The organism is Halomonas sp. KM007 (assembly GCF_050709225.1).
GTDB lineage: Bacteria > Pseudomonadota > Gammaproteobacteria > Pseudomonadales > Halomonadaceae > Vreelandella > Vreelandella hamiltonii.
In genome coordinates this window covers 2,459,147-2,572,330 of sequence record NZ_CP136131.1, presented here as the reverse complement: position 1 = coordinate 2,572,330, position 113,184 = coordinate 2,459,147, and the positions used below count along the sequence as shown (strand labels likewise).

Genomic DNA, 113,184 nt, shown 5'->3' with positions numbered 1-113,184 from the left:
TGTTCGCATCCTTGTGTAGCCGTTGGCTGGCTTGGCTGTAGTTATCCATACCTCTAACCCCTACCCTCCACCAGCCCCAGCTGACGGTTCACGTCATAGCGCGATTTAGCCGATTTAAAGTAGGCATTATGGCTGTATTTAAGCTGGCGGGTTTGCAGCAGTGCGGTTTCTTCTTCCACCGCCTGGGTGATCGCCTGATACGCCTGTTGGTAGGCGTCTGCGTAGGCAGACTGATCATCATCGGCGAGTTTATACACGGCATAAGCCAGCAGCTCATCAGCATAGAGCACCGCATCCCCCACCTGGGTAATATCGGCACGCTCTCGCGCTTCGATCACAAAGCGGTAGAGTCTATAGGCGGTCAGCAGTTGGGCGTAAACAGGCGAGTCTTTATCACCATTGAACAATGGGTGCAGCCTGTGGCTGGGCTCGATGCAAGCATCAAAAATATCTTCCAGCACTTTGGACTTGGCATTTTTCGCCACTTCCGGCTGCTCGTTAAAGGTCGCATACCAGTATTTGAGCACCACATCGCTGTGAACAGACGCCTGCATATTCAAGCTAAGGCTATTCTCGAAGGTATCACCGCGCTTGGTCAGGTAACCGATCCCCTGCATCTCGAACAGGGCACGAGCATAGGTGTTGAAGTCCCGGTTGCTCATCTTGTCGCGGAAGTTGATCGGTGACTGGGTATTGGTGGCATCGGTAATGCGGTTGACCAGCTCGGCTTCGTCCGTTTCATACAGACGAATCAACACATACACCCCTTCAAGGCGCTCAGGGGATTGCTGGTAGAGGTTGTAGATCACATGGGTGGTTTGCAGGCCATTGACGATGACGGGATTACGCGCCTCCACCGGGTAAAAACCGGCCTGCATCTCACGGGGGATTTTCACCTTCTCGGCAATAATGGTGATGCCGTTGTTCAAAAACGGGAAATACTCGGCGTAGTCGCTTTCCAGTGTGGCGCGGATGTTTTTGTTGGTTTTGTTGTAACGCAAAAATCCGCGAATATTATCGCTGAACGCATTATCAATACGCTTGTTGGTAGATTTTTCCAAGTCCAGCAACTTGCACAGCTCCAGTGCCGGCAAACGGAAATTCAGCGCCTTGATGTTCTGAATCTGAAAGGAGATCAGCGCCTGGGGGTCATGCTTAAGCGAAATATTCGATTTTTCCGCCATAAAGCTGAACCGCACCGGCTTGCGCTTTTTGTGCTCGGCCAGCAACGAATCAATGCGATCGTACAGATCCCCCGCGTCATGAATGCTCAGGTAATCGGTATCCTGCTGGTGGCGTTCAACCAAGGGTTGATTCTGCGGCGTAAACTCACCGGCGTAGACAAAATAAAGCCGCGTTTCCACCACCTTGCCGGACGACACCACAGCCTTGTACTGTTCCAGAACAGCCTGTACCCGATCATTCAGCGGCAAGCCTGTTGAGTTATCGTAGACAAAGAGGTTGCGGTAATCATTGACGAACTTGCTCAGCTCGTTGTCACCCAGATTTTTGGATGACTTCACCTGAAACACATGCAGCGTGCATTCATGCTCGTCTTCGTCCAGGTAGAGGCCATCCATGCCTGCATCATGGCTGCCAGAACCTTTCACCAGCGTCGAGGCACTGGCCAGCACTTCATCAAAGCTTAAATCCAGAAACGCAGCCAGCACCAACACCTCAAAGGCATGACCGGCAGACAGGCCATAGTGCTGCTGGATGCGTTCAATAAAGCCGTTGATGAAAAGCTGCTTGTTCATGAAAGCTTACCTTCGATTGGTCACTAGATTTATTCTGCCAGTGTACGGTAAAACGCCAGCAGCTTCTGTTCTTCTATGCCCCAGTTGTACTTTTCCTGCACAGCCTTTTGGCCGTTACGGCCCATCTGCTCAGCCTCTGCCGGATGGTTAACCAGATAATCAATTGCTTCGGCAATCGCTTTTGGTTCGAGGGGGTCAACGCACAGGCCGCATTGATTACCTTCGATGATTTGTTTCCAGAGGGGGAAGTTAGAGGCGATGACAGGTACTCCCGCACTCATATATTCAAACATCTTGTTTGGCTGGGCATCTACGTGGTTAGGAGACGGCAAAAATGTAACCAAGCCGCCTACGCAGCGTGAGAGTAAGTCACGAACATCCTCCCGCCCGACAAAACCCAATGCATCTACACGTTGCCAGCCTTTATCAGCATGTGCGGCCGCTTCAACCGCAGGCTCGTTAAACTTACCGGCCAACTGTAAACGCGCACCAGACTGCACCAGCCCCATCGCCTGTACCACTTGGGAAATACCACGAATTTGACCAATACCTCCAACATACCCCACCTGTGATTTCTTCTGCGACCAATCCACTTCACCGCTGGAAAGCTCGCCCAGGAGTGGGTAGTTGTTGATATCAACCGAACGCACCCCCATCGCAGTGAATTTGTCACGGATGTAAGGCGTAGCAGCAACCACCGCATCCAGCTTACGGCAGGCCATGCGCTCGTACACAGCAAAGGTTTTAGACAGCAGCCACTTGGCGGGCTTGTTCAGATAGGGTTTACCCAACAACTGCTTGGGGACATCCTCATGGGCATCAAAAATCACCACCTTGCCGTGCTTTTTGAGCTTCAAACCAATGGGAATCAACTCAGGGTCATGCAGATGGTAAATGTCCGCATCCAACGCCAGCGCTTTAGCCAACACCCGGCCAGGTGCATTACGGATACGATCCAAGCGGCCTTTGGATGCGCCTACATCATAGATGGATACGTTGTTTTTGGTTTCATCGCCCTTGCCATCTGCAACGACCAATGATACCGAGTAACCGTTGCTAGCGAGAGACGTGCATTCCTTGAGGAAAATGCGGGTGTCATAGCGGGGGTGGACGGAGGTTAAATGAACGATATTCAAAACGAAGAACCTTTCATGATCATTTTTCTTTCCCTATCAGCAATCACACATGCAATGTTCAAAATAACAATGATTGACATCAATTGATAACCAGAAAAAATATTATTAGTTGCCATAACTAAAATAGACATCAAGGAAAATGAAAATAGAGATACACCCCAATGCGTATTCATATTCTTTAAAGCCAATTTGATTAAATAAAACAAATAGGAGAAAAATAACACAACCCCAATGATACCATATCTCTGAATAATAAGAGAATATTCAGAATCAATGATTGTAGCAAAATTTGATTTTGCGGGACCCACGCCAAAAACTGGAGAGGTCAAGAATCTTTCATATGCTGTCAAGATATTCTCAATTCTAACATTAAGGCTATTGTTTCTTCCCTCTAGCGCATATTGAAACCCTAGATAAATATAAGACAAATCAAAGTAAAATACGAAAAAAAACACAACAACCAATGAAAATGATGCTAGGAGCCATTTTACCAGAAAAAAAAACCTATAGTAAAAGATATAATAAAACCCCACCCCGAACAATATTGAAACCAACGCCGTGCGGCTTTGGGTCATGAAGCACAGAGCAAAGAACACCAAGAAAAACAGGAAATAATAGCGACTTCCATTCACAGCGAATAATGAGAAAAAATATATGGCGAAGAAACAAGAGATGACAGCCCCTATGTTAGGGTCACTTCCAGTAAGAGTTATGCGATACCCTGAGATAACCGAGTCTATGTGAGAACTCTCTGAACCTAAATATAGATATGTTAGAAAATCGCTAATGCCAAACGTTTGAATTAAACCAACAAATAAAATCCAGCCTGCAGAAAGCACGATTAATAAATGCATCGTTCTTAGGACGCTAACGCCAAAAAAAGAGACAACGAGAAGATATGGAACAAATTGAAAATACTTAACAGACTCAACTAAATCTCTATAGTTAACGCTCGAATAGCCTATCGCCCAAGAATGGATAGATGAAAGGAAAACCATACACCCAAGGAGAAAAGGGAATATCATCGACTCATGCACACACGCCTTTTTTCTCAACGCAAAAAGTGCCAAAACCAATACTATTGGAGAGAAAATCGTCACGAGGTAAACAGAAACACCACCGAAAGATATAGATGGAAGAACAATTGAAGACAGTAACCCAAAAACCACGAGCACTCTAACAAAAAATTCAGTTTTCTTTTTCAGCGGACTTATTGCACCGTTGTTCATTGCATTTATCAAGACTAGCCTCTCAAGAATAAAAGTTAGCACTCCAAACTTATCAGACGTAATAGAAGTGCCTCTAAGTACCTAATCTAAAGTTTTCGCGTAATATCCATGCCAGTATTTCTGACACGGACAGAACCATCAGGGAAAACGCATGAAAAAACCTACACCGCGAGAATGTCCGCCAGATAGGTCTCATCCAGCGCGGCTTTCTTCTGCTTTCGCCGGATGCCGCCCTTGAAACGCCTCTCCCCTTTCAGGTAATTCAAGGCGATATGACGAACCCTGGCGAGGTTTTCGGCTGCCTGTCCGCGGTGGATTTTACAGGCATCCTCGCGAAGAGCGACGTCCAGGGACCAGTGGAGCTTGTTCTCGACAAACCAATGCTGGCGAGCCGCTTCGGCGAGCTTCTTGGCGCTCAGATCGGCGGAGCTAATGTAGTAGCGGATCATCGGGGCTTCTGGCACCTCGTCACCTTCCTGGCGGAAACTCATTACCACGCCCACCGTTTTCAGGCCTGCCCATTCATAGCTAAGCTCCTGAAATTCTTCAGTAACCTCGCTGACAATATGGTATCGGGTCTCTTGCCGGCCACGGCTCTTCTCGTCCGTGACGTACGCATCCCCTTCAAAGTTGACCACCTTGGCCATGGGAAACGCAGCCTCGAAGGCGTCAGCCAAGGCCGGCTGGTTGCCCTTCTACCGAGAGTAGGTAATCGGCGCCCTTCTGCAGGACCTGCGTGGCAATCTTCTTCTGGCAGCCCATGGCATCGATTGTTACCATGAGGTCATCCATGAGCAAAAGCCGTTAGATGACCACATTAGCTCCTACTGGTAAAGCACTACGAAGCCCGCCTTAGAGCGGTTTTTCATGCGTTTTCGCTGTCCGAAGGATGGGTCCACTTCATTCCAGCTGCGAATACAAGCTGAAATACGCCTCTGCCTCCTGTTCAGTAATTTCCACGCCTTTCTTCGCTTCCAGCAGCGAAATCGACAGCACAACGATCTTGGGAAGATACTGGCCCATCAGCGATGTCTTGAGTAAGAAGTGTTCTGCCTTCTTCGCCTCCTTATTTTCTCGCCTTTGGGCTAGGAAGCTTTTCTTCGGCCGGCTGAGATCTAGCTTGTAGATAGAGTTAACCATCAGGACTTCGAGATCTATCAAGAGCTGGTTGAATTCATCATCCAGCGCAGCACCGAGTATAAGCAACAGCTGACTGCTGAGCTCCTCCATCTCCTCGGGCGTCAAGACCATTCCTGCGGGAAGAGGCAGCCGGTTAAACATAACCAACGAAGCATTGATGGCTGCAAAATACGCTTGCATCAGCAACATTTGGTGGCGCACTTTCAGATCCAGCCACAGCTTATGCTTGGCAAACAGCTCTTCGAAGTCTTTGAAGAAAATTCGGTATTGCTCAATAGATGAAAAAATATCGGCATACTGAATGTGAGGGCTGTAGGGCAAGACCATGTCGTGATCTTCCATAACCTCTTTCATTACCGAGGCTGCTGGATGACGCATTTCCAGCTTTTGCGACGAATCTTCCATGAAGCGAAGAATCTCGTGCTGGGCATTGACCCGCTTTTCCGGGATAACACCTGCAACGCGGATACTTTCGTCTTTTCGCTTTAGATAAAAGGTCGTAACGAAAGCAATCAGCAAGCCAGCTATGAGCAAGGAAGCCAGATTGAAAACTGCCTGCCAGATGAAAACTGGGTAGCCGAGATAAAGATCAGACATCTATCAGAAACCAGCTTAAAGGGTGTCCCGCTTATCGTCGTAGAGCGGTTTTTCATGTGTTTTTCCTGCCAAGAAACCCAACCACCTCCAAAACCTCCCCCCGAAAAACCACCGCCCAGGCCGCCAACACAACCAACCAATACCCAACCATCCAGCCCTTCAAAACTTCACCCCAAAGCGTAAACACCACGGCGCCAGCCACAGAAACCAGTGTGAAGGCGTACAGCACAAGCCGGGGCATGGGCTTCCACAGGTAGATGGAGAATTCGGTTCTCAGGAAGAAAAACACCCAGAACGACACGCATGTACTCACCGCTGCGCCAGCGGCCCCAAAGATGGGGATTAACCACCAGTTGCCAACCAGGTTGACCGCGAATGCGGTAATGGCCGCTAGCATGGAGAAGGAGCTGCGCCGGGAGATGCCGATGCCTACTACGGTGGTCTCAGAGAGCGTATACAGCAAGGGGTAACCAATGCAGGACACCACAATCCACTGCACTGCCGCGTAGTTGGCGGGCAGGAAAAAGGTAACAATCCACGACAACAACCCGGCTAAGGCAAACCCGAGTACAACCAACGCCAGTATGTAACGGCTCACTTTGTGCACGTTCTCTAACCCGGTGCCTGCGCTGGCCCATTTGTAGACGGTGGGCGCCCAAACGGTTGAGAAAACGCTCTGCAGAATACTGGCGGCTGCGGCAAAGCTAACAGCCACCGAATAAACGCCCAGCTCTTCAAAGCTGGCGAGCGTCCGCAGAAATACCTTGTCTATGGCGGTGAGGCCCCAGAATGCCAGCCCGCCCAGAATCAATGGCAGCCCAAAACGGAGCATGCTTTTTAGCTGACTAAGATCCAGCTTGGTGCGAATGCCAGCCAGCCATTCCGCCCTGGTGTTCCAAGCGTATATTGCGCACACGAAGGTAATGGCTGCAGTATTCGCCAGCACAAGGTTGGTCAGGTCCTTATCCGCACCAACGGCAACATATCCCCCGATAATGGCCAGCAGTAGGAGCTTGGGAAGCAGCTGGCTCATCGAGAAGGCCAAGCCACGCTCGTTCATTCGCAGCACAAGCGATAAAAACCGGGAGATATAACTGACTACCAAAGCCACTGCCACCAAGACACTCAGGTGCCATGCGGGCACATCAAACAGCCAACCGGCGAGTTTTCCGCCAAGCGACAGCAGCACCAGAACGGTAACCACCAACAACACCAGCCCCGGGAGCATTGCGCGCTTAAGCAGTGCGGGTTTGTTGTCTGCCTCGTGAAACTCACGAACGTAAGACTGGTCCAGCCCCAGGCTAAATAGCAGAATACTGAAGCCAAGAGTGACTTGGAGCATCGCCATCCGGCCTACGTCTTCCTGGGAGAAGAACCAAGTTACTGTGGGGAGCGTCACCAGGCCAAGCAATGCTCCCGCAACTGGGCCTAGGGCAAACCCCGCAATTTTTCGGGGAGTCAAGTTACGTCTCCAAGCAAGCCGATTTTAGAGCATAACCGGACAAACATTATGATGGATCTCAATTTTTCTCATCGATAAGTGTAAACCAGTCATCAATTACACCATCCCAAGAGCTGGTCTTCCGTAATTCCCGACGGGTTTCTGATAATTCAGCACGCGCAGTCGCTTGCCATTGTGACAGCATATTAGCTTGAAGAGCCGAAACACATTCTGTTAAGTCAGCATAAGGTGTTATTGCAGTGCCAAACCCCGGCATGTTCTCATAGGGTAAATGCTTTCCTGCAAACACCAGATTCCCTGCATAGACAACTTCCTGAACAGTCCCGCTAAATGCATCTGACACGGAATGATTTATCAATACAGTTGTCGCCAACCGCATTATAGCAGAGGTCTCGGGGTCATGGAATTCGGAGAGCGGATGAAATGCCTCATAACCCAATTTCTGGTTAGCCCGTTGACAATCTTGCTCTACCGCCCCCCTGACTTCCGGCGAACCATATTGAACCGGCACGATAAATTGATAATGAGAAAGGAGATTAGTCTGCTCTTCGAAAAAGGAAATTAGGTCATGCTGACGCTGCCCACTTGAAGCGGAGTACCCTAAACAGACTAACGGCTTATCAGCCAAAAAACCCAACTGAGCTCTGGCTTCCTCGGCAGATTTAGTCCCGACCTTTTCCAATACATCAAAAACAGTGAGGCCGAAACGAATCACTCTTCTCTCTTTTCCAGCAACACTTGGAAAGTCTTTCAAGATAGCGTCAAGTACATTAGTGTTGGTGGCTGCAACGCAGTCTAAATACCGCATCCCCCTACCCAACAACCTGTCGAGTCGTTTCTGCCTCCGTAGTATGTCACTTCCATAGGCGAGCCCCACGACTCTCTTAAAATGACGTTTAAGTAGTGGCGAAATCCAACATAGATCCAATCCTAGAGAATGGATCACTGCTGTTTGCTCTCTATCTAGCTTCCGAATTGCTCTGCGAGTGAACCACGCTCGGTATAATACCCGCAGCGCCTTGGCAAGTTTACTCTTCCCTGTAATTCGGGAAAATGCTGCTTCGTAAGGGTCAATAAGTTGAACATCCACACCACGAACGCGCAATTCTTCCGCAGTTCGTACTACAAACACTGAGCTTGATGTCCCTAGAAAGACGACTTTCTTGTCAAATTCTTGACTCATAGGCTTACCGATGATTTCAGAGATAAAACCACATGCTCTACTGAAACAGCCGGCAAATATGGGTGCATTGGCAAACTTATCACTCTTTTCGCCATTTCATCGCCCACAGCTAGAAGCAAGTTTAAACCTCCCACAGCCGGCTGCTTATTCAACGGAATCGGATAATGTACCGCAGTAGGAACACCAAATTCTTTAAGACTATCCTTAACTGCCTCACGATTGTTAACCAGAATGGTATACTGCCCCCAGGCGGAGATGTTGTGCTCTTCCACAAAGGGCATGGTGTTTATACCAGCCTCACGCAACGCTCGAGTATAGCTTTCCGCTACCTTGTTACGTAGTTGGATTTCTTCATCCAATAACTCGAGTTTGGGCAACAGAATGGCCGCTTGAAGAGTATCCAGGCGGCTATTCACTCCTACCCGTATATGGTGATAGCGGCGGTCCTGACCATGACGGGCGATTTGCCGGATAATGACGGCCAGCTCATCGTCGTTGGTGAAGATGGCACCGCCATCGCCGTAACAGCCCAGCGGCTTGCTGGGGAAGAAGCTGGTGGTGGCGATGGTGCTCAGATTGCATGACTTGCGCCCCTTGTAGGTGGCGCCGAAGCTCTGGGCGGCGTCTTCGATCACCGGTATGCCGTACTTTTCGGCAATGGCGTTAATGGCATCCATATCCGCGCACTGGCCATAGAGCGATACCGGGATGATCGCCTTGGTCCGCGGGGTGATCGCCGCTTCGAGCAGCGTGGGATCGAGATTATAGGTGCGCGGGTCGATATCCACATAGACCGGCTTAGCGCCGAGCAGGGCCACCGTCTCGGCAGTGGCGATGTAGGTGAAGCCCGGAGTGATCACTTCATCGCCCGGGCCGATGCCTAGCGCCATCTGGGCGATCTGCAGGGCGTCGGTGCCGTTGGCGCAGGTGATGCAGTATTTGGCGCCGGTGTAGGCGGCGAGCTTCTCTTCTAGCTCGGCGACTTCCGGGCCGAGGATATATTTGCCATGGGCGAGAACACGCTGGATGCCGGCGTCGATCTTGTCCTTGATGCGGGCCTGCTGGGCGGCGAGGTCGATAAACGGCATCATGCGCTCACCCTCGTCAGCTGCTTGCCATCCAGCACGTAGCGATCGCCGGTATGCTGGCACACCGCCTCGCCCTGCCCCTCCAGCGGGAGCTCGAGCTGCTCGCCGTACTGGCTCATCCAGCCGATCTGCCGGGCCGGGACGCCTACCATCAACGCATAGGCCGGCACATCCTTGTTGATCACCGCGCCGGCGCCGACAAAGGCGTATTCACCGATGGTCACCCCACAAACGAGGGTGCAGTTGGCGCCCAGGGTGGCCCCCCTCTTCACCAGGGTGTCGCGGTACTCGCTCTTGCGCTCGATCTGCGAGCGGGGGTTGTAGACGTTGGTGAAGACCATGCTGGGTCCGCAGAACACCCCCTCTTCCAGGTGCACGTTGTCGTACACGGAGACGCTGTTCTGGATCTTGCAGTTATCGCCGATGGTGACCTTGTTTCCAATGAATACACCCTGGCCCATGGAGACGTTTTTACCGACTCGCGCACCGCTGCATACATGCACGAAGTGCCAGACGCGGGAGCCCTCTCCGATCTGGGCGCCCTCATCGACGATGGCGGAGTCATGGATCATCACGCTCGTATCACTCATGTCACACCAGCTTGTTGAGGAAGGGGTGGGCTTCGCCAGTATCAGGCGTTTGAGCTTGGGCTGAGCGGATCGTATTCACGGTTTCGACGCAGTGCCGGGCATCCTCGATGCCGTAGCCGCGCCCGGCGAGAATCTCCTGGTAGCTCACCGTATGCAGGTCGGTGAAGCCGCCGGAAAACTCGATCTCGTTACCATCCACGGTGATGGAGCGGTAAGTGGGTTGCTTGCCCTTTACATTTTTTGGCAGATCATTGGCATCTATGGAGAGAAACCATGGTACACGGGCTTTTTCATATTCCAGATACCCTGCTGCTTTATCGTTGCCCGTGTAGTGCAGCACGTTCTTCTGCAGCTTGCCGAAGATGAAGTGCAGCATGTCGAAGAAGTGCACGCCGATGTTGGTGGCCACGCCGAAGGACTTGCGCGGGTCGCCCTTCCAGCTCTCCATGTACCATTTGCCACGCGAGGTGATGTAGGTCAGCTCCACCTCGTGCTTGTCGCTGCGAGACTCCTGCTCCACCTTCCGCTTGAGATCGAGGATCGCCTGGTGATGGCGTAGCTGCAGGATGTTGTAAACCCGCTTGCCGGTCTCCCGTTCGATCAGCGCCAGCTCATCGAGTAGTTCGGGTGTCGGCACCAGGGGCTTCTCGCAGATCACGTCGCAACCCAGGCGCAGGCCGGCGGCGATATGGGCATGGTGCAGGTAGTTGGGTGAGCACACCGCGACATAGTCCAGGGCGGTCTCGGGGTTACGCTTGAGTTGCCAGGCGTGCTCCTGGAAGCGCTCGAACTCGGTGAAGAACTCGCTCTGGGGCGAGATGGAGTCGATGATGCCCACGGAGTCGTTGATGTCGTAGCCCACCGCCAGATGGTTGCCGGTTTCCTTGATGGCCTTCATGTGACGGGGAGCGATATAACCGGCGGCGCCGATCAGGGCAAAGTTCTTCATGCGGGACGTATCCTCAGGCCTTGATGATATGGGCGGCGGGGGCGCGGTAGGTACCACGACTATCGACGATCAGCTTGGCGTGTCGCTGGATCAGCTCGAAATCGAAACGGTCATGGTCGGTGGCCAGCACCACGGCATCGAAGCTCGCCAGGCTCTCGGCGCTGAGCTCGACGCTCGCCAGCTCGAAGTGATGCTCGCGCATCTTGGGGAAGATCGGCACATGGGGGTCGCTGTAGGCGACCTCGGCACCCTTGGCCTCGATCAGTTCCATGATCTCCACCGAGGGGGACTCACGCATGTCATCGACGTTCTTCTTGTAGGCGATACCCAGCACCAGCACGCGGCTGTTCTTGAGCGCCTTGCCGTGCTCGTTCAGGCCGTCCATCAGCTTGCCCACCACATACTCCGGCATGGCACGGTTAACTTCACCTGATAGTTCGATAAAGCGTGTATGCAGGCCATACTCCCGCGCCTTCCAGGTCAAGTAGAAGGGATCAATAGGAATGCAGTGACCACCCAGGCCCGGGCCGGGATAGTAAGGCGTGAAGCCAAATGGTTTAGTCGCCGCGGCATCGACCACTTCGAAGATGTCGATCCCCATTCGGTCGGCGACAACCTTCATTTCATTAACCAAGCCAATGTTCACTGCACGGTGAATATTTTCGAGGAGCTTGGTCATTTCAGCCGCTTTGGTAGAACTGACCGGTATGACCTGATCGATAGCTGAATTATAAAGGGCCATGCCAACGTCTAAGCATGCCTGAGTATGGCCACCGACAACTTTTGGAATCGTGCGTGTTTCAAAGTCAGGGTTGCCCGGATCTTCCCGCTCAGGTGAGTAGACAAGAAATATGCTCTCTCCAACGACTAGTCCATCTTCTTGCACGCGAGGCAGCAGCTCTTCTTCGGTGGTGCCAGGGTAGGTAGTACTTTCGAGCGAGACAACCTGCCCTTCACGTAGATAAGGCTTGAGTGCATCAACAGTGTTGATCACAAAGCTCATGTCAGGTTCACGATACTTATTGAGCGGCGTAGGCACACAAAGAATAATAGCATCGACTTCTGCAATACGCTGGAAATCGGAAGTAGCCTCAAACCCAGTCTGTACCGCTTGAGCCACCATATGAGATGAAATGTGTTCGATATAACTTTGTCCAGCATTGAGACGATCAACCTTCTCTTGGTCAATATCAATGCCCAACACACGAAACCCAATCGCGTTATAACGCAGCATTAAGGGTAGGCCAACATAACCTAGCCCGACAATACCAATCACGGCGTCCTTTTGCTGTAATTTCTCTATCAGCTTTACTTGAGTCGTTGCCATTAATCTATCCATTTTTCACACAAGGATTTATCAGCCTGCAAAGTTAATAAGAACTCAAGCTTTGCCCCTGACGAAGAACTATACGACGGAATCATAAAACCCAGCTATATTGAGCAAACTTAAACCATTTCATTTAACCTGAAGTAATACTCAAAACCGGGCAAAATTTAAATCATTAGCACACTTATGCCTGCAGTTTTGCAGATTTTAGCAATTCGCCCAACCCCCTGCAATTTTGCAGACCGGCGCTGTAATTTTACGAACCCACACACCAATAAATATACGTAGAATATCGATTTTAAATGACTATAGCGATAAACAGGGGTTATCAGTATTTTTTTCGCAGCACATCCTGGGAGTTTAAAAAGTACGCATTGCTCGTGAATAAATGCAGCGCTTAAAGGGCGCTTTCAAGGCACGCTACCGCCCGGAGGTAGTTCCGGGCGCATCCTCATGCCCAATGTGTATCGTTGTTTGTCAGTTTACTTTTAAGCTCCGCCCTATTCTGTGCGGAGCTGCTCCATATAGTTACGGTACTGCCAAATTATTCGCTTGCCGCTTTAACAATAAACAGCTGCACTACTCAGCGGCAGACTTATAGCTATACTGGTAGTAGCCGTATCCGTAGCTGCTGGCTGCCTTTTTCTCCATGGCGTTTAGAATAGTGCCTTTTACCACGACGCCGGTGTTTTCCAGGCGGCGGGCGGCTAGCTGTACTTCTTTAATGGTATTGCGCTCAAAACGTGTGAGTAGCAGCGTGGTGCCGCAGTGGTTGCCCACAATAGAGGGGTCCGTTACGGCCAGTACCGGCGGTGTGTCCACTATCACTAAATCGAACTGCTGCTCTACCTCGGCAAGCAGTTGGGCAAAGCGCTCACCCATTAACAATTCTGAAGGGTTAGGCGGTGCTAAACCACGGGATATATAGCTCAAGCCTTCTACTTCACTGGTGCGCAGCTGGCTTTGCCAGGTGCTACGGCCGGAAAGCACATCCGAAAGGCCGCCTTCGCTTTTGCCGCCAAAGGCGTAATGTAAGTGGCCTTTGCGCATATCCGCATCGATCACGAGCACTTTTTGACCTGCCTGGGCGCACACGGCGGCTAAGTTCACCGCAATAAAGCTTTTGCCAATGCCAGGGCTTGAACCGGTAATCATCAGGCTGCGGTTTTTGGCTTCTAGCATGGCGAAGTGCAGGCTGGTGCGCAGGCCTCGCAGCGCTTCAATGGAAAGGTCGGTGGGTTCTATATGGGCCAGTATGCCGGTGGCTACTTCGTGGCTGTGCTTATCGCCTTTGTTTTTCACTTTGCGCATCAGCTTTTGCTGCGCTTCCGAAAGCGGCACGGTGGCATACACCGGCAGGCCGGCTTGTTCTAGCTGCTCGGGGCTTTCAATACCCCGGCGCAGCAGGCCCATTAGCACTACGCCACCTACCGCTAGCATGCCGCCTAGCAGGGTGGCCACTACTACAATCAACGGCTTCTTCGGGGCAATGGCACTATCACCTACCAGGGCATTATCAATAATGCGTACGTTGCCCACAGTGCCAGCACGGGTCATCTGCAGCTCTTGTACTTTATTTAACACGCTGACGTAAATTGCCTGAGTGACCTCGACATTACGCGTTAGCCGCACAATTTCTTGCTGGGTTTCTGGCAGTTGGCTTACACGGTCGTTGAGCTGCTCTATATCATTTTGTATGCTTCGTTTTTGGCGCAACAGTGCCTGGTAGCTAGGGTGGCTAGCCGTAAAGCGCTGCGCTATTTCGGCTTCTTGAAACTCTAGCTCGTTTAAGCTTTGTTCTAGAGCAATGTAACGGTTGATAGCGGCCTGGGACTCACTGTTCAAATCTACGCTTTCTGCATTAACACGATACTCGTTAAGCAGATTCTCAGCGGTTCTTAACTGCTCACGCAATTCAGGCAACTGCTCTTCCAGAAACGCCAAGCTTTGCTCTGCTTCTGCAGATTGACGCTCTACGTTTTGTGTTAGGAACGTTTCTGTCACGGCATCTAGCGTTTCGCGAATTTCTTCTCGGTTTTGGCCCTGAAGTGTCAGGCGCAAAATACCGGTGCTGCTGTTGCCACCGCCTTGTTCACTAACGTTCAGGTTTGCTCTTAAGCGATTGATGGCGTCTGCGCGGGTTAGTTTAGTAAGCGAAAACTCAGCGCCGGGGCTAGCTGCCAACTCTGTTACGCTTACCTGCACGCTGTCATTCAAAAAGCTAGTAAGTTTACCTACTTGCCCATTACCGATTTGCTCGCCATCCAGCCATAGTGAGTATTCACCCGCTTCACTATTTTCCACCTTTAGGGTGAAAGGCGTGGCACGGAAGGCGTCGTCCACCTCAAAGCGCCCAACATTGATGGTTTCATTACCCCACACGCTGGCACGGCCTTCCATGAAGCTGGGACGCTCAATACCATGGCGTTGGATAAAGCCACCCACAAATGGCAACGTATTCGGCTCAACCAAGGTATCTAGCGCCAGACGCTCGACTACCTGCCCAAGCACCATCCGAGACTGCAAGATTTGTATTTCGGCAGAGGTCATGCTGTCGCCTTCTTGGCCGAGCATGCCTTCTAAACCTGCTAGTGGGTTAATAGTGGAACGTTTCTCCACCTGCACCAGCGCGTCGCCTTCATACACGGGCGTGGCCAGCAGGGCATACACCACGCCAAGCGCGGCAAATAGCGCGGTAATGCCTACAATCCACCACTTGTGGTCTAGCAGCAGGCCAAACAAGCGACCTAGATCGATCTCGTCGTCTTGTGGTGCTGGGCCGTGCGAGGGGGTTACGTCGCTCATGCTCTCTGTGTATCCACGTGTTAAAGGTAAAACAGGTGACTGCGCACCTAGCCCAGGCGGGTGGCCCAGGCGCGGGTGGCGGCATCCATTAGCTGATGTACGTGTGCAAAGGCTTCGGGGCTTTTTTGGTAGGGGTCGGGGATGTCTTTCCCTTGGCCGCTTTCTAGCCACTGGCCTAGCCGCATGGTTTTGCCGAGCGCCGTGGGAGAAAGCTCGGCCACGGCACGGCGCTGGCCGTCGCTCATTACCAAAATCAAGTCGGCGGCTTGCAGCATGGCGGTGGTGAGCTGCCGTGCCTGGTGGTGGCTTACCTCTAGCCCGGCTTCTTCCGCTAGCTGCCTGGCGGTGGGGTCTACGCCTTCGCCTACCCGTGCGCCTAACCCGGCGGATGAGAACTGCTTATGGGGCAGCCTGGCCCGCAACATGGCTTCCGCCACGGGGCTACGGCATATATTGCCAACGCACACGACTAATATGTTTTGGAACATGGCTATCCGTACCCATTTCCTGTTGGTAAGGCGATGATGACAGGCGCGCGGTTAGCGAGCATCCCGTGTGTCGTTAATGCTTTCTGCGGTGACGCCGGGCAGCTGTATCGAGGGCAGCAGCAGGCTAATCACGCGGTTCCAGCGGGCAATGGGTGCGGTGGTCACGTACACCACGTCGTTGGGCTGCATGGCGAAGCTGCTGCCCATGGCAAAGGCCGCCGCGTTGCGAATATCTAACTGATAAACGGTGGCTAGCCGCTGGCTTTCTGGGGCATTGCCGCGAATTACGAAAATACCGGAAGGCTCGGCGGTGCCTTCGTTAACCCCCCCGGCGCGGGCCAGCACGTCGGTGAGCGATAGCCGCTCGTTGCCCAAGCGTACGTTACCCGGAGTGCGCACCTGCCCCATCACGGCCACCGCCTGGTTGTCGGCATTCGGGATGTGCAACACATCACCATCTTGCAGCAGGCGGTTTTGGGTTTGGTCGCCTTCGCGCAGCAGGCTAAACAGCGAAAGGCGCTCTTCTACCCCGTTGCGGGTGAGGTAAACCTCGTGCCAGTTGGCGTCTTCGGTGGCACCACCAGCTTGGCTAACGGCGTCGGCTAGCGTCAGCGGCACGGTGGTCACTGGCACACTGCGCGGCTGAGCGACGGCACCGCTCACTAGCACTTTTTGCGAGCGGAAGGCAGCAATGTTGACATCTACCTGCGGTTCTTGAATCACTCCTGCCAGACGGCGCGTGAGAATTTCGCGCACTTCATCCAGGGTTTTGCCCTCTACTTCTACTTTGCCTGCAAAGGGGTAAAAAATCGTGCCGTCGTTACGAACCTGGTTGCCTGCATCTTCGGCACGGCGTTCACTACCCGCGGGGATGGTGAGCTCTGGGTGGTCGTAAACGATAATACTGAGTACGTCGCCTGGGCCAATGCGGTACTGCCATGCCTCCATGGCATCGCGCAGGGCGCTGGGCATCGGCGTGGCGCGTTCACCGGCGGTTGAGATAGAGGCGATCAACCCTGGGGTAATGGGTTGTACATCCACTAGCTCATCGATAGGCGCGGTTTGGGTGTTGGCTTCAAAGTGGCCGCCAGGCGCCAGCGCGCAGCCGGAAAGCATCAGCACACCTGCCAAAGCACAGGCGAAAGCGCTAAAACGTCCAAATCGCTGCCCCGCGGTAGGCCGTGGAACATTCAAAAAGAGATACATCCGCTTTACTCACCAAGAAAAAACGACAGCTTGTGTATAACGCTGGCTGACCAGGTTCCCATTATTGGTACTATTTTTTGCTCGGCAATCCTACCGAACTCTAGCGCACCAGGCTAGCAGTAGACTGCCTAAATTAAATTTTTACGGCTTTTGTAGGGTTTTATTTCGTTGCAACTACTTTACCACTTACGCAAATAGCCGACATCCGTGCCCTCCTGCAGATCACCGTTGGATGAATTTTTATTCGGCTGCCTATGCAGCCGGGGCGTGAGCACGCTACTATACCCATGGAAATGGTGTGGGTTTGCTAAGCGGTGCATAAGACTCTTTTCCTGGCAACACGCATCATGTTTGCCATGATGGTTAGCGGCTTGCACATTGCCCCGCATGGATGTCAGGCAATTTATTTGTCGGCGGCTGTGTGACGGGTACCATAATATTGGCCCTTATTATTAAAGGAGATAGGGTTATGAAAAAACCGATCGCTTTGTTTGCTATTGCAGGAATGCTGGTTTCTCCGTTGGCGCTGGCTCAGTCCGCTTCCGATGCAGCACCTACTACGCCTTCCCCCACCACCACTCCTCCGGCTAACGCCGCAGGCACTGCTGGCGGTACTGGTACCAGTACGGGTGCTGCAGGTGCAGGCGCTGGTGTAAGTGCACCTGGAGCTGCAGGTGCAGGTGCAGCGGGGGTAGGTGCTGGTGGCGCTGCTGCTGGTGGCTTAGCCGGTGCACTGGGTATTAGCACCACGGCGTTGGTCGTAGGCGGTACGGCTCTTGTTGCCGCAGGCGTGGCAGCAAACGCTGCCGACTCTTCGGGCTCTGGCGGCACTACCGGCACCACTGGCACAAACTGAGGCCTCATTTGAAACTTACTAACGGGCCGCTGCCCTGCCGTGCTTCAAATGTGCATAAAAGCCGCTTAACTGCGGCTTTTATGTGTACAGCCTTGCGCTGGCCACTGGTATTGGCGTGCCTGGCCGCCACTGCGGGCTGTAGCACGCTGAAAAACAGCCCTACCGGGCAGGCGTTAAGTGCGCTCATACCCGGCCATGGGGAAGCGACAGCCGCACAAGCTGAAGACACATCGTTTGCCTCTTTAGCGCTGGATACTTCGTCGGTGCGTGGCTTAGCGGTACTAGGGGCGCTTACCGGCGCGCAAACCCACTGGCCACTAGCCGCGGGCAACTTTTTTACGCTTTACCATGGTGGCCTTTATGCCATGAGCAGCCCTGAAGGCGATTTACTCGCTACCCGCTACGCGACTCCCAACGCCAACGCGGCAGAAAACACCATGATGCCTTGGCAGCAGCCAAGCCCGGCCACGTTTACCGTAGAACGCCACTGGATAACGCCTGAGGGTATCGCGATAGTGGATTATGCCGACGCCACCATGCAGTGCAGTGCCCCGGCCTTGCGGGCATTGGTGCTGGCTGAACTGCCGCTTGAGCAGTGCGACGTCAGGTACCGTTGGCACAGCGGTGCTACCACGCAAGCCCAATGGTGGCGTAGCCCTACCTCTTTTCGGCTATGGCAAGCCAGCGAGCAGGCATGGCCCGGTGGGCCAGACGTGGCCTGGCAGGTGGCTCGCCCTTGGTGGAATGAGTGACCATGATCTCTGTTTTTTCCCATGACCACGCGCCGTTCTTCACGCGTTTTGCCAGCATTGCACGCTCTGCCTTGGCCGGCGCCTTGCTGATAGTGTACGCAAGCCCTGCTCCTGCGGCGGCTACTGTGCCCCCTGCTCCTACGCTTGCCGATGCCTGGCTAGAAACACTGCCTACCCTGGCGGCGCCCGTTAATTGGAGCTACGCTTTCGGCCTTTTAAAGTCCGATACCGAACGCCTGACGCAATCACGCCACTATTTGATAGAAGAGCTGAATACTCTGGCCGTGAGCGCTCGCGTGGCGGGTAATGAGCGTAACGAGGCCACTTTGCGTGCCTGGCAAACAGCGTTAGCGCGTTTAGATGGCCAGCCCCTGCGTTCTCCTCAGCGGATGGATTTGTTGGCTTTCGGCGCTACCTTGCGCCAAGCGCCTCTACTTAGCAACGTGGCTTACTGGGGCGCTTGCGAGCCACCGGCCTGGATAGAAGTCTGGGGGCGCGAGGGCGTCATGCGCCCGCCATGGCAGCCTGGCAGCAGCCTGAAATCGTTAATGGCTCATCGCGCTTCTGGCACGTTTGAAGGTGTTGATGCAATACACGTGATAACCCCTCAGGGCCGCGTGTTGCGCCGAGGCGTGGCCGCATGGAATGCCCAACCCACCCCACTGGCACCGGGCAGCCGTGTGGTCATCGAGCTTCCTAATCGCCAAGGCTTGAGTGGGGCGCTGCCGTTTCCGGGCACGACCCATGAACTGGATATTGTGAATCAGCGGCTGCCGCATGTGTTGGCCGCACAACTCCCCGGCGAACAATGCAACCAATGGCAAGCCCCCTAATGTGCGCTTTACGTTTTTATTCTGCGGTTTCCTGGCGGGGTATCGCGCTATACGCGCTGACAGCTGCGCCTGTGTGTATGCCGTTGTCATCCATTGCTTTTGCTGGCGGCGAGCGTGGTGACCAACACGTTTATGGTCAAAGTGATTTTGGCGGCGTAGGCATCATGCAAACGCCTACGGCCCGTATGAACCCATTGGGCGATATGTCGGTGGGCTTTAACCGTACGGACCCTTACCGCCGCTATAGCGTGTTTTTTCAGCCTACTGAGTGGTTCGAGGGTGGCTTTCGTTACGTGGAAGTGGAAAACCGCCAAACGGAACTTTTCGACCGCAATCTGGATAAAGGCTTTGATGCCAAGCTACGCTTATTGGAAGAGACGCGCTATTGGCCGCAGCTGGCCGTGGGCGCACGGGATATTGGCGGTACTACGCTGTTTGGTGCCGAGTATTTGGTGGCCAGTAAGCGCTGGTATGATCTTGATTTTACCGCCGGTATTGGCTGGGGCTATTTAGGCGCCGCCAGCGATATTGATTCACCGCTTGGTTGGTTGGCCGACCGGTTTGACGAGCGTTCTGAAAGCAGCGGCGCTGGCGGTGGCGAGCTGAACACGGGCCAGTTTTTTGCTGGCCCCGCGGCGTTTTTTGGGGGCGTTGAGTACCAAACGCCATGGCAGCCCCTGGTATTGCAGTTGGAGTATGAAGGCAATAACTACACCAACGAGCCACAGCGCAATAATCAAACCCAGGACACCCGCCTAAACGTGGGCGCACGCTATGCGGTGAACGAAAACGTTGAGCTACGTACTGGCTGGCAGCGCGGCAACTCCTTGATGGCAGGCGTAACGCTCAACCTCAATTTGGCGGGCCTTAGCCAAGTCAAAAATGACCCAGCACCCGTGGAGCTAACGGCGGAAGCACAGCCTAATTGGCAGGCTACCAGCCAACTGCTCAATCAAAATGCAGGCGTTCAAGTGCAGCGCATAGAGCGCCAGGGTGATCGGCTGCATGTGGTGGCTGAGCCCGAGCAGTTCCGTTCGCTGGCACAAAGTGAGGGCCGCGCGGGACGTATTTTGCATGCCCAGGCAGCGCCTGAGATTACCAGTTTTCAGTTTGATTGGCAGGAGCGCGGCTTACCGCTTCGCTCTAGCGTTCACCAGCGCGAGCCGTTTGTGCAGGCGGCTGCTTCTGCTGATCAGGAGTATGCTCACCGTTACGGCATTTATGCCCACGCAACCCTGGGCCACGAGGCCGCTGAAACACTCTATCAAGCGCCCGAACAGCGTTTTGATTGGCAGTTAGGACCGCAGTTAGACCAGAACTTTGGTGGGCCAGATGGCTATCTATTCCGCCTGAAAGCGCTACTGAGCGCTGAGTATCAAACCGATCCTAACGGCTGGTTTTCAAGCAGCGTGGCCTTAACCCTACTGGATAACCTGGACAACTATGAGTATATCGCTGACTCTGACTTGCCCAGGGTGCGAACCTTTATCGGCGATTACTTGACGGAATCCGCGGTCGGCATTGAAAACCTGCAGTACACGCGCACCGCCAAGCTGAGCAATAACGTGTATGCCATGGGTTATGGTGGCTTGCTAGAGATGATGTACGCAGGCGCCGGAGGAGAAGTACTGTATCGCCCATTTGATGCCCCATGGGCATTCGGGGCAGATATTAACTGGGTTCGCCAGCGGGCGTTTGATCAACGGTTTGATCTACGTGACTACAGTACATGGACAGGCTACGTCAACGCGTATTGGGAAACCGGTATTGAAGATGTACTCGCCAAATTGAGCGTGGGCCGCTATCTCGCCAAGGATGTGGGCGCGACGCTGGACCTTTCACGGGAGTTTGCCTCTGGCGCGCGCATTGGTGCCTGGGGCACCTGGACCGATGCGGGCGATGCGTTTGGAGAAGGCAGTTTTGATAAAGGGCTCTACTTGACGATACCGCTGGATGCCTTTTTCTCTTTCTCAAGCCGCGATAGCACCATGCTACGCTGGCAACCCCTGACTCGAGATGGCGGTGCTCGTTTAGGGCGCAGGTACGAGCTATATGAATTAACCCAAGAGCGTCAAATGGGTCGCTACTGGGAGGAGTACCCCCAGATGTGGCGTTAGCGGGCCATGCCCACGCTCCAAGCCCTGGTTTACTCGTTTTTAACTTGCCTGGCAGCCGACATAGGGATATGCGGCTGCTTTTTTGTGCTCTCTTCGTCACCCATTCTGCTCGTACGATATTTCCTGGCCCCCTCTTCTATGACGCAACCCCTTTTATGTTATATTATCACATAACATAAAACCGTTTAGAGGTACTGGCAATGTCTGCGTTCGCTCCTTTACCCGTGACCGTGCTTTCCGGCTTTCTGGGCGCGGGGAAAACCACCGTGCTCAATCATATTCTCGCCAACCGCGAGGGTCGTCGCGTGGCGGTGATCGTCAACGACATGAGCGAGGTCAATATCGATGGTGCACTGGTACGCGGCGGCCCCGGCGAGCCGACGCTGGACAGTGATGTCGCGCTGAATCGTTCGGAAGAGCGGCTGGTCGAAATGAGCAACGGCTGCATCTGCTGCACGCTACGCGAAGATCTGCTGGTAGAGGTGAGCCAACTGGCTCGCGAGGGCAAGTTCGATTACCTGGTCATCGAGTCCACTGGCATCTCCGAGCCGCTGCCCGTGGCGGAAACCTTTACCTTCGAAGACGAAAGCGGCCAGAGTCTTTCCCAGGTCGCCAGACTGGACACGCTGGTCACCGTGGTCGATGGCGCTAATTTCCTGGCTCAGTACCAGGAAGCGCAGAGCCTGGCCGAGGCGGGAGAGAGCCTGGGCGAGGACGACGAGCGCAACGTCGCCGACCTGCTGGTGGACCAGATCGAGTTTTGCGATGTGCTGCTGATCAGCAAGACGGACTTGATCAGTGAGACCGAACTGGCGTCATTGAAAGCGATCCTGCGCTCGCTCAACCCAGAGGCCGAGCTGGTGCCCATCACCCAGGGCGGTGTCCCGCTGGACAAGGTGCTGGATACCGGCAAGTTCGATTTCGAGCGCGCCCAGCAGGCGCCCGGCTGGCTCAAGGAGATGCGCGGAGAGCACGTGCCGGAAACCGAAGAGTACGGCATTGGCAGCTTCGCCTACCACGCCCGCCGCCCCTTCCACCCGCAAAAATTTCACGACCTGCTGAATGCCGAGTGGTTCGGCAAGGGCCTGCTGCGCTCCAAAGGCTTTTTCTGGCTGGCCACTCGCCCCCGCTACGCGGGCCAGTGGAGCCAGGCAGGCGGCATTGCCCATCACGGCCCCGCCGGGGTGTTCTGGAAGGCCATCCCGGAAGCCAACTGGCCGGAAGACCCGGAATACCGCCAGTTCATCCTGGAGAAATGGCAAGAGCCGTTTGGCGACATGCGCCAGGAGCTGGTGTTCATTGGCCAGAACATGGATCAATCCCGCATGCGTGCTGCGCTGGATGAGTGCCTGCTGAGCGAAGCAGAGTTGCTGGAAGGCATGGAAGCGTGGAAGCAGCTCCCGGACCCCTTCCCTGCTTGGGAGTAACGCCCCTAAACATAAGGTTCATCGCATTCTGGCGTGAATCAATTGGCCACCCACAGGTGGGCTGGGGTGGCTACTCAAGCTACCCTGACTCCACTGGCCTCACTCCCGCCACTTTGCTGTTGTGGGAGGGGGCTTTAGCCCGCGATGATGGCGGCACCTGTGCTTGCTCAGGCAGTCGCCCAATGAATTGGCCTCCCACAAGCAGGCTGGGGTGGCTACTCTGGCAGTCGCCCAATGCATTGGCCTCCCACAGATTAGCGCAAACACACTTTTATGTCGCAATGACCGGATGCGCCAGCGCTTGCCAGGCGTCATAGGTGGTAAAGAAAACCTGACCAGTCAGTTCGTGATAAAACTCCGTATGCTTTAGGCGGTCCATCACCGGCCCTTTCACCTCGGCCAGGTGCAGTGTGGCTCCAGCGTCTTTCAGCCGCCCGTTGATGGCCTCCAGGCTCTCCAGCGCTGACGCATCGATGACATTCACCGCCTGGCAGGTGAGCACAATGTGCTTGAGCGACGGCGAGCGCGCGGCCAGCTCCATGACGGTATCTTCGAGATAGCGGGCGTTGGCAAAATAGAGGCTTTCATCGATGCGCAGCATGGCGACATGCTCGTCGGTTTCGACCTGATGGCGCTTCACGTTACGGAAATGCTCGGTGCCCGGCACCCGACCGACCACCGCGCTATGAGGTTGGCTGGTGCGGTAAAGATGTAACCCCAGCGACAGTACCACTCCGCTGATAATGCCCACTTCCACGCTGTGCAGCAGGGTCAGCAGCAAAGTAGCGACCATCGCCACACCATCGCTTCTGGAGTATTGCCAGGTCCGCTTTACCGCAGGCAAATCGATCAACGTCCCTACGGCCACGATAATCGTGGCGGCCAGCGTGGCGGTGGGTAAAAAGGCCAGCAAATCCGTCAGCAGCAGCGTCGCCAACACGATGCCCAACGCGGTAAAAGCCCCCGCCAGCGGCGTGGCTGCTCCGGCTTCAAAATTGACCACCGAGCGCGAAAAACCGCCCGAAACCGGTGAGCCGCCGCTGACGCCAGCACCAAGATTGGCCATGCCGAGCGCGATAAGCTCCTGGTTGGGGTCGATACGCTGACGGCGCTTGGCGGCCAGGGTCTGCGCCACGGATACCGACTCCACGAACCCCACTAAACTGATCAACAGCGCCGCCGGCAACAGCCCGAGCCAAAGCGATTGATCCAGGCTCGGCAGCGTAATGGCAGGCAGGCCACTGGGCACAAAGCCCACCACATCGACCCCGCGCTGCTCCAATTGTAAGCCCCAGGCCAACAGCGTGGTCACGATGACCGCCGAAATAGGCGCCGCCTTGACCATTAGCCCAGCCAAACTGGCCGGCACTCCTAACCCGGTCAGCCAGCCATTCAAGCGCTTGCGGCACACCCATAGATAGGCCCATACGCCCACGCCAATCAGCAGCGTGATCATATTCACCTGCTGCCACTGGCCCAATAGCGCTTGCAGCAGGTCCACCACGTTATGGCCGGTCGCCTCGATACCAAAAATGTGCTTCAACTGGCTGATGGCAATCAAGATTCCCGAAGCGGTCACAAACCCGGAAATCACCGGGTGGCTGAGAAAGTTGACTAAAAAGCCCAGCCGAAGCACGCCCATGGCGATAAGGATCAGCCCTGAGAGGGCCGCCAGCACCAGCGCCGCACCGATATATTCCGGGCTGCCCGGCGCGGCAAAGCTGCTCAGCGCCGAGGCCGTCATCAGTGCTGCCACCGCCACCGGCCCTACCGCCAAACTCGCGCTGGTGCCAAAGATGGCGTATAGCACCAGCGGCAGCATGCTGGCATAAAGCCCCATTTCCGGTGGCAGCCCTGCCAGCATGGCGTAGGCCAGCGCTTGCGGCACCAGCATCAGCGTGACGATCACCGCAGCGAGTAGATCCCGCGTGAGCACGCCCCGATGATAGGTTCGCAGCCAGCCGATTAACGGTATCCACCGGTCAATGATCATGATGCACTCTCATCACGGCTATGCGTTGAGACGGGTTCTTCACGCCGACAGCACACTCATCTTCGCCTGTTACTGGGCAATCGCATGTAGCGCATGGCGCTGATCTTCCAGATCGATCCCCGCCGCGTGAGCCGCCGCAAACAGTACTGCCAAATCGCACTGTTCGTGCTGACGCTTGGCGAAGGCCCACAGGTGCGTGGCCCGCTTGCCGGTGCGGCAAAACGCCAAGAGAGGGCGTGGCAGCTGTTGAAGCGCTTCAGCAAAGGCGCGGATGTCAGCTTCATTGTATTCGCCTGGCTTCACGGGGATATGCACCCAGGCAAGACCAAGCTGCCTGGCCTTTTCGCGGAAGCCAGCTTCGTCGGGAAAGTCCTCGCTTTCACCCTCGATGCGATGACACACCACCGCGTGAAAACCACGCGCTTTGACTTCTTCCAACTCATCCACCGCCAGCGCTGAGGTGATCTCGACGCCTGGCTCCAATGGCTTCGTTTGCATGCCCATACCTCCTGTTGAGTTCGGATAACATCAACCCCAGGCCGCACCTTCCAGAGCATCCAGCGGGATTTTTAGATAGCGCTTGCCGTTAGCTTCTGGCTCCGGCAAACGGCCACCGCGAGTGTTTACCTGCAGCGCGTGCAGAATCAGCTTGGGCATGGGCAGCTCGCTATCCCGCTGGTGGCGCAGTGCGATGTACTCCTCCTCGCTTTTGCCAACCAAGTGCGGGTTGTTGGCTCGCTGCTCATCGACGCTGCTCTGCCACTTTGGCTCACGGCCATCGGGCATGTAGTCGTGGCCGGTAAACAGCCGCGTATCGCCCGGCAGCGCAAGAATCTGCTGAATGGAGTGCCACAGCGATTGGGCACTGCCACCGGGGAAATCGGCACGCGCGGTGCCAAAATCAGGCTGGAACAGGGTGTCATGCACAAAGGCGGTGTCACCAATTACATAGGTAATAGAGGCCAGCGTATGACCAGGCGAGTGAAGCACGCGGGCGCTGAGTTCACCGATGGTAAACGTATCGCCTTCGACAAATAGCCTGTCCCACTGGCGACCATCGACGGCCATATCGGGCCAGTGATAAATCTCCTTCCACAGCGCCTGCACCTTGGTCACGTATTGGCCAATCGCCGTTGGTGCGCCCGTTTTCTCTTTCAGGTACTGGGCTGCGGAAAAGTGGTCCGCATGGGGGTGCGTATCCAAAATCCACACCACTGTCAGGCCTTGATCCTCTACATATTTCAGCAACGCATCCGCGCAGAAAGTCGCCGTTGCGCCGGACTTCTCGTCGAAATCCAGCACCGGATCAATAATCGCACACTGCCCGGTGGCGGGGTCGCTGACGATGTATTGAACGCTAAAGGTACGCGGGTCAAAAAAGCCCGCCACATGGGGGGATCCCGCACCGGTGCTTTGCGAAAGAGCAAAGGTCTTCATGCTTATCTCCAGATACTTGAACAAGTCTGCCATACGCCTGCGCGTCAACTGCTGTTATAAATATAGACAATTATGGAATATAAGCAATGGCAACTACAAAAACGCCGCCTCCCTGATAACAGGGGGCGGCGATCAGCAGACGCTCTAGTGGCGCAATCAGTAGGGCTAGAACGCCTTCTCCAATGCAAAGCGCGGCTGGGTATTCCCCTCTTTCGTCACGCTCTCCATGAACATCGCCAGCGGGCGCACCCAGAGGCCGTAGTCGCCGTAGAGGGCGCGGTAGACCACCAGCGGTTCTTCGCTTTCGCTGTGCTGGGCGGTGCCCATCACTTCGTAAAGGTTGCCTTTGTAGTGGCGGTAAATGCCAGGGGTCGGGGGGGGCATTCGCTTTCCTCTTCGGTTGTGTGTGTGGCGGCGGGCTGCTGCGCTTTTTTGGCCAGCCGCTCCAGCACTTTGGAGGCGGCCACGAAGCCAAAGGTGCCGGTGAGAAAGGTCGCCGCCCCAAAGCCGGAAGCGCAGTCCAACCGTGTGGCATCGCCGCTGCCGGGCTTTTGCAGGCACACTTCGCCGTCGGCGCCGGGGTAGATCAGCTGCTCGTCGGAGTAGATGCACTCCACCGAGAAGCGCCGCTTGGGGTTGCGGGAGAAGCCGTAGTCGCGGCGCAGCCGGGAGCGCACTTTGGAAAGCAGCGGGTCGTGCTCGGTACGGGTCAAATCCGCCACTTGAATGCGCGTGGGGTCGGTTTGCCCGCCTGCCGCACCGGTGACGGTAATCGGGATCTTGCGCCGCTTGCACCAGGCAATCAGCGCGGCCTTGGCGATGACGCTGTCGATGGCATCCACCACGTGGTCGGCGTCGTCGGGAATGCGTTCGGCCAGATTGGTGGGCGTGACGAAGGCGGTATCCGCGATGATTTCGATCTCGGGGGCAATCAGGCGGCAGCGCTGGGCCAAAACGTCTACTTTGGGCTGGCCAATCGTGCCATCCAGCGCGTGAAGCTGGCGGTTGACGTTGGAGACACATACGTCGTCCAGATCGATCAGCGTGAGCTTGCCGATGCCTGAGCGGGCTAGCGCCTCGACCGTCCAGCTGCCCACACCACCAACCCCGACCACCACCACGTGGGCACGGCGAAATGCCTGCGCCGCACGCTGGCCGTAAAGGCGCCGAATACCGCCAAAGCGGAAGTCATAATCGCTGGAAGAGGGCGTGGATTCATTCAATGACATGGGCTGACTCACAGGGCTTGCAGGACAGAAGGCTTGGCAATGGGCGGGGTTCGCACGCTATCCAGGGGTAAATGCCCCTGCCAGCCAAACTGCTCGAACAGGTGCTTCATGGTGTCGTCCACGGCACAGCCAAGCTGAATGCGCTTATCCAGCAGCGGGTGATCGAAGGCCAGGTAAGTCGCTGCCAGCAGCAGGCGTGGCGCTGCCAGCTGTTCGGCAAAAAAGCGGTTGTGGACACTCTTGCCGTGTTTGGCGTCGCCGATGATCGGGTAGCCGCGACGGGACAAGTGGCGGCGTATCTGGTGGCGTCGCCCGGTCAGGGGGCGTGCCTCCACCAGCGAGTAACGCGCCACCGGGTAGCGGTCTACCTGTACGGGTAGCTCGACGCTGTCCAAGCGGCGAATGTCGGTCATCGCGGGCATGGCGGGCATTTCCGCCTTGGGTCGGGTGCCGTCCTCCTCCCTGAGCGGGTAGTCCAGCCGCTCCTGCTCAGGTGCCTTGCCGCGCACCACGGCCAGGTAACGCTTCTCCACCTGGCGTTCGCTGAACGCTTCGGCCAGCAGCGCCGCCGCTTCCGACGAGAGCCCCAGCACCATGACCCCGGAGGTGGGGCGGTCCAGCCGATGCACGGGATATACCCGCTTGCCCAGCTGGTCGCGCAGGCGCTGGAGCAGAAATTCGGTTTCTCCCCGCGCCAGGGTGGAGCGGTGCACCAGCAGCCCGGAAGGCTTATGCACGGCAACGAGGTGCTCATCCTGATAGAGGATGTTGAGTGGCGGCATGGAACTCCCTACTAACGGCATGAAACGACGACCCGGATGGCAATATGCCCGGCGGGCTATTGTCGCGGCTACAGAGGTGAATGTCATCCGTTGCACAGACGAGAATGACTTTCATACCTAACCTGATATGTTATAAGATAACTCTTTTATTCCATCAGGAGTTTCTTATGAAGCGCGCCTTTGCTGCGGGAGTCACCCTCCTACTGGCTTTACCCGTAACGCCTGCTGCATGGGCGAACGAACAGCGCCTGGATATCGTCGCCCCGTGGGAAATCAAGGGGCCAGACCCGGCCATCTCGGGCTATGTATTTGGCCGCATGCGCGTGGCCGAGACCCTGGTGGACACCGACTCGAACGGGCAGCTTGCCCCAGGACTCGCCAGCGCCTGGGAGGTCTCCGAAGACGGCCTGACATGGCGTTTCACGCTGCGGGAGGGAGCCACCTTTCATGACGGCAGCGCCGTGACCGCCGAGGCAGCGCTCCACAGCCTGGAAGTCGCCCGTGCCAAACCGGGCATACTCGACAGCGCCCCGATTCAGCAGATGCGGGCCGACCAGGGTGCCGTGGTCATCGAGCTGGAAAGCCCCTTCTCGCCCCTGCCGGCCCTGTTGGCACACTCCACCGCGCTGATTCTTGCCGATGCGGCGTTTGCCGATAATGGCGACGTCGTGGCGATGATCGGTAGCGGTCCTTATCAGGTGGAGGCGCTCTCGCCCCCGCAGCGCATGACCGTCACGCGGTTCGAGGATTACTGGGGAGAGCCCGCCAACATTGCCAGCGCCAGCTACCTGGCCGTTAGCCGAGGCGAAACCCGCGCCCTGATGGCCGAAAGCGGTGACGCCGATATCGTGTACACCCTGGACCCCGCCAGCCAGGCACGCCTAGCGCGTAACGCACGGCTGGCGCTGCACGCCGAGCCGCTGCCACGCACCATCATGTTGAAACTGAATGCAGGCCATGCGCTGCTGGAAGATGCGCGCGCTCGTCAGGCGCTGAGCATGGCCATCGACCGGCAGGGCATTGCGGCGGGCCTGCTGCGCACCCCGGAAGCCGCGGCCGCCGAACTCTTCCCGGATAGCCTTGGCCCCTGGCACCTGGGGCTTGACCCTGCGGATGCCCAGGATATCGAGGCCGCCAAGGCGCTGCTGGCCGAACTGGGCTGGGAAGCAGGGCGTGATGGCATGCTGGAGCGCGATGGCCAGCCGTTTGCCTTGACCCTGCGCACCTATGCGGATCGCCCCGAGCTTCCGGTCGTGGCCACTGCCCTGCAGGATCAGTGGCGCGATATTGGTGTCGCGCTGGAAGTCGCCGTGGGTAACGCTAGCGAGATCCCTTCCGGCCACCACGACAACAGCCTGGAAGTCGGCCTGGTAGGCCGCAACTACGACCTGGTGCCCAACCCGCTGGGCTCGCTGCTGGACGATATCGGCAGTGACGCCAACTCGATGGGCGGCGACTGGGGCACCATGAACTGGCGTGACGAGGAGGTGGCTCAGTGGTTGGACGCGCTGCGTCAAGCCACCGACGAGCAGGCCCTCGATGACTTGGCACCGCTGGTCGCAGAGCGCCTTCACCAGCAGATGCCGCTGATTCCCGTGGCCTGGTATCAACAAACCGCAGCGGTCAACAGCGCCCTGGAAGGGTTCTCCATCGATCCGCTGGAGCGCAGTTACCGCATCGACCAAATGGGGTGGGCAGAGTGATATCACGCTGGAACCATGGGTTGGGCCGACTACTGTGGTCGCGGCTGTTGCAGGCAGGGCTGGTGGCCTGGCTGGTAGGCACGCTGACGTTCATCATTACCCGCACCCTGCCAGGCGATATGGCCTACCGCATTGCCGCCGGGCGCTATGGGCATGACATGGTGGATGGCGCCGCCGCCGAGGCCGTGCGTGCCGAGCTGGCGCTGGACCAGTCGGGCCTGGGCGCCTACCTGGGCTGGCTCTGGGATCTCGTCCAGTTCGATCTGGGCCGCTCGCTGGTGAGCGGGCGGCCCGTGCTGGAAGAGCTTTCCCACCAGTTGGGCCACTCCTTGAGCCTGGCCGTAGTGGCGGTGTTGCTCTCGCTGCTGATTGGGCCCCCGCTGGGGCTGGCGGCCGGGCGCCGCCCCGGCGGCCTGCTGGACCGCACCAGTGAAGTCGCCGCCAGCGTGTTGCGCGCGCTGCCCGCCTTTGCCGTCGGGCTGCTGCTGATCATGCTGTTTGCCGTCACCCTGGGCTGGCTGCCGGTGGCAGGCCACGGTGGGCCAATGCATACCGTGCTACCGGCCCTGACGCTGGCGCTGGGCCTGGCGGCGGTCTCCAGCCGCGTGGCTCGCAACGCCATGGCCGAGGTTTCCCAGTCGGCCTACTACGCCTTTTCTCACACCAAGGGCCTTGGGCCACGGCGCAGCTTCCTGCGCCACGGTCTGCGCAACGCATCGGTGCCCGTGGTGGCCTATCTGGGCGTCCAGTTCGTCTACCTGATCGAAGGTGTCGTGGTGGTCGAAACCCTGTTCGCCTGGCCCGGCATCGGCCACGCCCTGGTGCACGCCATCGTGGCCCGAGACGTGCCGATGATTCAAGGCACGGCGCTGGTCATGGGCCTGCTGTTCGTGCTGCTGAATACGGCGGTGGATATCGCCTGCCACCTACTCGACCCAAGGAGACGCCAAGCATGATGGGCACTACCTCGTCACGGCTACCTGCCTCCCGCCCCCTGCATGGCCATACGACACTGCTATCGGCGCGCCAATGGTGGGGCGCGGGCCTGCTGGCCCTGCTGCTCGCCTTTGCCTGGCTGGTGCCCTGGCTGGTCGACGCCGACCCCGCCCGCCAGCAGCTCAGCCGCATCCTGCAGGCACCCTCGCTGGCCGAGCCTTTCGGTACCGACCACCTTGGCCGCAGCATGCTGGCGCGTATGGCGGCCGCCATTCGGCTCTCATTGGGCATGGCACTGCTCAGCGTAGCCACCGCCGCCATTCCCGGCGTGCTGCTGGGCGTCGTGGCGGGCTGGCGGGGCGGCTGGACCGACCGCCTGCTGGGTAGCGTTGCCGATGCCTGCCTGGCGCTGCCGGGCCTGTTGCTGGTGCTGCTGCTGGCCGCCATCGCCCCCGGCAACTTCTGGACCCTCTACGTGGGGATCTCGCTGGTGCTGTGGATCGAGTATTTCCGGGTAGTACGAGCGCGCACCCAAGCGCTGGTCACCTCACCACAGATCGAAGCCAGCCGACTGCTGGGCTTTGGCCCGGTGATGCTGTTTCGTCGCCACTTATGGCCTGAGCTGGCGCCCCAGGTGTTCACGCTGGCCGCCTTCGGTGCCGCCAGCGCGATTCTCGCCATGGCCGCGCTGGGCTTTGTCAGCGTCGGCCTGCGGCCGCCCACGGCGGAACTGGGCTTGATGATGATCGAGCTGTTGCCCTACTACCACGAAGCCCCCTGGGCCATGGCACAGCCGATTCTCGTGCTGTTCGTGGTGGTCTTGAGCTTGAACCTGCTGGCAGGGAAGGACCCACGATGACCTCCATGACGCTCACCACTCAACTGCTGGATGTCAGTGATCTGGAGATCACTGGCGACGGCGTCACCATCGCCCCGATCAGCTTTCGTCTGGCCGCTGGCCAGCGTCTGACCCTGCTGGGGGAAACCGGTTCGGGCAAGAGCCTGATTGCCCAGGCCATCATGGGCACGCTACCGCCGGGTCTGGCGGCGCAAGGTTCGCTGGAAATTGCCGGTGTGACTTATCCTGCCAACGCCCCGCAAAGCCGGCAGGCGCTGTGGGGCCGCACTCTGGCGCTGCTGCCCCAGGAGCCCTGGAACGCGCTGGACCCCACCATGCGCGCCCTGCCACAAGTGGCAGAAACCCATCGTTTCGTCGCTGGCAAGACAGCAGCAGACGCCCAAGCCGCCGCCAAGGCCGAGTTGAGCCGCCTGGGTCTTGCCCATGCGCTGCATAAACTGCCGGGGGAGCTTTCCGGCGGCATGGCCCAGCGGGTGGCCTTCGCGGCCGCCAGCGCTGCGGGGGCTGCCATGGTGATTGCCGATGAGCCCACCAAAGGGCTGGATGCCCCGCGCCGGGATGACGTGGTCGAATTACTGGCCAGCACCCCCGAGCGTGGCGGCGCCCTGCTGACCATCACACACGATATCGAAGTCGCCCGGCGACTGGGGGGCGAAGTGATCATTCTGCGCAAGGGACAGGTGGTTGAACGCGGTCCTGCCGAAGTGCTGCTGAACCACCCGAATACCGAGTATGCCCAACGCCTGCTGGCCGCCGAACCCAGCCGCTGGCCCGATCCCCCCGCGTTTCGTGGCCACGCCGAGGCCCCCGTGGTCAGCGCCCAGGGGCTTGCCATGACGCGCGGCGGTCGTGAGCTCTTCTCCCAGCTGGAGGTCAGCCTGCGCCCCGGCGAAATCGTCGGCGTAGTGGGCCCCTCCGGCTGCGGCAAGAGCACGCTGGGCGATATTCTGCTGGGCGTCACGCGGCCCAACCAGGGGCGCGTCGACTACCATCAAAGTATTCCCGTACTGGGCCGCCAGAAGCTCTACCAGGACCCTCCGGCCGCCTTTTCGCCCCACTGGACACTGGCGCAGCTGCTGGCCGACCTGCAGCGGCGTCACCGCTTCGACCCGGCACGCGTGGCGCCGCTACTGCAGCGCCTGGGGCTCGACGACCACCTGCTGGCCCGTCGGCCGGGGGAGATTTCCGGCGGTGAACTGCAGCGCTTCGCGATGCTGCGCGTGCTGCTGCTCGAGCCACGCTTCCTGTTCGCCGACGAACCCACGTCCAGGCTCGACCCCGTCACTCAGCAGCACACCCTCAGCCTGCTCATCGAGCTGGCCCGGGAGCAGGGCTGCGCGGTGATGCTGGTCAGCCATGACCCGGCCTTGATCGAGAAAGTGTGTGACCGGCAGATGGCCCTGACGTTGGCGGGTTAGCCCTTCGCCAACTACCTTGATAAGGCACCCCTTGGCACGCCACGCTGTGCCAGGGCTTCCATGGACAAGGAAAGGAGCCATTACATGCGCTATTCATTACCGCTGACCGGTATCGCTGCGGCCCTGCTGTTGGCAGGCGCGGCACAGGCCAATGAAGCATTGGACGTCGAGATACACAAGGTGAGCGCTGAAGGTACCGAAGAGTCGATTGGTACCATCGCCATCGAGCATACCGATCACGGCGTGCTCTTCACGCCCTCCTTGAGTGACCTGGAGCCAGGCGTGTACGGCTTTCACATGCATGAAAATGCCAGCTGCGACCCGGCTGAAAACGAAGATGGTGAGATGACCGCAGCGCAAGCGGCTGGTGGCCACTACGACCCCGAAGAGACCGACACCCACCAGGGCCCCTATGGCGATGGCCACCTGGGTGATTTGCCGGTGCTGACCGTCAATGAGGACGGAGAAGCCACCCTGCCGGTGCTGGCACCGCGCCTGAGCATGGAAGACGTGCTGGGCCGCAGCCTGATCATTCATGAAGGCGGCGACACCTACGATGACGAACCTCACCTGGGCGGCGGCGGTGCTCGCATGGCGTGTGGCGTGATCAGCTCGTAACTCCACTAAAGTCGTCAACCACTAAAGTTGTAAGGCATGACCCGACAGGTCTCTGTACATTCCTTCCGGCTAAATAAGCGTGGCCCGTCAAGGGCTACGCACTCCCCCTGACCTGTTGAGTGCTTTAGATGATTACCTTCATTCTCTCGATACTACTGCTGATCGTGGGTTACTTTACCTACGGCAAGTTCGTCGAGCGCGTGTTTGTCGCTGATCGTAAGCGCCAGACTCCCGCTTTCAGCATGCGCGATAACATCGACTACGTGCCGATGAATACGACGCGCAACTCCTTGATTCAGCTGCTTAACATTGCGGGTGTAGGCCCCATTTTCGGCCCGATCCTGGGGGCGCTGTACGGCCCGGTGGCGTTCGTCTGGATCGTCATTGGCTGTATTTTCGCCGGTGCCGTCCACGACTACCTGACCGGCATGATCTCGATTCGTAACCACGGCGCGCACTTGCCCCAACTGGCAGGCAAGTTCCTGGGTAAAGCCATGAAGCACGTGGTCAATGGCTTTGCCATTTTGCTGCTGTTGCTGGTGGGTACGGTGTTCGTGACGTCGCCAGCCGCCCTGCTGGCCAACATGACCTCTTTCTCGGTCACGCTGATCATCCTGGTCATCTTTGCCTATTACCTGGTGGCCACGCTGCTGCCCATCGACAAGGTGATTGGCCGTATCTACCCCTACTTTGGAGCGCTGCTGCTGTTCAGCGCCGCCGGTATCGGCATCGGCCTGGTGGTCACTGGTGCGCCTATTCCCGAACTCTCTTTCCAGAACATGCACCCGGACAATGCGCCCATTTTCCCGCTGCTGTTTCTGACCATTTCCTGTGGTGCGCTTTCCGGCTTTCATGCCACCCAGACACCGATCATCTCGCGAACCACTGAAAACGAAACCAATGGCCGCAAGATCTTCTACGGCATGATGATTGCCGAAGGCGTGATTGCCATGATCTGGGCCGCCGCCGCCATGAGCCTGTTCTACGGCGACCAGACCCTGTCCGACGTGCTGGCGTCCGGTGGCCCGGCCGCCGTGGTCAGCGAAGTCTCTACCACCATGCTGGGCGCCGTCGGTGGCACGCTGGCGGTACTGGGTGTCATCGTGCTGCCCATCACGTCCGGTGACACCGCCTTCCGCAGTGCGCGCATGATCATTGCCGACTATCTGAAAGTGGGCCAGAAACCGCTCGCCAAGCGCATCATGATCGCGCTGCCGCTGTTCGTGGCCTCTTATGCGCTCACCCACATGGACTTCACGCTGCTGTGGCGCTACTTCTCCTGGGCCAACCAGACCACCGCCGTCATCGCCCTGTGGACTGCGACGATGTACCTGGTACTCTCACGCAAGCCCTACTTGATCACCTCCATTCCGGCGGTCTTCATGACCATGGCAACGTTCACCTACCTCGCCTACGCCCCCATTGGCTTCAACCTGCCGCTGCAGGTCAGCTACGTGGTTGCCGCGTGCGGTACGCTGGTGTGCATCGCGCTGTTCATGAAGCGGGTACGTCGCCTGAGCCGGACGACCTTCAGCGTCGATGAACCCGTTCTCGAGGCCCCTGCAAATCCGACTGGCCAACTGGCGCCTCAGGGCCAGTGACACGCCATCCATCCCGAAGCGCATAAAAAAACGGGCAGCCCCAAGGGGCTGCCCGTTTTGGTTGGCGGGGCGATGCAGTGCACGCCCGGCTTGGCGCGTTACTCTTCGTCGGTCGCCAGCGCCATGTGCTTTTGCAGGTAGTTCTGAATACCGACCTGCTCGATAAGCTTCAGCTGCGTTTCGATGTGGTCGATATGACCCTCTTCATCGGCCAGCAGATCGCGCAGCAGGTCACGGGTCACGTAATCCTTGACGCTTTCGCAGTAGGTGATGGCTTCGATGTAGTCGTTGCGGCCGTCGTGCTCGATCTTGAGATCGGCTTCCAGCATTTCCTTGACGTTCTCGCCGATGTGCAGCTTGCCGAGGTCTTGCAGGTTGGGGATGCCTTCCAGGAACAGGATGCGCTCGATCAGCTTGTCAGCGTGCTGCATCTCTTCGATGGACTCGTCGTACTCCCACTTGGCCAGGGTTTTCAACCCCCAATCCTTGTACATCTTGGCGTGCAGGAAGTACTGGTTGATGGCGACCAGTTCGTTGCCGAGTGCGATGTTGAGATGCTGAATGACCTTCGGATCACCTTTCATGCCGTCACCTTCTTTTAGCGTATAGTGCTGTTGATTACAGCTGCGTCAAACAAGGAGTATAGGCCATAAAAAGGCTTACTCCCAACGTTGTCGGGAGTATAGGCGGGTACACAAAAAATTCAAGGAAATCAGCTATTTGCTAAATATAAAACCAACAAGAGTGATTCGCGTCATACGGCGTAAGCGAGACTCATGTCGGCTTCGGCGCGGGCCGCCTGAACCGCTTCTCGGGTCAGCGACTTGGCATAGCAAGCGCATTTGCCACACTGCGTGCCGCAGCCGGTGGCTTCACGCACTTCTCGCCAGCTGCGCGCTCCGTCGCTCACTTGCTGGCGAATCTGATGGTCGGTTACTCCTTTGCACACGCATACGTACATGGCGGCACCTCATAAAGGACATGAGGTGAATGTAAATGATTCGCATACATCTTTTCAAGTAGAAAACACTACTCTTTAGTAGCGATTCTTCTTGAGGCTCTGCTAATGGATAGCTAACCGATTGACGAAAAGCTATTTTTCATCCTTTTCGTCGCTCGAATTTTTTCATTATTTTTTATCACTTCTTGGGCAACACCACGGTTTCCGTGCGCGATACGATGTCGGGCCAGCTTCTGCGCTGCCGGTCGAACAGCACCCACCAATAGCCCAGCCCCAAGGCTGCCAGCGACACCCAGGCCACCGCACAGCGAATCAGGCTCTGCTGCAAGGAGATGGCGTGCCCGTCCAGCGTTTGCACGCGAAGCCGCCAGGCCTGCATCCCCAGCGTCATGCCGCCACGTCGCCAGGCATAGACGAAAAACAGCGTCACGAAGAACACCAGCATCAGCCGTAAGCTCCAGATGTCCAGCGCCGTCGTGCCGATTTCATCCGCCGTCTGGCCCAGCACGAAACGAAAGAACGCCAGATGGGCAACGGTGGCCGCAATCCAGATGGCCAGCACCAGAAAACCGTCGTAAATCATGGCGCCCAGACGGCGTCCTAGCCCCGCAGGCCATACGCTGTCTAACTGGGTGAAGCGTCTTGTGTGGGTCACTCTTTCCATCCTCTTTTCAATGCGTATGCCCCGCTCAACCGTTGCGGCGCAGGAAGTAGATGCCCACCGCCGCACAGGCCAGGGTGGGCACCAGAACAGCCCAGACCGGCGAAAACCCGAACAGCGTGGAGGCTGGGGCCAGCAGGTCCTGTACGTACTTGAACAGCAGCCCGGTAACCACGCCATAGAAGACCCGCGTCCCCGCCGCCACGGTACGTAGCGGGCCAAACACGAAGGACGCCGCGATCAGCACCAGCGAGCCCATGGTGAGCGGCAGCAGCACTTTCTGCCAGAAGTAGAGCAGCGGCTGGTCCGCCTGTAGCCCCTGGCTCTTGAGGAATTGGGCATAGGCCCAGAGTTCGCTGGGTGCCTGGCTCTGGATATCGCGCAGCAAGCGTTCCAGCTGCGTCGGCGTCAGATCCGTGTCCCAGGCAGTCGTTTGCTGATAGTCCGATTCGGTCCGAGCATCGTATATCCGAGTCGTGGTGACCTCTTCCAGCACCCAGGCGCCCTCTTCCCAGTGCGCGCGCTGCGCATGGATCGCCTCCACCAGCCGCCGTTCGTCGAAGCGGTAACGGGTCAAATCCAGCACCACGTTGTCGGCACGGATGGCGCCAAAACGGTAAACGCTGTCGCCTTCGAACTGCCAGCCGCTACGACTGGTCAGCATCGCGCCTTCGCCCTGGCGCTGCTCCAGCCGCCAGGCTTCGGCGTACTGTTCGGTGCGCGGGGTCACGAACTCGGCCACCAGCAGCACCACGACGACGACCAGCAGCACCGGTTTCATGACGCCCCATACGATACGCGCCAGCGAGCGACCCGCTGCACGCATCACGGTCAGCTCGTTACTGGAGGCCATGCTGCCCAGGCCAATCAGCGCGCCGATCAGCACCGCCACCGGCGCATACTGATAGAACCGCCAGGGCAGGCGCATGATCAGGTATAACAGCACATCCAGAGCAGTGTAGTCGCCCTGGGTGTCGCTCAAGTCACCGATGTAGGCAATCGTGATATCCAGCCCCAGCAAGACACACTGCACGACGATAATGGCCGCCAGCACGTTGCGGGCGATATAGCGATCCAGGCGGTCAGCCCCCATCAACCCATTCAGCATTAGCGCATTCCTTTCCGTTGCGAGTGCCACAGCAGCAAACAGCCCAGCCCCAGGAACAGGCCATGCACCGGCCATACGCCGATAGCCGTAGGCAGCGAGCCACCGCCGATGGCATCCACCGCCGCCAGCAGCAGGCTCAGATACGCGACATACAGAAACACCGCAGGCAGCAGCTTGGCAAAGCGCCCCTGGCGCGGGTTCACCCGAGAGAGCGGCTGTGCCAGCAGGGCCAGCACGAAGACCATCAGCGGCAGGCCTACCCGCCACTGAAACTGCGCCTGGGCGCGGGGGCTTGCGTCGTTCCACAGCTCAAGGGTACTGGCATACTCAAGAGAATCCAGCTCCTGACGGTCTCGGCTCAAACCCAGCCGCAGGGTATAGCGCTCGAAGGTCAGACGTTCGGCATTCAGAAGGCCTGGGGTGACGCCGTAGCGCTCACCGTTTTCCAGCACCAGGAAGCGACTGCCTGTCTCGACGCTGGTTTCCTGGTAGCCCGACCCGGCCCGGGTCACGTAGCTGTGCGGCTGTTCGGCCCCCTGCCGCGCCTGTTCGTGCACCAGCACTTCCTGCATCTGTCGGCCATCGCTGCTGAAATCGGTGATGTACGCGGTACGCCCACCGCCAAAATCCTGAAAACGTCCGGGGGCCAGTACCGAGACGTCCAGGCGGCTACGCTGCTCTTCCAGCGTGGCTTCGGTTTGCAAGGCCCCGGCAGGCGTCAGCCACAGGCTGCACAGCCCCACCAGCACGGCCACCACGGAAGCGGGCAGCAGCGTCACCCGCAGCAGCCGGGTCGGGCTCATGCCACAGGCCACCATGACGGTGATTTCACTGTTCATGTAGAGCTGGCCATACGCCAGCAGAATGCCGAGGAAAAACGACAGCGGCAGAATCAGCTCCATGAACCCAGGCAGATGGAACACCATCAGGCTGCCCAGAATCGTCACGGGAAAATCGCCCTCGGCCGCATCCGAGAAATAGCGGATGAACCGGCTACCCATGATCACCAGCAGCAGAATGCCTGCCACCGCAGACATGGTCAGTAATACTTCACGAGTTAAGTACCGAAATAATATCAACGTACTCTCCGGCTAGCGGTGCAGGTTGCCATGCAATGCGCCCGTGGCTTGGGTACACTATTCATTGAACTGGATACACTGATCACACTGGTCGTAAATGACGGGGCATTATCCCGAATCACTCGTTGCTTGTCTTGTTGGAGACGTCATGGAATTTTCCGTTCAGACCGCAAACCCAGCCAAAGCCGAAACGGCTTGCCTCGTTCTGCCTGTCTACAAGGATAGCGACTTACTCCCCGCTGTCGCCAAACTCGACGATGCCAGCGAGCGGCTGATCGGCCAACTGCTGAGCCGCGGTGACTTCGACGCCGCCCTGGGCAATGTGCAGATGATTCCCTTTGCGCCGGGGCTGGGCGCCGAGCGCCTGCTGCTGGTCGGGCTGGGAGAGCGCGGCAAATGCCAGGAAGCCGCTTTCCTCAAGGCACTGGATGCAGCCATGACAGCGCTGGTCAAGCTACCCATCGATGAAGCCAGCGCCACCTTCACCGACGTGCCGCTGGAAGGCCGCGATGCCAGCTGGAAAGCGCGCAAGACCCTCGAAGCTGCCGAGCGTGCCCTCTACCGCTTCGATCACTTCAAGTTCGCGCCCGCCAAACCGCCCACCCTGGCCAAGCTTCACCTGATCGTGACGGACGCCGCCGAAGGCCTGCTGGCCAAACAAGGCGCCGCGCTGGGCTGCGCGATTGGGCAAGGCATCAACTTCACTCGCACCTTGGGCAACCTGCCCGGCAACGTCTGCACGCCCCGCTACCTGGCCGAACAGGCCGAAGCGCTGGGGCGCGATTCACAAGGTGCGCTGGCCGTCGACATCCTGGATGAGGAAGCGCTGGAAGCGCTGGGCGCTCACTCGCTACTTTCCGTGGGTCGCGGCAGCCGCGAACCCTCGCGCCTGATCGTGATGAAGTATCAAGGTGCCGAGGATGCCGACGAAGCGCCCCACGTGCTGATCGGCAAAGGCATTACCTTCGATACCGGCGGCATCTCGCTCAAGCCCGGCGAAGGCATGGACGAGATGAAGTTCGACATGGGCGGCGCCGCCAGCGTGTTCGGCACCGTCAAAGCCGTGCTGGCCATCAAGCCCAAACTCAATGCGGTGTTCATCGTCGCTGCGGCCGAGAACATGCCCGACGGCGCTGCCACCAAGCCGGGCGATATCATCAAGACCCTGAAGGGCTTGAGCGTCGAAGTGCTCAACACCGATGCCGAGGGCCGACTGGTGCTGTGCGATGCGCTCACCTACGCCGAGCGCTTCACGCCGGCCAGCGTCGTGGATATCGCCACGCTGACCGGTGCCTGCATCGTTGCCTTGGGCCATCACGCCACCGGCCTGCTGGCCAATGACGACGACCTGGCCCTCGACCTGCTGGACGCCGGTGAAACCGCCTGGGACCGCGCCTGGCACCTGCCGCTGTGGGACGAGTACCAGGAGCAGCTGGACTCCAACTTTGCCGACCTGGCCAACATTGGTGGCCGCCCAGCGGGCACCATCACGGCGGCCTGCTTCCTGTCGCGCTTCGCCGACCACTTCCCCTGGGCGCACCTGGACATCGCGGGCACAGCCTGGCACTCCGGCAAACAGAAAGGCGCCACGGGTCGCCCGGTGGGTCTGCTGACCCAATACCTGCTGGACCGTGAAGCCGACGCCCAAGTGGAAAACAGCGGCGACTGACGCCAAAACAGGCCAACAATGGTTGCCTTTCCGTAGCGCAACCGTTAAACCTGACAGCATAAGCGTGTGCCGGGGCTACCTCGGCACACGCGATACCCCATACAACGCTTTTACGCCCTTCGGGGCCTGGCTCTAGCGGAGAGAACACGCCGTGCCCACAGCTTCAGATGCTCAGTTCGACTCACGTTTTGAAACGCTGCCCTCCAACCAGCCGGTGGCCGATGCGATTCGTGACAATATTCTGCAAAACCCAGGGTTCGGTAAGCACTTCACCGACCACATGGCCCACGTGCGCTGGACCATCGATGCCGACTGGCACGGCCATCAGGTGCGCCCCTACGGCCCGCTGACCCTGGACCCTGCCGCCTCGGTGCTGCACTACGGCCAGGAAATCTTCGAAGGCATCAAGGCGTACCGTCACGCGGATGGCTCGGTGTGGACCTTCCGTCCCGAGAAGAACGCCGAGCGTTTCCGCCGCAGTGCTCGCCGCCTGGCCCTGCCGGAACTCTCCGATGAAGACTTCCTCGGCTCGCTGAAAGCGCTGCTGGCCCAGGATCACGTCTGGGTACCCACCCCCGCCAACGACGCCGACGAGTGCAGCCTCTACCTGCGTCCGTTCATGATCGCTTCGGAAGCGTTTCTGGGCGTGCGTCCGGCCCACGAAGTCGATTACTACGTGATTGCGTCGCCCGCGGCGGCCTACTTCAAAGGCGGCATCGAGCCGGTCTCCATCTGGCTCTCTTCCCACTACAAGCGCGCGGCCCCCGGCGGCACCGGCTTTGCCAAGTGTGGCGGCAACTACGCGGCCTCCCTGGCAGCTCAAAAAGAAGCGGCTGCCAATGGCTGTAGCCAGGTGGCGTTTCTGGATGCGGCCGAGAACAAGTGGATCGAAGAGCTGGGCGGCATGAACCTGTTCTTCGTTTACAAGGATGGCCGCATCGTCACACCGCGCCTGACCGACACCATTCTCGAAGGCGTGACCCGCAACTCTATCCTGACCCTGGCCAAGGATGCGGGCCTGACGCCCGAAGAGCGCGCCATCAGCATCGACGAATGGCGCGAAGGCGCGGCCTCCGGCGAGATCACCGAAGTCTTTGCCTGTGGCACCGCCGCCGTGATCACGCCAGTGGGGGAACTGGTGACCGAAAACGAGCGTATCCGCCTGCAGGGTGACGGCAACAACGAAATAGCCAAGCGCATCCGCAAGACGCTGCTCGACCTTCAGTATGGCCGCAGCGAAGACAAGTACGGCTGGCTGACCCGCCTGGTCTAATCACACCGGGCTTTGCCCCCCGGCCGCTGCTCGGCCGGGGGGAGCACCGCCAGACTGCTGGAGCCATCCGATGGCGCGTATCGATTTCTATATTCTTCCCGACACCACCCTCGACGCCCGCCTGCAGTTCGCCTGTAAACTGGCAGAGACCATCCATCGCAAAGGCTACCGCCTGCACCTGCACTGCGAAGACAAGGCGCTGGCCGAACAGGCCGACGACGCCCTGTGGCACTTTCGCGACGATGCCTACCTGCCCCATGCGCTGGAAGACAGCGAGCTGGCGGCCAGCGTGCCCATCACTCTGGGCTGGCAGCGGTTGCCGGTGCCCACGGAAGCGACCGCGCTACTTAATCTGCACCCTGAGATCCCCGAGGGTTTCGAGCACTACGCCCGAGTCGCGGAAATCATCAACCAGCACCAGCAGGTGCTGCTGGCCAAGCGCGCCTGCTGGCAGCGCTACAAGGCGCTGGGGCACGAGGTGGTGCCGCACAAGTTAGGCTGAGGGCCAGGCGCTCCGAGCAACTCCCCCCTGCCGTCCACCAAGCATCATTCAATAACAACAACTCCAAGGATGGGACACCCCATGCCGTCAACTGTACTGGCCCGCTGGCCGCTTGCCGTCATTGTCACTGCTCAGCTCTTTGGTACCTCGCTGTGGTTCAGCATCAACGGCGTTGGCCTGGCGCTGCAGGAAGCGGCGGGGCTCAGCGAGCGCGACCTGGGGCTGCTGACCATGGCCGTTCAAGCGGGCTTCATTACCGGCACGCTGGCCATCGCCACCACGGGCCTGGCGGACCGCGTACGGGCCAGCCAGCTGTTTGCCGTCTCGGCCGTGCTGGGCGCCGTGCTCAATGCCGCCTTCATTGGCGTGGTGGAGAGCCTCTCGCTGGCAGCCATGGCACGTTTCATGGTGGGGCTTTGCCTGGCAGGCATCTACCCGCTGGGCATGAAGCTGGTGGTCAGTTGGACACCCCGCCATGCAGGCTCGGCACTGGGGTGGCTGGTCGGCATGCTGACCCTCGGCATTGCCTCGCCGCACCTGCTGCGGGGCGTCACGCTGCATTTGCCCTGGCAGTGGCCGCTGCTGCTCTCCTCGGTGCTGGCGCTGCTGGCCGCGCTGCTGATTCTGCGGCTGGGCACAGGGCCCCACCTGCCTGCCAAGGCCTCGGCAGGCCGCCCTTGGGCAGGGCTTGCCGCCTTCAAACAGAAAGCTTTCCGCGCCGCCTCGCTGGGCTATTTTGGCCACTGCTGGGAACTCTACGCCCTGTGGGCGCTGGTCCCCTTGCTGGTGGCCAGAGAGCTGGAACGGCTCAGCGCCGCCGCCAGCCTTCAGCCGTGGCTCAGCTTTGCCGTGATCGCGCTGGGCCTGCCCGGGTGTGTGCTGGCAGGCCGCTGGAGCCGTCGCATAGGCAGCGCAAAGGTGGCCTTCGTAGCGCTGGCGGTATCCGGCACCCTATGCCTTCTATACCCGCTGCTGGCGGGCCTTTCCCCAGGGTTCCTGCTGGCCCTGCTGGCGCTCTGGGGCATCAGCGTGATTGCCGATTCGGCGCAGTTTTCGGCCCTGGCATCGGCCAGCGCGCCCCCCGAGCGGCTGGGTGCCGCCCTGGCCATGATGAATGCCATCGGCTTTGCACTGACCATCCCATCCATCGCGCTGGTAACGTCGCTATGGGAAAGCCAGGGGCCCTGGGTGACCTGGTGGCTGCTGCCCGGCCCCGTGGTTGGCCTGTTGACCATGCGGGGTTTAAGGACGCATTCTTGATCCGTCAATACACCCCTGACGCCCCCAGGCGAGTCGCGCTATACTTGTCGCCATTTTGCATCCTTGACCTATGAATTCGATACCTCGCCAGGCGGGGCGTCTCTGCTGTGAGTGACTCCATGGATAAGACCTACCAACCCGAACAGATCGAAACCCGCTGGTACGAGCGCTGGGAAGCCGACAATCGCTTCGCGCCATCGGGTCATGGCCAACCCTTCTCGATCATGATTCCGCCGCCCAACGTTACCGGCAGCCTGCACATGGGCCATGCGTTCCAGGACACCATCATGGATACCCTGACGCGCTGGAAACGAATGCAGGGCAACAACACCCTGTGGCAGGTAGGCACCGACCACGCGGGTATCGCCACGCAGATGCTGGTGGAGCGCAAGATTGCCGTAGAAGAAGGCAAGACCCGCCATGACCTGGGCCGGGATGCCTTCATCGACAAGGTGTGGGAGTGGAAGGAGGAGTCCGGCGGCCACATTACCCGCCAGCTGCGCCGCATGGGCGCCAGCGTTGACTGGAGCCGTGAGCGCTTCACCATGGACGATGGATTCTACAAGGCGGTTCAGGAAGTCTTCGTGCGCCTGCATGAAGAGGGCCTGATCTATCGCGGCAAGCGGCTGGTGAACTGGGACCCCACCCTGCACACCGCCATTTCCGACCTGGAAGTCGAAAACAAGGAGCAGCAGGGCAGCTTCTGGCACTTCCGCTACCCGCTGGCCGATGGCGTCAAAACCGACGACGGCAAGGATTACGTGGTGGTCGCCACTACCCGCCCGGAAACCCTGCTGGGCGACACCGGCGTAGCCGTGAACCCGGAAGACCCGCGCTATGCATCGCTGGTCGGCAAGTTCATCGAGCTGCCGCTGGTGGGCCGCCGCATTCCCATCGTGGCCGACGAGCACGCCGACATGGAGAAAGGCTCTGGCTGCGTGAAGATCACCCCGGCCCACGACTTCAACGACTACGAAGTCGGCAAGCGCCAGAACCACCTACTGATCAACGTCTTCACCAAGGATGCCACCATTCTGGAGCAGGCGGAAATCTTCGACCTGAAAGGTCAACCGCAGCCCGATGAAGACGCCAGCCTGCCGGCCAAGTACGCGGGCCTGGACCGTTTCGAGGCACGCAAGCAGATCGTTGCGGACATGGACGCGCTCGGCCTGCTGGAGCAAGTGGAAAGCGTCAATAACACGCTGCCCTACGGCGACCGCTCCGGCGATGTCATCGAGCCGCTGCTCACCGACCAGTGGTTCGTGGCGGTGGAAAGCCTGGCCAAGCCCGCCATCGCGGCGGTAGAGAATGGCGACATCCAATTCGTGCCCAAAAACTACGAAAACATGTATTTCGCCTGGATGCGCGACCTGCAGGACTGGTGTATCTCCCGCCAGCTGTGGTGGGGCCACCGCATTCCTGCCTGGTACGACGCCGACGGCAATGTGTACGTGGCTCGAACTGAAGAGGAAGCCCGCGAGAAGCATGGCCTCGGCGCTGACGTCGTACTGACCCAGGACGAAGACGTGCTGGACACCTGGTTCAGCTCGGGCCTGTGGACTTTCGCCACCCTGGGCTGGCCGGAAAAAACCCCGGAGCTGGACACCTTCCACCCCTCCAGCGTGCTGGTCACCGGTTTCGACATCATCTTCTTCTGGGTCGCCCGGATGATCATGATGACGCTGAAATTCACCGGCGAAGTCCCCTTCAAGACCGTCTACGTTCATGGCCTGGTGCGCGACGGCCAGGGCCAGAAGATGTCCAAGTCCAAGGGCAACGTGCTCGACCCCATCGACCTGATCGACGGCATCACCCTGGAGGCGCTGCTGGAAAAACGCACCGGCAACATGATGCAGCCCCAGAAAGCCAAGGCGATTGCCAAAGCCACCAAAGAGGAATTTAAAGACGGCATCGAGCCCCACGGCACCGATGCGCTGCGCTTTACCTTCCTTTCACAGGCCACTACCGGGCGCGATATCAAGTTCGACATGAACCGCCTGGATGGCTACCGCAACTTCTGCAACAAGCTGTGGAACGCCTCGCGCTACGTGCTGATGAACGCCGAAGGCGAAGACTGCGGCAACCAGGGTGAGGAAGTGGAGCTCTCGCTGGCTGACCGCTGGATCATTTCCCAACTGCAGAAAACCGAAGCGCAGGTCACCAAGGCGATGGACGAGTACCGCTTCGACCACGCCTCCCAGGCGCTTTACGAGTTCGTCTGGAACGAGTATTGCGATTGGTATCTCGAGCTTTCCAAGCCGGTGCTGTGGGAAGATGACGTACAGGGAAGTACCAATGCCGCGGGAGACAGGACGTCGGAAGCGGCAGCGCTAGTGAAGCGTAAGCGCGGCACGCGCCGCACCCTGGTGCGGGTGCTCGAAACCATCCTGCGCCTGGCCCACCCGATGATGCCTTACATCTCGGAAGAGATCTGGCAGCGGGTCGCCCCTCTGGCGGGCACCTATGTGGGCGAGGGCGCGTCCATCATGCACCAGGCCTGGCCAGAAGCCGACGAGAGCAAGATTGACGAGCAGGCCACCCGGGATATCGAGTGGCTGAAGGGCGTGATCATCGCGGTGCGCAACATCCGCGCCGAAATGAACATTGCCCCCGGCAAGCCGCTGGACGTGCTGCTGACCAAGGGCCAGCCGGAAGACGCCGAACGCCTGGACCAGAACCGTCGTTTCCTGGCCAAGCTGGCCAAACTGGAAAGCGTCACGTGGCTGGCCAACCCGGATGAAGCGCCGCTCTCGGCTACCCAGCTCGTCGGTGATATGGAAGTGCTGGTGCCCATGGCCGACCTGATCGACAAGGACGCCGAGCTTGCCCGCCTTGCCAAGGAGATCGACAAGCAGGACAAGCTGATTGGCGGCATCGAGAAGAAGCTGGGCAACGATGGCTTCATTGCCAAGGCCCCCGTGGCGGTGGTGGAAAAGGAGCGGGCAAAGCTCGCCGAATTCCAGGCCACTCGGCAGCTGCTGGAAGAGCAGCAGGCCAAGATTGCAGCCATGTAACGCCGCACCGCTGATGCACGACACGACGGCACCCCCAGGGGTGCCGTTTTGGTCAGCGCCCTGAATACGGGCGGCCCACGAGATTCGCACCGCCCATCGGTTTTTCAGGCCGCTGGGTATGGGAATGGAAAAAGCGGATCGATGCGCGCTTCATTGCCCGCTTCAATCCGCCTTTCACACATTAAAATCGCCCCTACCGCTGCTAGCCGTTGGCTTTGCGCCAGCCGCCCAGCACCCGGCTATCCGGGCCGAAGAACACCAGCCGATCATGGTCGATCAGGTAGCGGTAGGCGGTATCCAGCATGTCCGTGACCCGCTTGGCATCTTCCATGTTCGGGCAGGCCATGCGGGTGGATGCCAACTCGCTGAACTCGATGCGCTGACTCTCCCCCAGACTAACGGTGCCGGTAAACTGGTTGCAGCCATCCGAACCACTCACCTTGCCATCGCGCCCAATGCGGAAAAATGGCGTACTGGGCATCGACAAACGCTCATCGGTCCCCACCAGCAGCAGGTTCCAACGCTGCTCGACGACCGGCCCCGACAGATCACCACGGGGGGGCGCATCCACTCGCTCCTGCTGAGGTGAGCTACCACAGGCAGCCACCAGTAGCGCCAGACTCAACCCCATCAACGTATTACGATAGTGTGCTTTCACCTTGCGTGTGCTCCTGCTCATTCACCAGCTGCCGCTGTTTTCCATGGACGCCCAGGGCTCTTGAGGCGCCAGGGCATCGCCTTTTTGCAATAACTCGATGGAGATGCCATCCGGCGACTTCACGAACGCCATATGGCCGTCCCGAGGCGGGCGATTGATGGTGACACCATTGTCCTGGAGCTTCTGGCACAGGTCATAGATGTTCTCGACACGGTAAGCCAGGTGACCGAAATTGCGCCCGCCGGTGTACTCCTCGGGGTCCCAGTTGTAGGTCAGTTCCAGCTCGGGTGCCGTCAGGCGCGCTGAGCGCTCTTCATCGTCCGGCGCGGCCAGAAATACCAATGTAAAGCGCCCCTTCTCGTTCTCTTTACGGCGTACTTCCTTGAGGCCTAGCAGGTCGCAGTAGAAGTGCAGCGAGGCGTCCAGATCATGGACGCGCACCATGGTATGCAGAAATTGCATTGAGTCGTCTCTCTCTGGTCAAGTGCAGCGCCAGTGGGTCAGCGCTAACCCTTTGCTATGGTTGAAGATACTCGCTAAAGATAGCAGGCGGACGCGCATCACGGGTGAATCCGAGCACCGCGTAGTCGTCTACCCTGCCGGCTTCCATGCCCGGTGAACCATGCGGCATACCGGGTACGGCCAGGCCAGCAATGGCCGGGCGCTCCTCCAGCAGGCGCTGAATATCCGCCGCTGGCACGTGGCCCTCGATGACATAGCCCTCTACCAGCGCCGTATGACAGGACGCCAGCTCAGGGGTAACGCCATGCTCTATCTTGATGGCGCGCACCCCATCATGGCGGTGGTGGTCGACCTCGAAGCCAGCCTCTTCCAGGTGGCTTACCCAGTCGCTGCAACAGCCGCAGTGGGGGTCACTGTGTACCTCGATCACGGGAGCGGCCTGTGCAAACGACAACGATACCGCTAGCCCTGCTATCATCGACAGCGGCATTATTAGACACTTTTTCGACATTTCATCACCATCACTAAAGATCCATATAATACTAACACCATCACGCGATAGACGGGACGACCCCGGGAGGCATCAGTGGATTCGATTACACAGGCGGCGCTGGGTGCCGCTGGAGAGCAGCGAGCAGGTCAGCGCCCCTCGCGGGCTGGAGCTGGAAACCCTGGCGCGCCTGGCGTCACGGGCAGGCGGCGATATTTCGGCACTCTGCGCCACTGACTTCGTCGATCCTCAATGGCGAGCAGAGCCCTTCCTCTATCGCTGCTGAGCCCGCATGAAGGGAAGTTCAGAGTTGTGCTCAGGGCGCAATGCCCTGGCCACACCCCTTGTACTGCTCGCCGCCGATACTGACCGTGACACGGGCTGGGTACGGCTGGCCTTTCATGTCGTCAAAACAGGCCCCTGATTCGATCCTTACCCGGAAAAACGACTCGGCATCGGCGTTTTCGATCACCACACGACCCGCGGCGTTATCCATGACGCTGACCATATAAGGTAGCGTGGTCGTTTCACTGCCGTACTGCGTGGTCCAGGTCATGACCGGTGCGTCATGGGCCAGCTCGATACTCCAGCCGGGCTCGTTGCCTCGCGCCAGGAACATGACGCCCGGATGTGCCGCCCGGGTGGCCGCAGCGCGTGCCAACCCCTGCTGGCACTGCAACTGGCCACGCGGCGTCTCTACCTGGGCCTGCTCGCCACGGTTCCAGAAGCTGATCTCGCCATCCTGATAACGCGCACCACTGGCCACCACGGCCTGCGGCAAACGCCAGGCACCGTGCAGCGACCACAAGCGCAATTCGTCGCCATTCAAGGCGGTGACCAGATCCTGATGAGCAGGCTGGCAATGCCAGGCCTGGAACTGCTCCGCACTGCCGGGAAACAGTGCAGAAGGCAACAAGGGTGCGGTGCTATGCACCGTGGTGCGGGTGGGGGTTTCCGCCGCAGGTGGGGCACTGGCACAGCCTGCCAGCAGGGCCACCGAGGCCATGGCCAACAGCGGACGAAAGGTAATGGGCTTGGCAATCATGAGGCAGGTTCCCGTTATGACGGTTTGAAGGCGCTGAGATCGTGCGGGTCGAAAGACGTTACCTCTGCGGGCAAGCCGAGCGCTTCGCGCCGGACCTTGACCTGCATCTTTTCGGCCAGCCGTTCGGCATCGTCATCGGTGGTGCGGCCGTTCAGTTCGGCCAGTTGCGACATGCCCTGGTGATAAAAGGTCAGGATATCCAGCGCTAGGCGATTATCCTCTTCTACCCCACGACGCAGCGGCTGCAGATAGCTGCTGATGCGCGACAGGTGATGCTTGAGCTGCCAGACATAGCGCATCTCCACCATCCAGGGCCGCTCACGCAGGGCCGCAAACATGGCGCTGGTCGCCAGCAGACCCAGCAGCACCCCGAGGGCATTCAGCCAGAAGCTGCTGCCGAAAGTCGCGGTCAGCAGCATAGAGAACAGCAGGCCGAACACCACCAGCTGCCCTGCCATGATGATGCTGATGATGCGCGCCTTGCGCCGATAGGTATCTGGATCGTGGTGCTCAAGGGTAAAGGCCATGGCCAACCTCGTTATCGAAAGGAACCTCTTATGATACGGGGCTGACCAGGTCAGTCAACGCGCTCAGGCCAGCTGTTCGGCGGCGCTCTTCAGCAGCCGCTCGGTGGTCTCCCAACCCACGCAGGCATCGGTGACCGAGACGCCATAGCGCAGTTGGCCCGGGCTCAGCGGCTGCTTGCCTTCGAACAGATGGCTCTCCAGCATCAGCGCGACCAGGCGGGCCTCGCCTGCCTGGCGCTGCGCCAGCACCTCCCGCATGACCTCGCTTTGCCGACGATGATCCTTGCGAGCGTTGGCATGGCTGCAGTCCACCATCAGGCGCGGGTTCTGCCCCGCACGTTGCAGCGTGTCGATGGCCGCCTGCACGTGGTGGGCCTGGTAATTGGGCTCACCGTGCCCGCCGCGCAACACCACATGGGTGTGCGGGTTACCGGCGGTTTCCTGCATGATGGGGCGGCCCTGGCGGTCCATGGCAAACCGCTGATGGGCGTGCGCCGCAGCCTGCATGGCGTCGATGGCCACCTGCACATCACCACTGGTGGCGTTCTTGAAGCCTACCGCGGCGGTCAGATCACTGGCCAGCTCCCGGTGCAGCTGGGACTCCGTGGTCCGCGCGCCAATCGCCACCCAGCTCAGCAGGTCATCCAGGTAAGGCGCCAGCATGGGCTGCAACAGCTCGGTCGCCACCGGCAAGCCGCGCGAGGCCACCGCATGCATCAACTCCCGCGACAGGGCAATTCCATGAGGCATGTCGCCGCTGCCATCCAGGTGCGGGTCGTAGGCCAGCCCCTTCCAGCCCACCGTGGTACGCGGCTTCTCCACGTAGACACGCATGACCGGCAGGATATGCTGGCCAATGTCGTCGCTGAGCGCCGCCAGGCGGTCGGCATACTCCAGTGCGGCATCCGGGTCGTGAATGGAGCAAGGCCCGACCACCACCAGCAGGCGGTCATCCTGGCCATTCAAAATACGCTGCACTGCACGCTGCTGCTCGGCAACCTGTACGGCCAACGGGGCACTGATGGCAATGCGCTGGCGCAGCTCAGCGGGCAACGGCAAGGGTGTGGAGGACAAGGAGACGTGGTCGTCTGCCAGCGGGGCACGTTGGGGGGCAATAAGGGCATTCATGGCTCAACTCTCCGAGATCGTGGGACACAGCGCTAAACATCGCAATCCTTCCTTGCCACCCAGGCAAGCACGATCGGAGGTGGCAGCTTGCACCGACCGCGCGTCACTAAATCGCCAGCCATAGCCATAGCCGATATAACGGAAGGCCTGGGGGCTAACGATTGCGCGGTTGTGGTAAGACATGGTGCAGCTCCTGTGTTGCATTGAATGAAAACCCGTGGCCCGTTCAGGCCAGCCTGGCTGACCGCAGCGTAAAACGAAAAAAGCCTCGGGGGGTAACCCACCGAGGCTTTTTTGCATGCGGCAGGTCACCTGTGCGGTGTGCCTGCCGGCCCGACATCAGGCGTCGGCCAGCGGCACACCCTGGCTAAACCAATACGCTGCATAATAAACGGGCTGGAAAGACGCGACGCTCAGCGACGTATTCGCCCACGCGCTCGCCACCGTTTCCGGTTGGCGCTGGCGGCGGTCTGAACACGCAGCATGATGCATGGCGGCTTCCTCATGAAAAATCATAACGACGATACTGCTTAATCCTGCCTGCCAAAACGCCAAATGGCAACCCGCCATTCGAGGTTCTTCATGCAAGATTTTCCGTTCAAGGGGCTGGCCTGCCCGCCAGGCCAGCGGCAGCCTCAGTTACTGAAGGCCTGAATCCAGCCGATGGTGGCGGGCAGCGCACTCATGCTGACCAGCACGACGATGCCCAGCACGATAGGCAGCAGTCCGGATTCATCTTTGAAGTCTTCATCATGATGGGCCATACAGCCTCCTCGTCAAGGGTCTACAGGCGGCTCTTGCCGCTCTGCTCTATTGCTTACGTCGGTGGATCATTCTAGTGAGGGCGTGGAGCGTAGGCAAACACATCCGAGAACATACGCTCACTGCTCGCGCCCAGCCGCTCCAGCACATCGACACAGGCGTACACCATGCCCGGCGAGCCAGAGAGGTAAATATCACAGCCTTCCGGCGTGTCCAGCGTTTTTTCCAGCGCCTTCAGCAATTGGCTCTCCAGCACCAGGTCTATCCGCCCCTGGTGGTGGTGAATACGCTCGCCAGCAGCGAGAGGTTCGGTCAGCGGAAATTCGGTCACCGCATGAAACGACAGCTGCTCGGCCTGCTGAGCCCACTGGCATGCCAGATCTTCGGCATACAGGTCGCGGTGCTCGCGGTTTGCCCACCACAGCGATATCGGCCGCTGTGGCTGGTCACGCAGGGTCGCCTCAACGATGGCTTTCATCTGCGCGAACCCGGTTCCTGCGGCGATCAACAGCAGGGGGCGTTCACTCTGCCCATCCAGCACACAGACACCCTTGGGCAGGCGTACGGTCAGCTGGTTGGCCACCTGTAGCAACTGGCGTAAGCGGCGGGAGTTCTCGCGCTCGGGCCAGTGCTGGATCTGCAGCTCCAGGGTGCCGTCGCCGCGGTCGGCGCTGGCAATCGAGAAAGGCACCCAGGTATCGTCGTCCAGCTTGAGTTCCAGGTACTGGCCGGGCGCATGCTGCATTGCCTCTGCGCGTCCGGCAAGCGCCACCCTGAAGACATCGGGAGTGAGATCTTCAACGGCGGTCACCTGGCAGGTCAGCGTTTTACACGTTGACGTATTAACGCTCATGAAAGCCTCTTTTTGGCAAATCGTTCAGTCCCACGGCAGCACTAGCCGTGTCGCGGTGCAGGCAGGGGAATATCGATACCCAGCTCTTCCCAACGCTGGTCGACGCGGGTCTTGATGGCATCGTCCATCACGATGGGCGTTCCCCACTCTCGGTCGGTTTCCCCGGGCCACTTGTTGGTGGCGTCCAGACCCATCTTGGAGCCCAGCCCGGAAACCGGCGAGGCAAAGTCCAGGTAGTCGATGGGGGTGTTCTCGACCATCACCGTGTCCCGGGCCGGGTCCATGCGGGTGGTGATTGCCCACATGACGTCTTCCCAGTTACGAGCATCCACATCGTCGTCCAGCACGATCACGAATTTGGTGTACATGAACTGACGCAAAAAGCTCCACACCCCCATCATCACCCGCTTGGCATGGCCCGGATACTGCTTCTTCATGGTGACCACCGCCATGCGGTAGGAGCAGCCTTCCGGCGGCAGGTAGAAATCGACGATTTCGGGGAACTGCTTGCACAGGATCGGCACGAACACCTCGTTGAGCGCCACGCCAAGAATGGCGGGCTCATCGGGAGGACGCCCCGTGTACGTGGAGTGGTAGATCGCGTCGCGGCGCATGGTCATGCGCGTCACGGTAAACACCGGGAACCGGTCTACTTCGTTGTAGTAGCCGGTGTGGTCGCCGAAGGGGCCTTCCGGGGCCATGTCGTCGGGGTAGATGAACCCTTCCAGCATGATTTCAGCGGAGGCAGGCACGTCCAGCTCGGCATGGCCGCACTTGACCAGCTCGGTGCGCGACCCGCGCAGCAGTCCGGCAAACGCGTACTCCGAGAGCGAATCGGGCACCGGGGTGACCGCCCCCAGGATCGTGGCGGGGTCTGCCCCCAGGGCCACGGCCACGGGGAAGGGCTCGCCAGGATGCGCCTTCTGGAATTCCAGAAAGTCCAGCGCGCCCCCACGATGGGAGAGCCAACGCATGATCAGCCGGTTCTTGCCGATCTTTTGCTGGCGGTAGATCCCCAGGTTCTGACGTTTCTTGTGCGGCCCTTTGGTGATCACCAGCGGCCAGGTCACCAGCGGCGCTGCATCACCCGGCCAGCAGTGCTGAATGGGCAGGCGGTCCAGGTCTACGTCGTCACCTTCGTAGACCACTTCCTGGACCGGGGCGCGTTTGACGTTCTTCGGCCCCATGCTAAGCACCTGCTTGAAGATCGGCAGCTTCTCCCAGGCGTCCTTCAGCCCTTTGGGCGGGTCAGGCTCCTTCAGAAACGCCAGCAGTTTGCCGACTTCCCGCAGGGCTTCTACCGACTCCTGCCCCATGCCCAGCGCAACGCGCTTGGGCGTACCAAACAGGTTGCCCAACAGGGGCATGTCGTGACCTTTGACATTTTCGAACAGCAGTGCCGGGCCACCAGCACGCAGCGTACGGTCACAGATTTCGGTAATTTCAAGGTAGGGGTCAACTTCGGCGGTAATGCGCTTGAGCTCACCTTGAGCTTCCAGCGCTGCTATGAAATCGCGCAAGTTGTTGTACTTCAAGGTCCTCTCCTCAACCCGGATATCGGTCGCCGCGTAGCGGGTGGCGCCACAATGCAGCGCCTTAACGGCGCTTCATTGCCTCGAAGAATTCCAGATTCGTCTTGGTATCTTTCAGACGGTCGATCAGGAACTCGGTCGCGGCCGTATCTTCCATCGGGTTGAGCAGCTTGCGCAGAATCCACATGCGCTGCATTTCGTCTTCCGACGCCAGCAGGTCTTCGCGACGCGTGCCGCTGCGACGAATGTTGATGGCCGGGAAGACGCGCTTTTCGGCCAGCTTGCGGTCCAGGTGGGCTTCCATGTTGCCGGTGCCCTTGAACTCTTCGAAGATGACTTCGTCCATCTTGGAGCCGGTGTCGACCAGCGCCGTGGCGATGATCGTCAGGCTGCCGCCCTCTTCGATATTACGCGCCGCACCAAAGAACCGCTTGGGCTTCTCCAGCGCGTGGGCATCGACACCACCGGTCAGTACCTTGCCAGAGCTGGGCACCACGGTGTTGTAGGCCCGCGCCAGACGGGTGATGGAGTCGAGCAGAATCACCACGTCCTTCTTGTGCTCGACCAGCCGCTTGGCCTTCTCGATGACCATTTCGGCGACCTGAACGTGACGCGCAGGCGGCTCATCGAACGTCGAGGCCACGACTTCGCCACGCACGGTGCGCGACATCTCGGTGACTTCCTCCGGGCGCTCATCGATCAGCAGTACGATCAGATGACACTCGGGGTTGTTACGCGTGATGGAAGTGGCGATGTTCTGCAGCATCAGTGTCTTACCCGCCTTGGGGGGCGACACCAGCAAACCACGCTGCCCTTTGCCGATGGGCGCGGTCAGGTCGATGATACGTGCGGTGAGGTCTTCGGTGGAGCCGTTGCCGATCTCCATGCGCAGACGCTCGCTGGGAAACAGCGGCGTCAGGTTCTCGAAGAGAATCTTGTGCTTGGCGTTTTCCGGGCGGTCAAAGTTGATCTGACTCACCTTCAACAGGGCAAAGTAACGCTCACCCTCTTTCGGCGGACGGATCTTGCCGGAAATGGAGTCGCCCTTGCGCAGATTGAAACGACGAATCTGTGAAGGCGAGACGTAGATGTCGTCCGGTCCGGCGAGGTACGAGCTATCCGCGCTACGCAGGAAGCCAAAGCCGTCCTGAAGAATTTCCAGCACACCGTCGCCATAGATGTCCTCGCCACTTTTGGCGTGTTTCTTGAGGATGGCGAAAATGATGTCCTGCTTGCGCGAACGGGCGAGGTTGTCGATACCCATCTCGCGGGCAATATCGAGCAGCTCGGGAACGGTTTTTTGCTTGAGTTCAGTGAGATTCATCGGTGTGTTAGAAAATTGCTCATGAAAGCTGGGCGACGAGCGCCGAGAATAAGACAGGAGGCGAGGCCTAAGTCATTAGGGCAAAGCGCCGAGTGATGCGTTCAGACCCCATCCAGGCACACGCTCGATTGATAAGTATGGGCAGTCGCGTCGGCCATGATGCAACCATTAGCCGTAATTGGTGACCGCTGGGCGTGAGGGCAGGTTATCTGACGACTTGGACATCTGGCTGATGCCATCGGAATACGTCTTGCTCGGGGTGCCGAGTCAACACGCTTGTCTGGACGTACAAGCCAACTCGGATCAGGCCAGTTACCCGATGGTAGTCAAGCCCCGCGACAAACGCAAGCCTTTGGCAATTGACAATAGCCAGAGGGCACCGCAACCTTGGCATAGCCAACTTGAAGGATAGCTCATGCCCATGGACATTTCGCTCCCCACCGATGCGCCCATTAGCGAAGTAGACAGCGCTGCCCCTCAGCGCCTGGCCGCCATTGACCTGGGCTCCAACAGCTTTCACTTGCTGGTTGCCAACTACCAGAACGAGCGGCTGCAAGTCGTTGCCCGGCAGGGTGAGAAGGTGCAGCTTGCTGCAGGCCTGGATGCTAATGGCTACCTCAGCGAAGCCGCCATGCAGCGGGCGCTGGATTGCCTGAGCCGCTTTGCGCCCTTCCTGACCGACATAGAGAGCGCCAACCTGCGGGTGGTGGGCACCAACGCGCTGCGTGACGCCCACAACAGCCAGGACTTCATCGAACGCGCCGAAGCCCTGCTTGGCCACGCCATTGAAATCATTGCTGGGCGTGAAGAGGCCCGGCTGATCTACCTGGGCGCCGCCCATGCCCTGGCCGAGAACGGCCGCCGCCTGATCGTCGATATTGGCGGGGGCTCCACGGAGTTCATCATTGGTGAAGCCTTCGAGCCCAAGGCGCTGGAGAGCCTGCGCATGGGCTGCGTGACGTTCAGCCAGCGCTTTTTTGCCGATGGCGAGATTACCGAAAAACGCATGCGCCGTGCCGAACTGGCGGCACTCTCGGAGCTGGCCAATATCCAGCGGCCTTACCAGCGCCTGGGCTGGGATGACCCGGTGGGCTCCAGCGGCACGATCAAGGCTGCCGCCAGCGTTCTGTTCGCCTACGGCGATGCGCCCCAGGAAGGAGTGATTACCCGCAGCGGCCTGCAAAAGCTCAGAGAGCGGCTGGTAAGGTGCAAGCACCTGGACAAGGTCGAGCTGGATGGCCTGAAAGCAGACCGCGCCCGGGTATTCCCGGCGGGCATCGCCATTCTCAATGCCGTTTTCGAAGCCTTCGACCTGCACCAGATGCGCTTTGCCGATGGCGCGCTGCGGGAAGGCGTGCTGTACGACATGGCCGGGCGCAACAGTGCCGAAGACACTCGCTCACGCACCCTGGAGCTGCTCAAGCGCACCTACGACGTGGATACCCGGCAAGCCGAGAACGTGGCCGACACCGCTGGGCGGCTGTTCGAACGCCTTCAATCGCCCTGGGGATTGAGCAACGAACAGGGGCATTTTCTGAACTGGGCCAGCCATGTCCACGAGATCGGGCTCGCCATTTCCCATAGCCAGTTCCATCGTCACGGCGCTTACTTACTGGAGCATTCGGATCTGGCCGGGTTTTCACGCCCGGAACAGCGCCTGCTGGCCTTTCTGGTGCGCGCCCATCGACGCAAGTTTCCGCTCAAGGAGTGGCAGGCACTGCCCGCATCCCAACAGCCCACGGCGGGCAAGCTGGCTCGCCTGCTGCGTCTGGCGGTGCTGCTCAATCACTCTCGGCCCGAAAGCCCTCCGGCACTGCCACACATCGTGGTCGATGACAGCGGTGAAGGTTTGGTGATCACGCTCCCCCAGAGCGATGAGCCTACCCTGCTGAGCACCGACCTGGAGCAGGAGCAGGGGCATATTGCGGAGGCGGGTTTCGTGCTGACGCTCGTCAGCTAGTCAGCACACCGCACCGTCACCCCCGCCGCCTGCCAGAATACTCTGGCAGGCGGCTGCAAGATGGCCAGGCAGCACTCTCCTTCCATCACCAGCAGCAGCCGCTGACGCTCCCAGGGGGGGATCGACTGCTCCTGCAACCAGCGCTTCAGGTCACGACGGCCACGCCCCGGCAGCACCAGCGCTTCTCCGCCCTGACGCCCACGCAGCACGAATGAGGCGCTAGCCGCATCTTGTGCTCCCGTTGCCACCTCGAGCGCCAGCGTGCCCAGCGGCGTCGCCAGGCCTGCCCGGCCATCCCACACCGCCTGCCAGCCATCCAGCGGTGCCTGCGGAGCCATCACGTAAAGCCCGCCCCGCCATACCCGCGCTTCTGCCCCGGGCCATATGATGTGCACACGCGCCTGAGCGGCCGCACTCAACTGGTCCAGCAGGCTGGCCAACCGCGCCTGTGGCGGCGTCGGCAACCCGTATTGCTGGCACAGCGTCCGCACCAGCAGCCGTTGGCGAGGGAGTGGCAACGCGGCCAGGGCATGGGCGTCGATACACCCGGGCGACAGCGCCAAATCGGCCAGCTCCTCGGCGGCATAGCTGGCCAGTAGCCCATCGGCCTCTCCCGCCCAGGCAGCACTGCGGGCCAACGCCCGGGCGGCCCCGGGCCAACGCTGGCCGAGCACGGGCAGCACGGCGTGGCGCAGGTAGTTGCGATCGTAGCAGGTATCCTGATTGGTGGGGTCTTCGCACCACGCCAGCCCCTCGTGCCGGGCAGCCTCGCGCAGTTGGTCTCGCCGAACGCTCAGCCACGGGCGCAGCAGTACACGCCCCTGCCACTCACGGCGCCAAGGCATGCCAGCCAACCCACGAATACCGCTTCCGCGCAGCGCTGCCAACAGCCAGGTCTCTGCCTGATCATCCTGATGCTGCCCCAGCCATAGCGTGTCGCCGGGAGCGAGGTACTCGAGAAAGGCCTGATAGCGCGCCCGCCGGGCAGCGCCTTCGATACCCTCCCCCTGCAGTTCGACGCTGACCCGCGCCACGCTGAGCGGGACGCCGAGCCGCTGGCAAAGCGCTGCACAGTGGGCTTCGAAGTCGGCGGCGGCAGGCTGCAAACCATGGTGAACGTGCAGCGCACGCAGGCTGCGGCCACGCCGTTGACAGGCCCTTGCGGCCAGGGTCAGCAGCAGCGAGGAGTCCAGCCCGCCCGAGAGCGCCACCCAAACGCAACGCCCCGGCGGGGTCTCCGCCAGGGCGTCGTCGAGCAGCGCAAGCAGTGCGTCAGGCGGCAGGGGCGCCATAGCTCATCAGGCGTGCGTAGCGGCGCTCCAGCAGCGCCTCATGATCCAGCGCCTGGAGCCGATCGAGGCTTGCCGTCAGCGCTTCCTTGACCCGCTCTGCGGTAGTTACGGGATGACGGTGGGCGCCGCCCAGCGGCTCCTTGATCAGCGAGTCCACGAACCCCAGCTCCTTGAGGCGCTCGGCCGTGATACCCATGGCCTGAGCCGCGTCGGAGGCTTTCTCGGCACTCTTCCACAAAATGGAGGCGCAGCCTTCCGGAGAGATGACCGAGTAGGTGGAGTACTGCAGCATGTGCAGCTCGTCACATACGCCAATCGCCAGGGCACCACCGGAGCCACCCTCCCCGACCACCGTAGAGATGATCGGCGTTTTCAACCGCGACATGACGGCCAGGTTATAGGCGATGGCTTCCGACTGGCCACGCTCTTCGGCATCGATGCCGGGGTAGGCGCCGGGGGTGTCGATGAAGGTGAGAATGGGCATCTTGAAGCGCTCGGCCATCTCCATCAAACGACACGCCTTGCGGTAGCCTTCCGGACGCGGCATGCCGAAGTTGCGGCGCACTTTCTCTTTGACGTCGCGGCCCTTCTGATGGCCAATGACCATGACCGGCGCATCGTTCAGACGAGCAACGCCACCGACCAGCGCTGCGTCATCGGCGAAGTTGCGATCACCGTGCAGCTCGTCGAAGTCGGTAAAGATGTACCCCAGGTAATCCAGCGTATAGGGGCGCTGCGGGTGCCGCGATAGCTGGGAAACCTGCCAGGGGGTCAAGTCCTTGAAGATCGACTCCGTCAGCTTGCGGCTTTTCTCTTCCAGCCGGGCAATCTCGTCAGAGAGGTTCACCTGGCTGTCGGAGCTGACCAGACGCAGCTCTTCGATCTTTGCCTGGAGCTCGGCAACGGGCTGTTCAAAATCAAGATAATTTGGATTCATCGGCTCTGCCTGTAAGCTGCCTGTCATAAAAAGGCATTGTCAAAACGCATCTCGGTTGGGGCCATTATCGCACCCTGACCCCGCCACGCAAGGGCTCAGCGATAGCGTAGCTGAACCCCCACCTGGCCCTGAACGTCACGCAGGGCCAGCAGCAGGTCGTCGCTGGGGGCCACTTTCCACTCATCGGCCAGCTCCAGCCACCCTACGGCGTCCGGATGGCGATACTGCAGCCTCACCGGCAGGCCTTCGCTATCCCGGTAAGGCGCAAGGCTGTCGCGCAGGCTATCCACCAGGCGGCCATTGATCTGCCCTGCATCCAGCGCCAGTTCCACGGCCTGGCCATAGCGCACCCGGGCGGTGACCATCGGGGTGACGTCCTTGCCGCGCAGGCGCAGCCCGCCCGAGAAATCATCGCTGGAGACTTCTCCCTCGACGATGATGACCTGATCCGACTCGATCTGACCGCGCAACTGGTCGAACAGCTCACCGAACAGCGACGCTTCGATACGCCCGGTGCGGTCGTCCAGCGTGATGAAGGCCATGGTGTCGCCACGCTTGGACTTCATGGTACGCATGGCCACCACCAGCCCTGCCACCCGCTGGGGCTCGCGGGACGGCTTGAGGTCGCTGATGCGCGTAGAGACGAAGCGCTTGAGCTCGCGCTCGTACTCATCGATAGGGTGGCCGGTAAGGTAAAGCCCCAGGGTGTCTTTTTCACCCGAGAGACGCTCGCGGTCGGTCCACTCTCGGGCATGGCGGTACTCGGCGTACACATCCCCGGCCTCTTCTTCGGCAGCAAACGCATCCCCGAACATGTCCAGCATGCCCAGGTTCTGGTTGGCATGGTTCTGGGCGGCGGCCTTGAGGGCGTCTTCCATGGCGGCAGCCAGCACGGCACGGTTGGGGCCCAGGGTATCCAGCGCCCCGGAGCGAATCAGCGCCTCGAGGGTGCGCTTGTTCATGCGCTTGGGGTCGATGCGGCGGCAGAAATCGAACAGGTCCTTGAAAGGCCCTTCGGCATTGCGCGCCTCGACGATGGCGCCAATCGGGCCTTCGCCCACACCCCGGATGGCCCCCAGGCCGTACACTACGCGGCCTTCGGTATCCACGGTGAACTTGTAGCCACCCACGTTGACATCCGGGGGTGTCACGGTGAGCTTCAGATGGCGGCACTCTTCGATCAGCGGTACCACCTTGTCCAGGTTGTCCATCTCGGTGGACATGACCGCCGCCATGAACGGGCCTGGGTAGTGGGCCTTCAGCCATGCGGTTTGGTAAGAAACCAGCGCGTAGGCCGCCGAGTGCGACTTGTTGAAGCCATAACCGGCGAATTTCTCCACCAGGTCGAAGATGTTGCCCGCCAGGTCCTTGTCGATGCCGTTGGCGGCGCAGCCCTCCATGAAACCGGAGCGCTGCTTGGCCATCTCTTCGGGCTTTTTCTTGCCCATGGCCCGGCGCAGCATGTCTGCCTGGCCCAGGGTGTAGCCCGCCATCACCTGGGCAATCTGCATGACCTGTTCCTGGTACAGGATGATGCCGTAGGTCGGCGTCAGTACCGGTTTCAACAGCTCATGCTGGTAATCCGGGTGTGGATAAGAGACTTCCGCCCGGCCATGCTTACGGTTGATGAAGTCATCCACCATACCCGACTGCAGCGGGCCCGGGCGGAACAGCGCCACCAGCGCGATCATGTCGTCCAGGGAGTCGGGCAGCAGCCGCTTGATCAGCTCCTTCATGCCGCGGGATTCGAGCTGGAACACCGCCGTGGTCTCTGCCCGCTTGAGCATTTCGAAGGTCTTGCTGTCGTCCAGCGGGATGGCATCGATATTGAGCGGGCCCTGGCCTGCGGCATCGCGTACCTTGTCCACCATCTCCAGCGCCCAGTCGATGATGGTGAGGGTCCGCAGCCCCAGGAAGTCGAACTTCACCAGCCCGGCGTCTTCGATGTCGTTCTTGTCGAACTGAACCACCAGCCCGGCGCCATCCTCGTCACACAGCAACGGCGAAAAATCGGTCAGCTTGGTGGGTGCGATGACCACGCCCCCCGCGTGCTTTCCGGTGCCCCGGGTGGTGCCCTCCAGCTTCAGGGCCATTTCCCAGATCTCTTCCGCCTCTTCGTCGTTGTCGATGAACTCCTTGAGGGCGGGCTCCTGCTCGATGGCCTTGGCCAGCGTCATGCCCACTTCGAACGGGATCAGCTTGGAGAGCTTGTCACCCAGCGAGTACGGCTTGCCCTGGGCACGGGCCACGTCACGCACCACGGCCTTGGCGGCCATGGTGCCGAAGGTGACGATCTGGGAGACCGCGTTGCGGCCATAGCGGTCGGCAACGTACTCGATGACCCGGTCGCGCTTCTCCATGCAGAAGTCGACATCGAAGTCGGGCATCGAAACACGCTCGGGGTTGAGGAAGCGCTCGAACAGCAGGTCGTAGCCAATCGGGTCCAGGTCGGTGATCTTCTGGGCGTAGGCCACCAGCGAGCCCGCACCGGAGCCCCGCCCAGGGCCAACGGGCACGCCGTTGTCCTTGGCCCACTGGATGAAGTCCATGACGATCAGGAAGTAGCCCGGAAACCCCATCTGGATGATGACGTTGAGCTCGAACTCCAGGCGGTCACGGTAGCGCTGCTCGATCTCACGGAAGGCGTCGCCGTCGCGGGGGTACTCCTCTGCGGGAAACAGAAAGTCGAGCCGCTCGGTCAGGCCGTCATGGGAGACCTTGCGGAAGAACTCATCCTGGGTCATGCCTTCGGGGATGCCGAATTCCGGCAGGAAGATCTCGCCCAGGCGCACATCCACGCTGCAGCGCTCGGCAATCATCACGCTGTTTTCCAGCGCTTCCGGAATGTCGGCAAACAGGGCCGCCATCTCTTCCGGGCTTTTCAGGTACTGCTCTTCGGTATAGCGGCGCTCGCGGCGCGGATCGTCCAGCGCCTTGCCTTCCCCGATGGCGACACGGGTTTCATGGGCCCAGTAATCGTCGCGGGCCAGAAAGCGTACGTCGTTGGTGGCCACCACCGGCGTGTTGGTCTCGATGGCCAGCTTGACGCTGGCGTGCACGCAGGCTTCCTCCAGCGGCCGCCCTGTGCGCACCAGCTCCAGGTAGAAACGGTCGGGAAAGGCCTGCTGCCACTCCTCCAGCAGTTGGCGCGCTTCACGCTCGTGTTCCGACAGCAAATGACGGCCAATGTCGCCATCGCGGCCGCCGGACAGCGCAATCAGTCCGTCGCTCTGAGCCAGTACCCACTGCTTGTCGAGAATCGCCCGCCCCTGGCGCTGCCCGTGGGTCCACCCCTTGGAGATCAGCTCAGTGAGGTTGCGATAGCCGTCCTGGTTCATGGCCAGCAGCGTAATGCGGTACGGGTGCGCTTCATCGTGCGGATTGGCCAGCCACAGGTCGCTGCCGATGATGGGCTTGAGCCCCGCCCCTTGCGCCGCCTTGTAGAACTTCACCAGGCCAAACAGGTTGGTCTCGTCCGTCAGCGCCAGCGCGGGCATCCCCCGTTCAGCGGTGGTACTGACCAGCGGCTTGAGCTTGACCAGACCATCGACCAGGGAGTATTCACTGTGCAAACGAAGATGAACGAACGGAACCGTCATGAGACTCTCAGCATAAAACGCTACATAAAATAAATAGAACGGCTACAGCAGCGCTAACTGGCGCTGTACCGGCGCGAAGCTTTTGCGGTGCTCTGCCAGCGGCCCGTGGGCTTCCAGCGCTGCCAGGTGCTCTTTAGTGGGGTAGCCCTTGTGCCGCGCAAACCCGTATTCAGGATAGCGTAAATCCAGCGCGGCCATCTGTGCGTCCCTGGCCACCTTGGCCAGAATCGAGGCGGCGGCAATCGCAGGGTGGCGCGCATCGCCTTTGACGACGGCCTGGCCCGGCAAGGCGTGCCCCGGTAGCCGGTTGCCATCCACCAGCAGGTATTCGGCGGCGGGCATCAGGGCATCGATGGCGCGCCGCATGGCCAGGTGCGTGGCATGATAGATGTTGAGCGTGTCGATTTCGGCGGCGCTGGCCTCGGCCAACGCAAAGGCCAATGCCCGCTCCCGTATCTGCACGTCCAGCTGCTCCCGCTTGCGGGCCGTCAGCTTTTTCGAATCGGTCAACCCTTCGATGGGCGCCTGGGGGTCGAGTATCACCGCCGCCGCCACCACGCTGCCGATCAGCGGGCCACGCCCCACTTCATCCACACCGGCCAGGTAGGGGCCGGTGTAGGCCACTACCAGCGGGGGATAATCACGGGAATCAATGGCCATCCGTGACGGCCTCCAGCGGCTGCCCCGCCGCCAGCGCCGCCACGGCCTGGGCAGCACGCTGGCTGGCATTGCGCTGTAGCGCGGCGTGCATGGCGGCAAAGCGCTCTTCCAGCGCCTGACGGGTGGAAGCATCCTCCAGCAGCTCGCCCACCTGCAGGGCAATGGCCTCCGGCGAGGCGGCGTGCTGAATCAGCTCGGGAACCACACTCTCCTGGGCGATCAAGTTGGGCAACGAGATCCAGGCCGTCTTGACCAGCCGCTGGGCAAGCCAATGGGTTGCGGGCGCCATCTTGTAGGCCACCACCATGGCCCGATGGCACAGCATCGCTTCGAGAGCGGCCGTACCTGAGGTGAGGAGCACGGCATCGCTGGCCACCATGGCCTCTCTTGCCTGGCCGTCCAGCAGCGTTACCGACGGATGCAGCGCGGGGTAGCCGGACAGCAGCTCGGCAAGCTCCCGATGCCGCAGGGCTGTCGCTGCAGGGATCACGACCTGCAGGCCAGGGTGGCGCTGGCAAAGCAGCGTGACCGCCGCCAGGAAGGTCGCTCCCATGAAGCGGATTTCATTGCCACGGGAGCCCGGCAGCAGCGCCAATACCGGCCCGTCGAGCTTTAAGCCCAATGCTTCACGGGCCGCCTGACGGTCGTTGACCAAGGGCAGCTCATCCGCCAGGGGGTGGCCCACGAACGCCACCGGCACGCGATGCTGACGGTAGAAGTCGGCCTCGAAGGGCAGCAGCGTCAGCATGCCATCCACCGCCTTGGCAATATTCTTGACCCGCCCCTGGCGCCAGGCCCATACCGAAGGGCTGACGTAATGGGCCGTGGTCACGCCCGCTTTCCGCAGCTGTTTCTCCAGCCCCGTGTTGAAATCGGGCGCATCGATGCCAATCATGATGTCCGGCTGCCAGGCCAGCGCGTCTTCACGCAGGGTACGGCGTACGCGGATCAGCTCGGGAAGGTGCTTGAGCACCTCGACCAGCCCCATCACCGATAGCGTTTCCAGTGGAAAGCGGCTTTTCAGGCCCTGCGCTTCCATGCGTGGCCCGCCCATCCCGCGAAACTCCACGTCAGGAAACCGGGCGCGTAGCTCACGCATGAGCCCCGCGCCCAGAATATCGCCAGAGAGTTCGCCTGCCACAAGGTATACGCGTTGCAGTGTCATGGAGACAAGACAGCCAGTTGAGGTGTATTAGCGCACGATACCGCGCGTGGAGCGCTCGATGGAGTCGGCAAACTGCACGACTTCCGGCAGGTCGAAGCGGCTGCGCATATCGCTGACGGCTTGTTCGACGGTCAGCCCTTGGCGGTAGACCAGCTTGTAAGCAGTGGTCAGGGCGGCAATCGCCTCGCGGCTGAAGCCACGGCGCTTGAGGCCGACCAGATTCAGGCCACGCGCTTCGGCAGGGTTGCCGTTGATCATGACGAACGCCGGAGTATCCTTGGTGATGATCGAGCCACCGCCCGCCATGGCATGGTCCCCAAAGTGGCAGAACTGATGCACCGCCGAGAGCCCGCCCAGGATGGCATGGTTGCCCAGCGTCACGTGCCCTGCCAGGGTGACCTGGTTGGCCAGAATGCAGTCGTTGCCGATCACGCAGTCATGGCCAACGTGCACGTATGCCATGAACAGATTGCGCGACCCGATGGTGGTTTCGCTGCGATCCTGCACCGTACCACGGTGCAGCGTCACCCCTTCGCGGATCACGTTATCGTCGCCCATGACCAGCCGCGTCGGCTCACCGGCGTACTTCTTGTCCTGGCAATCTTCTCCCACCGAGGCAAACTGGAAAATACGCGTGCGCTCGCCGAGCACGGTAGGCCCCTTGATCACCACGTGGGGGCCGATGACGGAACCGGCGCCGATGGTGACATCGGGCCCAATCACGCTAAAAGGGCCGACCTCGACGTCATCGGCCAGTCGTGCCGTGGGGTCGACCAGTGCAGTAGGATGTATCAAGCCACCTTCCTCTCGGCACAAATGATTTCTGCTTCACACGCCAGCTCGCCGTCCACCGTGGCGCGACAGGCAAATTTCCAGATGCCGCGCTTGCCACGAATGACGTTGGCTTCCAGCGTCAGCTTGTCACCCGGCATGACCGGGCGCTTGAAACGTACGTTATCGCTACCGACCAGATAGTAGACGTAGCCATCTGCCGGGAGCTTGTTGACCGTCTTGAAGCCCAGAATGCCACACACTTGCGCCAGTGCTTCGACGACCAGCACGCCCGGCATGATGGGGTGATGCGGAAAATGACCATTGAAGAATGGCTCATTGATGCTTACGTTCTTGTACGCCACGATGGCTTCGCCCACGGTCAGTTCCGTGACTCGATCCACCAGCAGGAAGGGATAGCGGTGGGGCAAGTATTCGCGAATTTCGTTGATATCCATAACCATCGTAACGACCTCTAAATAGACATAGCGCCTGAACCCTGTCAGGCAGGTGCCAGCACTCCTGCTGGCCAAAAGGCAGAGGATTATAACTTGCTGTTATCAAGCCTCAAGCCACTCGTCCTTGAATTCCTTGTTTGCTTCACGATTCTCGCTGGCTTTTTTCCAATCGCGCCAATCGTTTGGCAATATCATCCAGCTGTTTGAAGCGCACTGCGTTCTTGCGCCATTGAGTGTTGCTCATGGCGCCCGTGCCGGAGGAGTAGACACCTGGCTCATGAATCGAGTTGGTGACCAGACTCATGCCCGTTACCTGCACCCCGTCGCACAGGGTCAGGTGACCCGACAGGCCAACGCCGCCACCCAGCATGCAGTGCTTGCCCACTTTGGTGGAGCCCGCAATGCCTACACAGCCCGCCAGGGCGCTGTGGTCGCCAATCGTGACGTTATGGGCGATCTGCACCTGGCTGTCGATCTTGACGTCATTGCCAATGACCGTATCACCCAACGCACCACGATCAATACTCGAACAGCTGCCGACCTCGACATCATCGCCAAGGATCACGCCGCCCAACTGAGCGATCTTGTGCCAACCGGCACCATCATGAGCGAAGCCGAAACCATCGCCACCGATCACACAGCCGCTTTGCAGAATGGCGCGCTTCCCGACGATGACACCGTGGCACACCGTCACGTTGGCGTGCAGCCGAGTATCGTCGCCCAATCGGCTGTCGGCACCCACCACGCTGCCTGCGCCAATCACCACGCGATCCCCCAGCACCACGCCAGACTCGATCACCGCATTGGCCTGAATCGAGATACCCTCGCCCAGGGTGGCATCTTCCGCCACGATGGCACTCGGGTGGATACCCGGGACATCACGCGCAGGCAACGGGTCAAACAGCTGCGACAGTTTGGCATAGCCAAGATAGGGGTTGCTCATCTCCAGCCGCGGCACGGGGCAATTCTTGCCGTGCTCTGGATGCAGCAGAACGGCGGCTGCACGCGTGGTGGCCAGGTCTTTGAGATACGCACGATTGGCAAGAAACGCCACCTGATCGGGCGCGGCTTCCTTGAGGGTGGCCAGGCCACGAATTGGCTGGTCGGCGTCGCCCTCGAAATCAACGTCCAAGTGACGTGCGATATCGGCTAGGGTGAGGTGTTGAGAAGCGTGCGTCATGGGAGCCCAGGAAAGCAGCGGTGCGGCCAACGAGCGCCGCACCCACGGTCATGAATTAGTTCAGCGAATCAAAAATCTGCGTGACCTCGTTGGTCACGTTGGGAAGGTCCGTCGAAGAGTGCAGCACTCCCTGCGGCTCTACCAGAACGTCGATGTTGTGACGCTCCAGCACCTGCTCGACGGCACGCTCGAGCTTCGACTCGGCGCTTTCGAGGAACTGCTGCTCGGAGGTTTGCTGCGCCTGCATCACTTCACGACGAAGCTGCTCGAAACGGCTGCCCTTCTGCTGCAGCTCGGCAATCAGCGCATCGCGCTCGGATTGCGACATGGTCTCGCCCTGCTGCAAGCGAGTTTGCAGCTGCTGCAGCTCGTTACCCAGCGACTGAGCTTCGCGCTGCTGGCCACCAATCTGGCTTTCCAACTGGCTCAGCGAGGATTGTGCCGACTGAGTGTTCATCAGCGCTGCGCGCCAATCCAGTACAGCGACTTCAGCCGCGTAGGCGGGTAGCGTCATGGCCCCGAAAAGGCACACAGCGGCGGTCAGTTTACGCATTATCATGACACTCCTTGAATTAGAACGTTTGGCCAAGCGAGAACTGGAAGAACTGCGTATCATCGCCACTTTCATCGTTTAACGGCTCTGCGATGCTGAAGGTCAAGGGACCCACGGGCGTCAGCCAGGAAAGGCCAATACCCACACTGTAGCGTAAATCGCCCAGATCCACGCCGGAACTGCAACGCTGGCGGCCCGCGTCTTCTTCCAGCACGTCATAGCAGGAGCTCAGGAAGGTATTACCGGCGTCCAGGAACAGCGAAGGCTGTACCGAGCGCTGGTTCTCGACGAACGGCATCGGGAAGAGGACTTCTGCGCTGCCTTGAACCAGCACGTTACCCCCGAGGGTACGGTCACGTGCACCCTCGCGGGCGGGCGTGGTGCGCTGCCCCAGAGTATTGGACGTGAAGCCACGCACCGAGCCCAGGCCCCCAGCATAGAAGTTCTCGTAGAAGGGGTAAGGGTCGTTGCTGGCCAGGGTATCGGCATAGCCCAGGTTACCGCTGAACTTGAATGCCCAGGTCTCATCGTCATTGATCGGGAAGAGCTGCTGCGCGCGGGCCTGAACCTTGTAGTACTCCGCATCGCTGCCCGGCACGCCGGTTTCCAGCGAGAGACGCTGGTAATTACCTGCCGTCGGCATGATACCGCGGTTCAGGTTGTTGCGGGTCCAGCTGGCGGTCAGCTTCAGGCTCTGAGCGTTGTCACCCTCATCTTCTACGTAACGGCGAATTTCAGAGGCCGTATCGAAGTAGGTCTTGACGGTGATGTCTTCGATGCTCGCCCCGAAGTTGAGCCGCGACAGCTCACTGATGGGATAACCGAAGTTGATGCCCGCGCCGTAGGCGTCGGTGGAGAACGTGGAAATATCGGAGTCGGCGTAGTCCGTCTCGCGATAGAAAACGTTATAGCCCCGTGAAATACCGTCCAGGGTCCAGTACGGGTCGGTAAAGGCAAAGTTCACGCTGGTGAACGTGTCACTGCGCTGAGCACCAACGTTGACACGATTACCAGTACCCAGGAAGTTGTTCTGGGCCAGGCCGACGCCGTAGATCACCCCGGCGCTCTGCGAGAAACCGACGCTGGCCGAGACCGAACCAGACGGCTGCTCTTCGACGTTGTAGGTCACGTCCAGCAGATCAGGCTGCCCTGGCACGGGCTGAGTGTCGACTTCCACCTGGCTGAAGAAGCCAAGACGCTCCAGACGCTGGCGCGACTGGGTGATGGATTCCGTGGAGGCAGGCGCGCCCTCCAACTGAATCATTTCACGGCGCAACACTTCATCCTGCGTGGTGGTGTTACCAAAGAATTCGATACGACGCACGTAAGTACGCTGGCCTGGGTCGACGGCAATCACCAGATCGACCGTTTCACCGTCACCGGCCACTTCAGGGATACCGCGCACCTCGGCAAAGGCAAAGCCTTCGGCCCCCAGGCGCTGACGCAGGGCTTCCGTAGAGGCGTTGACGTCGCCACGGGAGAAAATTTCGCCACTGCTGACCTGCAGCAGGTTGCGCGCTTCGCTTTCGCTGATTTGCAGGTCTCCGGCAAACCGAATGTTGCCGACCCGATACTGGGTGCCTTCGTCGATGTTCAGCGTCACGAAGATCTCGGACTTTTCAGGTCCAATCGAGACTTGCGTGGAGGTCACGTCGAAGTTGACATAGCCACGGTCGAGGTAGAAAGAGCGCAGGCGCTCGATGTCCCCCGAGAGCGCTTCCCGGGAGTACTCGTCCCGCGAGAACCAGCCAAAGAAACGTCCTGGGCGGTCGTTCAGCTCGAAGACGCTACGCAGCGTGTCGTCATCGAAGTCACGGTTGCCCACGATATTGATCTGGCGAATCTTGGCCACTTCACCTTCGTTGATATCGATGTTGACCTGAACTCGGCCTTCATCGATTTCATCCACGGCGACATTGATGCTGGCACTGTAGCGGCCCTGCGCCTGGTACACCCCTTCCAGCTCACGCTCGATGTCGTCCAGGGTAGAGAGCTGCAGCACTTGCCCTTCGGAAAGGCCGGACTGGCGCAGGCCATTACGCAGGTCGTCATCGGAAATCTGACGGTTGCCGGTAATGTTCAGGCGAGCAATGGTGGGACGCTCGACGACCTGGATGACCAGAACATCGCCTTCGCGGGCCAGCGAGACGTCCTCGAACAGGCCGGTGGCGAAAAGGTCACGCGCGGCGGCGGCCAGCTGCTGCTCATCGACGCGGTCATTGGCACTGACAGGAAACGCATTAAAGACCGAGGCGGCGGATACCCGCTGTAGCCCTTCCACACGAATGTCCGAAACATCAAAGGATTGTGCCTGGGCGCCGCTGGCGCCCGCCAGCAAGAGTGCCGCCATTCCAAGGGTCTTGATTTTCATGCAGTCAGTTCGCTCGCGTTGGTCTGCCTGTCGTTGAGACAGGCACCATATACATTTGTGCAGGCAGATGACAAGCCATCCACGCGCTACACGCGTTATTACCACAGGCGCATCAAGTCGAAATAGAGCGCCATCAGCATCAGGGTGCCTACCATGGCCAGCCCTATGCGAAGACCTATTGCTTGTGTCTGCTCGGATACCGGTCGCCCGCGCAGCACCTCGACAAAATAGTAAAGCAAATGACCACCGTCGAGCACGGGGATAGGCAGCAAATTTAGCACACCCAGGCTGATCGACAGATACGCCAGAAAGCTGACGAAGGCTTCGGTGCCCGCACGCGCCGAATCTCCGGAGATTTGCGCGATGGTGATGGGCCCCGACAGGTTGGAGGGCGAAATCAGCCCCACCAGCATCTTACGAATGGCATCTACCGTGAGCACGACCATGTCACCGGTACGTGACAACGCTTGGCCCAATGCCTCGATAGGCCCATAGCGAATGTCGCGCAGCAGCTCGTCAGGCCAGTTGACCGGCTCGGCACCTGCCCCAATGTACCCAACCTCGACGCCACTCTCCAGCGTATTGCGACCTGGGGTCATGGTGAGCGTGCCGGATTCACCGTTGCGCTGGTAATCCACGCGAAGGGCTTCGCCTGCGCTGTCACGGATGATCTCGACGAACTGCATCCAGTCGCGGACCGGCTCACCGTTCAACGACGTAATACGATCTCCCGGCTGGAGGCCAGCCTCGGCCGCGGCCTGCCCTTCCAGCACCTGCCCAAGCACGGCTGGGACATCAGGCCGCCACGGCACGAAGCCCAGCGTTTCCAGCGGTTGTGGCGGGTCTTGGCGAACCATGTAGCGGCTGATCGGCAGTTGATACGCACGCGAGGCACTGCTGCCTTCCGGACGCGCTTCGATCTCCAGCTCGCCATTGAAGCCGATCATCGACACCAGCTTCAAATTGATCTCTTCCCAGGAGCGCATGGCATCGCCCTGGATGGCGGTGATTTCACTGCCCTGAGGCAAGCCGGCCTCGGCCGCTGGCGAGTTGGGCGTGACCGGCCCGACAATCGGCGCCACCGTGGTGGTACCGGCCACGAACAGTGCCCAATAAGCCACGATGGCCAGCAGGAAATTGGCGATGGGGCCCGCCGCCACGATGGCGATACGCTGCCAGACAGTCTTGCGATTGAACGCCTGGTCCAGCTGATCTTCAGGGACCGGCGCTTCGCGCTCGTCGAGCATTTTCACGTAGCCACCCAAAGGAATGGCGGCCACCGCAAACTCGGTGCCATGGCGATCAATTGTTGACCACAGCGGCTTGCCAAACCCTACGGAGAAGCGCAACACCTTGACGCCGCAGCGGCGTGCAACCCAAAAGTGACCAAACTCGTGAAAGGTCACCAGCAGCCCCAGCACCACGATGACGGCTAAGATATTCTGTATCAGGCCCACTTTTTGCTCCTTTGCACGACACGCTGCTCAACAATAGCTGAGGCTAAGCGGTTAACTGGCGTATGGTGTGCGCGGCTTGCTCTCGAGCCCAGCGGTCCGCAGCAAGCACGCGTTCAAGTGAATCCGCCTGACCGGGATACGGCAGGGCCATCACCTTCGCGACAACATCCGGAATCGCACCAAACGCGATGTTCCCCGCTAAAAATGCCTCAACAGCAACTTCATTAGCAGCGTTAAGCACCGCCGGAGCGGCCCCACCTGCCTGCATCGCCTCTCGGGCTAGGCGCAGGCAGGGAAAGCGTGTTTCATCCGGGGCTTCAAAATCGAGCCGCGCAACTTGGAACAGATCTAGCGTTTCCACGCCGGCATCAATGCGCTCTGGCCAAGCAAGCCCATAGGCAATCGGTGTGCGCATATCGGGATTACCCAACTGAGCAATCACGGAGCCGTCGTTATAGGCTGCCATAGAGTGGATAACGCTTTGCGGGTGAACAACGACCTGAATCTGCTCGGGTGTGGCATCAAACAGCCAGCACGCTTCGATTAATTCGAGTCCTTTATTCATCAGCGTGGCGCTATCTACGGAGATTTTACGCCCCATGGACCAGTTAGGATGAGCGCAGGCCTGCTCTGGTGTTACGTTAGCAATATCGGCAGCCGACCAGCCGCGAAACGGCCCGCCCGATGCGGTTAGAAGCAGCTGACGCACGCCGTGTTTGGCTAATCCGCCTCGATGCTCGCTGGGTAGACACTGGTAGATGGCATTATGTTCAGAATCGATCGGCAACAGCGTCGCCCCGGAGCGTGCCACGGCATCCATAAACAGCGCCCCGCTCATCACCAGGGCCTCCTTATTGGCCAATAGCACGCGCTTACCGGCTTCGGCTGCCGCCAGCGACGGCAACAGGCCTGCCGCCCCGACGATCGCCGCCATCACGGTGTCGACCTCAGGCGCTTGGGCGACCTCGCATAGCGCATCCTCCCCCGCCAGCGCCACAGTGTTGGAGCCTGCTTGGCGGAGCGCTTGCTGCAACCATTGGGCATCGGCGACGTCATCCAACACGGCAAACCGGGGAGAGTGCGCTTTACACTGGTCAAGCAGCGCCTCTTTTGAGGTATGCGCCGTTAGGGCATAGACGCGGTAACGCTCCGGATGGCGCGCGATGACATCCAAGGTGCTTTTACCGATGGAGCCGGTGGCACCGAGCACAGTGACCAACTGAACCGAGACGTGACTCATAGCGCGCTCACCTGAAGTGACAGTACCTGCAGATACAACAGCGCAAAGATGGGGATGGCTGCGGTGAGACTATCGATACGGTCCAGCACACCACCATGACCCGGCAGCAGCTGGCTGGAGTCTTTAATATTACGGTAGCGTTTCAACATACTTTCAAACAGGTCGCCAAGCACTGAAGTCAGTGTCACCACTGCGGTAATCACGATCAGCGCCACGCCCCCCATCACTCCAAGGGGCTGCCAAAGGGCAAACAGCAGGGCTAGCAGCATCGTGGCAGCAAGCCCTCCATACACGCCCTCCCAGGACTTGCCTGGACTAACCCGCGGGGCTAATTTGCGCTTACCCCAGCGGCGACCAGCAAAGTAGGCGCCAATGTCTGCCGTCCATACCAGCAGCATCACAAACAGAAGCCACACCGCCCCGCTATCACGCAGCACGTTAAAACCTACCCAGCACGGCAGCAGTACCCAAACGCCCATGAGTAGACGGCGTGAAGTGGCTTGCCACTGCTGACTGCTTTCCGGGTAGTGCGTTACCCAGTAGAGGTTCAGCAACCAGCCAGCTGCGGCCAGCCACAACGGCCAAACTGCAACGGCAGCGCCGCTTAGCCACAGCAGAGCCATAAGCACCGCCATACCGGCCACCAGCGCCAGGCGCGTGCGCGAGACGATAACGCCCGCCAAGTTGGTCCATTCCCAGGTACCTAATAGCACGATCAGTGCTGTAAACAGCGCAAAGGCACCTCCCTGTAATCCAAACAGACCAATTAGCGTGACAGGAGCTAACCAGGCAGCGGTGATGATTCGCTGTTTAAGCACCTTGCGCCTCTATTTGTTCGTCGGTCATGCCAAAACGGCGACGTCGTAAGCAGAAATCATCGAGCGCTTTGTCGAAGGCCGCCCCATCAAAATCTGGCCATAACAGGGGCGAAAAGTGCAGCTCGGCATAGGCCAGCTGCCATAACATAAAGTTCGAGAGCCGCTGCTCGCCGCTGGTACGGATACACAGATCCACCGGCGGTACCTGGTCGGTGTTCATGGCCGCATCCAAGCGCGCTTCGTCGATGGCCTCGGGCGCCAGCTCTCCGGCAGCCACCTGCTCGGCGAGCTGGCGGGCGGCGCGGGCGATGTCCCACTGGCCGCCGTAGTTCGCGGCAATCACCAGATGCATGCCCGTGTTCTCGGCGGTCAGCGCTTCGGCGCGCTGAATATGCTTTTGAATCGCGTGGGAAAAGCCACGCTGTTCGCCAATAATCGACAGACGGATATTGCGCTCATTAAGTTTTTTGACTTCGCGTTTAAGCGCCATCAAAAACAGCTCCATCAGCGCTTTCACCTCAGCGGCAGGACGTTTCCAGTTTTCACTGGAGAACGCAAACAGGCTGAGGGTTCCAACGCCCCGCTCGGCGGCACGCTCGATGACGGCACGCACGGCTTCGACGCCCGCTCGGTGGCCGCGCACTCCCGACAGCCCCCGTGCCCGCGCCCAGCGGTTGTTACCATCCATAATAACAGCGACATGGGACGGCAGCGCTTCCTCGGATAGAGAAAGCGTCGTGCCACCCGGCTGCTGTGGGGGAAGCTGGGGGGAGGTCATGGGGTCTCGCACCAAAGATCAATCATATTAAAGCCAAGCAATGGCCCACGGGCAGCCAGGCTGCCCGTAGTGAAGTGAACGCAGTCCGCGATGTCGACGACATCGTTATACCTGCATGAGATCCTGCTCTTTTGCTGCCAACGCCTTGTCGATCTCGGCGATGTACTTGTCGGTCAGCTTCTGGATCTCGTCTTCGCCCTGGCGCTGATCGTCCTCGGTAATCTCTTTATCCTTAAGCAAGGATTTGAAATCACCGTTCGCATCGCGACGCACGTTACGCACCGCCACACGGGCCGTCTCGGCCTCGCCACGCGCCTGCTTGATATAGCCCTTGCGCGTTTCTTCGGTGAGCATCGGCATGGGCACGCGAATCACGGTACCCGCACTGGAGGGGTTGAGCCCCAGGTCAGAGGTCATGATCGCTTTTTCGATCTTCGGCACCATACCCTGCTCCCAAGGAGCAACGGCCAAGGTGCGCGCGTCTTCAACGCTGACCGAGGCCACCTGATTCAACGGCACTTGGCCACCGTAGTACTCAACGGTCACGGCATCCAGGATGCTGGGATGCGCACGCCCGGTACGAATCTTGTTAAAGTTGACGTGCAGCGCCTCGACGCTCTTCTTCATGCGAGATTCTGCATCTTTCTTGATGTCGTTGATCACGTTGTTACCCTCTGTCTATCAGCGTGCCTTCCTTGCCCCCTACTACCAGATTCAGCAGGGCACCAGGCTTGTTCATATCGAATACCCGCACCGGCATATCATGGTCACGTACCAGGCAGATTGCGGTCAAATCCATCACGCCCAGCTTCTGCTCCAGAGCATCGTCGTAGGAGAGCTGGTCGTATTTTACGGCGTCGGGGTACTTCACCGGGTCCTTATTGTACACGCCGTCCACCTTGGTGGCTTTGATGACGACGTCCACGTCCACTTCGATACCGCGTAAGCAGGCGGCCGAGTCCGTGGTAAAGAAAGGGTTGCCGGTGCCTGCAGAAAACAGCACCACGTCACCGGAAGTCAGGTAGCGAATGGCAGTACGGCGGTCATAGTGTTCCACCACACCGCTCATGGGAATCGCCGACATCACCCGTGAACGAATATTCGAGCGCTCCAGCGCATCGCGCATGGCCAGGGCATTCATCACGGTGGCCAGCATTCCCATGTGGTCACCCGTCACTCGGTCCATGCCCGCTTCGTTCAACGCAGCGCCACGGAACAAGTTACCACCTCCAATCACGATGCCCACCTGTACACCGATCCCGACCAGCTGGCCGATTTCCAGTGCCATTCGGTCCAGCACTTTGGGGTCGATACCAAAATCGTGCTCTCCCATCAGTGCTTCGCCCGACAGCTTCAGCAAAATACGCTTGTATTTCGATTTCGACTTGTCGAGTTTCGTGGCAGCGGGGGCAGACTCTTGAATCTCACGTGACATGGCATCTCTCCTGAGGCAGACCTGGACACAGGTGGGCGAGACAGCACCTGTATTTCACAGGGGCCGGATACACGAAGGCGTGCGCTCGCGCGCACGCCATCATCTTACAGAAACATTCGACCTTAGCGACGGCCAGCCTGTTCCATAACTTCTTTGGCAAAGTCGACTTCTTCTTTCTCGATGCCTTCGCCCACTTCGAAACGAGTAAAGCTGACCACTTCACCGCCAGCCGCCTTGACGAATTCGGCAACGGTCTGGTTCGGGTCTTTGACGAAGGGCTGCTCGGTCAGGCTGTTCTCGGCCAGATACTTCTTCAGACGGCCTTCGACCATCTTCTCGGCGATCTGCTCGGGCTTGCCTGCCATGTCCGGCTGCGCCAGAATGATGGCTTTTTCTTTGTCCAGCTCTTCCTGGGGCATGTCGGCCGGATGAGCCACGGCTGGGTTGATGGCAGCAACGTGCATGGCAACGTCCTTGGCAACCTCGGCATTGCCGCCTTTCAGCACGGTCAATACGCCAATACGGCCACCGTGAACGTACTCGCCAACCAGGCCAGCGTCCACTGCGTCTACCACGACGGCACGACGCACGCCGATGTTCTCGCCGATTTTCTGAACCAGCTGCTCACGCGCAGACTCCAGGTCGCCCGCCATCACGGCAGCCACGTCTTCGCTCTTGGCAGCGAAGAACGCATCAGCGATCTTGTTGGAGAAAGCGATGAAGTTGTCGTCGCGGGCAACGAAATCGGTTTCAGAGTTGATTTCGACCATGACGCCGTAGCTGCCGTCTTCGGCAACACGCGTTACCACGGCGCCTTCTGCAGCGGTACGACCCGCCTTCTTAGCGGCTTTTAGGCCAGAGCTTTTACGCAGGTTTTCGATCGCCACGTCAATGTCGCCGCCGGCTTCGGTGAGTGCTTTTTTGCACTCCATCATGCCAAGACCGGTACGTTCGCGCAGTTCCTTAACCTGAGAGGCGCTGATAGCTGCCATGAGATTTCACCTCGGAAATGGTTCTAACTGAGAGTTAAACGCGCTACAGAGTATACGCACGATAGATGACCGTTGCGTATCACGGTGCAGAGCGCTTGCCGGCACCTGGTGCTCGGCGTGATCGGCCCGCCTGGGCGTGCCCAAAGCGGGAAAAAGGGGGCATAAGGCCCCCTCTTGACGATGCGGCTCAACTGCCCGCCGCACCCACTGCCAGCGTTACTCGGCAGCAGCGTCAGCGTCGGCAGAAGCGGCTTCTTCCGTCACTTCGACAAACTCTTCGGGACGACCTTCTTTCGCACGGGTGCACGCGTCAGCAATCGCCTTCACGTAGATCTGGATCGCGCGGATGGAGTCATCGTTACCCGGGATCACGTAATCAACGCCATCCGGGTTAGAGTTGGTATCTACCACGCCAATGACCGGGATACCCAGCTTGTTGGCTTCGTTGATCGCGATGCGCTCGTGGTCAACGTCGATAACGAACAGTGCGTCCGGCAGGCCGCCCATGTTCTTGATACCACCGATAGAACGTTCGAGCTTCTCTTGCTCACGCGTGGCCATCAAGACTTCTTTCTTGGTCAGCTTGTCGAACGTGCCGTCTTCGCGCATGACTTCCAGGTCACGCAGACGCTTGATGGACTGACGAATGGTCTTGAAGTTGGTCAGCATGCCGCCCAACCAGCGATGGTTGACGAACGGCTGGCCAACACGGTTGGCTTCTTCCTTGATGATCTTGCTCGCGCTGCGCTTGGTACCAACAAACAGGATCTTGTTGTTGGAAGACGCCATCTTCTCGACCACGTCGATCGCTTCGTTCAACGCCGGCAGAGTGTGCTCAAGGTTGATGATGTGGATCTTGTTGCGCGCGCCGAAGATGTATTTGCCCATCTTCGGATTCCAGTACTTGGTCTGGTGACCGAAGTGAGCGCCTGCCTTCAGCAGGTCACGCATATTGACGTGAGACATGGTAAAACTCCTGAAACTCGGGTTAGGCCTCCACGCACCCCATGGATCCGACCAGTAGCACCGCCAGGCGTTGCTAAAGGCACCCGGGACCATGTGCCGGTGCATGTGTGTTTTCAAGGCTTGCTATCTTGCAACCCAGCCATGCTGAGTTGCGCTCTTGTTGCCCTTGCCTGCCGCCTGCGCCAGCAAAAGAAGCTGCGGATGGCGATTGCAGGAAAGCGCGCGGCTTTATACCATAGATCATTGCCAAGATGAAGTCGCCGCTGCGTTATAGCTGCCAAAATGACCGCTCATCCCCTACCCTGAAGCCACATCGAGAATTCATGAACGTTCCTATCAAGACGCCTTCTGAAATCGAGAAAATGCGCGAAGCCGGACGCCAGGCCGCCAGCGTCATCGAAATGATCACGCCGCACATCCAGGCAGGCATCAGTACCGGCGAGATCGACCGCCTGTGCCACGAATACATCGTCAACGAACTGGGCTCGGTTCCGGCGCCGCTGAACTATCACGGCTTCCCCAAGGCCACCTGCACCTCGATCAACCACGTGGTATGCCACGGCATCCCGGATGACGCCAAAAAGCTGAAAAGCGGCGACATCATGAACCTGGACATTACCGTGCGCACCCCCGACGGGTACCACGGCGACTCCAGCGTGATGTTCGTGATCGGCGAGACCATCCAGGGCGAACGGCTGTGCCGCATCACTCAAGAGTGCCTGTACAAGAGCATTGCGCTGGTGAAACCCGGCGTGCGTCTTTCCGAGCTGGCACGCGTGATTCAGCAGCATGCCGAAGCCCATGGCTACTCGGTGGTACGTGATTTCTGCGGCCACGGCATCGGTGCGGACTTCCACGAAGACCCGCAGTTCCTGCACTACGACGGCTATGCACCGGATGCCGACATCCGCCTAGAAGCGGGCATGTGCTTCACCATCGAGCCGATGATCAACGTGGGCGGCTACAAAACCAAAGTGCTGCGCGACGGCTGGACCGCCGTCACCAAAGACCGCAGCCTGTCGGCCCAGTGGGAACACACGCTACTGGTCACCGACACCGGCGTTGACGTGCTCACTGCGCGCAGCGACGAAGACTTTAGCTTTCTGAACGCCTGATGCTACTACACCACTACCGGTTCGAGCCGGATACGTCGCTGTTCGATCTGGCGCTGTTTCGCACCGAGCTGGCCGGGGCACGCTCTCCCATTGCCCCGTTCAAGGCGGCGCTCAAGGAGATTCAGGCGCGCCTCGACGAGCAGTTTCGCGCGGGTGCGGACATTCGTGATCTGGTACGTGGCCGCGCATGGTATCTCGACCAGCTGCTGGCGATTGCCTGGCAGCACCATGCCTGGCCCGACACCGGCATCGCCCTGGTGGCAGTGGGCGGCTACGGGCGCGGAGAGCTGCACCCCCACTCGGACATCGACCTGCTGCTGCTGCTCGAACACGATGACGACACTCCCTACCGGGAGCCGCTGAGCGCCTTCGTGACGTTCCTGTGGGATATCGGCCTGGAGATCGGCCATAGCGTACGCTCGCTCAACGACTGCGAGCGGGAAGCCGAAGCCGACGTGACGGTCATCACCAACCTGCTGGAGTCGCGCTTGATCGCAGGTCCCGAGCGCCTGCGTGAACAGATGCGTGAGCGCCTGAGCGCGCCCCACGTATGGCCCGCCGACCGCTTTTTCGAGGCCAAGTGGCAAGAGCAGATCTCCCGCCACTATCGCTACAACAACTCCGAGTACCACCTGGAGCCCAATCTGAAAAGCTCGCCCGGTGGCCTGCGAGACATTCAGATGATCGGCTGGGTCGCCAAGCGGCACTTCGGCACCGAGCAGTACACCGACATCGTCGCCAACGGGTTCATGAACGACGCCGAGCTGCGCATCCTCAGCCAGGGGCAGTCGTTTCTCTGGCAGGTTCGCTACGCCCTGCACATGCTCACCGGGCGCGCCGAAGACCGCCTGCTGTTCGATCACCAGCGCACCATCGCCGACATGTTCGGTTTCAAGGACACACCCGAGCGGCTGGCCGTCGAACAGTTCATGAAGCGCTACTACCGCCATGTGACGGCGCTGGCAGGCCTCAACGACATGCTCTTGCAGCACTTCGACGAAGTGATCCTGCGCGGCAAGGAGTCGCTGGCCACCATCAAGCTCAACGACCGCTTCGAGATCAAGGGGGGCTATATCCAGGCCCGCTCGCGCAGCCTGTTTCGCGAACGCCCGGCGGCCATGCTGGAGCTGTTTCTGCTGATGGCCAAGCACCCGGAAATCGAAGGCGTGCGCGCCGACACCATTCGCCTGATCCGTGACCATCGCCATCAGATCGACGACCACTACCGGGAAGACCCCCGCCACCAGCGGCTCTTCATGGCGCTCATGCGGGCGCCGGGCAACGTGCCTCGCCAGCTCCGGCGCATGAACCGTTACGGCATTCTGGGCAAGTACCTGCCGGAGTTCGGCCGAGCGGTCGGGCTGATGCAGCACGACCTGTTTCATATCTATACCGTGGACGCCCACACCCTGCGCCTGCTGAAATTTCTGCACGGCTTCCGCAAGCCCGAGGCAAAGGACGACTTCCCGGTGGCCGCCAACCTGATCCACCAGCTACCCAAGCTGGACCTGCTGTGGATCGCTGGCCTGTTCCACGACATCGGCAAAGGGCGCGGCGGAGACCACTCGGAAATCGGCGCCCGTGACGTCGAGCAGTTCTGCCGTCGTCATCACGTCTCGCAGCACGATACGAACCTGGTCAGCTGGCTGGTCGAGCATCACCTGCTGATGTCGATGACCGCCCAAAAGCGAGATATCAGCGACCCGGATGTGATCCGCGACTTCGCACTGATCGTGCGCGACGAGACCCGCCTGGACTACCTTTACGTGCTCACCGTTGCCGATATCAACGCGACCAACCCCACGCTGTGGAACGGCTGGCGGGCATCGCTTTTGCGCCAGCTCCACGCGGAAACCAAACGTGCTCTGCGCCGTGGGCTGAAAAACCCACCGGACAGAGACGACTGGGTCAGAGAAACCCGCACCGAGGCACGTTCGCTGCTGCAAGCCGTCGGGGTGGACAGCAGCCAGATCGACCCGCTATGGGACTCCCTTGGGGAAGACTACTTCCTGCAGTACGCCCCCAGCGAGATCGTCTGGCAGACTCAAGGCATTCTGGCGCACCAGCCGTCACCGCTGCCGTTGGTGCTGATCAGTGCTCCCACCGCCGACATGGCCGAAGGCGGCACCAAAGTGTTCATCCACACCCGCTCGGTGGATGACCTGTTCGCCGCCACTGCTGCCGCCATGGAGCAGCTCGGACTCTCGATCCACGATGCCCGCATTGCTACTTCCCACAACGACTGGACACTCAACACCTTTATCGTACTGGATAGCCATAGCCAGCCGATCCGTGACCCGCTGCGCATCGAAGAGATGCGCAGCCACCTGGTGGAAGAGCTGGACGACCCGGACGACTACCCCGAAATCGTCACTCGACACACGCCGCGCCAGCTCAAGCACTTCAAAGTGCCTACCGAAGTGGTGATCGAGCAGGATCCGGCCAATGAACGCACCCTACTGGAGCTGACCGCCCCTGACCGTCCTGGCCTGCTGGCCCGGGTGGGGCGCATCTTCATGGAGCAGGATATCGCCCTGTCGGCGGCCAAGATCGCCACCTTGGGCGAGCGCGTCGAGGACGTCTTTTTCATCACCACCAAGGCCGGTGAGCCGCTCACCGACCCCGCCCGTCAACAGCAGCTTCGTAAGCGGCTGATCGACGTATTGAGCGTCTAGCCCAGATGCCTGGCCGAACACCCCCTGGTCGTTGGGTTTGAGCCTGCACCAGGGGTTGCCTATAATCGGCGGTTCGATAAACGGTACGGACTCGCCATGAACTCAGACCTGAATGCCCTGCACCCCTATCCGTTTGAAAAGCTGGCTGCCCTCAAGGCAACGCTCACGCCTCCGGCGGGGCTTGCGCATATTCCGCTGACCATTGGCGAGCCCCAGCATGCCCCTTACCAGGGCGCACTGGATGCACTCATTGCCCACCAGCTGGAGATGGCGCGCTACCCAGCCACCAACGGCCTGCCCGCCCTGCGCGAGACCATTGCCGCCTGGGCCACCCAGCGCTTTGGCCTGGCGGGGCTGGACGCCGAACGTCAGGTGCTGCCGGTGAACGGCACCCGTGAAGCCATCTTCGCCTTCGTGCAGGCGGCGCTGGATCGCACCCGCCCCGCCAAGGTAGCGGTACCCAACCCGTTTTATCAGATCTACGAAGGCGCCACGCTGCTGGCAGGCGGCGAGCCGCTCTACCTGGACTGTACCGCCGACAACAGCTTTCGCCCGGACTTTTCAGCCGTCAGCGCCGACACCTGGCGCGACGTGCAAATCGTCTTTCTCTGCTCACCGGGCAACCCCACCGGCGTAGTCACGCCGCTGGCCGAGTTCAAGCAGCTGATTGCCCTGGCCGACGAACACGACTTCATCATTGCCTCCGACGAGTGCTACTCCGAGCTCTACCTGGACGAAGCCACTCCGCCGCCCGGACTGCTGCAGGCTTGCGCCGAGCTGGGCCGCGATGACTACCGCCGCTGCATGGTGTTTCATTCGCTCTCCAAACGCTCCAACCTGCCAGGGCTGCGCTCGGGTTTCGTGGCGGGCGACGCCGATCTCCTCGCCCCGTTCAAGCGCTACCGCACCTACCACGGCTGCGCGATGTCACTGCCGCTGCAGCACGCCTCCATCGCTGCCTGGCAGGACGAAGCCCATGTGCGCACCAACCGTGACGCCTACCGCGAGAAATTCAGCGCCGTCACCGAGGTCCTTGCACCGGTCATGTCGTTCCCGACGCCCGAAGCCAGCTTCTATCTGTGGCCCGCCGTGCCGGGGGGCGACGATATCGCCTTTACCCAGCGGCTGTTCAGCGAACAGCATGTCAGCGTGTTGCCCGGCAGCCTGATGGGCCGCCCTGGCAAGGATGGCCATAACCCGGGCGCAGGTCGACTACGCTTAGCCTTGGTGGCAGAGCTCGAACCGACCCTGGAAGCAGCCAAGCGACTGCGCCAGCTGATCGAGCGCAGCTAACGCCGCGACACCCCACGACAAGGAGGCTTTTCCATGCTGACGCTATATATCATCAACACCTGCGATACCTGCCGCAAAGCCCGCAAGGCGCTGGAGGAGAGCGGCATTCCCTTCAAGACCCATGACCTGCGCAAGGATGGCCTGTCGGCCAGCCTGCTGGAGCATATTCTCGAGCGGGTGCCGCTGCTGGAAGCCATCAATAAGCGCAGCACCACCTGGCGCAACCTGCCCCAGGAGGAAAAGGATCAGCTGGACGCCACGTCGGCCCGTCGGCTGCTGCTGGAACAACCCACGCTGCTCAAGCGTCCGCTACTCGAAGTCGACAACAGCACCATCCTGGTCGGCTACCGCGACGGCGATTACGACAAACTGAGCGGCTGAACGCCCCCTCTTAGACACACAACCTTGAAGGAAGCCCCGTTATGCTGAGCTTTGCGCTTGGAATTGGTACCCAAAACACCCAGGGTGACTGGCTGGAAATCTACTACCCGGCCCCGCTGCTGAACCCCGACGAGAGCCTGGTGGCCGCCGCCAAGGAAGCGCTGGGCGCCGCTGCCGAAAACAGCCCTGTCAGCTTCCTGCCGGAAGACTGCACCCGCCTGGCCAAGGCACTGGAAGCCGCGGGTCATTCCGAGCAGGCGGCGCTGGCCGAGTCTTTCGCCACCAGCCAGCGCCCGCTGGTAGCGATGTTCCTGGACACCGACCAGGCGCCGCAAACCGTGCCGGAGGTCTACCTCAAGCTGCACCTGCTGTCCCACCGTCTGGTGAAGCCCCACGGCCTGGACCTGACCGGCATGTTCGGCCTGCTGCGCAACATCGCCTGGACCAACGAAGGCGCCATCGACATCGAGGAGCTGCCGGCTCGCCGCCTCAAGGCACGCCTGGCAGGCCGCGCGCTGTCCGTCGACTGCGTCGACAAGTTCCCCAAGATGACCGACTACGTGGTGCCCACCGGCATCCGCATTGGCGACACCGCCCGCGTACGCCTGGGCGCCTACCTGGGCGAAGGCACCACGGTCATGCACGAAGGCTTCGTCAACTTCAACGCGGGCACCGAAGGCCCGGGCATGATCGAAGGCCGCATTTCAGCGGGCGTCATGGTCGGCAAAGGCTCCGACCTGGGCGGCGGCTGCTCCACCATGGGCACCCTCTCCGGTGGTGGCAACATCATCATCAAGGTGGGTGAAGGCTGCCTGATCGGCGCCAACGCCGGTATCGGCATTCCGCTGGGCGACCGCTGCACCGTGGAAGCAGGCCTGTACATCACCGCTGGCTCCAAGGTGACCGTCCTCGACGACCAGGGTCAGGAAGTCAACACCGTGGCCGCCCGTGAGCTGGCTGGCCAGGACGACCTGCTGCTGCGCCGCAACTCGCAAAATGGCCGTATCGAGTGCCTCACCAACAAGAGTGCCATTGCGCTGAACGAGGCGCTGCATGCCCACAACTGAGTCTGCCGCCCTGTCACCGACGCTCACCCTGGCCTTTGACCTGCTGGGTCGTGCGTCGGTGACCCCGGACGACGAGGGTTGCCAGAACCTGATGATCGAGCGCCTCACGGCGCTCGGTTTCCATGTCGAGCAGCTGCCGTTCGGCGATGTGAAAAACTTCTGGGCCGTGCGCGGCCATCATGGCCCGGTGCTGGCCTTCGCTGGGCATACCGACGTGGTGCCCAGCGGGCCGCATACCAGCTGGGAGTTTCCGCCCTTCGAGCCATGCATCGACGAGCAGGGCATGCTCTGCGGGCGCGGTGCGGCCGACATGAAAGGCAGCCTGGCCGCCATGCTGACCGCCGTGGAGCGCTTCGTGGCCCGTTACCCCGACCACGACGGCCGTATCGCCTTCCTGATCACCTCCGATGAGGAAGGCCCCGCCGTGGACGGCACCCGGGCCGTGGTGGAGCACCTGCGCGAACGCAACGAACGGCTGGACTACTGCATCGTCGGCGAGCCCTCTTCCACGGCGCGGCTGGGGGATGTGATCAAGAACGGCCGACGCGGCTCGCTGGGCGGCGTGCTGCATGTCAAAGGGGTGCAGGGGCACGTGGCTTACCCCCACCTGGCACGCAACCCCATTCACCAGGCGCTGCCTGCGCTCGATGCTCTGGCACGCGAGCACTGGGATGCCGGTAACGACTTCTTTCCCGCCACCAGTTTCCAGATTTCCAACGTGCGCGCGGGTACCGGGGCGACCAACGTGATCCCTGGCGACATCGAAGTGGTGTTCAACTTCCGCTACTCCACGGAAGTGACCCATGACGAGCTGCGCTCACGCACCGAGGCAATTCTGGATCAGCACGGTCTTGAGTATCACATTGACTGGACCTTGAACGGCGAGCCCTTCCTGACCGCCGAAGGCGAACTGGTCGATGCGGCCATTCGCGGCGTGGAAGCCGTCACCGGTGAGCGCCCGCAGCTGTCGACCAGCGGCGGCACCTCCGATGGCCGCTTCATTGCCACCTTGGGGGCACAGGTGGTGGAGCTGGGCCCGCTCAACGACACCATTCACAAGGTGAACGAGCGCGTGCTGGCCAGCGACCTCGATGCGCTCAGCCGCATCTACGAAGCCACCCTGCAGGCGCTGCTCACCACTGATGAGGTATGCGTATGATGGAGCGGTTTCCGGATATCGAAGTGTACCTGGCCCGCGTGTCGCTGGACGATCTCAACGCCTGGCTCAGCGAGACCCTCGATGCCCCACCCCTGGGCCCGGCGGGCAAAGGCAAGTGGAAAACCCGTGGCCAGCATCAGGGGGAAAGCGTCCCGGTGCTGCTGGTGGACAACGCCGCCGACGGCTTTGCCAGCCTGTGGTTCGACAGCGCCCACACCCCCTGGCACACCGACCAGGAGTGCGCGCAGCACGCGGCCGAAGCGCTCAACGTGGAAGTCCGCTGTTCGCTGGGCGGCTGGCACCCTGGCGATGACCCGGACCGCTTCTGGCAAGTGCTGCCCGGCGGCCAGGAAAAAGCCATCGAATGGCCGGACTCAGGCCGTTAAGCGCAAAAACCCCCGCAAGCGCGGGGGTTTTCTCTTTCAGCACTAATTTATCACTACAGCGCCTGGGCGCTTATTCGATAATGCTGACATCATCGGCCTGAAGGCCACGGTCGTTCTTGATCACGTGGTAACGCACGATCTGGCCTTCGGCCAGCATGCGTGGGCCACGACCGCGTATCGCCCGAAAATGCACGAAGACATCTTCGCCATTGTCCCGGGTGATGAAGCCATAGCCCTTGTTGGTGTTGAACCACTTGACCTCGCCCTCTTCACGGCCATCGTTGGAGTCGATGATATCCTCTTCTTCATCGTCCACCACGGGTGCTGCCTGGGGCTGACGCGGGGCAGGTTTGACCCTGGCCACATCGGCCTTTACCACCATCGGTGGTGCCAGGGCCGCAGCCGCCAGCGTACCGACGAACAACATTGCAAAACAGCCAAGTGCCACAGCGGCATACACACTGAAAGCAGCCTCGGCCAACCACTGTTCAGCCAGAGGTGCATTGGTTAAATGAACAATCCCCGCCAGAAGAAGCGGCGTGGGGGCGGCCAGTAAGATACTGATAAAGAAACAGCGAAAAACAACTTTTGGGTTCATGGATGATAAAAGCTCTCTTGTTGTATGGGTAACAGAAGCAAGACAATACTCGGCCTACCAGGCCCTTTCCTAACAGTACCGAGCATACTACATACGGTGACGATGTTATCATGACAAACGAATTAACGCCTGCCGAGCTCACTCAACGTATTGAATCGTTGGAAAGTCGGCTGGCTTATCAGGAACATTGGCTGGACACCCTGGACCAGGCCGTCGCCCAGCAGGAGCGCCGCCTCGAAAAGCTGGAACAGCTGAGCGCCCTGATGCGTGAACGGCTCCGCGAACAGCATCAGGCGCTGCAAGCCAGCGACTCACAGGGCGGCTTTCGCCCCGAAGACGACATCCCACCCCATTACTAATGGACCCACCGCCTGGCGCGCGGGTCACTTCACCACGCTGGCCGGCTCGATGCTTTCCAGGCCAAACGCCTGGGCGACGGCCCGGTAGGTAATCTGGCCATCGTGGACGTTCAGCCCGGGCAGAAAATGGGCATCGTCTGCCAGCGCCTGGCGCCACCCCTTGTCGGCAAGCGCCAGCACGAACGGCAGCGTCGCGTTGGTGAGCCCCAGGGTAGACGTGCGTGCCACGGCGCCGGGCATGTTGGCCACACAGTAGTGCACGATGCCATCCACCAGATAGGTGGGCTCGGCGTGGGTCGTGGGCTTGCTGGTTTCGAAACAGCCGCCCTGGTCGATGGCCACGTCCACCAGCACACTGCCGGGTTTCATCTCGGCCAGCATGGCACGGGTGATCAATTTGGGAGCTGCCGCGCCAGGGATCAGCACCGCGCCTACGATCATGTCGGCAGTACGTGCCGCGTGGTCCAGCGCATCGGCGGTGGAGTAGACGGTTTTGATACGCCCCTGGTAGCGCGCATCCAACGCTTCCAGCCGGGCCACCGAGGTATCGAGAATCGTCACCTCTGCCCCTAACCCCGCCTTATTCACGAGGGTGCTGATTGAGCGGTCTGAAGGTACTGGCTGTTGGCATTGCTTATCAGGATTCGCCTCTTCAGCGCGAGTGGCTGTTGTAGTGCTATCCAGCCGTGCTGCACAGTGTTTTTCCTGATGTTAGGATGATAGCCACAGTCTCACTCGATACCGGTCATCCCGGCGAGCCAAATGGACTGGGTGTTGACGGAGACGAACAATGCATATCGAAACGATTCGAATTAAAAATTTCAAGAGTTTTCGCCACGCCAGGATGGAAGGCTTGCCACGCTTCTGTGTTGTCGTCGGCGCTAACGGCTCAGGAAAATCAACCCTATTTGATGTTTTTGGTTTCCTCAAGGATTGCCTAACCTTCAATGTTAAACAAGCACTGCAGGTCCGTGGCGGGTTTAAAGAAGTACTTAGCCGTGGTATCGACAGTAATGAATCCATTGAGCTGGAAATAAAGTTTCGTATGGATATTGCTGGCGTCGAACGACTGATCTCGTACTTGATCGAAATAGGAATGGAAAATCGACAGGTGACAGTGAGGCGTGAAGTGCTTCGTTACAAACGTGGCCGCTATGGATCACCTTATCACTTCCTGGATTTTTCAGGCGGCGTGGGCTACGCCATCACAAATGAAGAAGATTTCGACAAGCAAGATGAAGAACTTCAAAGGGAGCAGCAAAATGTTGGCAAAGATGCATTGGCAATTAAAGGCTTAGGACAATTCGAACGATTTAAAGCAGCCAATGCATTTCGTCAACTAATAGAAAACTGGCATGTTTCAGATTTTCATATCAATTTGGCTCGTGGTAGCAAAGAGGCCATTGGAGAATTCGAGCATCTCTCTATATCAGGTGATAACTTGCAATTAGTAGCAAGAAATATTTATGAAAATCACCCTGACATCTTTGATCAAATGGTTGAGGCGATGAAGCACCGGGTTCCAGGCATCAATAAAATAGAGCCCATTCAGACGCAAGATGGCCGACTGATTTTAAACTTTCAAGACGACTCATTCATCGACCCATTTATCGACCGGTATGTATCTGACGGCACCATTAAAATGTTTGCTTATCTAGTACTACTCTACGATCCTGAGCCACACCCCTTGCTTTGTATCGAAGAACCGGAAAACCAGCTTTATCCCACCTTACTGTGGGAATTGGCAGAAGAATTTCGTGCTTACGCTGAGAGAGGAGGACAAGTTTTTGTATCGAGTCACTCTCCTGATTTCCTTAATGCCGTACAGGTGGAGGAAGTCTACTGGCTCGTGAAAGAGAAAGGCTATACAAACATATGTCGAGCCAAGGACAATCGACAGCTTGTTGCCTTTATCGAGGAAGGGGATCAGATGGGTTATCTTTGGAAAGAAGGTTTTTTTGAAGGGGCAGGACCAGAATAATGGAACTAGTTTTCTTTTTGGAGGAGCCCTCAGCCAAGGCAATGTTGCAAGGGATAATACCTCGCCTCTTACCAGGCATCGAAACTCGGTATATCGTTTTTGAAGGGAAGCAGGATTTAGAAAAGCGCCTGCCGATACGTTTACGAGCATGGCAAAACCCAGAGTCATGCTTCCTGGTCATGCGTGATCAGGACTCAGGCGACTGCCTGCAAATCAAGCAGCGTCTAGTGACGCTATGCAGCGAGGCAGGCCACCCTGATGCCATCGTTCGCATTGCCTGCCATGAGCTTGAAAGCTTTTATCTTGGAGACCTCAAGGCGGTTGCACAAGCCCTTGGGCCTGCCAGCTTGGCAAAGCAGCAAACGAAAGCCAAATACCGCACCCCTGATCGTCTGAATAACGCAGTTCAAGAGTTGAAGCGCATTGCTCCAAAGTACCAAAAGCTATCAGGCTCTCGTGCGTTAGGCTTAGCGATAGCACTGGAGGGGAATCACTCACAAAGTTACAACCAGCTATTGGCAGGTATTAAAAAGGCATGCGGTATTCGATAGTCAACACTATCAAAACACGGCTGTTTATTCCGCCACCACCGCAGCGCCATAAATGCGCTGGTACTCCTCCGGCAAGCGCTTGGGGCGACCGCTGGAAAGCGCGACACAGGCAAACCGCGTGCGCGCCTTCAGCAGCGTCTTGCCGTCTGCTGGCCGTATCAGTTGAAAGCGGCGCGTCAGGCTGAAGCGGCCGTCGCAGTCGACGATCCAGGTGGCCAGGCAGAGCGTGTCGTCTTGAAAAGCAGGGGCGAGGTAGTCCAGCTCGTGGCGGTGGACCACCATCGCCCGGTCCAGCGCCCGATAGCGTTCCAGCGACAGCCCCAACGCCTCGGAGTGGGCCCAGCTGATCTGCTCTACCCAGCGCAGGTACTCGCTGTTATTGACGTGCCGGTAAGCGTCGATGGCTTCCGGCGCGACCTGCAGCGTGAGTACGAACGGCTCAGGCAACGCCCACTCCATGTGGCCACCTCCTTTCCTATGACGACGGCGCTCGACAGCGGGCGATGCTCAGTCGCGGAAGACCCGCACGCCCAGCGCTTTCAAATAAGCAGTTTCGGGAATTGCCGGGTGCACGGGATGATCCGGCCCCTGATGGCCCTGGAAAATCACCTGGCCATGGCGGTCCTGATGGCGCACGGCACCGCGCACCACATCCACCAGCCGCTCGTGGGCCAGATGCATGGAGCATGACGCCGACAGCAGCAGGCCATCGCGACCCAGCAGGCGCATTGCCTCGCGGTTGAGTCGTGCATAGGCGCGCTCACCGTTGGGGATGTCCTTGCGCTTCTTGATGAACGCAGGCGGGTCGAGAATCACCACGTCGAACTGCTCGCCGTCGGCTTTCAATGCGGCCAGCGCTTCGAAGGCGTCGCCTTCACCCACGGCCACCTGCTCCTGCACGCCGTTCAGCTCGGCATTGCGCGCCACTTGCTCCAGAGCAACGCCGGAGGCATCCACACACAGCACTTCGGAGGCGCCGCTGGCGGCAGCCTGAACGCCCCAGCCACCCACATAGCTGAATACGTCCAGCACGCGCTTTCCAGCAACCTGACTGTTCAACCAGGCACGGTTGACGCGGTGGTCGAAGAACCAGCCGGTCTTCTGGCCGTTGAGTACCGGCACCGCAAAGGTCACGCCGTTTTCCACCAGCAGCACTTCGTCGGGCAGGGTGCCCTTGACCACTTCCACGTGGGCTTCCAGACCTTCCTGGCGGCGGCCCCCGGTGTCGTTACGGAATACGATGACCTCAGGCTTGATGACCTTTTCCAGCGCATCGACGATCTCGTCGGCCAGGGCCTGCATGCCGGCGGTATTGAGCTGCACGACCAGCACATCGCCAAAGCGGTCGATGATCAGTCCTGGCAGCAGGTCGCCCTCGCCATGGATCAGACGGTAAAAGGGCTGATCGAACAGACGCTGGCGCAGCGCCAGCGCCTGATTGAAACGGTGCACGAACAGCGAGCGGTCCAGGCGCATTTCCGGGTCGCGGGACATGATCCGCGCACAGATCAACGAGTGCGGGTTCACGTAGGCCACGCCCAGGGTCTTGCCGTTGGAGGCCTCTACCAAGGCAGGCTCGCCCGCCTCGAAGGTCTTCAGCGGCGTTTCCTTGATATCGACTTCGTTGGAGTAGATCCACAGATGGCCAGCCTTCAAGCGGCGATCGGCATTCTTATTCAGGCGCAGGCGTTGAGTCACAACATTCTCCAGATAAACAAAACAGTTAGCCGCCCAGGGCGGCGCTCAGCGCTGGCAGCCGGGGCAGAATACGCTGGCCCGCTGCCCCAGGGTAATGCGCTTGAGTTCGCTGCCACAGCGCAGGCAAGGCTGGCCATGGCGACCGTAGACATTCAATTGCTGGGCAAAGTAGCCCGGCTCCCCCTGGCCGCTGACGAAATCGCGCAGCGTGGTGCCGCCCTGGGTAATGGCCGCCGCCAATACTTCCTTGACCGCCTGGGCCAGCGCTTCGTAGCGCGCCAGTGAAATGCGTCCGGCGGCCCGGCGCGGGTCGATGCCCGCCATGAACAGCGCCTCGGCGGCATAGATGTTGCCCGCTCCCACGACCACGCGGTTATCCATCAGGAAAGGCTTCACGGCGACGCGCTTGCCGCGCGACAGTGCGTGGAGCCATCGGCCCGTGAAGGCATCGTCGAGGGGTTCCGGGCCCAGATGTGCCAGCCGCGTATCGAACGGTGCATCGGCGTGCTGCCAATCGACGAAGCCAAAGCGGCGCGGGTCGTGATAGCGCAATATATGACCGCTGGCGGTGACGATATCCACATGGTCATGCTTTTTGGGCAGATCACCCAGCCGGGCAATCCGCAGGCTACCCGACATGCCCAGGTGCCACAGCAGCGTGGCGTGGCCGGTAGGCGTGGCCAGCGGGATCTGCAGGTATTTGGCGCGCCGGGCAAGCTCACCCACGCGAGCCCCGACCAGACGCTCGGCCAGATCATCCGGCACGGGAACGCGCAGGCGCGGCTGGCGTACCAGCACTTCGGTAATCTCCTGCCCTTCCAGGTAAGGCGCGATACCACGCCGCGTGGTTTCCACTTCAGGCAATTCGGGCATGATGAAAGCCTATGATGACAGCACAGTGACAGCGATGCTAACACGCGAAACGCGAACGTTAGACATGCAAAAACCCGGCTTGGGGCCGGGTTTTTCAACAGGCGCTCGCCTGCGGTGAAAGCCGATCATCGTAACCGAGGTTACTTGATCTTGGCTTCCTTGTAGATGACGTGCTTACGGACGACCGGGTCGTATTTCTTGAATTCGAACTTATCCGGGGTGTTCCGCTTGTTCTTGTCAGTGGTGTAGAAGTGGCCAGTACCGGCACTAGACACCAGCTTGATCTTATCGCGCATGGTTTAACTCTCCCAAAAATGCTGAGCCAGAAACTGGCTTAGATAGCGTCGCCGCGTTTGCGGATGTCGGCCAGAACCGAGTCGATACCTTTCTTGTCGATGATGCGCATGCCTTTAGAGGAAACGCGCAGCTTGACGAAGCGGTTTTCAGACTCCACCCAGAAGCGATGGGTGTGCAGGTTCGGCAAGAAACGACGACGAGTCTTGCGCTGGGAGTGAGAAACGTTATTACCAGTTACCGGACGCTTGCCGGTAACCTGACATACTTTGGACATGAGAGCCTCCAACCGCTTGGCGAGTTGTTCAAAACTGTCGGGCAAACCGGAGCAGGGAGGGAGTCGACGCAGTTAACCGCCTAGCTGTACCCAAATCCGTTATTCAACCCAAGTTCAAAGGTGGCACTTTATACCAGAGCACCCGGCCACCAGCAAGCGAAACCGCCCAAAAAGGCCAAAAAAGCACGTTTTTGGACAATTTTCGTCACGACAGCCGCAGCATCGAGCGGGCCAGCCTGCCTTTTCGATACTACTGGAGTGCCTGCGCATGAGCTGCCCGCTAGAGCCAGCCGCGCTCGGCAAAGGACACCACGTCTCCGTCTCCCACCACAAAATGATCCAGCACTCGCACGTCAAAGAGAGCAAGGGCATCTTTCAAGCGTTCGGTGATACGTCGATCAGCGTCGCTGGGCTCAGCCACACCCGAAGGGTGATTGTGGGCCAGGATGACAGCGCCAGCGTGGAGTTCCAACGCACGCTTGGCAACTTCGCGGGGGTAAACGGATGCGCTGTCTAGGGTACCGCGAAACAGGGATTCATAGCGAATGATTCGGTGCTGAGTATCCAAAAAAAGTACCGCAAACTCCTCATGCCCCAGGTGGCGCAGCTGCGAACTCAGGTAGTGGCGCACCAGGGCAGGCGAGGTCAACGCGTTGCCGCGTGCCAGCTGGCTGGCCAAATGTCGCCGCGATAGCTCCAGCGTGGCCTGCAACTGGGAAAACTTGGCATCGCCCAACCCACGGGCGGCACAAAACTGCTCTCTGTCTGCCTCCAGCAGCTGCCGCAACCCGCCAAAGCTCACCAGCAGGTCACGCGCCAGGTCTACTGCCGACCGCCCCTGGACCCCCACCCGCAAAAAAATCGCCAGCAGCTCGGCATCCGACAACGACTGCGCCCCCATGGTCAGCAGTTTTTCACGGGGTCGCTCGCCTTCTGGCCAATGATTGATGCCCATCCATACCCCCTGTCCATGCTACCCAGTCCCATGGCGTGTGGCCCACGCCCTCACCCTCACTATACCTAGCGTTATAACACTTCCACCGAGCATGCCAAAATAAACCGCCAAATGGTATGGTAAGCCTCCTTACGACCGTCATACGGGACCGCCTACCATGGCATCACTCTCGCACACCTCCGAGCCATCACTATCCGAGTCATCACTATCAGCGCCATCGTTGACCGCCCTGCTCGCAGGCAAGCGCGTACTGCTGGGCGTCAGCGCAGGCATTGCCGCGTATAAAAGCGCACTGATCGTGAGGCTGCTGAAGCAGGCCGGCTGTGAGGTGCGCGTGGTGATGACCGAGGGTGCTCAAGCCTTCATTACCCCCCTGACGCTGCAGGCCCTCTCTGGCGAGCCCGTGCGCACATCGCTGCTGGACCCCGAGGCAGAAGCCGGGATGGGGCACATCGAACTGGCCCGCTGGGCGGATGCCCTGCTGGTGGCCCCGGCCACGGCCGATGTGATGGCGCGTCTGGCACACGGCATGGCCGACGACCTGCTGACCACCCTGTGCCTTGCTTCGGAAGCGCCACGGCTGATGGCACCCGCCATGAACCAGGCCATGTGGCGCCATCCCGCCACGCAGCGTAACCAGGCACAGCTGGCCGCCGACGGCTGGCAGTTGATCGGCCCTGCCGCTGGCGAGCAGGCCTGTGGCGACGTTGGCCCAGGGCGTATGAGCGAACCCGAAGAGGTCTTCGCCGCCCTTCAACAGCACTTCGCCAAAGCAGCCAAGGTTGCGCCGCCCGCCCAGGGCGCAACGCGCCCTCACGTGGTGATCACCGCAGGCCCCACCCGTGAAGCCCTGGACCCGGTGCGCTACCTGTCCAACCACAGCTCGGGCAAGATGGGCTTCGCCCTGGCCGCCGCCGCCGTGGCGCAAGGGGCTCGCGTAACCCTGATCAGCGGCCCGGTCAATTTGCCCACCCCAGCCGGGGTCGAGCGCCAAAACGTGGAAACCGCCCGGGAGATGCACCAGGCCGCGCTGCAGTTGGCCCCCCAGGCTGCGCTGTTCATTGGCTGTGCCGCCGTGGCCGACTACCGCGCCGCCAGCGCCGCCGAACACAAGCTCAAGAAAACCGACGATCAGGACACGCTGACCCTGACGCTGGTGAAAAACCCGGACATCATTGCCGACGTGGCGGCCTTGCCCAACGGGCAACGCCCCTTCGTGGTCGGCTTTGCCGCCGAAACCCAGGAGGTCGAGCGCTACGCCCGCCACAAGCTCGACCGCAAGGGCCTGGACATGATCGTGGCCAACGACGTGGCCCAGCAAGGGCTGGGCTTTGGCAGCGACGACAACGCCGCCCTGCTGCTCTGGCGTACGTCTGGCGGCACGCAGCAGCACAGCGCGCCACCCCAACCCAAGACCTCGCTGGCCACCCTGATCGTGCAGCAGGCGCTCTCCCTGCTGCCTCACACTTCTCACGGAGCTTCCTCATGAACCGCCCTCGCCTACAGTGCAAGGTATTGGACGAGCGCTTGCGCGACTATCTGCCCTCTTACGCCACCGCTGGCTCGGCGGGCATGGACCTGCGCGCCCTGCTGGACGAACCGCTGACGCTGGCCCCAGGCGAATGCCAGCTGGTGCGTACCGGCCTGGCCATCTACATCGAAGACCCCAACCTTGCCGGCATGATCCTGCCGCGTTCGGGGCTGGGGCATAAGCACGGCATCGTGCTGGGCAACCTGGTGGGGCTGATCGACTCCGACTATCAGGGCGAATTGATGGTCTCGGTATGGAACCGCGGGCAGGCCAGCTTCACGGTCACGCCGTTCGAGCGTCTGGCACAATACGTGCTGGTGCCGGTGGTGCAGGCCGAACTGACCCTCGTCGACAGCTTCACCGATTCTACCCGTGGCAGTGGCGGCTTTGGCAGCACTGGCCGCCAGTAAGCACTCACTAGCGCGCTCTTTCAGGGATTGACCATGACCGTACCCGCTTCGATTTTTCGCGCCTACGATATTCGCGGCATCGTGGATGACACTCTCAGCGAAGCCACCGCCGAGCTGATTGGCCGGGCAGTGGGCTCGGAGGCCGCCGCCCGCGGTGAACACACCGTGATCGTCGCACGGGACGGCAGAGTCTCGGGGCCACGCCTGCAGGCGGCGCTCATCAAAGGACTCCAGGCCGCCGGGCGCGATGTGATCGACCTTGGCATGGTGCCTACGCCAGTGCTCTACTTTGCCACACACACCCTGCCCGAGAGCTGCTCGGGAGTAATGCTGACCGGCAGCCACAACCCGCCCGACTACAATGGCTTCAAGATCGTGCTGGCCGGAGAAACCCTGGCCAGCGAAGCGATCACCGCCCTGTACGAACGCATTCAGTCAGGCGACTTCACCGCGGGCCATGGCCGTGTGCACGCCCACGACCTGCGGGCCACGTACCTGGCGCGGATTCTTGAGGATGTGCAGCTCGCAAGGCCGCTCAGTGCGGTGGTGGATTGCGGCAACGGCGTGGCGGGCGAACTTGGCCCTCAGCTGGTCGAACGGTTGGGGGTGGCCACCACGGCGCTGTTCGCCGAGATCGATGGCCGCTTCCCCAACCACCACCCCGACCCCGGCAAACCGGAGAACCTGCAGGACCTGATGCGCAAAGTGCAGCAGGCAGGTGCAGACATCGGCCTGGCCTTCGACGGCGACGGCGACCGCCTGGGCGTGGTCACGCCGCGCGGGCGAATGATCTTTCCCGACCACCTGATGATGCTGTTCGCCACCGACATGCTCTCCCGCAACCCTGGTGCCAAAGTGGTGTTCGACATCAAGTGTACCGGGCACCTGGCACGGGTGGTGAGCGAGGCAGGCGGCGAGCCGGAAATGTGGCGCACCGGCCACTCGCTCATCAAGGCGCGCATGAAGGAAACCGGCGCCTTGCTGGGGGGCGAGATGAGCGGTCACATCTTCTTCAAGGAACGCTGGTACGGTTTCGATGACGGCCTGTATGCTGCCGCCCGGCTACTGGAAATACTGGCCCGCTACCCAGGCGATGCGGATGCCTTCTTCGACCAGTTTCCCCAGGCTGTGAGCACGCCCGAAATCAACATCACCGTGGCGGATGACGACAAATTTGCCATGGTCGAGACGCTTGCCAGAGAGGGCGACTTCGGCGAAGGTATCAAAACCACGCTGGATGGTATTCGCGTTGACTACCCCGATGGCTGGGGATTGTGCCGAGCGTCCAACACGACGCCCGCGCTGGTGCTGCGCTTCGAGGGGGAAGACAGCGCGGCCCTGGAACGGATACGCGAGCGCTTCGCACGCGCCCTGCAAGGTGTTTCACCTACGTTGACGATACCAGATACCCCCATCACATGATCATGCCGCGAAGCGCACACCACCCGCGCTACGATGAAGCAGACATTAAAAGCAGATATTACTAGAGCAAAGGGACAATCTCATGAGTTCAGCTAGCCGCGACCCCAAGGTCGTTGTAGAGGTGCTATCCGAAGCCCTTCCCTACATTCAGCAGTTTTCCGGCAAGACCGTGGTCGTGAAGTACGGCGGCAACGCCATGACCGAAGACACGCTGATCGACTCCTTTGCTCGTAACATCGTGCTGATGAAAGAAGTCGGCATCAACCCTGTGGTGGTGCACGGCGGCGGCCCGCAAATTGGCAGCCTGCTGGAAAAGCTCAATATCGAATCGCGCTTCGTCAACGGCATGCGGGTCACCGACTCTCAAACCATGGACGTGGTGGAAATGGTGCTGGGTGGCCTGGTCAACAAGAGCATCGTCAACCTGATCAACCAGAGCGGCGGCAAGGCAATTGGCCTGACCGGCAAGGATGGCGCCCAGATTCGCGCCCGCCAGTTGAAGGTGGAGCATCAAAGCCCGGAAATGACCGCCCCGGAGATCATCGACATCGGCCACGTGGGGGAAGTGGAAGCGATCTCCACCGACCTGATCGAGATGCTCGCAGCCCGCGACTTCATTCCGGTCATCGCCCCTATCGGCGTGGACGCCAAAGGCAACAGCTACAACATCAACGCCGACCTGGTGGCCGGTAAGCTGGCGGAAGCGCTGAATGCCGAAAAGCTGATGCTGCTGACCAACGTGGCGGGCCTGATGAACAGCGAAGGCCAGGTCATGACCGGCCTGACCACGGCCCAGGTAGATGCCCTGATTGCCGATGGCACCATCTACGGCGGCATGCTGCCGAAGATTCGCTGCGCCCTGGACGCCGTCAAGGGAGGCGTCAACAGCGCCCACATCATCGATGGCCGGGTGCCGCATGCCGTGCTGCTGGAAATTTTCACCAACGCTGGGGTAGGCACCCTGATCACCAACGCAGGCTAACTGCGACGGAGGGCAAGAGTCATGAGTGACGACCGCAAGCCTCGCCGTCGCGAGCAAATACTGCAGGCCTTGGCCATCATGCTGGAAGAGGACAGCGGCAAGCGGATCACCACCGCCGCCCTGGCCCGCCAGGTGGGGGTTTCCGAAGCGGCGCTGTACCGCCACTTCCCCAGCAAGGCGCGCATGTTCGAAGGCTTGATCGACTTCATCGAAGAGAGCATCTTCGCGCGCATTACGCGGATACTGGAAGACATTCCAGACGCCACCACCCGCTGCAGCACGATACTCTCACTGCTGCTGGGCTTTGCCGAAAAGAACCCCGGCCTGGCCCGGGTACTGGGCGGCGACGTACTCACCGGCGAAACGGCACGCCTGCGCCTGCGCGTTCACCAGCTGTTCGAACGTTTGGAGACCCAGCTGAAACAAATCCTCCGCGAAGCCGAGCTGCGTGAAGGGTTGCGCCCCAGCATTCCCGCCTCCGCCGCTGCCAACCTGCTGATCGCGCAAGCCGAAGGGCGCATCGCCCAGTACGTGCGCAGCGACTTCAAACGGCTGCCCACCGAGTACTGGGAAGACCAGTGGGAACTGCTTTCCAGCCAACTGCTGCAACCCAGCCCACAGCTCGCCTGACTACGGGCGCGCTTCATACACATACAGCCTGCACATACAGCCTACGCATACAACGCACACGCCCCCAGGGGTAGCCATCCGCTACCCCTGGGGGCGTGTGTCGTGGTGGTTGCCATGCCTCAGCTACACTGGGCCAGGCATCGCCACGAAGCGTTATACCCTCGCCTGCCCTTGAATCACCGCCTCGAACCCAGCGGGGGTAATCGGTTGCTTCTCGGCATCCAACGCGGTGCCCCCCAACTTGGCCAGTTTTTTGGAAAGCGACACCAGCTTGGCCAGCTGCAGCTTGCTGGGAGCCAGCATGCGCTGGGTCTTGGCAATCTTGATGCTGACACCCTTCACCGGCGGATGACCGGCCTGGGATTCGGTCAAGGGTGGCAACTGGCCCGACCCCAGCGCGTTTTCGATCAGAATCGGCGTGCGAGAAGAATCCCCCGCCACGGCAAAGGTCCTGGTGCGCTGTTCATACACCGCACCTGCCGAACTCAATACCGCACTCAAGCGGTCGTTCAGTGCAGGCGACGGCTCCTCGAACAGCACCTTTACCTCCCAGGCCGCACTTTCCTCATTCAGCAAGGCCGGGCCTTCTGGCACCACGACGGGCGGTGCCCCGCCCAACGCCCCTGCTGCCACCGGCACCGCGCTTGCCCGCCGTGCCAGCATCATGTACCCCGCCACACACCCGCAAGTCACGCTCAACCAAAGCGCACCAATCGCCACCACCAATACCAACGTTTGGGTATCCATCGCCCTGTTCTCGTTTTGTTAGCCAAGCACCAAACTGCTTACCAGAACAGACCATAGTTCAGGGCAGGCGGTTTGCAAGCTAACATTTGGTCTAGGGGTGGCGTTTATTTCAAGGAAAGAGCAGGCCTGCCCGCTTAACCAACTCAGGCACGTAGAGGTGACGGCCATCCACCACAATGGGGTAACGCAGGGTGTTTTTCAGCCACTGAAAATCGACCGCTCGGAACTCCTTCCATTCGGTGCAGATCACCAGCGCATCGGCGCCTTGCAGCGCCTCCATCGCGGTGGCAGCCAACATTTGTTTCCTGGTTGCTTACGATTGACTCACATCAATCGCCCAGCAGATCGCGGGATGTTGATTCTTGACTTTCTGCATGTTAGGCACCATACCTAGCAAGGTCTTGAAGAAAATCCTCGATTGAGGCTGTACGAAGGCGGAAATTGTGGGGGGCATGGCGGTTTCGTCAAAGTGAAATCGATCAATGGATCAATGATCAGACCCAAGCAGGCAGAAAGAAGGAGGTGATACGGGCAGATGAGCAGCCGAAGTCAGCGAAACATCCCGTGTTGCCTGGGAGCGCTATCCATAGCCGCAGGCAAACGGAGTGAGCGAGATTCTTCAACTTTTCTTCTGGAGGTGTGACATGGACATTGATTTCAAGAAGTTGGCTCCCTGGAACTGGTTTAAGAAAGAGCAGGAAGAACAACAGAGCGCTGCCTCGCTGCCCGTGCAGCGCAATGACCTGCCGGTGGCAGGCGGTCCCGCCAGTCCCATCCTGCAATTGCATCGCGAGATCGACCGCCTCTTTGACGGTGCGTTTCGAGGCTTCGGTTTTCCGGCGCAGGCCATGCCGCAATGGCCGTCGGACTGGCCGGGCATGCTGAAGCCGGTAGTTGACATCCAGGAAACCGACAAGCAGTACAAGATTTCCTTGGAGGTTCCCGGCGTCGAGGAAAAGGACATTCAGATCACGCTCGACAACGACGTGCTGATGGTACGGGGCGAGAAGCACCAGGAGCAGGAAAAGAAGGAGGGTGGCTTCCATCGCGTCGAACGCTCCTACGGCAGTTTCCAGCGTGTCCTGAACCTGCCTGACAACGCCAACCAGGAATCGATCAAGGCCGCATTCAAGAACGGCGTGCTCACGATCACGATGGAAAAGCGCGAGGCCAGTGCGCCCAAGCAGGGCCGCTCGATCCCGATCAACGGCTGACGCCGATCGGCTCTTCCTCCGAAAAAACCAGGTGAATGGCGAGGCGCCGTGACCTTCGGCGCCTCGTCAGATCAATCTTTACAGGAGCATCAGCATGGCCAGAAAACAATGCCAAGTCTGCGGTCAGCCCGCCACGGCGCGGGTGGAAGCCAATCTCAATGGTCGCCACAGCACCATGCTGTTGTGTGACGATCACTATCGCCAACTGGTGCGCCAGCAAAAGCGCACCGTCTCACCCCTGGAAGCGTTGTTCGGCTCACGTAGCGGCCTGTTCGAAGACTTTCTCGGCAGCGACTTCTTCCGCATCGGTGACACCGCATCGTCCATGGCGGCCGATACCGACGAGGTGGTCGATGCCTCGCTCGGCGAACCCGCCCCGGCTGCTACGGGTACAACGCGCCGGCGCGGCAGTGGGCTCGCCAGCCGCATCAGCGAACAGTCCGAGGCTTTGTTGCAGGAGGCCGCCAAACATGCCGCCGAATTTGGCCGCCCCGAAGTCGATACCGAACACCTGCTGTTGGCGCTCGCCGGCAGCGACGTGGTGAAAACCATCCTGGGGCAGTTCAAGATCCAGGTCGATGACCTCAAGCGACAGATCGAATCCGAAGCCAAGCGTGGCGAGAAGCCGTTCGAGGGCGAAGTCGGCGTGTCGCCCCGGGTCAAGGACGCGCTCAGCCGCGCTTTCGTGGCCTCCAACGAACTCGGCCACTCTTATGTCGGCCCTGAGCATTTCCTGATCGGGCTGGCCGAGGAAGGCGAAGGTTTGGCGGCCAACCTGCTGCGCCGTTACGGCCTCACGCCGCAAGCACTGCGCCAGCAGGTAAGCAAGGTGGTCGGCAAAGGGGCCGAGGATGGCCGCGCCGAGGCGCCGACCAACACGCCCGAGCTGGATAAATACTCGCGCGACCTCACCAAGATGGCACGCGAGGGCAAACTCGATCCGGTCATCGGCCGTGCGCAGGAGATCGAGACCACCATCGAGGTGCTGGCCCGGCGCAAGAAAAACAACCCGGTGTTGATCGGTGAGCCCGGCGTCGGCAAGACCGCCATTGTCGAAGGACTGGCGCAGCAGATGGTCGCCGGCGAAGTGCCCGAGACGCTGCGCGACAAGCGCCTGGTGGAACTCAACATCAACGCCATGGTGGCCGGCGCCAAGTACCGCGGCGAGTTCGAGGAGCGCGTGCAGAAGGTGCTCAAGGAAGTGACCGAGCACCAGGGTGAGATGATTCTCTTCATCGACGAGGTGCACACCATCGTCGGTGCAGGCCAGGGTGGCGGCGAAGGCGGGCTGGACGTGGCCAACGTGTTCAAGCCGATGATGGCGCGCGGCGAGCTGAACCTGATCGGCGCCACCACGCTCAACGAGTATCAGAAGTACATCGAGAAGGACGCCGCGCTGGAGCGTCGCTTCCAGCCGGTGATGGTGCCCGAGCCGACGGTAGCGCAGACCATGATGATCCTGCGCGGCCTGCGCGACACCTTCGAGGCGCACCACAAGGTCAGCATCACCGAGGATGCGATCATCGCCGCCGCCGAGTTGTCGGACCGTTACATCACCGCGCGCTTTTTGCCCGACAAGGCCATCGACCTGCTCGACCAGGCGGCCGCACGCGTGAAGCTGTCGGCCACGGCCCGCCCGGTGGCGGTGCAAGAGCTGGAGTCCGAACTGCACCAGCTGCGGCGTGAGCAGGACTATATGGCCTCGCGCAAGCAGTACGACAAGGCCGCCGAGCTGGGCAAGCGCATCGAGGCCAAGGAGACTGAACTCAAGCAGCTCGTCGAGGAATGGGAACGCGAGCGCGCCTCGGGCAGCGCCGAAGTCAAGGCCGAGCATGTCGCGCAGATCGTCTCGCGCCTGACCGGCATTCCGGTCAACGAGCTGACGGTGGAAGAGCGCGAGAAGCTGCTGCATCTGGAGCAGCGGCTGCACGAGCGCCTGGTGGGCCAGGACGAAGCGGTGCGCGCGGTGGCCGATGCCGTGCGGTTGTCGCGCGCGGGCCTGTGCGAGGGCAGCAAGCCGGTGGCGACTTTCCTGTTCCTCGGATCGACCGGCGTGGGCAAGACCGAGCTCGCCAAGGCGCTGGCCGAGTCGATCTATGGCGATGAAGGTGCGCTACTGCGCATCGACATGTCCGAGTACGGTGAACGCCATGCCGTGGCACGCCTGGTGGGCGCGCCTCCGGGCTATGTGGGCTATGACGAGGGGGGGGGCAGCTCACCGAGAAGGTGCGGCGCAAACCCTACAGCGTGTTGTTGCTCGATGAGATCGAAAAAGCGCACCCCGACGTCTACAACATCCTGCTGCAGGTATTCGACGACGGGCGGCTCACCGACGGCAAGGGCCGGGTGGTGGATTTCACCAATACCATCATCATCGCCACCTCGAACTTGGGCTCGGACATCATCCAGCGTCGGCTGAAGGCCCGTGGCGCCGCCGGCGAGGAATACGAGAAGACCAAGTCCGAGGTGATGGACGTGCTGCGCGGACACTTCCGCCCCGAGTTCCTCAACCGTATCGACGAGATCATCGTCTTCCATGCGCTGGGCAAGGAGGAGATCCGCCATATCGTCGGCCTGCAGCTCGATCGTGTGGCCCGTAACGCCGCCAGCCAGGGCGTGACGTTGACTTTCGACCAGACCTTGATCGACCACTTCGCGGAGGAAGGCTACAAACCCGAGTTCGGCGCGCGCGAGCTCAAGCGGCTGATCCGCAGCGAGCTGGAGACGGCACTGGCGCGCGAGATGCTGGGTGGCGGTATCGGCAAGGGTGATCACGCCAACGCCCGCTGGGACGACAAGGCCGAACGGGTGGTCTTCGAGCGCCAGGAGCCACCCGCGAAGCCGGCTGAGCCTGAAAAGCCCGATGCCGCGAACGTGGCCGAGGCGCCGCCGAGCGACGCGAGCAAGCCTGCGCGCAAGAAGAAGAAGTCAGCGGACGGCGAATCTTGAGCGATGGGAGGCTGTCGTGTCCGACCCAACGGGCTGACATGGGCAGCCACCCTCGTGTCGCTGGCGGTCGCTATCCCACCGCTTGCCGGTCTGGCCCACCTGGTGGGACGCGCCACCGGCCAGTGGATGCATAGCGACCCCAGCCACACAATCTTTGACGAAATGCGCTCCGAGTTGCAGAAGCTTTGGAACCTCTGTTTCACCCCTAAGGAGCGTCACCTTTGAACGAGACGCCTCAAATCTCAGCCCGACACGGCAACCAGATTAACCAGAATGCCCTTTCTGGCAGTTGGCATCTCAATCTTGGCTCGCAACTCCTCACTTGCTCCGATGAAGCCTGCCGCGTGCTCGGCCTGGATGTTGGTGCGCCAATAGCCTTCGAGCGATTCCTGCAGTGCATTCACCCTGAAGACCGCGACCGTGTGCATGAAACCATGCAGGCGTCGGGGCAGTCACTCGCGCTTTGGCATGACGAGTACCGAGTGCAGTTTCCAGACGGTCGGGAGATCTGGGTCAGACACCTCGTCTGCTCGAGTCCGATCGCTATGACGATGAGTTCTATCAGACCGTTTGGCAGGCTCTGCTTGAGCACGACTACTGGCACGGAGAGCTCTGGTGCCGACGCAAGAACGGCAGTCAGTTTGCCGCGCTGCTGACGATCAGTGCAGTCCCGGATATGCGGGGCAAAGGGTGGACGTGCAAGAGGCTGATCGAGTCGTCTTCTCGCACTCCCCGTTCCATTAACGTTTCATTGAAAGAGAGAGCAACGCTTATGCATAAAGAACCTGGCCACACGACCCTTGACGAGATGCGCTCCCAGTGGCGGTTGATGACGTTTTACGAGCGCTTCGAGCAGGTTGTCGCCCTCGTTCTGTCGGCGGTCATTGCCGTCATCATCGTGGTGTCGCTGATTCAGTTGATTCGGCTCGTCTTCACGCTACTCGTCATGGATGCACTGAATCCAACGGATCATGAGGCTTTTCAGCTGGTATTCGGTGCCACCATGACGCTGCTGATCGCGATGGAATTCAAGCATTCGATCGTCAAAGTGGCGCTGCGTAAGGAAAGCATCATCCAGGTCAAGACCGTCATTCTGATCGCGATTCTGGCACTGGCCCGCAAGTTCATCATCCTTGACCCCGACATTGATCCTGCCAAACTGGCCGCCCTGGCGGGGACGATACTGGCCTTGGGCCTGACCTATTGGCTCATGCGTGAACGCGACGACCGGATGAGCGAGTGATTGGACCATGGCTCTTTATTGTCAACTACTTTGGCCGCTTGGCGATAATTAAAATGGCCGGTTGGGTGGGGTAGTTGTCGGCCACAAACTGCCTGATGGGACATTTGTGGCCGCCTATGAGAGATGGTATCTAAACCACCGGGGCAAAGAGCAGCGCCAGATCCTCCTCGTCGAACAGCGGGCCGTCGCTCTTGTGCTCGGCGCCACCCTCAAGGATCGAGGCGGCGAGATCGGCCTTGCGCGCCTGCAGGTCGAGGATGCGCTCCTCCACGGTGCCGGCGCATACCAGCTTATAGACGAACACCGGGTTCTGCTGGCCCATGCGGTGGGCGCGGCCGGTGGCCTGGGCCTCCACCGCCGGATTCCACCAGGGATCGTAGTGGATCACGGTGTCCGCGGCGGTGAGGTTCAGGCCCGTACCGCCGGCCTTGAGGCTGATCAGAAATACCGGGATCTCGCCCTGCTGAAACAGCGCCACCCGCTGCGTGCGGGTCTTGCCCGGCGTGTCGCCGGTCAGGGTGGTGAAGGGGATGCCGTCCTTCTCCAGGGCCTCACCGATCAGCGTGAGCATCTCGGTGAACTGGGAGAAGATCAGGATGCGCCTCCCCTCCTCCACCAAGGGCCCCACCAGTTCGCGCAGTTGCTCCAGCTTGGCCGAGCGCTTGGTCTTGCGCACACTCTCCAGTTTGACCAGCCGCGGGTCGCAGCACACCTGGCGCAGCTTGAGCAGCGCATCGAGCATCACGATGCCGGAAGCGGCCAGGCCACGCTCGGCCACCGCCTGCTGCACCCGCTGGTGCTGGGCCAGGCGCAGGCTCTCGTAGAGCTCGCGCTGGGCGCCGCTCAGGGTAACCTCACGACGGGTCTCGGTCTTCTCCGGCAGCTCGGCGAGTACCTGCTGCTTGGTCCGGCGCAGCATCAGCGGGGCGATGCGCCGGGAGAGGTGCTTTCGCAGGTCGACGTCGCCCTCTTTCTCGATGGGGGTGCGAAAGCGCTGACCGAACCACTGCTGGCTGCCCAGGGCGCCCGGGGCCACCGCATCGAGCTGCGCCCACAGCTCACCCAGGTGGTTCTCCAGTGGCGTGCCGGTCATGGCGATGGCGCGGGCCACATTGAGCTCGCGCACCGCCCGCGCGGTCTGGCTGGCGGCGTTCTTGATCGCCTGGGCCTCGTCCAGCACCAGCAGGCCGAAGTCGTGCTCGCGCAGGCGTTCGAGATCGCGGATCAGCAACGCATAGGTGGTCACCGCGAGGTCGGCACCGGGAAGCGCCTCCTCGAACTGGCGCTCGCGCTGAGCCCTCCCCCCCTGCAGGGCGACGACGTTGAGCTCGGGGGCGAAGCGTTCAGCCTCAGCGCACCAGTTGCCCACCAGGCTGGTGGGCGCCACCACCAGGGTCGGGCCGGTCAGCGCCCCGCGGGCGCGCTCATCGAGCACATGCGCCAATACCTGGACGGTCTTGCCCAGGCCCATATCGTCGGCCAGGATGCCGCCGGAGCCCAGCTCGGAGAGAAAGCGCATCCAGGCGATGCCTCGGGCCTGGTAGTCACGCAGCTCGCCAACAAAGCCCGACGGTACCGGCAGGCTGGCGGGCAGCTCGCGCAGGCGCCGGGCCAGTTTGGTCACGTCGTCTCGCCCCGCCCAGCGCTCGTGCTCGGCCAGGGGCGCCACCTTCTCGGCGGCAGTGCTCGGCAGGCGCACCGCCGCCTCGGGGTCGCTCTCATCATTCAACCAGTCGAGGATGGGCGCCATCAGCGAGCGCAGGCGCGAGAGCGGCATCACCAGGCGGCGATTCTCCGGCAGGGCCAGCGTCCAGCTGGCGTCCTCTGGTTCATCAGCGGCCGGCTCCAGCGGAAAGCCGGGATCCCGAAACAGGCGGCGCAGGATCGGCAGCAGGTTGAGGCGTTCGCCCTCCACCTCGATATCCAGCGCCAGGTCGAACCAGCCGTTGCCGGCCGGCTCCAGCTCGCCGTACCAATCGTCCGGCTCCACATAGGTGGGTTCTTCGGGAAAGTCATCGCTGAAGTGAACCAGGCAACCCGCCTGGCGCAGCCGGGCGATCATCTCCCACCACTCATCGGGGCCGGCCAGGTGGGTCGACCATTCGAGGATCGTGGCCGGAGGACCCTCGGCATTCGGCAGCAGCAGCGACCAGTCAGGCAGCTTCAGATAAGCCGGCACCAGCTCGGCCTCGCGCAGCAGCTCCAGGGTGATCATGCCCGATGGCAGCCCGCGCACCAGCGCCAACTCCGCCTCGGCATCGCGCTTGATCCTGAGTCGCTGGCCATCACGGTACCCCTGCACCCAGTCGCCAGGCTCCGGGACCACCTCGATACCGGCATAGTCAAGCCCCACCACCGCCGCACCGACTTCCACCCAGCGCGGCAGAGGTGCACCGTCACGAAAGCCCAGCTGACCTGCGGCTACCTGCATGGTGACCTTGAGCCGCGGCGCCACATCATCCAGCTGGCGCTCCTCGACCTGATGCGGCGCCGGCAATGTCTCGGCCAGTGCCGGCGCCTCACCCAGGCGCTCACTCAACCAGCCACTCATCTCGGGGGGTAGCGGCGGCGCCTGCGCCACCCTTTTAAGCCACTCGGGACTACCGGCCAGGCGGCCGAACAAGCCCTGCTCAACGTCCAGGTAGCACAACTCGCGCCCACTACGCAGCACAAGCGCCGTTTGCGAGAGCAATCCTTCTGGCTGCGTATCCAGCGCCAGATGCTGTACCCCCTCTTCATCCGCCTGCCAGCGAGGCGCCAGCTGCCCGGCAGGGCCCAGTTCAAGAACGGGGCCCGTCTGCTTTTCATGGAACAGCAGTGGGGGCTCATCGCCTTCAAGCAGATTCCACAGCGCCCGCCCCTGCAGTGGCTGGTCGATGACCGCCGCACGGCGCATCTGACCTGACACCAAAGTGGACTCCTGAGGGCCGTGCAAAAGCAGTGTCAGGGCCTCCTCCTGGGCCGCAGGCCAACCACCCTCGGGCACTGGCACCAGGTCGGAGGCCGCCTCGATGATCCGTGGCGCCACCCACCCCGAGTGGCGACGGCTCTGGCGCGACGGACGCACCCACACCGGCACCACCCGCAGCACCGGCTCACGATAGCCACCGGGCGCGCTCAGAAACAGGGCGAGGCGATACTCGTCGCCGACGCGCCGCCCTTCTGGCTCCTCCTGCAAGGCAGGCCGACCCGCCCGCTTCAGCCACGCTTCCCAGTCGCGCTTCAGGCGCTCGCGCTTGGCCGACGCCAGTTCGGCCGACGACGAGCGCTTGGCAAGCGGCGGCGCAGGGGGCGAACCGGGAGACGGCTCAGGGCTTTGCTCCTGCAAGGTGCTCTCCCCTTCAGCCACCTGGCCCATGAACGTCTCGATCAGCGCCACCGCATGCTTGCAGCGAACACCGACCGGGCAGTTGCAAAGGGTAAAGAGCCCTTTCTCGAGCCCCCTTGGGTCAAGGTAAACCCGGGTCATGTAGGCCTGCTTGCGGCTACCGGCAACGCGCCCGAAGATTCCCAGCATGTCACTGCCGACCTGCAGGTTGAACCCATCATGCACACGCCCCTTGTGGGCATAGCCCAACCCACGCGATAGGGTGGCGGCATCAAAGGCAGTCGGCCAATCCACTTCCATCAGAGCCAAGTACAGATCCAGGGCAGGGTCTTCAGGATAACGCTCCGACATATTGGCTCCTTGAGGTCGATATTACGGGGAACATAATGCTACCACGACCCCCCACGCTCATCGTTGCCGCGCCTCCTTCACCTCGAAGGCCACGACCTGGCGCTGCTCCTTCGAGACCACCACAGCATCAGAAAGCGAGCGACCGGAGCGGCGGTCGGCGATCACGGCTGCTTTGAAGGTCGAGATTAATTCCTGGAGGTTCTAAATCGGCGAAAGAAACGCAGTGTTCGGGCATTACGAAGCAGGCGCTCACGCCGGAAATACGGATCCTTACGAGCAATGCCGATGGCACGTAGCTTCAGACTGCCCGATCAGAGCCCTCGTGAATGAGGCGGGATAACGCCCGCAGTACGCGCGCCCTTGAAATGGAGCCGAAGGCGCAATGTAAAGGGCGTCGCCGTGCCTGCATTGGTTAGCACTTGTTGACGACAGCGTATATGCTGATAATATACCTACATGATCAACTGGGCACAAGTTACTGGCTTTGACTGGGACCAAGGCAACTCCCGCAAAAACGCGGAGAAACACGGTGTAAACCAGTCCGAAGCGGAAGAAATTTTCTTTAACGAGCCGCTTCTGGTGCTGGATGACTCCAAGCACAGCCAGACTGAGGCTCGTTTTCATGCCCTTGGTGTAACGGATGATGAGAGACTGCTCCACATTACGTTCACACTAAGGCAGAACGGTACGCTGGTCAGAGTGATTTCCGCTCGCGACATGCACCGTAAAGAGAGGGTTATTTATGAGCAAGCTAAAAAAGATGCCTGAATTTAAAACTGAAGCCGAAGAGCGAAAATTCTGGGAAACCCACGATTCCACAGACTATCTGGATTGGAGTCAGGCCAAGCCGGCATCGTTCCCGAAGCTGAAACCCTCAACCAAGACGATCTCACTCCGGCTGCCGGAAACCTTGCTTGATCGGATCAAAATCGAAGCCAACAAGCGGGACATGCCCTATCAATCACTGATCAAGGCTTGGCTTGCGGACGACGTGAACGACAGCCGTCGGGCCTGAGGTGCTAACGCCCGGCTCACGCGCCGGTTTGGAGCCGCGAAGCGGTGGAAAGTCGGTCGCTGTGCAGCCGATTGTTAAAGCCTGCCAAGCCAGTACTGCGGACGTCGCCGGTCATGGGCAACAGCCAGAACTTGAAAACCATCAGGCTTCTCTCGGTAAACGATGGATAGCGGAAATCTGTGAAGGGGCGCTCTACGAATATCTGGCGGCAACTCAACTTGCCAGGCTTTTGGTGACTCGCCAACTAAATTGGCCAGGGCCTCAAATTCCTCTATGAAGGCACCACCCAATCCCGGAACTTTTGATTCGTAATAACCAACTGATTCCAGAAACTCGGCTTCCGCTGCCGGGTGAAAAGAATAGGTCATTTGATCAGTGCTCTAGCCTTCCTCATGACAGCCTCACCAGGCACAGCCTGAACAGTGCCATTATCCAGCTCTTCGCCTCTACGCCGAGCCTCGAGCAACCAATCGGACCTGAGCTCTTCTTCTGACGGAAACTCCAGACTTAATACCAGTCGCTGGATCAATTGTGCTCGCTCCTCTTTAGGAAGGTGGAGCGCCTCGTCTTCAATTTTCTGAAGATTCATGGCAAAAACCTCTCGTTCGGGTAACACTCAATTTTGACACGGATGGGTGCCGGGTTCCACGACTCGGTTTTTCGCTTTAACGCCCGCCATCACCGGTGGCAAAACCGGCGCGAAGCAGAGGTTTTGGCATCCGGTGCATGGTCTGGTTATGTTTGATGTTCGATTTCAACCGCCGACTCGTCCCCACAGTGGATGAAGAAGTGCCCTTTTGCCGCACGTGAAGATAGAAGCCGGAACCATCCACGGCCCGATTTCTCGCGACCATCATCATTTCCTGACCAAGAAAACTCGACTCGTGCTCCATCATCAGAAATGCGGTAATCGATTTGGCCCTCGACTGCTCCGAACACAAAGAAGCCAAGGCCATCTTCATCGAACTGGAAATATCCAGGCTCAACAAGGTCAACAAATTCTTGATCCCACATTTCCATCCAGGTAATGCGCCATCGTCCAACGATTTTGCTCAAATTTCCTCCTTAAAACATAACGCCCGCCATAAACGGCCGAGTGAAACGAGGTCCGGCGACCGAAGGGAGCGCATTTGATGGCTTGGTTATGTGCTCTACTATGCGGCGACAAGCTTCTTGACTCTAAGGTCTTTACGGTGTTGCTCTGCATGCCAAAGCTCATATTGAGACTGCTGGGTTAGCCAACTCTCTGATGAGGTATTAAAAGCAATAGAAAGCCTAATCGCCATTTCCGGGCTAATACCGGCTTTGCCGTTCAAAACGGCGCTTAACGTTTTCCGGCTGACCCCGAGCGCCTCCGCAGCTGCTGTAACAGACAAGCCAAGAGGCTCTAGGCACAGCTCTCGTATGACCTCACCTGGATGGGGCGGGTTGTGCATCAACATAGGAGTACCTCAGTGATAATCTTCGTAATTCACTATCTCGGCGTCTCCATCCTCAAAGCGGAATGTCACGCGCCAGTTACCGCTTACCGTCACTGACCAGACTCCCGACCGGCTGCCGGAAAGCTCGTGGAGCCTAAGGCCCGGCAAGTCCATATCTTTGGCGCCGGAAGCCGCATTAAGCCGACCGAGAATAAGCCGAAGCCTCTTTGCATGAGCGGCCTGGATCCCTGCAGTGCTGCCGGACTTGAAAAATTTGGCCAAGCCCTTGTGTTTGAAGCTTCGTATCATCCTCTAAATGTACCCTGTAACGTATCGGGTGTCAATGCACATAACAGTGAAGCATTTATTCGCCGTGCGGAGCATGGCGAATAAATGCCTGTTGGACTAAGGCGCGTCCATCAGGCGGCTATTTAATAGGGAATTGTATTGACTGACAGGTGGCCTGAGGTGCCAAACGGCGCATTGGCAGGTCGGGGGGCACGCGCTCTGATCGTCCGTTTCGTCATTATGTCGACACTTCCAAATCCAATTTAACCCAATGTAGCGCGTCTGATGGCTAAAATCCATCATCGGGACGAGCTTATCCATGACTCGCTAGCGAGCCGGTTAGCCAGGTCTGTTGTTGTCGTAGGGCGTTACATCATGCTCGATAGTGTTGCTCCTTGTCGTTAGGCGGCTGATCATGGAGGGGGCGCTGGGGTGTGAGCGTCCCGATCATCCGTAAGGTGGGCTGCTTGCAGTGTGGACAGGTGTAGGTCGGCTCCGCATCGCTGGCGGCTGTATCGACATGGGGGGCCTGGTCAACCATCGCTAGCGCTCGACGGATCTGTACCAGACGTTGCCGTCGGCAGCGATTGGCCAGAAAGCCGTAATGCCGCACTCGCATCAGTCCCCTAGGCAGGACGTGGAGCAGGAAGCGACGCACGAACTCCTCGCCATCCAGAATGAGTTGCTTGTGTCGGTCGTGGTCGCGGTAATCCTTGTAACGTAGGGTCACTTGCTGGTCGTCTACGGCGAGGATACGTGCGTTGCTGATGGCGATCTGGCGCGTGTAGCGCGCCAGGTAGCGTACTACCGCCTGGGTGTGTTCAAGGCAGTCCTTGCTGTCAACCACCCAGTCAGTGGCCATCAGTGTGTTCAATTGAGCATCGACATCGCCGGGCCGGGTAACCCGGTGGAGATCGCCAGCATGGGCGGCCTTGCGCAGAGCGCTCACCATGTGCCCACGGAAGTGGCGTGACAGGGCCCGCACGGGGAACAAGTAGTTGCTTCGCGCTTCATGCCACTTGCCATCGTCACTCAAGGCACCGCCTGGAACCAGACAATGCAGATGCACATGCTGGCTCAGGTTCTGGCCCCAGGTGTGAAGCACCGCGATCATGCCCATTTCGCCGTTGAGGCGTTTTGGGTCTCGTGCAAACGTGCACAGCGTTTGCCAGGCACTCTGGAACAGCAATCGGTGAATCACCTCGGGATGAAGCTGAACCCAGCCATTAAGACTGTGCGGTAGCGTGAATACGACGTGGTAATAGCGCACCGGCAGCATATTGGCCTGCTGACGCTCAGCCCATTGCGCCATGGCGCGGCCCTGACACTGTGGACAGTGACGATCACGACAGCCAAAGTAGCGTGGCTGTACATGAGCGCAGTCAGAGCACTGTAAGACCATCCCACCCATCGCCTTCGTTCGGCAGGCCAGCAGATGGGTACACACCCGTTGGCGCTGGCGATCAAGACCGCTTGGGTCGAGAAAGCGGGTCAATGCCTGTTGCAAGGTAGCGGCCTTAGTCATGGCTCACC

The 113,184-nt window shown here is 60.0% G+C and carries 112 protein-coding genes and 2 pseudogenes (2 of these 114 only partly in view); 40 read left to right on the top strand and 74 right to left on the bottom strand.

Annotated elements, in window-relative coordinates; all coding sequences use genetic code 11:
- From RVM27_RS12155 to RVM27_RS12085, 15 genes are all read right to left on the bottom strand, one after another.
- Positions 1–49: the 5' portion of a hypothetical protein gene (locus RVM27_RS12155; protein WP_498956702.1), read on the bottom strand. It extends 323 nt beyond the left edge of the window; only the first 49 of its 372 coding nucleotides appear in the window; it begins with the start codon at positions 47–49; its stop codon lies beyond the left edge, outside the window.
- Between the two features lie 4 nt (positions 50–53).
- Positions 54–1,757 carry an AIPR family protein gene (locus RVM27_RS12150; protein WP_498956700.1) on the bottom strand — a complete coding sequence of 568 codons (1,704 nt, stop codon included), beginning with the start codon at positions 1,755–1,757 and terminating at the stop codon, positions 54–56.
- Between the two features lie 29 nt (positions 1,758–1,786).
- Positions 1,787–2,893, bottom strand: coding sequence for a glycosyltransferase family 4 protein (locus RVM27_RS12145; protein WP_498956699.1), 1,107 nt, complete (start codon positions 2,891–2,893; stop codon positions 1,787–1,789).
- A complete protein-coding gene (locus tag RVM27_RS12140; RefSeq protein WP_498956698.1) occupies positions 2,890–4,122 on the bottom strand; it encodes an O-antigen ligase family protein in 1,233 nt (410 codons plus the stop codon). Before RVM27_RS12140 ends, RVM27_RS12145 begins: the two co-directional genes overlap by 4 nt.
- 161 nt (positions 4,123–4,283) lie before the next feature.
- The gene (locus tag RVM27_RS12135) at positions 4,284–4,769 is read right to left on the bottom strand and encodes an ISAs1 family transposase (RefSeq protein WP_498956697.1); all 486 of its coding nucleotides are present in this window, start codon (positions 4,767–4,769) and stop codon (positions 4,284–4,286) included.
- A 253-nt stretch (positions 4,770–5,022) separates the two neighbouring features.
- Positions 5,023–5,859: a hypothetical protein gene (locus RVM27_RS12130; RefSeq protein ID WP_498956696.1), complete on the bottom strand. Its 837-nt coding sequence runs from the start codon at positions 5,857–5,859 to the stop codon at positions 5,023–5,025.
- A 52-nt stretch (positions 5,860–5,911) separates the two neighbouring features.
- On the bottom strand, positions 5,912–7,321 hold the full coding sequence (locus tag RVM27_RS12125; protein ID WP_498956695.1) for an oligosaccharide flippase family protein: 1,410 nt from the start codon (positions 7,319–7,321) through the stop codon (positions 5,912–5,914).
- A 58-nt stretch (positions 7,322–7,379) separates the two neighbouring features.
- Positions 7,380–8,504 carry a glycosyltransferase family protein gene (locus tag RVM27_RS12120; RefSeq protein WP_498956694.1) on the bottom strand — a complete coding sequence of 375 codons (1,125 nt, stop codon included), beginning with the start codon at positions 8,502–8,504 and terminating at the stop codon, positions 7,380–7,382.
- A complete protein-coding gene (locus RVM27_RS12115; protein WP_498957775.1) occupies positions 8,501–9,592 on the bottom strand; it encodes a DegT/DnrJ/EryC1/StrS family aminotransferase in 1,092 nt (363 codons plus the stop codon). Before RVM27_RS12115 ends, RVM27_RS12120 begins: the two co-directional genes overlap by 4 nt.
- Entirely contained in the window at positions 9,592–10,164 is a 573-nt protein-coding gene (locus RVM27_RS12110) for an acyltransferase (protein WP_498957774.1), read from the bottom strand. Before RVM27_RS12110 ends, RVM27_RS12115 begins: the two co-directional genes overlap by 1 nt.
- A gap of 19 nt (positions 10,165–10,183) precedes the next feature.
- Positions 10,184–11,131 carry a Gfo/Idh/MocA family protein gene (locus tag RVM27_RS12105; RefSeq protein WP_498956693.1) on the bottom strand — a complete coding sequence of 316 codons (948 nt, stop codon included), beginning with the start codon at positions 11,129–11,131 and terminating at the stop codon, positions 10,184–10,186.
- A 13-nt stretch (positions 11,132–11,144) separates the two neighbouring features.
- Positions 11,145–12,458, bottom strand: a complete 1,314-nt coding sequence (gene wbpA, locus RVM27_RS12100; RefSeq protein ID WP_498956692.1) for a nucleotide sugar dehydrogenase — start codon at positions 12,456–12,458, stop codon at positions 11,145–11,147.
- Between the two features lie 579 nt (positions 12,459–13,037).
- Positions 13,038–15,263 (bottom strand): P-loop NTPase family protein, encoded by a 2,226-nt coding sequence (locus RVM27_RS12095; RefSeq protein WP_498956691.1) that lies wholly within the window; start codon positions 15,261–15,263, stop codon positions 13,038–13,040.
- 47 nt (positions 15,264–15,310) lie between these two features.
- Positions 15,311–15,688, bottom strand: a complete 378-nt coding sequence (locus tag RVM27_RS12090; protein ID WP_498956690.1) for an arsenate reductase/protein-tyrosine-phosphatase family protein — start codon at positions 15,686–15,688, stop codon at positions 15,311–15,313.
- Positions 15,689–15,802: 114 nt separating this feature from the next.
- Complete coding sequence (locus RVM27_RS12085; protein ID WP_498956689.1) at positions 15,803–16,867, bottom strand: polysaccharide biosynthesis/export family protein; 1,065 nt, start codon at positions 16,865–16,867, stop codon at positions 15,803–15,805.
- A 559-nt stretch (positions 16,868–17,426) separates the two neighbouring features.
- Between RVM27_RS12085 and RVM27_RS12080 the strand changes: the two genes are divergently transcribed.
- The 5 genes from RVM27_RS12080 to zigA all read left to right on the top strand — a co-directional run bounded on the left by RVM27_RS12080 (position 17,427) and on the right by zigA (position 22,942).
- The gene (locus tag RVM27_RS12080; protein ID WP_498956688.1) at positions 17,427–17,813 is read left to right on the top strand and encodes a hypothetical protein; all 387 of its coding nucleotides are present in this window, start codon (positions 17,427–17,429) and stop codon (positions 17,811–17,813) included.
- Between the two features lie 80 nt (positions 17,814–17,893).
- The gene (locus RVM27_RS12075) at positions 17,894–18,565 is read left to right on the top strand and encodes a hypothetical protein (RefSeq protein ID WP_498956687.1); all 672 of its coding nucleotides are present in this window, start codon (positions 17,894–17,896) and stop codon (positions 18,563–18,565) included.
- A gap of 2 nt (positions 18,566–18,567) precedes the next feature.
- Positions 18,568–19,398: a capsule biosynthesis GfcC family protein gene (locus RVM27_RS12070; protein WP_498956686.1), complete on the top strand. Its 831-nt coding sequence runs from the start codon at positions 18,568–18,570 to the stop codon at positions 19,396–19,398.
- A gap of 164 nt (positions 19,399–19,562) precedes the next feature.
- On the top strand, positions 19,563–21,515 hold the full coding sequence (locus RVM27_RS12065; RefSeq protein WP_498956685.1) for a YjbH domain-containing protein: 1,953 nt from the start codon (positions 19,563–19,565) through the stop codon (positions 21,513–21,515).
- A gap of 200 nt (positions 21,516–21,715) precedes the next feature.
- A complete protein-coding gene (gene zigA, locus RVM27_RS12060; RefSeq protein WP_039180423.1) occupies positions 21,716–22,942 on the top strand; it encodes a zinc metallochaperone GTPase ZigA in 1,227 nt (408 codons plus the stop codon).
- Between the two features lie 271 nt (positions 22,943–23,213).
- Here zigA and RVM27_RS12055 read toward each other — a convergent pair whose 3' ends face one another.
- The 6 genes from RVM27_RS12055 to RVM27_RS12030 all read right to left on the bottom strand — a co-directional run bounded on the left by RVM27_RS12055 (position 23,214) and on the right by RVM27_RS12030 (position 28,383).
- Positions 23,214–24,935 (bottom strand): SulP family inorganic anion transporter, encoded by a 1,722-nt coding sequence (locus RVM27_RS12055; RefSeq protein WP_498956683.1) that lies wholly within the window; start codon positions 24,933–24,935, stop codon positions 23,214–23,216.
- A 69-nt stretch (positions 24,936–25,004) separates the two neighbouring features.
- Positions 25,005–25,433 carry a protein tyrosine phosphatase family protein gene (locus RVM27_RS12050; protein WP_498956682.1) on the bottom strand — a complete coding sequence of 143 codons (429 nt, stop codon included), beginning with the start codon at positions 25,431–25,433 and terminating at the stop codon, positions 25,005–25,007.
- A gap of 30 nt (positions 25,434–25,463) precedes the next feature.
- Positions 25,464–26,372 (bottom strand): MBL fold metallo-hydrolase, encoded by a 909-nt coding sequence (locus tag RVM27_RS12045; RefSeq protein WP_498956681.1) that lies wholly within the window; start codon positions 26,370–26,372, stop codon positions 25,464–25,466.
- Between the two features lie 165 nt (positions 26,373–26,537).
- A complete protein-coding gene (locus RVM27_RS12040; protein ID WP_498956680.1) occupies positions 26,538–26,756 on the bottom strand; it encodes a DUF1653 domain-containing protein in 219 nt (72 codons plus the stop codon).
- On the bottom strand, positions 26,699–27,601 hold the full coding sequence (gene tcdA / locus RVM27_RS12035) for a tRNA threonylcarbamoyladenosine dehydratase (RefSeq protein ID WP_498956679.1): 903 nt from the start codon (positions 27,599–27,601) through the stop codon (positions 26,699–26,701). Before tcdA ends, RVM27_RS12040 begins: the two co-directional genes overlap by 58 nt.
- Positions 27,602–27,609: 8 nt before the next feature.
- Positions 27,610–28,383 carry a pseudouridine synthase gene (locus tag RVM27_RS12030; RefSeq protein WP_193461761.1) on the bottom strand — a complete coding sequence of 258 codons (774 nt, stop codon included), beginning with the start codon at positions 28,381–28,383 and terminating at the stop codon, positions 27,610–27,612.
- 167 nt (positions 28,384–28,550) lie between these two features.
- Between RVM27_RS12030 and RVM27_RS12025 the strand changes: the two genes are divergently transcribed.
- From RVM27_RS12025 to RVM27_RS12000, 6 genes are all read left to right on the top strand, one after another.
- Positions 28,551–30,086: an ABC transporter substrate-binding protein gene (locus RVM27_RS12025; protein ID WP_498956678.1), complete on the top strand. Its 1,536-nt coding sequence runs from the start codon at positions 28,551–28,553 to the stop codon at positions 30,084–30,086.
- Between the two features lie 20 nt (positions 30,087–30,106).
- Positions 30,107–31,042, top strand: a complete 936-nt coding sequence (locus RVM27_RS12020) for an ABC transporter permease (RefSeq protein ID WP_096922117.1) — start codon at positions 30,107–30,109, stop codon at positions 31,040–31,042.
- Complete coding sequence (locus RVM27_RS12015; protein WP_498956677.1) at positions 31,039–31,881, top strand: ABC transporter permease; 843 nt, start codon at positions 31,039–31,041, stop codon at positions 31,879–31,881. Before RVM27_RS12020 ends, RVM27_RS12015 begins: the two co-directional genes overlap by 4 nt.
- Positions 31,878–33,299 carry an ABC transporter ATP-binding protein gene (locus RVM27_RS12010; protein WP_498956676.1) on the top strand — a complete coding sequence of 474 codons (1,422 nt, stop codon included), beginning with the start codon at positions 31,878–31,880 and terminating at the stop codon, positions 33,297–33,299. Before RVM27_RS12015 ends, RVM27_RS12010 begins: the two co-directional genes overlap by 4 nt.
- An 84-nt stretch (positions 33,300–33,383) precedes the next feature.
- A complete protein-coding gene (sodC, locus tag RVM27_RS12005) occupies positions 33,384–33,917 on the top strand; it encodes a superoxide dismutase family protein (RefSeq protein WP_498956675.1) in 534 nt (177 codons plus the stop codon).
- A gap of 128 nt (positions 33,918–34,045) precedes the next feature.
- On the top strand, positions 34,046–35,518 hold the full coding sequence (locus RVM27_RS12000; RefSeq protein WP_081136665.1) for a carbon starvation CstA family protein: 1,473 nt from the start codon (positions 34,046–34,048) through the stop codon (positions 35,516–35,518).
- A gap of 98 nt (positions 35,519–35,616) precedes the next feature.
- Here the strand turns inward: RVM27_RS12000 and bfr are convergent, their stop codons facing one another.
- The 5 genes from bfr to lptF all read right to left on the bottom strand — a co-directional run bounded on the left by bfr (position 35,617) and on the right by lptF (position 39,327).
- Entirely contained in the window at positions 35,617–36,102 is a 486-nt protein-coding gene (bfr, locus tag RVM27_RS11995) for a bacterioferritin (RefSeq protein WP_016914994.1), read from the bottom strand.
- 170 nt (positions 36,103–36,272) lie between these two features.
- Positions 36,273–36,479, bottom strand: a complete 207-nt coding sequence (locus RVM27_RS11990) for a (2Fe-2S)-binding protein (RefSeq protein WP_096922113.1) — start codon at positions 36,477–36,479, stop codon at positions 36,273–36,275.
- Between the two features lie 178 nt (positions 36,480–36,657).
- Positions 36,658–37,143, bottom strand: a complete 486-nt coding sequence (locus RVM27_RS11985) for an RDD family protein (protein WP_498956674.1) — start codon at positions 37,141–37,143, stop codon at positions 36,658–36,660.
- A 25-nt stretch (positions 37,144–37,168) separates the two neighbouring features.
- Positions 37,169–38,248, bottom strand: a complete 1,080-nt coding sequence (gene lptG / locus RVM27_RS11980) for an LPS export ABC transporter permease LptG (RefSeq protein WP_498956673.1) — start codon at positions 38,246–38,248, stop codon at positions 37,169–37,171.
- Positions 38,248–39,327 (bottom strand): LPS export ABC transporter permease LptF, encoded by a 1,080-nt coding sequence (lptF, locus tag RVM27_RS11975; RefSeq protein WP_498956672.1) that lies wholly within the window; start codon positions 39,325–39,327, stop codon positions 38,248–38,250. Before lptF ends, lptG begins: the two co-directional genes overlap by 1 nt.
- A 148-nt stretch (positions 39,328–39,475) precedes the next feature.
- Between lptF and RVM27_RS11970 the strand changes: the two genes are divergently transcribed.
- From RVM27_RS11970 to RVM27_RS11950, 5 genes are all read left to right on the top strand, one after another.
- The gene (locus RVM27_RS11970; RefSeq protein ID WP_039175283.1) at positions 39,476–40,996 is read left to right on the top strand and encodes a leucyl aminopeptidase; all 1,521 of its coding nucleotides are present in this window, start codon (positions 39,476–39,478) and stop codon (positions 40,994–40,996) included.
- Between the two features lie 151 nt (positions 40,997–41,147).
- Positions 41,148–42,269: a branched-chain amino acid aminotransferase gene (locus RVM27_RS11965; RefSeq protein ID WP_096922110.1), complete on the top strand. Its 1,122-nt coding sequence runs from the start codon at positions 41,148–41,150 to the stop codon at positions 42,267–42,269.
- A 70-nt stretch (positions 42,270–42,339) separates the two neighbouring features.
- Positions 42,340–42,771, top strand: coding sequence for a DNA polymerase III subunit chi (locus RVM27_RS11960; protein ID WP_081136683.1), 432 nt, complete (start codon positions 42,340–42,342; stop codon positions 42,769–42,771).
- Positions 42,772–42,852: 81 nt separating this feature from the next.
- Positions 42,853–44,031 carry an MFS transporter gene (locus tag RVM27_RS11955; protein ID WP_498956671.1) on the top strand — a complete coding sequence of 393 codons (1,179 nt, stop codon included), beginning with the start codon at positions 42,853–42,855 and terminating at the stop codon, positions 44,029–44,031.
- A 119-nt stretch (positions 44,032–44,150) separates the two neighbouring features.
- A complete protein-coding gene (locus tag RVM27_RS11950; RefSeq protein ID WP_498956670.1) occupies positions 44,151–47,045 on the top strand; it encodes a valine--tRNA ligase in 2,895 nt (964 codons plus the stop codon).
- 202 nt (positions 47,046–47,247) lie between these two features.
- On the opposite strand, the gene RVM27_RS11945 is transcribed toward RVM27_RS11950, so the two are convergent.
- Genes RVM27_RS11945 through RVM27_RS11935 form a run of 3 tightly spaced genes read right to left on the bottom strand, consistent with a single transcriptional unit; the run spans position 47,248 to position 48,655 of the window.
- On the bottom strand, positions 47,248–47,676 hold the full coding sequence (locus tag RVM27_RS11945) for an META domain-containing protein (RefSeq protein WP_445012267.1): 429 nt from the start codon (positions 47,674–47,676) through the stop codon (positions 47,248–47,250).
- 48 nt (positions 47,677–47,724) lie between these two features.
- Positions 47,725–48,165: a lactoylglutathione lyase gene (gene gloA, locus RVM27_RS11940; protein ID WP_287808819.1), complete on the bottom strand. Its 441-nt coding sequence runs from the start codon at positions 48,163–48,165 to the stop codon at positions 47,725–47,727.
- Between the two features lie 55 nt (positions 48,166–48,220).
- Positions 48,221–48,655, bottom strand: coding sequence for a DUF411 domain-containing protein (locus RVM27_RS11935; protein WP_498956669.1), 435 nt, complete (start codon positions 48,653–48,655; stop codon positions 48,221–48,223).
- Positions 48,656–48,779: 124 nt separating this feature from the next.
- On the opposite strand from RVM27_RS11935, the gene RVM27_RS11930 reads away from it, so the two are divergent.
- Positions 48,780–48,941 (top strand): hypothetical protein, encoded by a 162-nt coding sequence (locus RVM27_RS11930; RefSeq protein ID WP_287808821.1) that lies wholly within the window; start codon positions 48,780–48,782, stop codon positions 48,939–48,941.
- Between the two features lie 30 nt (positions 48,942–48,971).
- Here the strand turns inward: RVM27_RS11930 and RVM27_RS11925 are convergent, their stop codons facing one another.
- From RVM27_RS11925 to rho, 8 genes are all read right to left on the bottom strand, one after another.
- Positions 48,972–49,700: an MliC family protein gene (locus tag RVM27_RS11925; protein WP_498956668.1), complete on the bottom strand. Its 729-nt coding sequence runs from the start codon at positions 49,698–49,700 to the stop codon at positions 48,972–48,974.
- A gap of 14 nt (positions 49,701–49,714) precedes the next feature.
- On the bottom strand, positions 49,715–50,227 hold the full coding sequence (locus RVM27_RS11920) for a DUF3087 family protein (protein ID WP_016915024.1): 513 nt from the start codon (positions 50,225–50,227) through the stop codon (positions 49,715–49,717).
- Positions 50,228–50,290: 63 nt separating this feature from the next.
- A complete protein-coding gene (locus RVM27_RS11915) occupies positions 50,291–51,355 on the bottom strand; it encodes a 3-deoxy-7-phosphoheptulonate synthase (protein WP_498956667.1) in 1,065 nt (354 codons plus the stop codon).
- A 339-nt stretch (positions 51,356–51,694) separates the two neighbouring features.
- The gene (locus RVM27_RS11910; RefSeq protein WP_498956666.1) at positions 51,695–51,847 is read right to left on the bottom strand and encodes a hypothetical protein; all 153 of its coding nucleotides are present in this window, start codon (positions 51,845–51,847) and stop codon (positions 51,695–51,697) included.
- Positions 51,848–51,990: 143 nt separating this feature from the next.
- A complete protein-coding gene (locus RVM27_RS11905; RefSeq protein ID WP_016915027.1) occupies positions 51,991–52,119 on the bottom strand; it encodes a hypothetical protein in 129 nt (42 codons plus the stop codon).
- A 71-nt stretch (positions 52,120–52,190) separates the two neighbouring features.
- Entirely contained in the window at positions 52,191–52,970 is a 780-nt protein-coding gene (locus tag RVM27_RS11900; RefSeq protein WP_498956665.1) for a ferredoxin reductase domain-containing protein, read from the bottom strand.
- A 41-nt stretch (positions 52,971–53,011) separates the two neighbouring features.
- On the bottom strand, positions 53,012–54,505 hold the full coding sequence (ubiD, locus tag RVM27_RS11895; protein ID WP_498956664.1) for a UbiD family decarboxylase: 1,494 nt from the start codon (positions 54,503–54,505) through the stop codon (positions 53,012–53,014).
- Between the two features lie 61 nt (positions 54,506–54,566).
- Positions 54,567–55,826 (bottom strand): transcription termination factor Rho, encoded by a 1,260-nt coding sequence (gene rho, locus RVM27_RS11890; RefSeq protein ID WP_498956663.1) that lies wholly within the window; start codon positions 55,824–55,826, stop codon positions 54,567–54,569.
- A gap of 415 nt (positions 55,827–56,241) precedes the next feature.
- Here rho and ppx point away from each other — a divergent pair, with 415 nt between their 5' ends.
- Positions 56,242–57,786, top strand: coding sequence for an exopolyphosphatase (ppx, locus tag RVM27_RS11885; protein ID WP_498956662.1), 1,545 nt, complete (start codon positions 56,242–56,244; stop codon positions 57,784–57,786).
- Here the strand turns inward: ppx and tilS are convergent.
- The 18 genes from tilS to rpsB all read right to left on the bottom strand — a co-directional run bounded on the left by tilS (position 57,783) and on the right by rpsB (position 78,458).
- Entirely contained in the window at positions 57,783–59,078 is a 1,296-nt protein-coding gene (tilS, locus tag RVM27_RS11880) for a tRNA lysidine(34) synthetase (RefSeq protein ID WP_498956661.1), read from the bottom strand. The genes ppx and tilS overlap by 4 nt on opposite strands.
- Entirely contained in the window at positions 59,059–60,015 is a 957-nt protein-coding gene (accA, locus tag RVM27_RS11875; RefSeq protein WP_498956660.1) for an acetyl-CoA carboxylase carboxyltransferase subunit alpha, read from the bottom strand. The genes tilS and accA overlap by 20 nt, the downstream gene beginning before the upstream one ends.
- 95 nt (positions 60,016–60,110) lie before the next feature.
- A complete protein-coding gene (gene dnaE / locus RVM27_RS11870; RefSeq protein ID WP_498956659.1) occupies positions 60,111–63,614 on the bottom strand; it encodes a DNA polymerase III subunit alpha in 3,504 nt (1,167 codons plus the stop codon).
- Between the two features lie 42 nt (positions 63,615–63,656).
- Entirely contained in the window at positions 63,657–64,274 is a 618-nt protein-coding gene (gene rnhB, locus RVM27_RS11865) for a ribonuclease HII (RefSeq protein WP_498938984.1), read from the bottom strand.
- On the bottom strand, positions 64,264–65,439 hold the full coding sequence (gene lpxB / locus RVM27_RS11860) for a lipid-A-disaccharide synthase (protein ID WP_498938986.1): 1,176 nt from the start codon (positions 65,437–65,439) through the stop codon (positions 64,264–64,266). Before lpxB ends, rnhB begins: the two co-directional genes overlap by 11 nt.
- A gap of 27 nt (positions 65,440–65,466) precedes the next feature.
- Positions 65,467–66,234: an acyl-ACP--UDP-N-acetylglucosamine O-acyltransferase gene (lpxA, locus tag RVM27_RS11855; RefSeq protein WP_096922082.1), complete on the bottom strand. Its 768-nt coding sequence runs from the start codon at positions 66,232–66,234 to the stop codon at positions 65,467–65,469.
- Entirely contained in the window at positions 66,231–66,674 is a 444-nt protein-coding gene (gene fabZ / locus RVM27_RS11850) for a 3-hydroxyacyl-ACP dehydratase FabZ (RefSeq protein ID WP_026001844.1), read from the bottom strand. The genes lpxA and fabZ overlap by 4 nt, the downstream gene beginning before the upstream one ends.
- 136 nt (positions 66,675–66,810) lie before the next feature.
- Positions 66,811–67,848, bottom strand: a complete 1,038-nt coding sequence (gene lpxD, locus RVM27_RS11845) for a UDP-3-O-(3-hydroxymyristoyl)glucosamine N-acyltransferase (protein WP_498956658.1) — start codon at positions 67,846–67,848, stop codon at positions 66,811–66,813.
- Between the two features lie 55 nt (positions 67,849–67,903).
- Positions 67,904–68,401, bottom strand: a complete 498-nt coding sequence (locus RVM27_RS11840) for an OmpH/Skp family outer membrane protein (RefSeq protein WP_287808831.1) — start codon at positions 68,399–68,401, stop codon at positions 67,904–67,906.
- 19 nt (positions 68,402–68,420) lie between these two features.
- The gene (gene bamA / locus RVM27_RS11835; RefSeq protein WP_498956657.1) at positions 68,421–70,772 is read right to left on the bottom strand and encodes an outer membrane protein assembly factor BamA; all 2,352 of its coding nucleotides are present in this window, start codon (positions 70,770–70,772) and stop codon (positions 68,421–68,423) included.
- A gap of 98 nt (positions 70,773–70,870) precedes the next feature.
- Positions 70,871–72,229, bottom strand: coding sequence for a peptidase M50B family protein (gene rseP, locus RVM27_RS11830; RefSeq protein ID WP_498956656.1), 1,359 nt, complete (start codon positions 72,227–72,229; stop codon positions 70,871–70,873).
- A gap of 43 nt (positions 72,230–72,272) precedes the next feature.
- Positions 72,273–73,469: a 1-deoxy-D-xylulose-5-phosphate reductoisomerase gene (gene ispC / locus RVM27_RS11825; protein ID WP_287808833.1), complete on the bottom strand. Its 1,197-nt coding sequence runs from the start codon at positions 73,467–73,469 to the stop codon at positions 72,273–72,275.
- Entirely contained in the window at positions 73,466–74,287 is an 822-nt protein-coding gene (locus tag RVM27_RS11820; protein ID WP_287808834.1) for a phosphatidate cytidylyltransferase, read from the bottom strand. Before RVM27_RS11820 ends, ispC begins: the two co-directional genes overlap by 4 nt.
- Entirely contained in the window at positions 74,280–75,065 is a 786-nt protein-coding gene (gene uppS, locus RVM27_RS11815; protein ID WP_287808835.1) for a polyprenyl diphosphate synthase, read from the bottom strand. The genes RVM27_RS11820 and uppS overlap by 8 nt, the downstream gene beginning before the upstream one ends.
- 105 nt (positions 75,066–75,170) lie before the next feature.
- Positions 75,171–75,728 (bottom strand): ribosome recycling factor, encoded by a 558-nt coding sequence (frr, locus tag RVM27_RS11810; protein ID WP_287808836.1) that lies wholly within the window; start codon positions 75,726–75,728, stop codon positions 75,171–75,173.
- Between the two features lie 4 nt (positions 75,729–75,732).
- Entirely contained in the window at positions 75,733–76,500 is a 768-nt protein-coding gene (gene pyrH / locus RVM27_RS11805; protein WP_039175233.1) for a UMP kinase, read from the bottom strand.
- 122 nt (positions 76,501–76,622) lie between these two features.
- Entirely contained in the window at positions 76,623–77,492 is an 870-nt protein-coding gene (tsf, locus tag RVM27_RS11800) for a translation elongation factor Ts (protein ID WP_039175232.1), read from the bottom strand.
- 216 nt (positions 77,493–77,708) lie between these two features.
- Positions 77,709–78,458, bottom strand: a complete 750-nt coding sequence (rpsB, locus tag RVM27_RS11795) for a 30S ribosomal protein S2 (protein WP_287808837.1) — start codon at positions 78,456–78,458, stop codon at positions 77,709–77,711.
- Positions 78,459–78,781: 323 nt separating this feature from the next.
- On the opposite strand from rpsB, the gene map reads away from it, so the two are divergent.
- From map to RVM27_RS11760, 7 genes are all read left to right on the top strand, one after another.
- Positions 78,782–79,573, top strand: coding sequence for a type I methionyl aminopeptidase (gene map, locus RVM27_RS11790; protein ID WP_498938995.1), 792 nt, complete (start codon positions 78,782–78,784; stop codon positions 79,571–79,573).
- Positions 79,573–82,248 (top strand): [protein-PII] uridylyltransferase, encoded by a 2,676-nt coding sequence (locus RVM27_RS11785; RefSeq protein WP_498956655.1) that lies wholly within the window; start codon positions 79,573–79,575, stop codon positions 82,246–82,248. The genes map and RVM27_RS11785 overlap by 1 nt, the downstream gene beginning before the upstream one ends.
- A gap of 96 nt (positions 82,249–82,344) precedes the next feature.
- Positions 82,345–83,541 (top strand): pyridoxal phosphate-dependent aminotransferase, encoded by a 1,197-nt coding sequence (gene dapC / locus RVM27_RS11780; RefSeq protein ID WP_498938999.1) that lies wholly within the window; start codon positions 82,345–82,347, stop codon positions 83,539–83,541.
- 33 nt (positions 83,542–83,574) lie between these two features.
- Entirely contained in the window at positions 83,575–83,922 is a 348-nt protein-coding gene (locus RVM27_RS11775; protein WP_016915053.1) for a Spx/MgsR family RNA polymerase-binding regulatory protein, read from the top strand.
- A gap of 41 nt (positions 83,923–83,963) precedes the next feature.
- Positions 83,964–84,989, top strand: coding sequence for a 2,3,4,5-tetrahydropyridine-2,6-dicarboxylate N-succinyltransferase (dapD, locus tag RVM27_RS11770; RefSeq protein WP_039175227.1), 1,026 nt, complete (start codon positions 83,964–83,966; stop codon positions 84,987–84,989).
- Complete coding sequence (gene dapE, locus RVM27_RS11765; RefSeq protein ID WP_498956654.1) at positions 84,976–86,148, top strand: succinyl-diaminopimelate desuccinylase; 1,173 nt, start codon at positions 84,976–84,978, stop codon at positions 86,146–86,148. Before dapD ends, dapE begins: the two co-directional genes overlap by 14 nt.
- Positions 86,145–86,534, top strand: coding sequence for a hypothetical protein (locus RVM27_RS11760; RefSeq protein ID WP_039175225.1), 390 nt, complete (start codon positions 86,145–86,147; stop codon positions 86,532–86,534). Before dapE ends, RVM27_RS11760 begins: the two co-directional genes overlap by 4 nt.
- A gap of 70 nt (positions 86,535–86,604) precedes the next feature.
- Here the strand turns inward: RVM27_RS11760 and RVM27_RS11755 are convergent, their stop codons facing one another.
- Positions 86,605–87,132, bottom strand: a complete 528-nt coding sequence (locus tag RVM27_RS11755) for a cold-shock protein (RefSeq protein WP_287808842.1) — start codon at positions 87,130–87,132, stop codon at positions 86,605–86,607.
- 110 nt (positions 87,133–87,242) lie between these two features.
- On the opposite strand from RVM27_RS11755, the gene RVM27_RS11750 reads away from it, so the two are divergent.
- Positions 87,243–87,491 carry a SlyX family protein gene (locus tag RVM27_RS11750; RefSeq protein WP_039175223.1) on the top strand — a complete coding sequence of 83 codons (249 nt, stop codon included), beginning with the start codon at positions 87,243–87,245 and terminating at the stop codon, positions 87,489–87,491.
- 24 nt (positions 87,492–87,515) lie between these two features.
- Here the strand turns inward: RVM27_RS11750 and RVM27_RS11745 are convergent.
- A pseudogene (locus tag RVM27_RS11745) lies at positions 87,516–88,067 on the bottom strand (alanine dehydrogenase); the annotation flags it as partial.
- 214 nt (positions 88,068–88,281) lie between these two features.
- Here RVM27_RS11745 and RVM27_RS11740 point away from each other — a divergent pair.
- Together RVM27_RS11740 and RVM27_RS11735 are read left to right on the top strand one after the other, a co-directional pair.
- Positions 88,282–89,472, top strand: coding sequence for an AAA family ATPase (locus RVM27_RS11740; RefSeq protein WP_287808844.1), 1,191 nt, complete (start codon positions 88,282–88,284; stop codon positions 89,470–89,472).
- Entirely contained in the window at positions 89,472–90,023 is a 552-nt protein-coding gene (locus tag RVM27_RS11735; protein ID WP_498956653.1) for a DUF4276 family protein, read from the top strand. The genes RVM27_RS11740 and RVM27_RS11735 overlap by 1 nt, the downstream gene beginning before the upstream one ends.
- 24 nt (positions 90,024–90,047) lie before the next feature.
- On the opposite strand, the gene RVM27_RS11730 is transcribed toward RVM27_RS11735, so the two are convergent.
- The 6 genes from RVM27_RS11730 to radC form a co-directional block, all read right to left on the bottom strand.
- The gene (locus RVM27_RS11730) at positions 90,048–90,482 is read right to left on the bottom strand and encodes an acyl-CoA thioesterase (protein WP_016915062.1); all 435 of its coding nucleotides are present in this window, start codon (positions 90,480–90,482) and stop codon (positions 90,048–90,050) included.
- A 48-nt stretch (positions 90,483–90,530) separates the two neighbouring features.
- Positions 90,531–91,721, bottom strand: coding sequence for a class I SAM-dependent rRNA methyltransferase (locus RVM27_RS11725; protein ID WP_039175220.1), 1,191 nt, complete (start codon positions 91,719–91,721; stop codon positions 90,531–90,533).
- Between the two features lie 45 nt (positions 91,722–91,766).
- The gene (mutM, locus tag RVM27_RS11720) at positions 91,767–92,594 is read right to left on the bottom strand and encodes a bifunctional DNA-formamidopyrimidine glycosylase/DNA-(apurinic or apyrimidinic site) lyase (protein WP_287808846.1); all 828 of its coding nucleotides are present in this window, start codon (positions 92,592–92,594) and stop codon (positions 91,767–91,769) included.
- 140 nt (positions 92,595–92,734) lie between these two features.
- Positions 92,735–92,890, bottom strand: coding sequence for a 50S ribosomal protein L33 (rpmG, locus tag RVM27_RS11715; protein ID WP_009098622.1), 156 nt, complete (start codon positions 92,888–92,890; stop codon positions 92,735–92,737).
- A gap of 38 nt (positions 92,891–92,928) precedes the next feature.
- Positions 92,929–93,165, bottom strand: coding sequence for a 50S ribosomal protein L28 (gene rpmB / locus RVM27_RS11710; RefSeq protein WP_016915065.1), 237 nt, complete (start codon positions 93,163–93,165; stop codon positions 92,929–92,931).
- A 280-nt stretch (positions 93,166–93,445) separates the two neighbouring features.
- Positions 93,446–94,120 (bottom strand): RadC family protein, encoded by a 675-nt coding sequence (radC, locus tag RVM27_RS11705; protein WP_227407084.1) that lies wholly within the window; start codon positions 94,118–94,120, stop codon positions 93,446–93,448.
- A gap of 157 nt (positions 94,121–94,277) precedes the next feature.
- Between radC and coaBC the strand changes: the two genes are divergently transcribed.
- The 5 genes from coaBC to slmA all read left to right on the top strand — a co-directional run bounded on the left by coaBC (position 94,278) and on the right by slmA (position 99,095).
- Positions 94,278–95,609, top strand: coding sequence for a bifunctional phosphopantothenoylcysteine decarboxylase/phosphopantothenate synthase (gene coaBC, locus RVM27_RS11700; protein WP_498939008.1), 1,332 nt, complete (start codon positions 94,278–94,280; stop codon positions 95,607–95,609).
- The gene (gene dut, locus RVM27_RS11695) at positions 95,606–96,061 is read left to right on the top strand and encodes a dUTP diphosphatase (RefSeq protein ID WP_081136753.1); all 456 of its coding nucleotides are present in this window, start codon (positions 95,606–95,608) and stop codon (positions 96,059–96,061) included. Before coaBC ends, dut begins: the two co-directional genes overlap by 4 nt.
- A gap of 33 nt (positions 96,062–96,094) precedes the next feature.
- Positions 96,095–97,483, top strand: coding sequence for a phosphomannomutase/phosphoglucomutase (locus RVM27_RS11690; protein WP_498956652.1), 1,389 nt, complete (start codon positions 96,095–96,097; stop codon positions 97,481–97,483).
- Positions 97,484–97,565: 82 nt separating this feature from the next.
- The gene (gene argB / locus RVM27_RS11685; protein WP_193461738.1) at positions 97,566–98,465 is read left to right on the top strand and encodes an acetylglutamate kinase; all 900 of its coding nucleotides are present in this window, start codon (positions 97,566–97,568) and stop codon (positions 98,463–98,465) included.
- A gap of 21 nt (positions 98,466–98,486) precedes the next feature.
- Entirely contained in the window at positions 98,487–99,095 is a 609-nt protein-coding gene (gene slmA, locus RVM27_RS11680) for a nucleoid occlusion factor SlmA (RefSeq protein WP_287808849.1), read from the top strand.
- Positions 99,096–99,248: 153 nt separating this feature from the next.
- Here slmA and RVM27_RS11675 read toward each other — a convergent pair whose 3' ends face one another.
- A complete protein-coding gene (locus RVM27_RS11675; protein WP_498956651.1) occupies positions 99,249–99,842 on the bottom strand; it encodes a hypothetical protein in 594 nt (197 codons plus the stop codon).
- A 109-nt stretch (positions 99,843–99,951) separates the two neighbouring features.
- A complete protein-coding gene (locus tag RVM27_RS11670; RefSeq protein ID WP_498939014.1) occupies positions 99,952–100,140 on the bottom strand; it encodes a UDP binding domain-containing protein in 189 nt (62 codons plus the stop codon).
- Positions 100,141–100,486: 346 nt separating this feature from the next.
- Between RVM27_RS11670 and RVM27_RS11665 the strand changes: the two genes are divergently transcribed.
- The 3 genes and pseudogenes from RVM27_RS11665 (at position 100,487) to RVM27_RS11655 (ending at position 104,005) form a co-directional block, all read left to right on the top strand.
- Positions 100,487–101,056, top strand: a complete 570-nt coding sequence (locus tag RVM27_RS11665) for an Hsp20/alpha crystallin family protein (RefSeq protein WP_498956650.1) — start codon at positions 100,487–100,489, stop codon at positions 101,054–101,056.
- Between the two features lie 94 nt (positions 101,057–101,150).
- Positions 101,151–103,205, top strand: a pseudogene (locus tag RVM27_RS11660) (Clp protease N-terminal domain-containing protein); the annotation flags it as partial.
- 104 nt (positions 103,206–103,309) lie between these two features.
- Positions 103,310–104,005 carry an AAA family ATPase gene (locus tag RVM27_RS11655; protein WP_498956649.1) on the top strand — a complete coding sequence of 232 codons (696 nt, stop codon included), beginning with the start codon at positions 103,310–103,312 and terminating at the stop codon, positions 104,003–104,005.
- Between the two features lie 242 nt (positions 104,006–104,247).
- On the opposite strand, the gene RVM27_RS11650 is transcribed toward RVM27_RS11655, so the two are convergent.
- Entirely contained in the window at positions 104,248–104,433 is a 186-nt protein-coding gene (locus RVM27_RS11650; RefSeq protein WP_287808854.1) for a hypothetical protein, read from the bottom strand.
- Here RVM27_RS11650 and RVM27_RS11645 point away from each other — a divergent pair.
- Positions 104,350–104,661, top strand: a complete 312-nt coding sequence (locus RVM27_RS11645) for a PAS domain-containing protein (protein ID WP_498957773.1) — start codon at positions 104,350–104,352, stop codon at positions 104,659–104,661. The genes RVM27_RS11650 and RVM27_RS11645 overlap by 84 nt on opposite strands.
- Positions 104,662–104,777: 116 nt before the next feature.
- On the top strand, positions 104,778–105,248 hold the full coding sequence (locus tag RVM27_RS11640; protein WP_287808855.1) for a phosphate-starvation-inducible PsiE family protein: 471 nt from the start codon (positions 104,778–104,780) through the stop codon (positions 105,246–105,248).
- A 130-nt stretch (positions 105,249–105,378) separates the two neighbouring features.
- Here RVM27_RS11640 and RVM27_RS11635 read toward each other — a convergent pair whose 3' ends face one another.
- Positions 105,379–108,927 carry a DEAD/DEAH box helicase gene (locus RVM27_RS11635; RefSeq protein WP_498956648.1) on the bottom strand — a complete coding sequence of 1,183 codons (3,549 nt, stop codon included), beginning with the start codon at positions 108,925–108,927 and terminating at the stop codon, positions 105,379–105,381.
- A gap of 456 nt (positions 108,928–109,383) precedes the next feature.
- Here RVM27_RS11635 and RVM27_RS11630 point away from each other — a divergent pair, with 456 nt between their 5' ends.
- Positions 109,384–109,695, top strand: coding sequence for a BrnT family toxin (locus tag RVM27_RS11630; RefSeq protein WP_498956647.1), 312 nt, complete (start codon positions 109,384–109,386; stop codon positions 109,693–109,695).
- Positions 109,670–109,942, top strand: a complete 273-nt coding sequence (locus RVM27_RS11625; RefSeq protein WP_498939024.1) for a BrnA antitoxin family protein — start codon at positions 109,670–109,672, stop codon at positions 109,940–109,942. Before RVM27_RS11630 ends, RVM27_RS11625 begins: the two co-directional genes overlap by 26 nt.
- A gap of 74 nt (positions 109,943–110,016) precedes the next feature.
- Here RVM27_RS11625 and RVM27_RS11620 read toward each other — a convergent pair whose 3' ends face one another.
- The 7 genes from RVM27_RS11620 to RVM27_RS11590 form a co-directional block, all read right to left on the bottom strand.
- Complete coding sequence (locus tag RVM27_RS11620; protein ID WP_058578213.1) at positions 110,017–110,310, bottom strand: type II toxin-antitoxin system RelE/ParE family toxin; 294 nt, start codon at positions 110,308–110,310, stop codon at positions 110,017–110,019.
- Positions 110,307–110,531, bottom strand: coding sequence for an addiction module protein (locus RVM27_RS11615; RefSeq protein WP_498939026.1), 225 nt, complete (start codon positions 110,529–110,531; stop codon positions 110,307–110,309). The genes RVM27_RS11620 and RVM27_RS11615 overlap by 4 nt, the downstream gene beginning before the upstream one ends.
- Positions 110,532–110,677: 146 nt before the next feature.
- The gene (locus RVM27_RS11610; protein WP_197709111.1) at positions 110,678–110,998 is read right to left on the bottom strand and encodes a hypothetical protein; all 321 of its coding nucleotides are present in this window, start codon (positions 110,996–110,998) and stop codon (positions 110,678–110,680) included.
- Positions 110,999–111,096: 98 nt separating this feature from the next.
- The gene (locus tag RVM27_RS11605; RefSeq protein WP_084173268.1) at positions 111,097–111,384 is read right to left on the bottom strand and encodes a HigA family addiction module antitoxin; all 288 of its coding nucleotides are present in this window, start codon (positions 111,382–111,384) and stop codon (positions 111,097–111,099) included.
- A gap of 9 nt (positions 111,385–111,393) precedes the next feature.
- Positions 111,394–111,672, bottom strand: coding sequence for a type II toxin-antitoxin system RelE/ParE family toxin (locus RVM27_RS11600; RefSeq protein ID WP_498939028.1), 279 nt, complete (start codon positions 111,670–111,672; stop codon positions 111,394–111,396).
- A 352-nt stretch (positions 111,673–112,024) separates the two neighbouring features.
- Positions 112,025–113,176: an IS91 family transposase gene (locus RVM27_RS11595; protein WP_498938785.1), complete on the bottom strand. Its 1,152-nt coding sequence runs from the start codon at positions 113,174–113,176 to the stop codon at positions 112,025–112,027.
- A protein-coding gene (locus tag RVM27_RS11590) for a tyrosine-type recombinase/integrase (protein WP_498956646.1) crosses the window boundary here: on the bottom strand, positions 113,169–113,184 show its final stretch. Its footprint extends 842 nt past the window's final position; the window shows 16 of its 858 coding nt (coding positions 843–858); the start codon falls outside the window, past its right edge — the gene reads right to left on this strand; its stop codon occupies positions 113,169–113,171. The genes RVM27_RS11595 and RVM27_RS11590 overlap by 8 nt, the downstream gene beginning before the upstream one ends.

Excerpts from the sequence above, each read along its gene's own strand:
- tcdA (WP_498956679.1), bottom strand. The coding sequence starts at position 27,601 with ATGTCATTGAATGAATCCACGCCCTCTTCCAGCGATTATGACTTCCGC.
- RVM27_RS11730 (WP_016915062.1), bottom strand. The coding sequence starts at position 90,482 with ATGGAGTGGGCGTTGCCTGAGCCGTTCGTACTCACGCTGCAGGTCGCG.
- dapC (WP_498938999.1), top strand. The coding sequence starts at position 82,345 with ATGAACTCAGACCTGAATGCCCTGCACCCCTATCCGTTTGAAAAGCTG.
- RVM27_RS11985 (WP_498956674.1), bottom strand. The coding sequence starts at position 37,143 with ATGGAAAGAGTGACCCACACAAGACGCTTCACCCAGTTAGACAGCGTA.
- rho (WP_498956663.1), bottom strand. The coding sequence starts at position 55,826 with ATGAATCTCACTGAACTCAAGCAAAAAACCGTTCCCGAGCTGCTCGAT.
- RVM27_RS11840 (WP_287808831.1), bottom strand. The coding sequence starts at position 68,401 with ATGCGTAAACTGACCGCCGCTGTGTGCCTTTTCGGGGCCATGACGCTA.
- RVM27_RS11900 (WP_498956665.1), bottom strand. The coding sequence starts at position 52,970 with ATGAGCGTTAATACGTCAACGTGTAAAACGCTGACCTGCCAGGTGACC.
- uppS (WP_287808835.1), bottom strand. The coding sequence starts at position 75,065 with ATGACCTCCCCCCAGCTTCCCCCACAGCAGCCGGGTGGCACGACGCTT.
- pyrH (WP_039175233.1), bottom strand. The coding sequence starts at position 76,500 with ATGTCACGTGAGATTCAAGAGTCTGCCCCCGCTGCCACGAAACTCGAC.
- ppx (WP_498956662.1), top strand. The coding sequence starts at position 56,242 with ATGCCCATGGACATTTCGCTCCCCACCGATGCGCCCATTAGCGAAGTA.
- RVM27_RS11740 (WP_287808844.1), top strand. The coding sequence starts at position 88,282 with ATGCATATCGAAACGATTCGAATTAAAAATTTCAAGAGTTTTCGCCAC.
- rpmG (WP_009098622.1), bottom strand. The coding sequence starts at position 92,890 with ATGCGCGATAAGATCAAGCTGGTGTCTAGTGCCGGTACTGGCCACTTC.
- RVM27_RS11595 (WP_498938785.1), bottom strand. The coding sequence starts at position 113,176 with ATGACTAAGGCCGCTACCTTGCAACAGGCATTGACCCGCTTTCTCGAC.
- ispC (WP_287808833.1), bottom strand. The coding sequence starts at position 73,469 with ATGAGTCACGTCTCGGTTCAGTTGGTCACTGTGCTCGGTGCCACCGGC.
- RVM27_RS11760 (WP_039175225.1), top strand. The coding sequence starts at position 86,145 with ATGATGGAGCGGTTTCCGGATATCGAAGTGTACCTGGCCCGCGTGTCG.
- slmA (WP_287808849.1), top strand. The coding sequence starts at position 98,487 with ATGAGTGACGACCGCAAGCCTCGCCGTCGCGAGCAAATACTGCAGGCC.
- lpxD (WP_498956658.1), bottom strand. The coding sequence starts at position 67,848 with ATGACGCACGCTTCTCAACACCTCACCCTAGCCGATATCGCACGTCAC.
- RVM27_RS11665 (WP_498956650.1), top strand. The coding sequence starts at position 100,487 with ATGGACATTGATTTCAAGAAGTTGGCTCCCTGGAACTGGTTTAAGAAA.
- RVM27_RS12040 (WP_498956680.1), bottom strand. The coding sequence starts at position 26,756 with ATGCCCCCCCCGACCCCTGGCATTTACCGCCACTACAAAGGCAACCTT.
- RVM27_RS11735 (WP_498956653.1), top strand. The coding sequence starts at position 89,472 with ATGGAACTAGTTTTCTTTTTGGAGGAGCCCTCAGCCAAGGCAATGTTG.
- RVM27_RS12130 (WP_498956696.1), bottom strand. The coding sequence starts at position 5,859 with ATGTCTGATCTTTATCTCGGCTACCCAGTTTTCATCTGGCAGGCAGTT.
- RVM27_RS11935 (WP_498956669.1), bottom strand. The coding sequence starts at position 48,655 with ATGCCGCTGTCGATGATAGCAGGGCTAGCGGTATCGTTGTCGTTTGCA.
- lpxB (WP_498938986.1), bottom strand. The coding sequence starts at position 65,439 with ATGACACTGCAACGCGTATACCTTGTGGCAGGCGAACTCTCTGGCGAT.
- RVM27_RS12110 (WP_498957774.1), bottom strand. The coding sequence starts at position 10,164 with ATGATCCATGACTCCGCCATCGTCGATGAGGGCGCCCAGATCGGAGAG.
- RVM27_RS11625 (WP_498939024.1), top strand. The coding sequence starts at position 109,670 with ATGAGCAAGCTAAAAAAGATGCCTGAATTTAAAACTGAAGCCGAAGAG.
- RVM27_RS11750 (WP_039175223.1), top strand. The coding sequence starts at position 87,243 with ATGACAAACGAATTAACGCCTGCCGAGCTCACTCAACGTATTGAATCG.
- RVM27_RS11945 (WP_445012267.1), bottom strand. The coding sequence starts at position 47,676 with ATGGGGTTGAGTCTGGCGCTACTGGTGGCTGCCTGTGGTAGCTCACCT.
- dnaE (WP_498956659.1), bottom strand. The coding sequence starts at position 63,614 with ATGACGGTTCCGTTCGTTCATCTTCGTTTGCACAGTGAATACTCCCTG.
- RVM27_RS11670 (WP_498939014.1), bottom strand. The coding sequence starts at position 100,140 with ATGTTGGCTGCCACCGCGATGGAGGCGCTGCAAGGCGCCGATGCGCTG.
- RVM27_RS12120 (WP_498956694.1), bottom strand. The coding sequence starts at position 8,504 with ATGAGTCAAGAATTTGACAAGAAAGTCGTCTTTCTAGGGACATCAAGC.
- RVM27_RS11615 (WP_498939026.1), bottom strand. The coding sequence starts at position 110,531 with ATGAATCTTCAGAAAATTGAAGACGAGGCGCTCCACCTTCCTAAAGAG.
- RVM27_RS12135 (WP_498956697.1), bottom strand. The coding sequence starts at position 4,769 with ATGGCCAAGGTGGTCAACTTTGAAGGGGATGCGTACGTCACGGACGAG.
- rnhB (WP_498938984.1), bottom strand. The coding sequence starts at position 64,274 with ATGGCCATTGATTCCCGTGATTATCCCCCGCTGGTAGTGGCCTACACC.
- RVM27_RS11635 (WP_498956648.1), bottom strand. The coding sequence starts at position 108,927 with ATGTCGGAGCGTTATCCTGAAGACCCTGCCCTGGATCTGTACTTGGCT.
- RVM27_RS12065 (WP_498956685.1), top strand. The coding sequence starts at position 19,563 with ATGCAAACGCCTACGGCCCGTATGAACCCATTGGGCGATATGTCGGTG.
- RVM27_RS11650 (WP_287808854.1), bottom strand. The coding sequence starts at position 104,433 with ATGCACACGGTCGCGGTCTTCAGGGTGAATGCACTGCAGGAATCGCTC.
- RVM27_RS11600 (WP_498939028.1), bottom strand. The coding sequence starts at position 111,672 with ATGATACGAAGCTTCAAACACAAGGGCTTGGCCAAATTTTTCAAGTCC.
- RVM27_RS11970 (WP_039175283.1), top strand. The coding sequence starts at position 39,476 with ATGGAATTTTCCGTTCAGACCGCAAACCCAGCCAAAGCCGAAACGGCT.
- RVM27_RS11915 (WP_498956667.1), bottom strand. The coding sequence starts at position 51,355 with ATGAATGCCCTTATTGCCCCCCAACGTGCCCCGCTGGCAGACGACCAC.
- fabZ (WP_026001844.1), bottom strand. The coding sequence starts at position 66,674 with ATGGTTATGGATATCAACGAAATTCGCGAATACTTGCCCCACCGCTAT.
- RVM27_RS12045 (WP_498956681.1), bottom strand. The coding sequence starts at position 26,372 with ATGAAGACCTTTGCTCTTTCGCAAAGCACCGGTGCGGGATCCCCCCAT.
- RVM27_RS12090 (WP_498956690.1), bottom strand. The coding sequence starts at position 15,688 with ATGTTGCGGGCCAGGCTGCCCCATAAGCAGTTCTCATCCGCCGGGTTA.
- argB (WP_193461738.1), top strand. The coding sequence starts at position 97,566 with ATGAGTTCAGCTAGCCGCGACCCCAAGGTCGTTGTAGAGGTGCTATCC.
- RVM27_RS12150 (WP_498956700.1), bottom strand. The coding sequence starts at position 1,757 with ATGAACAAGCAGCTTTTCATCAACGGCTTTATTGAACGCATCCAGCAG.
- RVM27_RS12025 (WP_498956678.1), top strand. The coding sequence starts at position 28,551 with ATGAAGCGCGCCTTTGCTGCGGGAGTCACCCTCCTACTGGCTTTACCC.
- RVM27_RS12075 (WP_498956687.1), top strand. The coding sequence starts at position 17,894 with ATGTGTACAGCCTTGCGCTGGCCACTGGTATTGGCGTGCCTGGCCGCC.
- RVM27_RS12000 (WP_081136665.1), top strand. The coding sequence starts at position 34,046 with ATGATTACCTTCATTCTCTCGATACTACTGCTGATCGTGGGTTACTTT.
- RVM27_RS12080 (WP_498956688.1), top strand. The coding sequence starts at position 17,427 with ATGAAAAAACCGATCGCTTTGTTTGCTATTGCAGGAATGCTGGTTTCT.
- RVM27_RS12055 (WP_498956683.1), bottom strand. The coding sequence starts at position 24,935 with ATGATCATTGACCGGTGGATACCGTTAATCGGCTGGCTGCGAACCTAT.
- zigA (WP_039180423.1), top strand. The coding sequence starts at position 21,716 with ATGTCTGCGTTCGCTCCTTTACCCGTGACCGTGCTTTCCGGCTTTCTG.
- RVM27_RS12085 (WP_498956689.1), bottom strand. The coding sequence starts at position 16,867 with ATGCTTTCCGGCTGCGCGCTGGCGCCTGGCGGCCACTTTGAAGCCAAC.
- sodC (WP_498956675.1), top strand. The coding sequence starts at position 33,384 with ATGCGCTATTCATTACCGCTGACCGGTATCGCTGCGGCCCTGCTGTTG.
- RVM27_RS12115 (WP_498957775.1), bottom strand. The coding sequence starts at position 9,592 with ATGCCGTTTATCGACCTCGCCGCCCAGCAGGCCCGCATCAAGGACAAG.
- RVM27_RS11620 (WP_058578213.1), bottom strand. The coding sequence starts at position 110,310 with ATGACCTATTCTTTTCACCCGGCAGCGGAAGCCGAGTTTCTGGAATCA.
- RVM27_RS12050 (WP_498956682.1), bottom strand. The coding sequence starts at position 25,433 with ATGCAAACGAAGCCATTGGAGCCAGGCGTCGAGATCACCTCAGCGCTG.
- RVM27_RS11630 (WP_498956647.1), top strand. The coding sequence starts at position 109,384 with ATGATCAACTGGGCACAAGTTACTGGCTTTGACTGGGACCAAGGCAAC.
- RVM27_RS11675 (WP_498956651.1), bottom strand. The coding sequence starts at position 99,842 with ATGGATACCCAAACGTTGGTATTGGTGGTGGCGATTGGTGCGCTTTGG.
- accA (WP_498956660.1), bottom strand. The coding sequence starts at position 60,015 with ATGAATCCAAATTATCTTGATTTTGAACAGCCCGTTGCCGAGCTCCAG.
- RVM27_RS11755 (WP_287808842.1), bottom strand. The coding sequence starts at position 87,132 with ATGAACCCAAAAGTTGTTTTTCGCTGTTTCTTTATCAGTATCTTACTG.
- lptG (WP_498956673.1), bottom strand. The coding sequence starts at position 38,248 with ATGCTGAATGGGTTGATGGGGGCTGACCGCCTGGATCGCTATATCGCC.
- RVM27_RS12095 (WP_498956691.1), bottom strand. The coding sequence starts at position 15,263 with ATGAGCGACGTAACCCCCTCGCACGGCCCAGCACCACAAGACGACGAG.
- bamA (WP_498956657.1), bottom strand. The coding sequence starts at position 70,772 with ATGAAAATCAAGACCCTTGGAATGGCGGCACTCTTGCTGGCGGGCGCC.
- dut (WP_081136753.1), top strand. The coding sequence starts at position 95,606 with ATGAACCGCCCTCGCCTACAGTGCAAGGTATTGGACGAGCGCTTGCGC.
- RVM27_RS11640 (WP_287808855.1), top strand. The coding sequence starts at position 104,778 with ATGCATAAAGAACCTGGCCACACGACCCTTGACGAGATGCGCTCCCAG.
- RVM27_RS12010 (WP_498956676.1), top strand. The coding sequence starts at position 31,878 with ATGACCTCCATGACGCTCACCACTCAACTGCTGGATGTCAGTGATCTG.
- RVM27_RS11905 (WP_016915027.1), bottom strand. The coding sequence starts at position 52,119 with ATGGCCCATCATGATGAAGACTTCAAAGATGAATCCGGACTGCTGCCT.
- RVM27_RS11960 (WP_081136683.1), top strand. The coding sequence starts at position 42,340 with ATGGCGCGTATCGATTTCTATATTCTTCCCGACACCACCCTCGACGCC.
- dapE (WP_498956654.1), top strand. The coding sequence starts at position 84,976 with ATGCCCACAACTGAGTCTGCCGCCCTGTCACCGACGCTCACCCTGGCC.
- RVM27_RS11785 (WP_498956655.1), top strand. The coding sequence starts at position 79,573 with ATGCTACTACACCACTACCGGTTCGAGCCGGATACGTCGCTGTTCGAT.
- bfr (WP_016914994.1), bottom strand. The coding sequence starts at position 36,102 with ATGAAAGGTGATCCGAAGGTCATTCAGCATCTCAACATCGCACTCGGC.
- rpsB (WP_287808837.1), bottom strand. The coding sequence starts at position 78,458 with ATGTCTCACGTCAATATGCGTGACCTGCTGAAGGCAGGCGCTCACTTC.
- tilS (WP_498956661.1), bottom strand. The coding sequence starts at position 59,078 with ATGGCGCCCCTGCCGCCTGACGCACTGCTTGCGCTGCTCGACGACGCC.
- RVM27_RS12140 (WP_498956698.1), bottom strand. The coding sequence starts at position 4,122 with ATGAACAACGGTGCAATAAGTCCGCTGAAAAAGAAAACTGAATTTTTT.
- rpmB (WP_016915065.1), bottom strand. The coding sequence starts at position 93,165 with ATGTCCAAAGTATGTCAGGTTACCGGCAAGCGTCCGGTAACTGGTAAT.
- mutM (WP_287808846.1), bottom strand. The coding sequence starts at position 92,594 with ATGCCCGAATTGCCTGAAGTGGAAACCACGCGGCGTGGTATCGCGCCT.
- gloA (WP_287808819.1), bottom strand. The coding sequence starts at position 48,165 with ATGCAATTTCTGCATACCATGGTGCGCGTCCATGATCTGGACGCCTCG.
- wbpA (WP_498956692.1), bottom strand. The coding sequence starts at position 12,458 with ATGGCAACGACTCAAGTAAAGCTGATAGAGAAATTACAGCAAAAGGAC.
- RVM27_RS11605 (WP_084173268.1), bottom strand. The coding sequence starts at position 111,384 with ATGTTGATGCACAACCCGCCCCATCCAGGTGAGGTCATACGAGAGCTG.
- RVM27_RS11990 (WP_096922113.1), bottom strand. The coding sequence starts at position 36,479 with ATGTACGTATGCGTGTGCAAAGGAGTAACCGACCATCAGATTCGCCAG.
- coaBC (WP_498939008.1), top strand. The coding sequence starts at position 94,278 with ATGGCATCACTCTCGCACACCTCCGAGCCATCACTATCCGAGTCATCA.
- RVM27_RS11775 (WP_016915053.1), top strand. The coding sequence starts at position 83,575 with ATGCTGACGCTATATATCATCAACACCTGCGATACCTGCCGCAAAGCC.
- RVM27_RS11920 (WP_016915024.1), bottom strand. The coding sequence starts at position 50,227 with ATGGCCTTTACCCTTGAGCACCACGATCCAGATACCTATCGGCGCAAG.
- RVM27_RS11955 (WP_498956671.1), top strand. The coding sequence starts at position 42,853 with ATGCCGTCAACTGTACTGGCCCGCTGGCCGCTTGCCGTCATTGTCACT.
- tsf (WP_039175232.1), bottom strand. The coding sequence starts at position 77,492 with ATGGCAGCTATCAGCGCCTCTCAGGTTAAGGAACTGCGCGAACGTACC.
- dapD (WP_039175227.1), top strand. The coding sequence starts at position 83,964 with ATGCTGAGCTTTGCGCTTGGAATTGGTACCCAAAACACCCAGGGTGAC.
- map (WP_498938995.1), top strand. The coding sequence starts at position 78,782 with ATGAACGTTCCTATCAAGACGCCTTCTGAAATCGAGAAAATGCGCGAA.
- RVM27_RS11950 (WP_498956670.1), top strand. The coding sequence starts at position 44,151 with ATGGATAAGACCTACCAACCCGAACAGATCGAAACCCGCTGGTACGAG.
- RVM27_RS12105 (WP_498956693.1), bottom strand. The coding sequence starts at position 11,131 with ATGAAGAACTTTGCCCTGATCGGCGCCGCCGGTTATATCGCTCCCCGT.
- radC (WP_227407084.1), bottom strand. The coding sequence starts at position 94,120 with ATGGGCATCAATCATTGGCCAGAAGGCGAGCGACCCCGTGAAAAACTG.
- RVM27_RS11910 (WP_498956666.1), bottom strand. The coding sequence starts at position 51,847 with ATGCATCATGCTGCGTGTTCAGACCGCCGCCAGCGCCAACCGGAAACG.
- RVM27_RS11690 (WP_498956652.1), top strand. The coding sequence starts at position 96,095 with ATGACCGTACCCGCTTCGATTTTTCGCGCCTACGATATTCGCGGCATC.
- RVM27_RS11925 (WP_498956668.1), bottom strand. The coding sequence starts at position 49,700 with ATGATTGCCAAGCCCATTACCTTTCGTCCGCTGTTGGCCATGGCCTCG.
- RVM27_RS12015 (WP_498956677.1), top strand. The coding sequence starts at position 31,039 with ATGATGGGCACTACCTCGTCACGGCTACCTGCCTCCCGCCCCCTGCAT.
- RVM27_RS12070 (WP_498956686.1), top strand. The coding sequence starts at position 18,568 with ATGATCTCTGTTTTTTCCCATGACCACGCGCCGTTCTTCACGCGTTTT.
- RVM27_RS12030 (WP_193461761.1), bottom strand. The coding sequence starts at position 28,383 with ATGCCGCCACTCAACATCCTCTATCAGGATGAGCACCTCGTTGCCGTG.